General features: G+C 67.3%; 113 protein-coding genes and 2 pseudogenes (2 of these 115 cut by a window edge). 55 read left to right on the top strand and 60 right to left on the bottom strand.

The features are described from left to right. Positions 1-189 carry the 5' portion of a hypothetical protein gene (locus tag ON40_RS51995; protein ID WP_157186373.1) on the bottom strand. Its footprint begins 99 nt before the window's first position, so the window shows 189 of its 288 coding nt (coding positions 1-189); it begins with the start codon at positions 187-189; its stop codon lies off the left edge, out of view. 272 nt (positions 190-461) lie between these two features. Here ON40_RS51995 and ON40_RS22600 point away from each other — a divergent pair, with 272 nt between their 5' ends. Genes ON40_RS22600 through ON40_RS22590 form a run of 3 tightly spaced genes read left to right on the top strand, consistent with a single transcriptional unit; the run spans position 462 to position 1,795 of the window. Beyond that, the gene (locus ON40_RS22600; protein ID WP_040825743.1) at positions 462-1,352 is read left to right on the top strand and encodes a helix-turn-helix domain-containing protein; all 891 of its coding nucleotides are present in this window, start codon (positions 462-464) and stop codon (positions 1,350-1,352) included. Further along, positions 1,349-1,552: a DUF397 domain-containing protein gene (locus ON40_RS22595; protein WP_040825742.1), complete on the top strand. Its 204-nt coding sequence runs from the start codon at positions 1,349-1,351 to the stop codon at positions 1,550-1,552. Before ON40_RS22600 ends, ON40_RS22595 begins: the two co-directional genes overlap by 4 nt. A 39-nt stretch (positions 1,553-1,591) precedes the next feature. Continuing rightward, complete coding sequence (locus ON40_RS22590) at positions 1,592-1,795, top strand: DUF397 domain-containing protein (protein WP_040825741.1); 204 nt, start codon at positions 1,592-1,594, stop codon at positions 1,793-1,795. A 427-nt stretch (positions 1,796-2,222) separates the two neighbouring features. Here ON40_RS22590 and ON40_RS22585 read toward each other — a convergent pair whose 3' ends face one another. After that, positions 2,223-2,411 carry a hypothetical protein gene (locus ON40_RS22585; protein ID WP_157186372.1) on the bottom strand — a complete coding sequence of 63 codons (189 nt, stop codon included), beginning with the start codon at positions 2,409-2,411 and terminating at the stop codon, positions 2,223-2,225. Between the two features lie 202 nt (positions 2,412-2,613). On the opposite strand from ON40_RS22585, the gene ON40_RS48285 reads away from it, so the two are divergent. After that, positions 2,614-2,979, top strand: coding sequence for a hypothetical protein (locus ON40_RS48285; protein WP_157186371.1), 366 nt, complete (start codon positions 2,614-2,616; stop codon positions 2,977-2,979). 221 nt (positions 2,980-3,200) lie between these two features. Here the strand turns inward: ON40_RS48285 and ON40_RS22575 are convergent, their stop codons facing one another. Both ON40_RS22575 and ON40_RS22570 read right to left on the bottom strand, forming a co-directional pair. Further along, on the bottom strand, positions 3,201-3,449 hold the full coding sequence (locus ON40_RS22575; RefSeq protein WP_040825737.1) for a hypothetical protein: 249 nt from the start codon (positions 3,447-3,449) through the stop codon (positions 3,201-3,203). A 142-nt stretch (positions 3,450-3,591) separates the two neighbouring features. After that, positions 3,592-4,326, bottom strand: a complete 735-nt coding sequence (locus ON40_RS22570) for an SDR family NAD(P)-dependent oxidoreductase (protein WP_040825735.1) — start codon at positions 4,324-4,326, stop codon at positions 3,592-3,594. Between the two features lie 86 nt (positions 4,327-4,412). On the opposite strand from ON40_RS22570, the gene ON40_RS22565 reads away from it, so the two are divergent. Then, positions 4,413-4,964, top strand: coding sequence for a TetR/AcrR family transcriptional regulator (locus tag ON40_RS22565; RefSeq protein ID WP_040826041.1), 552 nt, complete (start codon positions 4,413-4,415; stop codon positions 4,962-4,964). On the opposite strand, the gene ON40_RS22560 is transcribed toward ON40_RS22565, so the two are convergent. After that, complete coding sequence (locus tag ON40_RS22560; RefSeq protein ID WP_222971904.1) at positions 4,965-5,291, bottom strand: ArsR/SmtB family transcription factor; 327 nt, start codon at positions 5,289-5,291, stop codon at positions 4,965-4,967. A 92-nt stretch (positions 5,292-5,383) separates the two neighbouring features. Here ON40_RS22560 and ON40_RS22555 point away from each other — a divergent pair, with 92 nt between their 5' ends. The 6 genes from ON40_RS22555 (at position 5,384) to ON40_RS22530 (ending at position 11,695) form a co-directional block, all read left to right on the top strand. Then, the gene (locus ON40_RS22555) at positions 5,384-6,631 is read left to right on the top strand and encodes an MFS transporter (protein WP_040825733.1); all 1,248 of its coding nucleotides are present in this window, start codon (positions 5,384-5,386) and stop codon (positions 6,629-6,631) included. Between the two features lie 94 nt (positions 6,632-6,725). Further along, on the top strand, positions 6,726-8,159 hold the full coding sequence (locus ON40_RS22550; protein WP_040825731.1) for a pentapeptide repeat-containing protein: 1,434 nt from the start codon (positions 6,726-6,728) through the stop codon (positions 8,157-8,159). A 47-nt stretch (positions 8,160-8,206) separates the two neighbouring features. After that, a complete protein-coding gene (locus tag ON40_RS22545) occupies positions 8,207-8,980 on the top strand; it encodes a sulfotransferase family protein (protein WP_083895832.1) in 774 nt (257 codons plus the stop codon). Between the two features lie 64 nt (positions 8,981-9,044). After that, positions 9,045-10,160 carry an alcohol dehydrogenase catalytic domain-containing protein gene (locus ON40_RS22540; RefSeq protein WP_040825728.1) on the top strand — a complete coding sequence of 372 codons (1,116 nt, stop codon included), beginning with the start codon at positions 9,045-9,047 and terminating at the stop codon, positions 10,158-10,160. Between the two features lie 254 nt (positions 10,161-10,414). Continuing rightward, positions 10,415-11,170, top strand: coding sequence for a 4-hydroxy-tetrahydrodipicolinate reductase (dapB, locus tag ON40_RS22535; protein WP_083895831.1), 756 nt, complete (start codon positions 10,415-10,417; stop codon positions 11,168-11,170). A gap of 18 nt (positions 11,171-11,188) precedes the next feature. Further along, complete coding sequence (locus ON40_RS22530) at positions 11,189-11,695, top strand: hypothetical protein (protein WP_051193408.1); 507 nt, start codon at positions 11,189-11,191, stop codon at positions 11,693-11,695. A 99-nt stretch (positions 11,696-11,794) separates the two neighbouring features. Here ON40_RS22530 and puuE read toward each other — a convergent pair whose 3' ends face one another. The 4 genes from puuE to ON40_RS22510 form a co-directional block, all read right to left on the bottom strand. After that, on the bottom strand, positions 11,795-12,730 hold the full coding sequence (gene puuE, locus ON40_RS22525; RefSeq protein WP_040825726.1) for an allantoinase PuuE: 936 nt from the start codon (positions 12,728-12,730) through the stop codon (positions 11,795-11,797). Between the two features lie 189 nt (positions 12,731-12,919). Then, positions 12,920-13,945, bottom strand: coding sequence for an allantoicase (gene alc, locus ON40_RS22520; protein WP_040825724.1), 1,026 nt, complete (start codon positions 13,943-13,945; stop codon positions 12,920-12,922). Further along, positions 13,942-15,147 (bottom strand): DUF6986 family protein, encoded by a 1,206-nt coding sequence (locus tag ON40_RS22515; protein ID WP_040825722.1) that lies wholly within the window; start codon positions 15,145-15,147, stop codon positions 13,942-13,944. The genes alc and ON40_RS22515 overlap by 4 nt, the downstream gene beginning before the upstream one ends. A 235-nt stretch (positions 15,148-15,382) precedes the next feature. Further along, a complete protein-coding gene (locus ON40_RS22510) occupies positions 15,383-15,865 on the bottom strand; it encodes a MarR family winged helix-turn-helix transcriptional regulator (RefSeq protein ID WP_051193407.1) in 483 nt (160 codons plus the stop codon). 132 nt (positions 15,866-15,997) lie between these two features. Here ON40_RS22510 and ON40_RS54730 point away from each other — a divergent pair. Together ON40_RS54730 and ON40_RS54725 are read left to right on the top strand one after the other, a co-directional pair. Then, a pseudogene (locus ON40_RS54730) lies at positions 15,998-17,401 on the top strand (MFS transporter); the annotation flags it as partial. Then, complete coding sequence (locus tag ON40_RS54725) at positions 17,378-18,355, top strand: MSCRAMM family protein (protein WP_245567949.1); 978 nt, start codon at positions 17,378-17,380, stop codon at positions 18,353-18,355. The pseudogene ON40_RS54730 and the gene ON40_RS54725, both read left to right, overlap by 24 nt. Before the next feature lie 54 nt (positions 18,356-18,409). On the opposite strand, the gene ON40_RS22500 is transcribed toward ON40_RS54725, so the two are convergent. From ON40_RS22500 to ON40_RS22490, 3 genes are all read right to left on the bottom strand, one after another. After that, a complete protein-coding gene (locus ON40_RS22500) occupies positions 18,410-20,044 on the bottom strand; it encodes an MFS transporter (protein ID WP_040825720.1) in 1,635 nt (544 codons plus the stop codon). 217 nt (positions 20,045-20,261) lie between these two features. Then, on the bottom strand, positions 20,262-20,657 hold the full coding sequence (gene pcaC / locus ON40_RS22495) for a 4-carboxymuconolactone decarboxylase (protein ID WP_040825718.1): 396 nt from the start codon (positions 20,655-20,657) through the stop codon (positions 20,262-20,264). A 14-nt stretch (positions 20,658-20,671) separates the two neighbouring features. Beyond that, the gene (locus ON40_RS22490) at positions 20,672-21,502 is read right to left on the bottom strand and encodes an SDR family oxidoreductase (protein ID WP_040825717.1); all 831 of its coding nucleotides are present in this window, start codon (positions 21,500-21,502) and stop codon (positions 20,672-20,674) included. Positions 21,503-21,591: 89 nt separating this feature from the next. On the opposite strand from ON40_RS22490, the gene ON40_RS22485 reads away from it, so the two are divergent. The 4 genes from ON40_RS22485 to ON40_RS22470 all read left to right on the top strand — a co-directional run bounded on the left by ON40_RS22485 (position 21,592) and on the right by ON40_RS22470 (position 25,737). Continuing rightward, positions 21,592-23,169, top strand: coding sequence for a methylmalonyl-CoA mutase family protein (locus tag ON40_RS22485; RefSeq protein ID WP_040825715.1), 1,578 nt, complete (start codon positions 21,592-21,594; stop codon positions 23,167-23,169). Then, complete coding sequence (locus tag ON40_RS22480) at positions 23,169-23,570, top strand: cobalamin B12-binding domain-containing protein (RefSeq protein ID WP_040825713.1); 402 nt, start codon at positions 23,169-23,171, stop codon at positions 23,568-23,570. Before ON40_RS22485 ends, ON40_RS22480 begins: the two co-directional genes overlap by 1 nt. Before the next feature lie 52 nt (positions 23,571-23,622). Then, a complete protein-coding gene (locus ON40_RS22475; RefSeq protein WP_040825711.1) occupies positions 23,623-24,579 on the top strand; it encodes an LLM class F420-dependent oxidoreductase in 957 nt (318 codons plus the stop codon). A 99-nt stretch (positions 24,580-24,678) separates the two neighbouring features. Further along, positions 24,679-25,737, top strand: a complete 1,059-nt coding sequence (locus ON40_RS22470; RefSeq protein ID WP_040826035.1) for a CaiB/BaiF CoA transferase family protein — start codon at positions 24,679-24,681, stop codon at positions 25,735-25,737. A gap of 331 nt (positions 25,738-26,068) precedes the next feature. Here the strand turns inward: ON40_RS22470 and ON40_RS22465 are convergent, their stop codons facing one another. Continuing rightward, entirely contained in the window at positions 26,069-27,112 is a 1,044-nt protein-coding gene (locus tag ON40_RS22465; RefSeq protein ID WP_040825709.1) for a ferredoxin--NADP reductase, read from the bottom strand. Positions 27,113-27,216: 104 nt separating this feature from the next. On the opposite strand from ON40_RS22465, the gene ON40_RS22460 reads away from it, so the two are divergent. From ON40_RS22460 to ON40_RS22445, 4 genes are read left to right on the top strand one after another with little or no spacing between them, the layout of a single operon-like run. Then, positions 27,217-28,650, top strand: a complete 1,434-nt coding sequence (locus ON40_RS22460) for a class I adenylate-forming enzyme family protein (protein WP_245567934.1) — start codon at positions 27,217-27,219, stop codon at positions 28,648-28,650. Then, positions 28,628-29,533 (top strand): acyl-CoA dehydrogenase family protein, encoded by a 906-nt coding sequence (locus ON40_RS22455; protein WP_040825707.1) that lies wholly within the window; start codon positions 28,628-28,630, stop codon positions 29,531-29,533. Before ON40_RS22460 ends, ON40_RS22455 begins: the two co-directional genes overlap by 23 nt. Then, positions 29,520-30,608 carry an acyl-CoA dehydrogenase family protein gene (locus ON40_RS22450; RefSeq protein WP_040825705.1) on the top strand — a complete coding sequence of 363 codons (1,089 nt, stop codon included), beginning with the start codon at positions 29,520-29,522 and terminating at the stop codon, positions 30,606-30,608. The genes ON40_RS22455 and ON40_RS22450 overlap by 14 nt, the downstream gene beginning before the upstream one ends. A 1-nt stretch (position 30,609) precedes the next feature. Beyond that, a complete protein-coding gene (locus tag ON40_RS22445; RefSeq protein WP_040825703.1) occupies positions 30,610-31,377 on the top strand; it encodes an enoyl-CoA hydratase/isomerase family protein in 768 nt (255 codons plus the stop codon). Between the two features lie 28 nt (positions 31,378-31,405). Here ON40_RS22445 and ON40_RS22440 read toward each other — a convergent pair whose 3' ends face one another. Both ON40_RS22440 and ON40_RS48280 read right to left on the bottom strand, forming a co-directional pair. Further along, positions 31,406-32,206, bottom strand: a complete 801-nt coding sequence (locus ON40_RS22440; protein ID WP_083895828.1) for a siderophore-interacting protein — start codon at positions 32,204-32,206, stop codon at positions 31,406-31,408. 28 nt (positions 32,207-32,234) lie between these two features. Continuing rightward, positions 32,235-32,810 carry a PadR family transcriptional regulator gene (locus tag ON40_RS48280; RefSeq protein ID WP_157186370.1) on the bottom strand — a complete coding sequence of 192 codons (576 nt, stop codon included), beginning with the start codon at positions 32,808-32,810 and terminating at the stop codon, positions 32,235-32,237. An 81-nt stretch (positions 32,811-32,891) separates the two neighbouring features. Here ON40_RS48280 and ON40_RS22430 point away from each other — a divergent pair, with 81 nt between their 5' ends. Beyond that, complete coding sequence (locus tag ON40_RS22430; RefSeq protein WP_040825701.1) at positions 32,892-33,137, top strand: SDR family oxidoreductase; 246 nt, start codon at positions 32,892-32,894, stop codon at positions 33,135-33,137. A 152-nt stretch (positions 33,138-33,289) separates the two neighbouring features. Here ON40_RS22430 and ON40_RS22425 read toward each other — a convergent pair whose 3' ends face one another. Genes ON40_RS22425 through ON40_RS22415 form a run of 3 tightly spaced genes read right to left on the bottom strand, consistent with a single transcriptional unit; the run spans position 33,290 to position 35,905 of the window. Beyond that, on the bottom strand, positions 33,290-34,351 hold the full coding sequence (locus ON40_RS22425) for an NAD(P)H-dependent amine dehydrogenase family protein (RefSeq protein WP_245567933.1): 1,062 nt from the start codon (positions 34,349-34,351) through the stop codon (positions 33,290-33,292). Between the two features lie 21 nt (positions 34,352-34,372). Further along, a complete protein-coding gene (locus ON40_RS22420; RefSeq protein ID WP_040825699.1) occupies positions 34,373-35,206 on the bottom strand; it encodes an acyl-CoA thioesterase in 834 nt (277 codons plus the stop codon). A 45-nt stretch (positions 35,207-35,251) separates the two neighbouring features. Then, complete coding sequence (locus ON40_RS22415) at positions 35,252-35,905, bottom strand: TetR/AcrR family transcriptional regulator (protein WP_040825697.1); 654 nt, start codon at positions 35,903-35,905, stop codon at positions 35,252-35,254. A 298-nt stretch (positions 35,906-36,203) separates the two neighbouring features. Between ON40_RS22415 and ON40_RS22410 the strand changes: the two genes are divergently transcribed. The 4 genes from ON40_RS22410 (at position 36,204) to ON40_RS22395 (ending at position 39,945) form a co-directional block, all read left to right on the top strand. After that, entirely contained in the window at positions 36,204-37,202 is a 999-nt protein-coding gene (locus tag ON40_RS22410) for an acyl-CoA dehydrogenase family protein (RefSeq protein ID WP_040825695.1), read from the top strand. Further along, the gene (locus tag ON40_RS22405; protein WP_040825693.1) at positions 37,186-38,361 is read left to right on the top strand and encodes an acyl-CoA dehydrogenase family protein; all 1,176 of its coding nucleotides are present in this window, start codon (positions 37,186-37,188) and stop codon (positions 38,359-38,361) included. The genes ON40_RS22410 and ON40_RS22405 overlap by 17 nt, the downstream gene beginning before the upstream one ends. Before the next feature lie 14 nt (positions 38,362-38,375). Next, positions 38,376-39,158: an enoyl-CoA hydratase gene (locus ON40_RS22400; protein WP_040825691.1), complete on the top strand. Its 783-nt coding sequence runs from the start codon at positions 38,376-38,378 to the stop codon at positions 39,156-39,158. 268 nt (positions 39,159-39,426) lie between these two features. Beyond that, complete coding sequence (locus ON40_RS22395; RefSeq protein WP_040825689.1) at positions 39,427-39,945, top strand: MTB12 C-terminal domain-containing protein; 519 nt, start codon at positions 39,427-39,429, stop codon at positions 39,943-39,945. Positions 39,946-40,007: 62 nt separating this feature from the next. On the opposite strand, the gene ON40_RS22390 is transcribed toward ON40_RS22395, so the two are convergent. The 7 genes from ON40_RS22390 to ON40_RS22360 all read right to left on the bottom strand — a co-directional run bounded on the left by ON40_RS22390 (position 40,008) and on the right by ON40_RS22360 (position 45,831). Continuing rightward, on the bottom strand, positions 40,008-40,799 hold the full coding sequence (locus ON40_RS22390) for an acyl-CoA dehydrogenase family protein (protein ID WP_040825687.1): 792 nt from the start codon (positions 40,797-40,799) through the stop codon (positions 40,008-40,010). A 14-nt stretch (positions 40,800-40,813) separates the two neighbouring features. Beyond that, positions 40,814-41,902 (bottom strand): acyl-CoA dehydrogenase family protein, encoded by a 1,089-nt coding sequence (locus ON40_RS22385; RefSeq protein ID WP_040825686.1) that lies wholly within the window; start codon positions 41,900-41,902, stop codon positions 40,814-40,816. 160 nt (positions 41,903-42,062) lie between these two features. Then, entirely contained in the window at positions 42,063-42,494 is a 432-nt protein-coding gene (locus ON40_RS22380; RefSeq protein WP_040825684.1) for a nuclear transport factor 2 family protein, read from the bottom strand. Beyond that, on the bottom strand, positions 42,481-43,692 hold the full coding sequence (locus ON40_RS22375) for a metal-dependent hydrolase family protein (RefSeq protein WP_040825682.1): 1,212 nt from the start codon (positions 43,690-43,692) through the stop codon (positions 42,481-42,483). The genes ON40_RS22380 and ON40_RS22375 overlap by 14 nt, the downstream gene beginning before the upstream one ends. A 3-nt stretch (positions 43,693-43,695) precedes the next feature. Next, positions 43,696-44,043, bottom strand: coding sequence for a hypothetical protein (locus ON40_RS22370; protein WP_040825680.1), 348 nt, complete (start codon positions 44,041-44,043; stop codon positions 43,696-43,698). Continuing rightward, positions 44,024-45,295 carry an aromatic ring-hydroxylating oxygenase subunit alpha gene (locus ON40_RS22365; RefSeq protein WP_040825678.1) on the bottom strand — a complete coding sequence of 424 codons (1,272 nt, stop codon included), beginning with the start codon at positions 45,293-45,295 and terminating at the stop codon, positions 44,024-44,026. The genes ON40_RS22370 and ON40_RS22365 overlap by 20 nt, the downstream gene beginning before the upstream one ends. Before the next feature lie 11 nt (positions 45,296-45,306). Then, a complete protein-coding gene (locus ON40_RS22360) occupies positions 45,307-45,831 on the bottom strand; it encodes a carboxymuconolactone decarboxylase family protein (RefSeq protein WP_040825676.1) in 525 nt (174 codons plus the stop codon). A gap of 291 nt (positions 45,832-46,122) precedes the next feature. On the opposite strand from ON40_RS22360, the gene ON40_RS22355 reads away from it, so the two are divergent. The 6 genes from ON40_RS22355 (at position 46,123) to ON40_RS22330 (ending at position 52,531) form a co-directional block, all read left to right on the top strand. After that, entirely contained in the window at positions 46,123-47,289 is a 1,167-nt protein-coding gene (locus tag ON40_RS22355; RefSeq protein WP_040825674.1) for an acyl-CoA dehydrogenase family protein, read from the top strand. A gap of 79 nt (positions 47,290-47,368) precedes the next feature. Then, positions 47,369-48,136, top strand: coding sequence for an SDR family NAD(P)-dependent oxidoreductase (locus ON40_RS22350; RefSeq protein ID WP_040825672.1), 768 nt, complete (start codon positions 47,369-47,371; stop codon positions 48,134-48,136). Further along, positions 48,136-49,368 (top strand): CaiB/BaiF CoA transferase family protein, encoded by a 1,233-nt coding sequence (locus ON40_RS22345; protein WP_040826030.1) that lies wholly within the window; start codon positions 48,136-48,138, stop codon positions 49,366-49,368. Before ON40_RS22350 ends, ON40_RS22345 begins: the two co-directional genes overlap by 1 nt. Continuing rightward, entirely contained in the window at positions 49,365-50,231 is an 867-nt protein-coding gene (locus ON40_RS22340; protein WP_245567932.1) for an enoyl-CoA hydratase/isomerase family protein, read from the top strand. Before ON40_RS22345 ends, ON40_RS22340 begins: the two co-directional genes overlap by 4 nt. Beyond that, positions 50,224-51,369, top strand: coding sequence for a thiolase family protein (locus ON40_RS22335; protein WP_040825670.1), 1,146 nt, complete (start codon positions 50,224-50,226; stop codon positions 51,367-51,369). The genes ON40_RS22340 and ON40_RS22335 overlap by 8 nt, the downstream gene beginning before the upstream one ends. Before the next feature lie 10 nt (positions 51,370-51,379). Then, positions 51,380-52,531, top strand: coding sequence for an acyl-CoA dehydrogenase family protein (locus ON40_RS22330; protein ID WP_040825668.1), 1,152 nt, complete (start codon positions 51,380-51,382; stop codon positions 52,529-52,531). Positions 52,532-53,423: 892 nt separating this feature from the next. On the opposite strand, the gene ON40_RS53965 is transcribed toward ON40_RS22330, so the two are convergent. After that, positions 53,424-53,984: a TetR/AcrR family transcriptional regulator gene (locus ON40_RS53965; protein WP_040825666.1), complete on the bottom strand. Its 561-nt coding sequence runs from the start codon at positions 53,982-53,984 to the stop codon at positions 53,424-53,426. A gap of 85 nt (positions 53,985-54,069) precedes the next feature. Between ON40_RS53965 and ON40_RS22320 the strand changes: the two genes are divergently transcribed. Then, entirely contained in the window at positions 54,070-54,480 is a 411-nt protein-coding gene (locus tag ON40_RS22320; protein WP_051193403.1) for a nuclear transport factor 2 family protein, read from the top strand. A gap of 237 nt (positions 54,481-54,717) precedes the next feature. Continuing rightward, positions 54,718-55,779: an alpha/beta hydrolase gene (locus tag ON40_RS22315; protein ID WP_040825662.1), complete on the top strand. Its 1,062-nt coding sequence runs from the start codon at positions 54,718-54,720 to the stop codon at positions 55,777-55,779. A gap of 118 nt (positions 55,780-55,897) precedes the next feature. On the opposite strand, the gene ON40_RS22310 is transcribed toward ON40_RS22315, so the two are convergent. Beyond that, positions 55,898-56,470 (bottom strand): hypothetical protein, encoded by a 573-nt coding sequence (locus ON40_RS22310; RefSeq protein WP_040825660.1) that lies wholly within the window; start codon positions 56,468-56,470, stop codon positions 55,898-55,900. A 124-nt stretch (positions 56,471-56,594) separates the two neighbouring features. Between ON40_RS22310 and ON40_RS51990 the strand changes: the two genes are divergently transcribed. Together ON40_RS51990 and ON40_RS22300 are read left to right on the top strand one after the other, a co-directional pair. After that, positions 56,595-56,930: a hypothetical protein gene (locus tag ON40_RS51990; RefSeq protein ID WP_063713063.1), complete on the top strand. Its 336-nt coding sequence runs from the start codon at positions 56,595-56,597 to the stop codon at positions 56,928-56,930. A gap of 343 nt (positions 56,931-57,273) precedes the next feature. Further along, positions 57,274-57,651 carry a VOC family protein gene (locus tag ON40_RS22300; protein ID WP_245567931.1) on the top strand — a complete coding sequence of 126 codons (378 nt, stop codon included), beginning with the start codon at positions 57,274-57,276 and terminating at the stop codon, positions 57,649-57,651. A 20-nt stretch (positions 57,652-57,671) separates the two neighbouring features. Here the strand turns inward: ON40_RS22300 and ON40_RS22295 are convergent, their stop codons facing one another. Further along, on the bottom strand, positions 57,672-58,298 hold the full coding sequence (locus ON40_RS22295; protein WP_157186369.1) for a lytic transglycosylase domain-containing protein: 627 nt from the start codon (positions 58,296-58,298) through the stop codon (positions 57,672-57,674). 340 nt (positions 58,299-58,638) lie between these two features. Here ON40_RS22295 and ON40_RS50045 point away from each other — a divergent pair, with 340 nt between their 5' ends. Continuing rightward, positions 58,639-59,472 carry a zinc ribbon domain-containing protein gene (locus ON40_RS50045; RefSeq protein ID WP_051193400.1) on the top strand — a complete coding sequence of 278 codons (834 nt, stop codon included), beginning with the start codon at positions 58,639-58,641 and terminating at the stop codon, positions 59,470-59,472. Between the two features lie 82 nt (positions 59,473-59,554). Next, on the top strand, positions 59,555-60,154 hold the full coding sequence (locus ON40_RS22285) for a hypothetical protein (protein WP_169541891.1): 600 nt from the start codon (positions 59,555-59,557) through the stop codon (positions 60,152-60,154). A 9-nt stretch (positions 60,155-60,163) separates the two neighbouring features. On the opposite strand, the gene ON40_RS22280 is transcribed toward ON40_RS22285, so the two are convergent. Both ON40_RS22280 and ON40_RS22275 read right to left on the bottom strand, forming a co-directional pair. Next, positions 60,164-61,138, bottom strand: coding sequence for an NADPH:quinone oxidoreductase family protein (locus ON40_RS22280; protein ID WP_040825654.1), 975 nt, complete (start codon positions 61,136-61,138; stop codon positions 60,164-60,166). Between the two features lies 1 nt (position 61,139). Further along, entirely contained in the window at positions 61,140-61,925 is a 786-nt protein-coding gene (locus ON40_RS22275) for an enoyl-CoA hydratase-related protein (RefSeq protein WP_040825652.1), read from the bottom strand. Between the two features lie 410 nt (positions 61,926-62,335). Here ON40_RS22275 and ON40_RS55790 point away from each other — a divergent pair. Further along, positions 62,336-62,500, top strand: a pseudogene (locus ON40_RS55790) (zinc ribbon domain-containing protein); the annotation flags it as partial. A gap of 187 nt (positions 62,501-62,687) precedes the next feature. Here the strand turns inward: ON40_RS55790 and ON40_RS22270 are convergent. Together ON40_RS22270 and ON40_RS22265 are read right to left on the bottom strand one after the other, a co-directional pair. Next, entirely contained in the window at positions 62,688-63,716 is a 1,029-nt protein-coding gene (locus tag ON40_RS22270) for a phosphotransferase family protein (protein WP_040825650.1), read from the bottom strand. Between the two features lie 76 nt (positions 63,717-63,792). After that, the gene (locus ON40_RS22265) at positions 63,793-65,094 is read right to left on the bottom strand and encodes an acyl-CoA dehydrogenase family protein (RefSeq protein ID WP_040825648.1); all 1,302 of its coding nucleotides are present in this window, start codon (positions 65,092-65,094) and stop codon (positions 63,793-63,795) included. A 35-nt stretch (positions 65,095-65,129) separates the two neighbouring features. Between ON40_RS22265 and ON40_RS22260 the strand changes: the two genes are divergently transcribed. After that, entirely contained in the window at positions 65,130-65,618 is a 489-nt protein-coding gene (locus ON40_RS22260) for a VOC family protein (RefSeq protein WP_245567930.1), read from the top strand. Then, positions 65,615-66,442, top strand: a complete 828-nt coding sequence (locus ON40_RS22255; RefSeq protein WP_040826024.1) for an SDR family oxidoreductase — start codon at positions 65,615-65,617, stop codon at positions 66,440-66,442. Before ON40_RS22260 ends, ON40_RS22255 begins: the two co-directional genes overlap by 4 nt. Positions 66,443-66,702: 260 nt before the next feature. Here ON40_RS22255 and ON40_RS22250 read toward each other — a convergent pair whose 3' ends face one another. Continuing rightward, positions 66,703-67,878 (bottom strand): amidohydrolase family protein, encoded by a 1,176-nt coding sequence (locus tag ON40_RS22250; protein ID WP_040825646.1) that lies wholly within the window; start codon positions 67,876-67,878, stop codon positions 66,703-66,705. A 959-nt stretch (positions 67,879-68,837) separates the two neighbouring features. Then, the gene (locus ON40_RS22245; protein ID WP_040825644.1) at positions 68,838-69,554 is read right to left on the bottom strand and encodes a 3'(2'),5'-bisphosphate nucleotidase CysQ; all 717 of its coding nucleotides are present in this window, start codon (positions 69,552-69,554) and stop codon (positions 68,838-68,840) included. Positions 69,555-69,694: 140 nt separating this feature from the next. Between ON40_RS22245 and ON40_RS22240 the strand changes: the two genes are divergently transcribed. Further along, the gene (locus ON40_RS22240) at positions 69,695-70,351 is read left to right on the top strand and encodes a phosphate signaling complex PhoU family protein (protein ID WP_040825643.1); all 657 of its coding nucleotides are present in this window, start codon (positions 69,695-69,697) and stop codon (positions 70,349-70,351) included. Positions 70,352-70,487: 136 nt separating this feature from the next. Here ON40_RS22240 and ON40_RS22235 read toward each other — a convergent pair whose 3' ends face one another. The 14 genes from ON40_RS22235 to ON40_RS22170 form a co-directional block, all read right to left on the bottom strand. Further along, positions 70,488-71,387 carry an acyl-CoA thioesterase gene (locus ON40_RS22235; RefSeq protein WP_083895824.1) on the bottom strand — a complete coding sequence of 300 codons (900 nt, stop codon included), beginning with the start codon at positions 71,385-71,387 and terminating at the stop codon, positions 70,488-70,490. A gap of 141 nt (positions 71,388-71,528) precedes the next feature. Next, a complete protein-coding gene (locus ON40_RS22230; protein ID WP_040825641.1) occupies positions 71,529-72,116 on the bottom strand; it encodes a carboxymuconolactone decarboxylase family protein in 588 nt (195 codons plus the stop codon). A 30-nt stretch (positions 72,117-72,146) separates the two neighbouring features. Continuing rightward, on the bottom strand, positions 72,147-72,902 hold the full coding sequence (locus ON40_RS22225; protein ID WP_040825639.1) for an SDR family NAD(P)-dependent oxidoreductase: 756 nt from the start codon (positions 72,900-72,902) through the stop codon (positions 72,147-72,149). Beyond that, the gene (locus tag ON40_RS22220; RefSeq protein ID WP_040825637.1) at positions 72,899-73,726 is read right to left on the bottom strand and encodes a TauD/TfdA dioxygenase family protein; all 828 of its coding nucleotides are present in this window, start codon (positions 73,724-73,726) and stop codon (positions 72,899-72,901) included. The genes ON40_RS22225 and ON40_RS22220 overlap by 4 nt, the downstream gene beginning before the upstream one ends. A gap of 41 nt (positions 73,727-73,767) precedes the next feature. Further along, the gene (locus tag ON40_RS22215) at positions 73,768-74,328 is read right to left on the bottom strand and encodes a nuclear transport factor 2 family protein (protein WP_040825635.1); all 561 of its coding nucleotides are present in this window, start codon (positions 74,326-74,328) and stop codon (positions 73,768-73,770) included. Positions 74,329-74,359: 31 nt separating this feature from the next. Then, a complete protein-coding gene (locus tag ON40_RS22210; protein WP_040825633.1) occupies positions 74,360-75,220 on the bottom strand; it encodes an SDR family NAD(P)-dependent oxidoreductase in 861 nt (286 codons plus the stop codon). A gap of 5 nt (positions 75,221-75,225) precedes the next feature. Beyond that, on the bottom strand, positions 75,226-76,653 hold the full coding sequence (locus ON40_RS22205) for an aldehyde dehydrogenase family protein (RefSeq protein ID WP_040825631.1): 1,428 nt from the start codon (positions 76,651-76,653) through the stop codon (positions 75,226-75,228). Positions 76,654-76,677: 24 nt separating this feature from the next. Further along, positions 76,678-78,384, bottom strand: a complete 1,707-nt coding sequence (locus ON40_RS22200) for a thiamine pyrophosphate-binding protein (protein ID WP_040825629.1) — start codon at positions 78,382-78,384, stop codon at positions 76,678-76,680. A 19-nt stretch (positions 78,385-78,403) separates the two neighbouring features. Further along, on the bottom strand, positions 78,404-79,360 hold the full coding sequence (locus ON40_RS22195) for an SDR family NAD(P)-dependent oxidoreductase (RefSeq protein WP_040825627.1): 957 nt from the start codon (positions 79,358-79,360) through the stop codon (positions 78,404-78,406). 4 nt (positions 79,361-79,364) lie between these two features. Further along, complete coding sequence (locus ON40_RS22190; RefSeq protein ID WP_040825625.1) at positions 79,365-81,194, bottom strand: flavin-containing monooxygenase; 1,830 nt, start codon at positions 81,192-81,194, stop codon at positions 79,365-79,367. A 16-nt stretch (positions 81,195-81,210) separates the two neighbouring features. Continuing rightward, positions 81,211-82,563, bottom strand: coding sequence for an aromatic ring-hydroxylating oxygenase subunit alpha (locus ON40_RS22185; protein ID WP_040825623.1), 1,353 nt, complete (start codon positions 82,561-82,563; stop codon positions 81,211-81,213). After that, a complete protein-coding gene (locus ON40_RS22180; protein WP_040826022.1) occupies positions 82,560-83,414 on the bottom strand; it encodes an SDR family NAD(P)-dependent oxidoreductase in 855 nt (284 codons plus the stop codon). Before ON40_RS22180 ends, ON40_RS22185 begins: the two co-directional genes overlap by 4 nt. 5 nt (positions 83,415-83,419) lie before the next feature. Beyond that, on the bottom strand, positions 83,420-85,006 hold the full coding sequence (locus tag ON40_RS22175) for an SMP-30/gluconolactonase/LRE family protein (protein WP_085997764.1): 1,587 nt from the start codon (positions 85,004-85,006) through the stop codon (positions 83,420-83,422). A 417-nt stretch (positions 85,007-85,423) separates the two neighbouring features. Then, positions 85,424-86,230 carry a FadR/GntR family transcriptional regulator gene (locus ON40_RS22170; protein WP_040825619.1) on the bottom strand — a complete coding sequence of 269 codons (807 nt, stop codon included), beginning with the start codon at positions 86,228-86,230 and terminating at the stop codon, positions 85,424-85,426. A 153-nt stretch (positions 86,231-86,383) separates the two neighbouring features. Here ON40_RS22170 and ON40_RS22165 point away from each other — a divergent pair, with 153 nt between their 5' ends. The 6 genes from ON40_RS22165 to ON40_RS22140 all read left to right on the top strand — a co-directional run bounded on the left by ON40_RS22165 (position 86,384) and on the right by ON40_RS22140 (position 92,516). Next, positions 86,384-87,553: an acyl-CoA dehydrogenase family protein gene (locus tag ON40_RS22165; protein ID WP_040825617.1), complete on the top strand. Its 1,170-nt coding sequence runs from the start codon at positions 86,384-86,386 to the stop codon at positions 87,551-87,553. Positions 87,554-87,608: 55 nt separating this feature from the next. Beyond that, positions 87,609-88,559 carry an acyl-CoA dehydrogenase family protein gene (locus tag ON40_RS22160; RefSeq protein ID WP_040825615.1) on the top strand — a complete coding sequence of 317 codons (951 nt, stop codon included), beginning with the start codon at positions 87,609-87,611 and terminating at the stop codon, positions 88,557-88,559. 17 nt (positions 88,560-88,576) lie between these two features. Then, entirely contained in the window at positions 88,577-89,359 is a 783-nt protein-coding gene (locus ON40_RS22155; protein WP_040826021.1) for an enoyl-CoA hydratase/isomerase family protein, read from the top strand. 70 nt (positions 89,360-89,429) lie between these two features. Further along, the gene (locus ON40_RS22150; RefSeq protein WP_040826020.1) at positions 89,430-90,605 is read left to right on the top strand and encodes an acyl-CoA dehydrogenase family protein; all 1,176 of its coding nucleotides are present in this window, start codon (positions 89,430-89,432) and stop codon (positions 90,603-90,605) included. Continuing rightward, positions 90,602-91,699 (top strand): acyl-CoA dehydrogenase family protein, encoded by a 1,098-nt coding sequence (locus ON40_RS22145; RefSeq protein WP_040825614.1) that lies wholly within the window; start codon positions 90,602-90,604, stop codon positions 91,697-91,699. The genes ON40_RS22150 and ON40_RS22145 overlap by 4 nt, the downstream gene beginning before the upstream one ends. Before the next feature lie 97 nt (positions 91,700-91,796). Beyond that, positions 91,797-92,516, top strand: coding sequence for an alpha/beta fold hydrolase (locus ON40_RS22140; RefSeq protein WP_040825612.1), 720 nt, complete (start codon positions 91,797-91,799; stop codon positions 92,514-92,516). 8 nt (positions 92,517-92,524) lie between these two features. Here ON40_RS22140 and ON40_RS22135 read toward each other — a convergent pair whose 3' ends face one another. The 6 genes from ON40_RS22135 to ON40_RS22110 all read right to left on the bottom strand — a co-directional run bounded on the left by ON40_RS22135 (position 92,525) and on the right by ON40_RS22110 (position 100,011). Continuing rightward, complete coding sequence (locus tag ON40_RS22135; RefSeq protein WP_174435057.1) at positions 92,525-94,243, bottom strand: class I adenylate-forming enzyme family protein; 1,719 nt, start codon at positions 94,241-94,243, stop codon at positions 92,525-92,527. A 19-nt stretch (positions 94,244-94,262) separates the two neighbouring features. Continuing rightward, positions 94,263-95,483 (bottom strand): FAS1-like dehydratase domain-containing protein, encoded by a 1,221-nt coding sequence (locus ON40_RS22130; RefSeq protein ID WP_218008833.1) that lies wholly within the window; start codon positions 95,481-95,483, stop codon positions 94,263-94,265. 72 nt (positions 95,484-95,555) lie between these two features. After that, positions 95,556-96,539, bottom strand: a complete 984-nt coding sequence (gene acuI, locus ON40_RS22125; protein ID WP_040825610.1) for an acrylyl-CoA reductase (NADPH) — start codon at positions 96,537-96,539, stop codon at positions 95,556-95,558. 34 nt (positions 96,540-96,573) lie between these two features. After that, positions 96,574-97,371, bottom strand: a complete 798-nt coding sequence (locus tag ON40_RS22120) for an SDR family NAD(P)-dependent oxidoreductase (protein ID WP_245567929.1) — start codon at positions 97,369-97,371, stop codon at positions 96,574-96,576. Between the two features lie 15 nt (positions 97,372-97,386). Beyond that, positions 97,387-98,922, bottom strand: coding sequence for a class I adenylate-forming enzyme family protein (locus ON40_RS22115; RefSeq protein WP_051193398.1), 1,536 nt, complete (start codon positions 98,920-98,922; stop codon positions 97,387-97,389). 228 nt (positions 98,923-99,150) lie between these two features. Beyond that, positions 99,151-100,011 (bottom strand): RNA-guided endonuclease InsQ/TnpB family protein, encoded by an 861-nt coding sequence (locus ON40_RS22110; protein ID WP_245567928.1) that lies wholly within the window; start codon positions 100,009-100,011, stop codon positions 99,151-99,153. A gap of 109 nt (positions 100,012-100,120) precedes the next feature. Between ON40_RS22110 and ON40_RS22105 the strand changes: the two genes are divergently transcribed. From ON40_RS22105 to ON40_RS22095, 3 genes are read left to right on the top strand one after another with little or no spacing between them, the layout of a single operon-like run. After that, the gene (locus ON40_RS22105) at positions 100,121-101,260 is read left to right on the top strand and encodes a CaiB/BaiF CoA transferase family protein (protein WP_040825608.1); all 1,140 of its coding nucleotides are present in this window, start codon (positions 100,121-100,123) and stop codon (positions 101,258-101,260) included. After that, positions 101,257-102,525 carry an acetyl-CoA hydrolase/transferase family protein gene (locus tag ON40_RS22100; RefSeq protein ID WP_040825605.1) on the top strand — a complete coding sequence of 423 codons (1,269 nt, stop codon included), beginning with the start codon at positions 101,257-101,259 and terminating at the stop codon, positions 102,523-102,525. Before ON40_RS22105 ends, ON40_RS22100 begins: the two co-directional genes overlap by 4 nt. Next, positions 102,526-103,293 carry an enoyl-CoA hydratase-related protein gene (locus ON40_RS22095; protein ID WP_040825603.1) on the top strand — a complete coding sequence of 256 codons (768 nt, stop codon included), beginning with the start codon at positions 102,526-102,528 and terminating at the stop codon, positions 103,291-103,293. Positions 103,294-103,404: 111 nt separating this feature from the next. Here ON40_RS22095 and ON40_RS48265 read toward each other — a convergent pair whose 3' ends face one another. Next, the gene (locus ON40_RS48265; RefSeq protein WP_051193396.1) at positions 103,405-104,445 is read right to left on the bottom strand and encodes a CE1 family esterase; all 1,041 of its coding nucleotides are present in this window, start codon (positions 104,443-104,445) and stop codon (positions 103,405-103,407) included. 114 nt (positions 104,446-104,559) lie between these two features. Between ON40_RS48265 and ON40_RS22080 the strand changes: the two genes are divergently transcribed. Then, complete coding sequence (locus tag ON40_RS22080) at positions 104,560-105,219, top strand: TetR/AcrR family transcriptional regulator (protein ID WP_245567927.1); 660 nt, start codon at positions 104,560-104,562, stop codon at positions 105,217-105,219. Here ON40_RS22080 and ON40_RS22075 read toward each other — a convergent pair. Genes ON40_RS22075 through ON40_RS22060 form a run of 4 tightly spaced genes read right to left on the bottom strand, consistent with a single transcriptional unit; the run spans position 105,188 to position 109,366 of the window. Then, positions 105,188-106,090 carry an SDR family NAD(P)-dependent oxidoreductase gene (locus tag ON40_RS22075; RefSeq protein ID WP_051193395.1) on the bottom strand — a complete coding sequence of 301 codons (903 nt, stop codon included), beginning with the start codon at positions 106,088-106,090 and terminating at the stop codon, positions 105,188-105,190. The genes ON40_RS22080 and ON40_RS22075 overlap by 32 nt on opposite strands. Before the next feature lie 3 nt (positions 106,091-106,093). Further along, positions 106,094-106,996: an LLM class F420-dependent oxidoreductase gene (locus tag ON40_RS22070; RefSeq protein ID WP_040825600.1), complete on the bottom strand. Its 903-nt coding sequence runs from the start codon at positions 106,994-106,996 to the stop codon at positions 106,094-106,096. Position 106,997: 1 nt separating this feature from the next. After that, a complete protein-coding gene (locus tag ON40_RS22065) occupies positions 106,998-108,239 on the bottom strand; it encodes an acyl-CoA dehydrogenase family protein (protein ID WP_040825597.1) in 1,242 nt (413 codons plus the stop codon). Further along, positions 108,236-109,366 carry an acyl-CoA dehydrogenase family protein gene (locus ON40_RS22060; RefSeq protein ID WP_040825596.1) on the bottom strand — a complete coding sequence of 377 codons (1,131 nt, stop codon included), beginning with the start codon at positions 109,364-109,366 and terminating at the stop codon, positions 108,236-108,238. Before ON40_RS22060 ends, ON40_RS22065 begins: the two co-directional genes overlap by 4 nt. A 104-nt stretch (positions 109,367-109,470) precedes the next feature. Here ON40_RS22060 and ON40_RS22055 point away from each other — a divergent pair, with 104 nt between their 5' ends. Genes ON40_RS22055 through ON40_RS22045 form a run of 3 tightly spaced genes read left to right on the top strand, consistent with a single transcriptional unit; the run spans position 109,471 to position 112,652 of the window. Then, on the top strand, positions 109,471-110,808 hold the full coding sequence (locus ON40_RS22055) for a cytochrome P450 (RefSeq protein WP_083895851.1): 1,338 nt from the start codon (positions 109,471-109,473) through the stop codon (positions 110,806-110,808). Then, positions 110,808-110,993 carry a ferredoxin gene (locus ON40_RS22050; RefSeq protein WP_040825594.1) on the top strand — a complete coding sequence of 62 codons (186 nt, stop codon included), beginning with the start codon at positions 110,808-110,810 and terminating at the stop codon, positions 110,991-110,993. The genes ON40_RS22055 and ON40_RS22050 overlap by 1 nt, the downstream gene beginning before the upstream one ends. A gap of 45 nt (positions 110,994-111,038) precedes the next feature. Then, a complete protein-coding gene (locus ON40_RS22045) occupies positions 111,039-112,652 on the top strand; it encodes an acyl-CoA synthetase (RefSeq protein WP_083895823.1) in 1,614 nt (537 codons plus the stop codon). Between the two features lie 12 nt (positions 112,653-112,664). On the opposite strand, the gene ON40_RS22040 is transcribed toward ON40_RS22045, so the two are convergent. Then, on the bottom strand, positions 112,665-113,115 hold the 3' portion of the coding sequence (locus ON40_RS22040) for an enoyl-CoA hydratase (protein WP_051193394.1). 389 nt of this gene lie beyond the right edge of the window; only the last 451 of its 840 coding nucleotides appear in the window; its start codon lies off the right edge, out of view — the gene reads right to left on this strand; its stop codon occupies positions 112,665-112,667.

Genomic DNA, 113,115 nt, shown 5'->3' with positions numbered 1-113,115 from the left:
TGGTTCGCTCGGCCGCGTCGCCTGATTGCCGTATGGTGTCGGAAGGGTTTCCATGGGCTCGTTCCGGTACTGGAAGAATGGTTCTGGAATGTCCAAAAGCTGTTGCACTGCTTGATGATCAACCATTTCTCCGAGTTCTCGTTTGTCGGCGAATGGTTGCTTGTCATCGGTTGCTGAATCCTCTAGCATCGTGGCGACAACTCCGAAAGTGGTTGTGAGAATAGTGGATTGGGTCGTCCGGCGGCCGGGGACGAGATGCCGCTCCGGGAGATCCGTGCCAGGTGAGCGGGAATGGTGGTCGACCCGGCCGCCGGGCGTATTCCCATGAGACTCCCGCATGAGTTCTGCCGCAATGCTTTACGACGGCGGTTCGCGAAAAATTCGGCGTCGTTTCAGTTGGCATCACATTCCCGTTCGAGTTGAACCACCTTTTCGCAAACAAGATCCGAGGAGGTCCACCCATGGCATCCCCCACCACCGACAGCAACGTCGCTCGCCGCATGCTCGGCCTCACCCTGGAGACGATGCGTGTGAAACAGGGCATCAGCCGCGAGAACGCGGCCGAGGCCATCGCCGTCGCGCGCTCCACCCTCTGGAAAATCGAGACAGGACAAGCGGTTCGGCTGAACCCGGTCCTGATCAAGCACCTGTGCGACCTCTACGAATCCGACGCCCAACAGGCGCAGGTGGTCCTGGAGCTGGTCCAGGAGACCAAGGCCAAGGGCTGGTGGCAGGCATTCGCCGAGGATGCGATCCCGAAGGAGTTCGGTCTGTTCGTGAGCCTGGAGGATGCGGCGGAGCGGATTACGTCGTACCAGACGACGCTGCTGCCCGGGTTATTGCATACGGCGGACTACCGGCGCGCGTTGATCCGGGCCGAGTTCCCCAACAAACCCACCGGTGATGTCGAACGGATGCTGGAGGTGGGGATGAGGCGACAACAGCGGCTGAAGAGACACGACAAGCCGTTGGGCATCAATGCGTTCATCGATGAGACGGTGTTGCGCAGAACAGTCGGTGGCCTCGGTGTGATGGAAGGCCAGCTGCTTCAACTCGCGGACATGGCTGCGCTCGACAACGTTTCGATCCGCGTAGTGCCCTCGTCAGCAGGTATGTATCAAGCTCTGATCGTGGGTTCGTTCGTGATCTTGGAGTTTGCGCCCCGTCCCACGGCGGACCTTTCGATGCCGCCGGTTGTGTACGTACAGGGCTTTCTCGGCGATCTGTATCTCGAACAGACAGAAGAAATTCGGCGGTATCGTGAAGTTCGTACCCACGTCGAACGGATAGCGCTGGACGAGAAGGCCAGCCGCTCACTCATGCTTCAGGTCGCAAAGGAGTACTCCACATGAACGTTGATCTGTCCCAGGCTCATTGGTTCAAGAGCAGCCGCAGTTCCGGGTCCAAGGATTGCGTCGAGGTTGCCTTCCTCGACGAGGGTGTCGTCGGCGTCCGTGACAGCAAGACTCCGACCGGTCCGGCGCTGGTCTTCGCTCCGGGGGAGTGGGACGCCTTCACTGCCGATCTCAACCGAGGTCACCTGGACTCATAAGGCCGCCAGCATGCTCCAGATCGCGAAGGAGTGCATCTCATGAATGTTGATCTGTCTGCAGCCCAGTGGTTCAAGAGCAGCCGTAGTTCAGGGATGAAGGGTTGCGTCGAGGTGGCGTTTCTCGACAAGGGGGCGGTCGGCGTCCGTGACAATAAGAATCCGACCGGCCCGGCGCTGATCTTCGCGCCGACCGAGTGGGATGCGTTCGCCGCCAACATCAATTCCGGCGGCCTCGGCTGCTGACTCACAGCACGCGCGCGATTGCGGCCCGGTCGTAGACCTGGACAACGCCCGCGTTGCTTCCAGGCCGACTACGGACTCGTCCAGATGGGCGATGACGCCATGGAGTCCGCCGTGGGTTACGACGCGGTGGCCGGGGCGTGATCGGCGGCGTAGTTCTCGTGCTCTGCGCTTCTTGTGCAGGCGGAATGTCAGGCCCAGAGGTAACGGGATGGCCAGTGGCAGTAGGACCGTCAACTGCTGCTACAATGTGCCGCCGGAAGTTGTTGGGGAGCCGGGCAACCCAGAAGCAGTCGGCGGGAGGACGTAGATGACGCCTGCGAATACGGTTGGCATCGAACAACTTTCACGCGGACGGGAAAACGCGGTCGAGGGCGTCGCGCAAGTCCTGCGGGTCCGGGAGCGGACCGGGGCGGCCGTCGCGTCGGCATTACGGTGTCCATTTGATGGTGCAGCCGATCGGTTCGGTGTCGGCGATCGCGGGGCCGCCGGTCAAGATGTGGTCGAGTGCGGTTCGCAGCCACTGCGCATTTAGGGAGTCGTCGTAGGCGTCGGCGTCGGCAGCGCCGTGGTAGGTGATCACCCCGCCGGTCGGGAATGTGAACGCGGTATCGGTCACGGTGCCGCAGGCAGCGGAGTTGCGCAAATGGACAATAGCGTCGAAAAGGGCGATAAAGGCTCGAATTGTGCGAGGTTTGCGAAGTTTCGGTCGAAAAGCTCGACATTCGCTACGGAATTGCTGTATACCCGTGCGTGATCGGTGTGAAACCAAATGAATCCAGCTGTCGCGGGTCGTTGGGCCCGGGAGGAGAGGATTGCACATGGCTAGTCTCCGACAAGGACATCTTCGTCGTATTGCCGCGAAGACCGTGGTGACGGGCGTGTTGGTCGCTGTTCCGCTCATCGGGATGGGCGCGAACGCGAATGCGGCTCCGGATCAGCAGTCCGGCCCGCCGTCGCAATCGCAGCCGCAACGGCAGTCGCAGCCCCAGCAGCAGCGGCAGCCCCAGCCGTGCGACTTCTACCGCTGCCAGCCGCGGACGGATGCGCCGCCGCAGAGCCAGTGGCACCACACGTATTACCCGCCGCAGGGATTCCGGGACGACCCGCGGGCACCCTCGTATCCGCTCGGCGGCTACCCGCCGGACCTCTGGTGGCAGGTCCTGCAGTCGCTGGGCTGGGCGTAGCTCGCGCTGCTCGATACCACAGCACTGTGGCCCGATCGGTCGACCGATCGGGCCACAGTGCTGTGTTCGGGAAATCGCGTCGTGCGCGAAAGTCTTTGCGACATGCGGATGGTCGTAGGACGCCGGGCAGGTCAGGATGATCATGCTGTAACCGCGGCCGACGTCGACACCGGTCGGCGCCGCGCTCGAGACCAGGCCCGCGACTCCCCGACTTGTTCGAATTACTGTGCGCCGGCCTGGATTCCGGCGTTCACCTCGTTGATCGCCTGCTGTATGAGGCGCGCGGCGTTGACCCGATGTCCGGCCTTGTCCGGGATCGCCTGCTGCAGCTCGCCCTGGGCGGATGTCAGGTCGCCGCGGGCGGTGAGCATATGCGGCTGGAACGCGTAGGCCGCGCCCGCGCCGATTCCGGTGAACGCCACTGCTCCGACGATGGCGGCAATCCCCAACCGCAGCTTGGAAATTCGCATCCGGTTACCTCCTGTGTGTTGGATGAGACGCTGGTGAGCGTAGTCAGTACCGAGTGCTGCCGCAGGCGCCGCGAAACGCCCGAAAAACGCTGTCCTACTTGGGAAAACGACGCAGAAAACAGGTATACGGGCCGCCGGATCTTCAGCTGATCTTCAGTCGGTCGCCGAGAGCGTCGAATACCGTCTCGGCCCGATCCCGCTTCCGGTACATCTCCCAGGCGGTTTCGGCGATATCGTCGGGATCGAGCGTATGTGCTTGCGCGCCACCGAATGTCGACGGATCAGCAGTGACCATGGCGTGGATGTCGCCGCGTTCGACCAGGCCGCCGATGGTGAGTGTGCCCGCGTAGACGCCCTGGTCGGCGAGTGCGGCGTTGAGGGTGAGCGCGTAATTGCGCAGCGCCGCGACCACGAGCGCGAGTTGGCCCAGCATCGGCAACGGGCGCACGCTGGACAGTCCGCCCGAGATCATCACTCCGCCCGTACCGCGTTCCACCATCCCCGGCAGCACTGCCCCGACCAACTGGATCGCGGGCCAGACCCAGTCGAACGCCGTCCTCGCGGTGGCCACGTCGACCTGGGTGATCGGGACCGGGAGTTGTGCGGGAGTCGGTCCGTAGTAAGCGAATTCGATATCACCGGCCGCGGCGATCTCGGCCAGCACCGCAGCCAACCGGTCCGGATCGGTGACGTCTGCGGTGTGCGCGGTGGCTTCGATGCCCAGGGCCGACAGATCGGCCAGGTAGTCGCCGTGCCGGGCGTCGCTGCGGGAGATCAGGGCGACCCGGTATCCCTCCCGGCCGAATTTGCGGGCCATGGACATGCCCAGGCCGGGGCCGACGCCGATGATCACGGCCGTGCGTGTGGTGTTCGTCATTGTCATCTCCAGAATGTTGAGGCCCCCCTCAGGTTCGGAGGTTAGCACTAGACTGAGGGGGTCCTCAAGTTTTGTATGATGGTCCTGTGCCCCGACCGATGCGCCGCGATGCGGCCCGCAACCGTGACAGGCTGCTGCAGGAGGCCGCGGCCGTGTTCACCGAGCAGGGGCTGTCCGGGTCGCTGGAGGAGGTCGCGCGGCGGGCGGGGGTCAGTATCGGCACGCTCTACAACCATTTCCCGAACCGGGACGCGTTGATCGACGCGCTCGTGCCGCAGCGGGTCGCGGAGCTGGACGAATTCGCCGAACGGGCTGCGGCCGAACCGGATTCGTGGATCGCGCTGAGCGAATTCGTGGAGAACATGCTGAGCCGGTTCACCGCGGACCGGGCGCTGTTCGAGGCGTTCACCGTAGAACATCCGGCCACGTCCGGGCTGGTTCAGGCGTGTTCGCGGGGGATGACGGGGTTGTCGGCGGTGCTGGATCGCGCGCGGCGGGACGGGGTGCTGCGCGCCGACGCCACCGATATCGACGTGGTCAATCTGATGTGGGCGCTGTCGCTGCTCGGGGAGAGCGTCGGGACGCCGGCCTGGCGACGGTCGCTGACCTTCGTGCTGGACGGGTTGCGCGCTCGGTGATCAGTCGGTGCGCGCACGGTTGGCGGCGGCGATGATCGAGTCGAGCAGGCCGGGGAGTTCGGCGTCCACCTCGGTGCGGCGCAGGCGCGCGTAGACCTGTCCCTCGTCGACGATGCGCTCGGTGAGACCTGCCTCGCGCAGGGTCTTCAGGTGGTGGGTGGCAGTGGATTTGTTGATGGTGTCGTAGAGGACGCCGCAGCGCTGCGCGATACCGGCGTTCGCCAGGCGACGCACCATCTCCAGGCGTACCGGGTCCTGGAGTGCGGCCAGCACGTCCTGGACCGAGCCCACGGGGAAGGACTCCACGGTCGCTGTCGTATTCACTATGACCCACCTCACTTTAGGTTTGATGGGAATCAAACCGCACCGACGGTCGTTGAGTTCGATCATAATCAAACTTACCTGATGGGGAGCGAGACATGGCAGCGACTGCGGCGGTAGCCCCGACCCCTGCGAAAGGGGCCGTGCAATCCTGGGCGTACGCATTGATACTGCTGGCCACCGGTGTGGCGCTCGGGGTATCCGGTGCGCCCGCGCCACTGTACGGGCTGTACCAGAAGCAATGGCATTTCTCGGCGTTCACCACCACGATCGTGTTCGCCGTGTACGCGGTCGCGGCGTTGGCGGCAGTGCTCGTATCCGGGCGCATCTCCGATGTGGTGGGCCGAAAACCGGTGCTGCTCTGGGCAATCGGGACGATGATCGCCGGACTGGTGGTGTTCGTCTTCGCGGACAATGTGGCGATGCTGGTGCTGGCGCGCGCATTGCACGGTCTCGCGGTCGGATCCATGGTGGTCGCCGGGGCCGCCGCGCTGCTGGATCTCGAGCCCGCACACGGTGCGCGAACCGGGCAGCTCAGCGGGGTGTCGTTCAATGTCGGTATGGCCGTGGCGATTCTGGGTTCGGCCGTGCTGGCGCAGTATTTTCCGCATCCGCTGCGGACCCCGTATCTGGTGATCACGATCCTGTGCTTGTTGATCGGGGTGGGCGTGCTGGCCATGCGCGAGCCGCACACCGCGCGCGTTCCCGGACGTGTCCGGATCGCAAAACCGGCTGTGCCACAGGAGATTCGAGCGGACTTCTGGTTCTCGGCCCTGGGTGTGATGGCGGCCTGGTCGGTGCTGGGCGTGCTGCTGTCGCTGTATCCGTCGCTGGCCTCGGCGAAAACCGGTGTGCACAATCTGATCTTCGGCGGTGCGGTGGTGGCCTCGACCGCGACGGCCGGTGCGCTGGCCCAGTTGTTCGCCACCGGGATCCCGGCCCGGCGCGCGGCCATCGGCGGTGATCTGGGCATGGCCGTGGCGCTGCTGCTGACCATTCCGGCACTGGCGACACGCAATTGGGTGCTGGTTCTGCTGGCCGGGGTGTTGCTGGGCGCGACCTTCGGACTCGGTTTCGGCGGATCGCTGCGGCATCTGTCCGATGTCGTTCCGCAGCATCGGCGCGGAGAGACGATGTCGGCGTACTACCTGCTGGCATATACGGCGATGGCCTTGCCGACCGTGCTGGCCGGGTGGGCGGCGACGCAGTGGGGGATGGACGCGATCTTCCCCTGGTTCGTGGTCGTGGTGGCGCTGGCCTGCGTGGGCGCTGCGGTGATCGGGATCCGTGGTCAGCGGGCCGAGCGAGTTCGGCTCGAGCGTCGGGAAGAGATCGCGCGGGCGTGATCGACGAGCCTCGCGCATCATGAGATGTATTGGGCGGTAACCACAGATCGCACTCGCACTGCCGCGAGCGGCGATTTGTGGTTACCATGCCGCTATGCGGTGGCGGGGGAGAACCCGAGAACGTTTCACCGGCAGGCTACAGCGGTCCGCGTTGTTGTTGTCGGTGGTGCTCGTAGTGTTGGGCGGACTGGGTATTGCGGCTCTGGCCTGGTGGGTGCTGTGGATTCTGCTGGGCGCCAAGGCACAGACGCCCGATCAGGTGGATTTGACCAAGATCGCGTTGTCGGTGGCCGCGGGAGTGGGTGGTGCGGTCGCGTTGGTGGTCGCCTATCGCAAACAGCGCGACGGTGAACGCGGACGATTCGTCGAATTGTTCGGCGCGGCAGCGCGACAGCTCGGTGACGCCGATGTGGCGGTGCGGATCGCCGGGGTCTACGCCATGGCGGGAGTGGCCGACGAATTCAGCGCACCGAGTAGACGACAACAGTGCATCGATGTGCTGTGCGGATATCTACGACTGCCCTACGACCCGGAATCGGGGGCCGATCATCTGGCGCAGCGCACCGAAACCGTCGAGGAGGCGGGTGTCAAGCGGGAGCTGCGATATCAACTGCGGCAGAACGACCGCGAGGTGCGGCGTGCGGTCGTCGACGTGATCGTCGCACATGTGCGCGCGTCGGCCGAGGTGTCCTGGTCGCAGTACAATTTCGACTTCTCCGGTGCGGTGCTGGAGGATTCGGATTTCCGGTACGCGGTCTTCGCGGGTGAGCGCACCTATTTCGCGCGGGCGGTGTTCACCGGCAATCGGGCCACCACTTTCGAACACGCGCGATTCCTCGGGCAGTACATTTCGTTCCGCCGCTGCGTTTTTCGCGGCAATACCACGTTGTTCCGGGATGCGGAGTTCGCTCCGGCCGAGCGAGCCTGGTCCGAACTGCCCGGCGCCGGAACCCGTTTCGAGGGCGCGGTGTTCGATTCGCCGGTGTCCTTCGATCGAACCGTATTCCGCGGGCCCGCTGCGATATTCGGGGACGTGGCGTTCGCCGGTGAGCGGACCTCTTTCGCCGAGACCGTATTCCGCACGGGGAGAACCGAATTCGGCGGTGCAACCTTCGACGGTAGCGCGGTGCGTTTCGAGGGGGCCGAATTCGACAGTGCCCGAATATCGTTCACTCGCGCCCATTTCTACGCCGCGCGGGTTGCCTTCGACGGCGCGCGATTCGGTGTCCGCTCGCGCTGGCGGCGCAGCCCTACGTTGGCCGTCGATTTCTCCGCCGCCGAATACCACGGCACGATCTCCTTCGACGACACCGTCTTCGACGGGCGCGAGGCCGATTTCTCCGATGGTGACTTCTTCGGTGAGATCACCTTCCGCAGAGCGCGTTTCGAGTCGCAGCGCACTCGTTTCGACACTCCGAAAGCCTGGGTGGGCGTCCGCGTCGACTGGGATGTCGACCCGACCTACAAACCCTCCCGAATCACTCCCGGAACCTGGCCTCCGGCCCCCGCGCCACCGGCCGTGAGCTGAGCTGCACAGACGCTGCACAGGTTCCACCTGGCAGTTAACATCGCGACGTGTCTTCTCCGCTATTGATATTCGGCGCTGGTCAGCGCTGCGGCAGCACGCTGGTGCAGCGTCTGATCTCGTCCCATCCCGAGGCGTTCATCTGGGGTGAACAACACGGACGGTTCGGAGAGCTCCTCGATGCGTTCGAGAGTCTTATCGGTCACAGCGCCGAGTACGGCGAGGCGGGGCGCATCGAATTCGCGGTGCACGGATATCAGGGATTCCTGGCGAACCTCATGCCGGAACCGGCGGAGATGCAGGGGGCATTCACACAGTTCTGCACGCGGCTGTTCCAGGCGCCCGATGCCCGGGTGTGGGGATTCAAGGAAGTCCGGTTCGATCGGGCATTCGCCGAGCGGTTGCAGCGGTACCTGCCGGGTGTCCGGGTGATCTTCATCGTCCGCGATCCGCGTGACGTGCTGTCCAGCCTGGACGAGTGGGAGGCGCGCGGATGGTGGACCCGCGCGGATACCGAGCTGTCGTTCGAGAACTGGAAGCGGATCGCGGCCTCGTTCCTGGAAGCCGGCTCGGTGCCGGTGCTGTCGGTGCGCTACGAGGATTTCATCGCCGATCGGGAGGCCGCGGCTCGCAACGTCGGCGAATTCGCCGGGCTGGACGTCGCGGGCTTCGATATGTCGGTCTTCGACCGCAAGGTGCACAACCTGGGGCTGTGGGACGAGCGTGAGCTGCGGCCCTGGCAGGATATGGCGATCGACCTGCGGTATCTGTTGTTCGACGAGGGCCTGCGAGCCACGGCCGAGGCGTACGACTACCACCTGTAGGCCCAGTGCGGGTCGTGCCGAGATCGCGGTTGATGCGTGGGCGTGAAGCGGTAGCGTGCGAATCATGAAGATTCGTGGTGCAGTTCTGGAACGCATCGGCGCGCCCGCGCCGTATGCCGAATCGGCCCCGCTCGTGGTCGGTGAGCTGGATCTGGGCGAGCCCGGTCCCGGTGAGTTGCTGGTGCGGATCGAGGCGGCCGGGTTGTGCCATTCGGATCTGTCCGTGGTGGACGGGAACCGGGTGCGACCGGTGCCGATGCTGCTCGGACACGAGGCGGCCGGGCGGGTCGAGGCGATCGGTCCGGGCCAGAGCGATCTGCAGGTGGGGCAGCGCGTGGTGATGACATTCCTGCCGCGCTGCGGGGAGTGCGAGGGGTGTGCGACCGACGGCCGCACCCCGTGCGTGCCCGGCAGCGTCGCGAACAATGCCGGTGAGTTGCTCGGCGGCGGGCGGCGGTTGCAGCGTGACGGTGAGACGGTCCAGCATCATCTGGGGGTGTCCGGATTCGCCACGCATGCGGTGGTCGACCGGCGTTCGGTGGTGCCGGTGGACGACGACGTTCCGCCGGAGATCGCGGCGGTGCTGGGGTGCGCGGTGCTGACCGGCGGTGGGGCACTGTTGAATTCGGCGAAGCCGGGGCCTGGCGAGCGGATCATGGTGGTCGGGCTCGGCGGGGTCGGGATGGCGGCGGTGCTGGTGGCGGCCTCGTTGCGTGCGGAATTGGGCAGCGAGGTGATCGCGGTCGACACGCTGCCCGAAAAGCTCGCTCTGGCAACGGAACTCGGTGCCGATCGGGTGTACACCCCGGCGCAGCTGGCGGAAGAGGGGATCGCCGCGGAGATCGTGGTCGAGGCCGCGGGCAATGTGCGGGCCTTCGAGACCGCGGTCGCCGCGACCGCGCCCGGCGGCACCACGGTGACCGTAGGGTTGCCCAATCCTGAAGCACGGGCGAGTATTTCGCCGCTTGCCCTGGTCGCTCAGGGGCGTTCGATCGTGGGCAGTTACCTCGGTTCGGCGGTGCCCGCCCGGGATATTCCGACCTATGTGCGGATGTGGCGCGAGGGGCGGTTGCCGGTGGAGCGGCTGGTCTCCTCGCGGCTGCGGCTCGAGCAGATCAATCACGGGATGGACGAGCTCGCGGCTGGGCACGGGCTGCGGCAGGTCATTGTCTTCGACTGAGCTGTAGCGGCACTGGACACCGCCCGGATGCGGCCGTGGGATGAGCCGAGATCGCGGACCGGCCTCGTGCCCGGCGAGTCCGGCCGCGCCGGGCCCGATCCCCGGCGGCGGGCCGGGCTCGGGTGGGCCGCCGGTGGCTTCGATGCGGTCGTGGGTGTGCCGGGGGCCACTCGCGGCACAGGGGTGTGGGTCCGGCGGTGGTCCAGCGCAGTAGGCTCGGCGGAGGTTGTCGACCGGCATGTGAGGAGTCAAGGGTGAGCGCGAACCGGATCCGGGTGGGTGTGCTCGGCGCGCAGGGCAAGGTCGGACAGGCGATCTGCGCGGCGGTCGAGGCGGCGCAGGATCTGGAACTGGTCGCCGGACTCGACAAGGGGGATGCGCTCGACGGATTCACCGACGCCGGTGCGCAGGTGGTCGTCGACTTCACTCATCCCGATGTGGTGATGCCCAATCTGCAGTGGCTGGTCGAACACGGGATTCACGCGGTCGTGGGCACCACCGGATTCGACGAGACCCGGCTCGCGCAGGTGCGTGCGTGGCTCGCGGACCGGCCCGAGGTCGGGGTGCTGATCGCGCCGAACTTCGCGATCGGGGCGGTGCTGTCGATGCGGTTCGCCGAACAGGCCGCGCGCTGGTTCGATTCGGTGGAGGTCATCGAACTGCATCACCCGAACAAGGCCGACGCGCCCTCGGGAACCGCGTACCGCACGGCGGGCATCATCGCCGAGGCCCGCAAGAAGGCCGGTGTCGGCCCGAGCCCCGATGCGACCAGCACCGAACTCCAGGGCGCGCGAGGTGCGAGCGTCGACGGGGTGCGGGTGCATTCGGTGCGGCTGGCCGGGCTCGTCGCGCATCAGGAGGTGCTGTTCGGCACGCAGGGCGAGACGCTCACCATTCGCCACGACTCGCTCGACCGGACCTCCTTCGCGCCGGGTGTGCTGCTGGGTGTGCGGCAGATCGGCACGCGGTCCGGGCTGACCGTCGGCCTCGACCCCCTGCTGGATCTGTGAGCGGGCGAGGGACTGTGCATGTCTGTGGAGCCGGCCGTGAGTGAGACGAACGACAACGGGCGTCTGGTGCGGACCGTCGGGACCATCGTGTTCCTGGTGGTCGCTCTGGTCGTCTACTTCCTGCTGCTGGGCCGGATCGCGGTGGCGCTCATCGCATCCGGGAATGCCGCCGGTATCGCGATGGGCGTCGGGGTTTTCATCCTCGGTCTGATCGGTGTCTGGGTGGTGGCGACGAGTATCCGTGCGGCGCTGGCGCATCAGCATCTGGCTCGGCGGATCCACGAGGAGGGGCGTGAGCTGGACGTCTCCGATCTGCCGCGTCGCCCGTCCGGCCGGATCGAGAAGGACGCCGCCGACGCGCTTTTCGAGCAGGTCAAGTCGGAATGGGAAGCCGCGCCGGATGATTGGCGCAACAACTACCGCGCCGCCCGCGCCTACGACTACGCCGGGGACCGCACCCGCGCCCGCGAGGTCATGCGTCGCGCGGTGGCACTCGAGCGCGCGGAACGGAATCGGCAGAAGTAGACCACCGCAACGGAATCCGCGCAGATCCGCGGATCGTGTGCGGTGCCGTGCGATGTCGCTGTGGCGGATCGGCCGGACGCGTCGTGCGTCGGACGTGGTTCAGGAGAGTGGGGCCGACCCGGGCGGGTGCGTTCTTGCCCAGTGTTCGGCGATGTCGATGCGGCGGGCGAGCCAGACCTTGTCGTGGGATCGGACGTAGTCCAGGAAACGTTCCAGGGCGCGGGTGCGGCCGGGGCGGCCGACCAGGCGGCAGTGCAGGCCGACCGAGAGCATCTTGGGGGCGCCGGCCGCGCCCTCGGCGTAGAGCACGTCGAACGCGTCGCGCAGGTAGGTGAAGAACTCCTCGCCGGTGGCGAAACCCGCGGCGGAGGAGAACTTCATGTCGTTCGTCTCCAGGGTGTACGGCACGACCAGGTGGTCGTGGTTGCGCACGCGGGTCCAATAGGGCAGATCGTCGGCGTAGGAATCGGAGTCGTAGGCGAATCCGCCGTGCGCCACGACCAGATCGCGGGTCTGCGGGGAATCGCGGCCGGTGTACCAGCCGCGCGGAGGCGCGCCGAACAGGTCGGTGATGATGCGCACCGCCTCGGCCATATCTCTACGTTCGGTTTCCGAATCGACGAGTTGATAGGACTTCCAGCGCAGGCCGTGACAGGCGATCTCGTGCCCGAGCCGCCGAAACGCCGCCACCGCTTCGGGATTGCGTTCCAGCGCCCGCGCCACCGCGAAGATCGTCAGCGGAATGTCGCGTTGTTCGAAGGTGCGCAGCACTCGCCACAACCCGGCTCGCGAGCCGTACTCGTAGAGCGACTCGATACTCAGGTGCCGATTCGGAAAAGCCTGCGCCGGAACCATTTCCGAGAGAAATGTCTCGGACTCCCCGTCCCCGTCCAGCACGCAGTTCTCCGCACCCTCCTCGTAGTTGAGCACGAACTGCACCGCGATCCGCGCCCCGCCCGGCCACTGCGGATCCGGCGGCGTCGGCCCGTACCCGACCATGTCCCGGGGATAATCGCGCACAGCATCCTCACTCATCGTTGCGCCCCACATTGCTCGAGCCGGGGTACTCCGCGGCGGCGGACCCTGTCGGCCTGGCCGCCCAGGACGACAGTCGTTCGGCGTGTTCTTTCACGGCTGCTTCACATCCTCTCTGACATGGATTCCACTGCGCTGCTGGTTAATTCGATGCTCAGGTGTCCGGCTTGCTGCCTCGGCCGCATTGGATCAGTCCGTACTGCCGCTCAATTCGTCGCGAGCAGCGTCGGTGAGGGCGCCGTAGAGGCGTAGCCGGGCCAGGCCGCCGTCGGGGTAGACGTCCAGGCGCACTTGCTCGATCGGTTCGGCAGGGGTGAGGGGGAAGCGGTGCCGGGTGTCGGGGAGCAGATCGGTGCGCGGGAGTAGTTCGATTTCGGTGCCGTCGGGGCGGATGCCGGTGAGTGCGGCCGCGCCGGGGCTGTTCGACAGGAAATAGGAGGTGTCGATCTCGGCCGAGGTGAGCACGCCGGTTCCGGCCAGGCGGACGCGCACCCAGTCGTTACCGGTGGCGCGGCGGCGGGCTGTTTCCCAGCCGTCGCCCATGAGGCGGGCCTGGCCGGGCATGAGGAGATTCTGCGGATGGGAGTAGAAGCGGTTCGAGCAGTCCGCGACCCGGCCGCCGTTCTCCAGCGCCGCCAGATCGAACGGGCCCGAATCCAGCCATCGCGGATCGGGTTTCGCCTCGCCGTGCACGCGCAGCCGGGCCACGCCGCCGTCCGGGTGGATGCGCAGGCGAACGTGAGTGAAACGCTGATCCGATTCGACCGCGAACGCATTGGCCGTATCGCCGCCGACTTCGGCGCGCGCCACCAGTGTGGTCCAGTCGTCGCGTGCGGCGATCTGTTCGGCGGGCGGATATCCCTGCACCGCAAGGGCTTCCACCGAAATCTCGGGCGGATAGTTGCCGGTGAACCACGCGGTGTCCACGATCACCCCGCGCACCACGCCGGGGACGCCGAGGCGCACGATGGCGATATCGCAGTCCTGCGGGCCGGGGGTGGCACCGTGCGGGCGACGACGACGTCGCGTCTCCCACCCGTCGTACACCTGACCCTTGTGGCCGAATGTTGCGGCCTGATGGGTCGCGGCCTCGGGTCGGATCAGGTTCTCCTTCTCGGCGAAGGATTCGTCGTTCGCCCAGATCACCGCACCGCCCAGGGTGCGTACCGCCAGGTCCGGCAGCAGGGTGAATTCCGTTGGTTCCGTGAGGTTCACAGTTCGGGCACCTTCCTCTCGCGCAACTGGTTGAGCACCTCGACCGATGCGTCGGGGGCCAGTGCGGTGACGTCGTCGGGGTCGAATGCGCCGCAGTCCAGGCCGCGCAGCACCACCGTGGCCAGGGCCTGGGCGGTGGCCGGTTCGTCGATCACGGCTCCGCCCCTGCGGCGCAGATAGTCGTCGATCCGCGGTGCTGCGGTACGCAGGGCGACGCGGAAGAAGGCGAAGGTGGCCGCCCAACGGGTGACCAGATGGCCCGGATGCATATCCCAGCCCTGGTAGTAGCCGCGTTCGAGCGCCCGGGTGACGAGCCGGAAATGCCGCGCGAGCGCCGCCGGAGCCGCATCCCCGACCGGAAGCACCTGCGTCGAGCCGTCGCACACCCACACCCCGGTCTGTGCGGCAGCGGCCTGCATGACCGCCTTGGCATGATCGGCGACCGGATGCTCGAGTGATTGGAATTGCGGGGCGATACCGCATGCCGCGCTGTAATCGTAAGTGCCGTAGTGCAATCCGGTGCAGCGCCCGGCCGAGTGTCGGATCGCTCGCGCTACCGTCGCGGAACCGTCGGCGGCGATCACCGCCTGCGGGCTCTCGATCTGCAATTCGAAACGCAGTGCGCCCGAGGTGATCCCGTGTGCCTTCTCCAGCGCCTCACACACCTGCACGGCGATGTCCACCTGTTCGACAACGCGCAGCTTCGGCACGGTGAAAACGAATCCCTCGGGCACGCCGCCCGCCCCGTCGAGGACGAGCTCGAGCGTGCGCAACGCCCGTTCGTACTCCACGACGGTCAGCCCTTTGATTCGCACACCCCGGGAGAACACCGCCGGGGGCAGATCGGCGAGTACCCGCCCCGCCGATCTGGCATCGGCGTCCTCCGCCGCATCGCCGCGGGTACCGTATCCGTCCTCGAAATCCAGTCGAAGATCCTGAATCGGTCGCTGCTGCAACATGTCCCGAGCCCGCGCCATCACTTCCGAACCCGCCAGCCCGACCAGTAGCTCGGCATGCCGGTCGGCCACTTCCAGTGCGGCAGTACCCCATTCGCCCGGCAGATCCGTCGCGGCATCCGCTCCGCACACGTAGACGGTGTGCACAGGCTGCCCCGGCCGATCGCCCGGATACCGTCGCCGCAACTCCGCCTCGACCGCCCGCAGCCGCTCACCGACGGCATTCAGGTCGATGCGCGGAGTCATCGCCGGGCCCACTCGGCGTCGAAAGCGGTTGTGCCGATTGACCGGGCAGCCCGGTGGTTGCGTCGGCCGCATCCGTGTGGGCGGTGTGCGCACGGTATCGCTTCGGTCATCTCACACATCCGATCGTTCGGCCCGCGCGGCGAGCGGCTGACGGTGGTGACGGTATCGAGTCGATATTGCGTGATTGTTGCCCGAAGCGTATACGTTTCGGGCCGCGCTGTTCGAGCCCCGGGAATCAGTGCGGATTCGCCGGGGTGGTCTCCCGGGAATCGGGGTGGGGCCAGGGCCGCCCGTCGAGGCGTTCGATATCCATGTTGAAGCGGCGCAGGTAGGTGGCGAAGGCGGTGATGTCCTCGTCGGACCAGTCGGCCATCACCCGGGTCATGCCCTCCACGTTGACCGCGCGAGCCGCGTGCAGGCGGCGACGGCCCGCCTCGGTGAGCTGGAACTTGCGCGCGATGCCGCCGTCGGGATCGGCGATTCGCTCGACGAGCCGGTCCCGCAGCATCGCCCGGGTCTGGCGGTTCAGGGTCGAGGCGTCCAGGCGCAGCGCGTCGCCGAACTGCCGGATGGACTGCGGCCCGGCCAGCTCGATGCGGCAGAGCAACAGGTAGGCGCTGCGCTCGAGCAGGCCGTTGCCGCTACGGAAGCGTGGGTTGAGGGTGTACTTCGTGAGCAGCATGCTCTCGAATTCGACCAGGTCCACCGGCCCTTTCATGCTGAACTCCCTTCCGCCGTGCTCGCTGTCGGGCTGTCAGCGAGACGGACGCCACATCCTTGTGCACTCAGCAAATGTTGTGCAGTACGCACATAATATGCATACTACATATCAACTCGTAAGGAGATTGACGTGGCCGAAACTAAAGCTGCCGCCCGCTCCGGCGGCATCCTGGCGGTGCTGGCGATCGCCGGCATCGTCGCGTCATTGACGCAAACCCTGGTGATCCCGATGCTCGGCCAGATGCCGCAGCTGCTGCACACCTCGACGGCCAACGCGACCTGGGTGGTGACCGCCAGCCTGCTCGTCGCCGCGGTCGTCACCCCGGTCGCCGGACGTCTCGGTGATATGTACGGAAAACGTCAGGTACTGCTGATCTCGACCGTCCCGCTGATCGTGGGTTCGGTGGTGTGCGCGCTGTCCTCCTCGCTGTGGCCGATGATCATCGGCCGTGGCCTGCAGGGGATGAGTGTGGGCATCATCCCGGTCGGTATCGCCGCGCTGCGCGATCTGCTGCCGCCCGAACGGCTCGGCTCGGGTATCGCGCTGATCAGCTCGTCGCTGGGAATCGGCGGTGCGCTCGGGCTGCCACTGTCGGCGGCGGTCGTGCAGTACAGCAACTGGCGGGTGCTGTTCTGGGGCGTCGCGGTGGCCGGTGTGATCGTCGCCGCGCTGATCTACCTCGTGCTGCCCTCGATCGCGCCCGCCGGCGCGGCCGGGCGATTCGACGTGCTCGGTGCAATCGGATTGGGCGTCGGTTTGGTGTGCCTGCTGCTCGCGGTGTCCAAGGGCGGTTCGTGGGGCTGGGGCAGCGGGGGCATCATCGGCCTGTTCATCGGTGCGGTCGTGGTGCTGCTCCTGTGGGGCTGGTGGGAGTTGCGCAACAGCGCGCCGCTGGTCGATCTGCGCACCACCGCGCGTCCGCAGGTGCTGATGACCAACATCGCCTCTATCGGCATCGGCGTCGCGATGTACTCGCAGTCGCTGATCGTCCCGCAGTTGCTGCAGCTGCCCAAGATCACCGGTTACGGCCTGGGACAGTCGATGATGGCGATGGGCCTGTTCATGGCGCCGGGCGGTTTGATGATGATGCTGCTCTCGGTACCCAGCGCCAAGCTGTCGGCGCTGCGGGGGCCGAAGGTGACCCTGACCGTCGGCGCGCTGATCATGGCCGTGGGTTACGGCCTGTCGATGGTGCTGATGGGGAACCCATGGACGCTGATGATCGTGACGATCATCATCAGCTCGGGCACCGGATTCGCCTACGGCGCGATGCCCGCGCTGATCATGGGCGGCGTGCCCGTGAAGGACTCGGCGGCGGCCAACAGCTTCAACACTCTGATGCGGTCGATCGGCACCTCGGTTTCCTCGGCCGTGATCGGTGTGGTGCTGGCACAGATGAGCGTCAGCTTCGCCGGGCACAGCATTCCCACCGAGAACGGAATCCGCACCGGCTTGCTGATCGGCTGCGGTGTCTCGATCGTGGCCGCGGTGATCGCGATCCTCATCCCGGTGCGCCGTGCTGCGGCCGCCGCGGCGGAGGCAGCGGTCGCACATACCGTGGGCGAGGTCGATCTTGTTGCCGCGGAAGTCGATTCGGTGCCGGTCGCGGGGATCGTCCCGGCCTCGGTGCAGGTTGCGGCGGACCGCTACGTGGGTGAGACGATCGCCGAAACCGTCACCGGCCCTTCGATTTACGGCCGGGTGCGCGATGCTGGCGGACCCGTGGTGCCCGGTGCGACACTGACGCTGATCTCGACGTCGGGCAGTCAGCTGGGTCGCGCGATCGCCCGCCAGGACGGATACTTCGAATTCGCGGTCCCGGCCGCGGGTTCGTACGTGCTGATCGCCTCCGCGGAGGGTCGCCGCCCCGACGCTTCGACGGTGACGGTGGGCCCGGTGCCGACCGCCTGCGAGGTGACCCTCGCCGGGATGGGCACGTTGGCCGGAACCGTCACTCGCATCCCCGGCGACGACCCGGTGCCCGAGGCCCGCGTCGCCGCACTGGATCCGCGCGGTGAGGTGGTGGCCTCGGCCGAGACCGACATCCTGGGCCGGTTCGGTCTGTCCGATCTGCCCGAGGGCGAATTCATCGTCGCGGTGAGCGCCGACGGGTTCCACCCCACGGCCGTTCCGGTGCTGGTCAGCGGTGCGGGAGTCACCGAAATCGCGGTGCTGCTGCGGCCCGGTGCGCGGCTGAGCGGTGTGGTCCGGGTCCGCTCGGACGATCGGCCGCTGCACGACGCGCAGGTGACCCTGATGGATCCGGCCGGGCACGTGGTGGACACCATGACCACCGGTCCGGACGGCGGCTACACCTTCGCCAACCTGTCCGACGGCGACTACACCGTCGTGGTGAGCGGTTACGCGCCGGTCGTGATGCAGGTCAGCGTGCACGGTGACGCCGTGCAGGGCGTGGACGCGCACCTGGGTCACGACGGCCCGGCCGTTCCGGTGATCTCCTCGATGGAGCAGAGCCCGGTTCGCTGATCGCCGACACACGAACCCCGGTGCCCGAGAACGATTCGGGCACCGGGGTTTTCGTTATGCCTCGTTCGCTACCTCCGCACCGCCGGTGGCGGGGCTGCGACCGTGCCGCATCAGCACGGCGACGATCAGCGCGACGATCGTGGTGGCCAGCACCACCCAGAAACTCAGCGTGTATCCGCGGTCGGCGAAGACCTGTGGAATCGTCTGGACGCTGGAATGTCCCATCACGTCGATGTGCGCCTTGACCGGATGGTTGTTCAGCAGGGCGGTGGTGATCGCCATGCAGACGGCCGAGCCCATACTCATGGTGACCCCGAGCATGCCCGCGCTGATGCCCTGCTGCTCCTGCGGTACCGCGTCGATGATGAGGTTGGGGCCCGCGGCGTAGAAGAAGCCGAATCCGATGCCCGCCAACAGATACAGCACCAGATACGTGATCCAGCTGTAGTGGAATACGACGAATCCGATACCCGAGATCGTCAGGATCGTGAAGGCGAGAATCGCGGGAATTCGCGCACCGAACCGCCGGGCCATCGCGCCGGCGAACGGACCGATGACCATGCCGAGCAGGCCGGCCCAGATGCCCACGTGCACTGCGTATCCGAGCATGCTGAAGCCGTTGCCGTAGGTGTAACCCGGGTCGAAGTTCACGTGCACCAGATTCGGCGGGAGGGTCAGCCCGGTCATCTGATGTGCTTGTGCCACAACGCCTTGTACTACGTTCTCGCGTAGTCCGTCCACATTCGGGGTCTGCGTCATGTAGCCCAGGGCCAGCGGCTGCACCGCGGTGATGCCGACGCCGAACGCGGTCATCAGCAGGGTGAGACTGACTTTCGGGTTGACCAGGAGTTTCATATCCATGATCGGTCGGGAGACGCGGAACTCGACGACCACGAACAGCACCAGCATGACCAGGCCGCCGATGAGCCAGGCCAGCGCCGACGGGCGGCCCCAGCCCCAGTTCTGGCCGTTGTCCAGGTAGAGCAGGGTGAACAGTGCGCCCGCGGACAGCAGGATCGCGCCGAACGGGTCGATGCGTTCGCGCACACGCAGTTTCGTCTCCGGCACGATCCACATCACCAGCGGCGTCAGCACGAGGGTGAACGCGGCCAGGAACCAGAACATCGCTCGCCAGTCGAAGTGGTCGACCAGGAAGCCGCCGATCAGCGGGGCGATGGCCCCGGAGAAGCCCAGTCCGGCCCCGATCATGCCGACGCCGAGCGGAATGTACTTGCGCGGGATGAGATCTCGGATCAGGCCGTAGGCGACGACCTGGCTGGCGATGGAGAACGCCGCCAGGCCGCGGCCGATCAGGAAGATGGTCCAGTTGCTGGTCAACGCGCAGATGACGCAGCCGACGAAGAAGCACAGGCCGGTGGCCAGGAACAGTTTCTTCTTGCCCCAGGCGTCGCTGGCCTTGCCGATCAGCGGCGTCGCGGCCGCGCCCACCAGCCCCAGGATGATGACCGCCCAGTTGATGTTGCCGCCGACGGTGGTGAACGTGTTGGTCATCTTCTGCAGGGCCGCCGAGACCATCGTGTACTGCAGCGGGACGACCTCGGTGTACAGGACGATCACGACCAGGATGGAGAAGATCCGCAGACGGGAGGCCCCGTCCAGGCGGCCGGTGTCGATCTCGGCAGGGTTGTCGAGGTTGTCCGGCGGGGGACTGGTTTCGGTGGTGGACATGGAAAGCTCCTGAAGCAGGGCGATATGAAGGCGAGCCGTCGAATGTGATCGGCGTCTCGCTAGGCATTATGGTAAGCAGATTCTCCAATTGCACAAGTGGCATTTTCAGATGATGTTCACACTGCTCTCGTGCGGGTTCGGGCGCACGACAGCCGCGGGGCATCCATGCAGATGCCCCGCGGTCCGGAAGATGCTGTCGGGTCGGGCGGTGTCCCGCTTACTGTTCGGCGTTCTCGGCCAGAATCGGCCCGGCTATCCGGAACGCCTCGACCCCGGCGGGAACTCCGGCGTAGACGGTCGCGTGCAGCAGCACTTCGCGGATCTCGTCGGGGGTGACGCCGTTGGTCAGCGCCGCGCGCACGTGGGTGGCGAATTCGGTGGAGCGGTTCAGTGCGGTGAGCATGGCCAGGGTGAGCATCGAGCGGGTGCGGCGATCCAGGCCATCCCTGGTCCACACCGCGCCCCAGCAGTATTCGGTGACCAGATCCTGTAGCGGCCGGGAGAAGTCGGTGGCCGCGGCGAGGGCGCGCTCGACGTACTCCTCGCCCACCACCTCCCGGCGGACCTGCAGTCCCGCGTCGTAGCGTTCGGCGGGAGTGTTGTCGATCGGCATGTGTGCCGGCTCCTTCAGTCGAGGAACATGTCCGGTGTGGGGTTCGGGCCGCCGCCGTAGCGCGACAAATCGCTGACCCCGGCGTAATGCGCCAGGGCGTCGGCGTCCAGGAAGCAGTTGCCGGTGGTCTTGCGCGCAGGGCGGGACAGGATCGCCACCGCGGCGTCGGCCATGATCTGCGGGCTGCGTGCGGCGGCGAGCTGTTTCTCGCCGTCCCGGAGATTCGCCACCGCCGAGGTGGCGATGTACGTCTGCGGCCACAGGCAGTTGAAAGCTATTCCGGCGTCGGCGAATTCGGCGGCCCAGCCCTGCGAGAGCAGGGTCATCCCGTACTTGGACAGCGTGTAGGACGGGTGCGCGCCGAGCCAGCGCGGATTCATGTTGACCGGCGGGGCGATGGTCAGCACGTGCGGCTCGGCGGACTTGCGCAGATGCGGCAGGCAGGCCTGGGTCAGCAGGAAGGTGCCGCGCAGGTTGATATCGGTCATCAGCGCGAACTTCTTGACCGCGAGCTGTTCGGTGGGTTCGGTCGCGATGGCGCCGGCGTTGTTGATGCAGATGTCGACGCCGCCGAAGTGTTCCACCGCGGTGTTCACCACCCGCTCGACGTCCTCCTCGCGACGCACGTCACCGACCACGGCCGCGGCCTTACCTCCGGCGGCCTCGATCTCGGCGGCCGCGGTGTGCACGGTGCCCGGCAGGCGGGGATGCGGTTCGGCGGTCTTGGCCAGCAGGGCCACATTGGCCCCCTGCCGGGCGGCGGCGATCGCGATAGCCAGGCCGATGCCGCGGCTCGCACCGGAGATCACCATCGTGCGATCGGTCAGCGGTAGGTGGTCGGACATCGTGCTCCTCGGTCGCAACAGGTTCGTGATCAGGCATTCACTCCTGATGGTATTGGCATTCTCTTTTTTGGCAAGTACCGTATTCACTGATGAACAACGAAGTGCAGACCTCGTCCGGTATCCCGCTCGAAGCGGTGTACGGACCGCAGGATCGGCGAGCCGATCCGCCCGCGCCGGGCGAGTACCCCTTCACGCGCGGGAATTTCGCCTCCGGTTACCGGGGGCGGCTGTGGACGTTTCGGCAGTACTCCGGATTCGGCACCGCCGAGGAATCCAACCGGCGCTATCGCTACCTGCTCGAACAGGGCGGCACCGGTCTGTCGGTGGCGCTGGATCTGCCGACCCAATGTGGTTACGACTCCGACGATCCCGAGGTGAGCGAGGAGGTCGGCCGGGTCGGCGTCGCGGTGGACACCCTCGCCGACGCCGAGATCCTGTTCGACGGCATCCCGCTGGACAAGATCTCCACCAGCTTCACCATCAACGGCACCGCCGCGATCCTGCTGGCGTTCTACGTCGCGGCCGCGGAGAAGAAGGGCGTCCCGCGCGAAAAGCTCACCGGCACGATCCAGAACGACATCCTCAAGGAGTACGCCTCGCGCGGCACCTGGATCTGGCCGCCCGAGCCGTCGTTGCGGTTGATCGCCGACACCATCGAATTCTGTGCCGCGCAGGCGCCGCGATTCAACGCGATCTCGGTGGCGGGCGCGCACTTTCGCGATGCGGGCGCGACGGCGGTGCAGGAGATGGCCTTCACCCTCGCCGACGGCGTCACCTACTGCGACACCGTCGTCGAACGCGGGCGGATGAGCATCGATCAGTTCGCGCCGCAGGTGTCCTTCTTCTTCTACACGCACGGCGACTTCTTCGAGGAGATCGCGAAATATCGTGCGGGACGGCGTCGTTGGGCGACCATCGTGCGCGAGCGGTATGGCGCGACCAAGGACAAGGCATCGATGTTCCGGTTCGGCTGCGTCTCCGGTGGTGCGTCGCTGTACGCACCGCAGGCGCAGAACAATCTGGTGCGCATCGCCTACGAGGCGCTGGCCTCGGTGCTGGGCGGGGTGCAGTCGATGTTCACCGCGGCCTGGGACGAACCGTTCGCGCTGCCCAGTGAGGAATCGGCCACCATGGCGCTGCGCACCCAGCAGATCCTGGCCTATGAGACCGGCGTGACCCGGGTCGCGGATCCACTCGGTGGTTCGTATTTCGTCGAGGCGCTGACCGACGAGACCGAGGCGCGCATCGTCGAGATCATGGCCGATCTGGACCAGCACGGCGGGATGGTGCGCTGCATCGAGGACGGCTATCTGCAGGGGTTGATCGCCGACGAGGCGTACAAGGCGCATCAGCAGATCGAATCGGGCGAACGTCCGGTGGTCGGGGTGAACCGGTTCGTCTCCGATGACCCCGCACCCGATATCGGCACCTACGAACTCGACGCGCGGGGACGCGAGGTGCAGCTGCAACGCCTGGCCAAGGTCAAGGCCGAAAGAGATTCCGCCGCAGTGGAATCCACGTTGGCCGCGCTGTCGCGCGCTGCCGAGGGAGACGAGAATCTGATGGACCGCCTGATCGACTGTGCCAACGCGTACTGCACGGTCGGGGAGATGACCGCCGCGCTGAAATCGGTGTGGGGCGAATTCCAGCAGCCGGTGGTGTTCTGATGACCACGCGGGTACTGGTCGCCAAGCCGGGACTGGACGGGCACGATCGCGGCGCGAAGATCGTCGCGCGCACCCTGCGCGATGCGGGATTCGAGGTGATCTACACCGGAATCCGCCAGCGCGTGGAGGACATCGTGTCGATCGCGCTGCAGGAGGATGTGGCCGTGGTGGGGCTGAGCATCCTGTCCGGCGCGCATCTGGCATTGACCAAGCGGGTGGTGGACGCGCTGCGCGCCGCGGACGCCGGGGATATCGCCGTGGTGGTGGGCGGCACGATTCCGCAGGCGGATGTGTCGCGGCTGGCGGAGGCCGGGGCCGCGGCGGTGTTCCCGACCGGTACGGCGCTGGAGGTCCTGGTCGCCGAGATCCGCAAACTGACCGGCACACCGGCGTCGTCCTGAACGCGCTGTCGGCGAATCGCACTGTGAAAGTGCCTGGAACTGGAGGAAATTCGTGCGTACCGGAGTGATGATCGGCCCGGAGAAGGGCGATGCCGCGCGCAAGCTCGATCGGATGCTGGCCGATATCGAATGGGGGGAGTCGGCCGGTCTGGACACCGCGTGGATTCCGCAGATACCCACCGATTTCGACGCGCTGATCACCATCGCGCTGATGGGCCTGAAGACCACGCGCATCGAATTGGGTACGGCCGTGGTGCCTTTGCCGGCGCAACATCCGATCGCACTTGCCCGGCAGGCACTTTCGGCCCAGGCCGCGGCGAGCGGTCGGCTCGCGCTCGGGGTCGGCCCGTCGCATCACTGGATCGTGCGGGACATGCTGGGCCTGCCCTACGACAAGCCCGCCGCCTACACCCGCGACTATCTCGACGTGCTGAATCCCGCACTGCGCGGGCCGGGTTCGGTGGATGTGCAGAACGAGACGTTCACCGTGCACAATCCGTTGGACCTCGGTCCGGTCGCCCCGATCCCGGTGTTGGTGGCCGCGCTGGGGCCGGTGATGTTGCGCATCGCGGGGGAGCGGGCCGACGGCACGGTGCTGTGGATGGCCGACGAGCGCGCGATCGCCGACCATATCGCGCCGAAGATCACCAAGGCCGCTGCCGAGGCGGGCCGTCCGGCTCCGCGCATCGTGGCGGGACTGCCGGTGTGCCTGTGCCGCCCGGACGAGGTGGATCAGGCCAAGGAACGGGCCAACCGCATCCTCGCCGAGGCGGAGGTCTCGCCGAATTATCAACGGCTGCTGGATCAGGGCGACGCCCGCAATGTCGGCGATATGTGCATCGCGGGTGACGAGGCGGCGATCGAGGCCGGGTTGCGCCGGTACGCCGAGGCCGGAGCGACGGATGTGTCGGTGCGGCTGCTGCCGATCGGGGACACGCTCGACGAGTTGCGCGCATCCAAGCGCCGCACCCGCGAGATGATCGCCGAGGTCGCGCAGAGGTTGCGTTAGTCCTTGCCCAGCAAGGGAATTCGGATCGGAACGTCGGCCGGATCGCGCGTCGGCGAGGTTCGTGGAGAACGGGTGATGCAGATGCGAGCGGATGGACGAGTGTCGCCGGAACCGGACACGACCGGTGGCGGCCCGCTGGCCGGGGTCCGGATCCTGGAGGTCGGCACCATGCTGGCCGGGCCCTACGCGACCATGATGCTGGCCGATCTGGGTGCGGAGGTGACCAAGCTGGAACCGGCCGCGGGGGAGATCTCCCGGCAGGTCAGCGACACCTATTTCGCCAGCCTCAATCGCGGTAAACGGAGCCTGTGCATCGATCTGACCTCGCCGGGCGGGCAACAGCGTCTGGGTGAGCTGGTCGCGGAATCGCATGCGCTGCTGGTGAATCTGAAGCCCTCGGCGATCCGGCGGCTCGGGCTGACCTACGACGCGCTGCGCCGGTGGAACGACCGGATCGTCTGTGTGGCCGTGACCGGATTCGGCCTGGACGGCGGTGACGATCCGGCCTTCGACTACGTCGTCCAGGCGTCGACCGGAATCGCGGCGATGACCGGTGATCCGGACGGCCCGCCCACGTTGCCCGGGTACTCCTCCGCGGACAACTCCACCGGTTTGACCGCCGCGCTGGGCCTGCTCGCGCAGATCGTCTCCGGCCGGGGCGGACAGGTCGACGTCTCGCTCTACGACGTGATGCTCTCCCAGCTCAACTATCACGCCGCCGCCTATCTGGGCACCGGTGCCGAACCTCGCCGCCGTCCGTTCGGTGCGCACTCGTATTACGTTCCGGCGCAACTCTTCCCGACCGCCGACGGCTTTCTGGCCCTGTTCATCACGCACGACGGATTCTGGAAGACCTTCGCCACCGAGGCCGGGGTCACCGGTTTCGAAACCATGGCCGAGCGTGCATCCCGCCGCGACGAGGTCCTTTCCGCGGTCACCACCGCCCTGGCCGCCGACACGGCCGCCGGTTGGCAGAACAGGCTGCACCCCTTGGGAATTCCCGCTGCGGCGGTGCGCACCCTCCCCGAAGCCCTGGCCGCGACCCCGGAAGCGATCGTCACCGCAGGAGACTTCCGGCTGATCCGCAGCCCGATCAAGATCGCCGGATATGAGCCCGAGTACGGCCCGCCCCCGGTGCTGGACGAAGCCGGTCATTGAGGGGCAGCATCGTGCTGCAGGGCTCGGCATATGCGCGGTGCGTGGCCATGCGCTCCGGAAATGCCCTGTGCGCAAGCGGAACCCGATCAGATTCGCCGAATACGAGACGTATCCGGCCATGGGCGAGGCCGTTCACGCTGGGGTGCATCGTGTTGCGGGATTCTGCGTGCGCGGAGGGCGTGATTCCGCCTCTCCGGGGGCGGGCCGGCTATTCGGGGGGATGAAGCTATCCGGCGGCGCGACGGGTGAGACTCCCGGTACGCGCGAGGCCCCGCGGGCGGATCGGCTGGGATCCGCCTCGCGGGGCCGGGCTGGAGGGTGTGCGCGGACCTCACTCGTAGTCGACGGTGATGGAATCGGTGTCGGGGACCGCCTGGCAGGTCAGGACGTAGCCCTCGTCGAGTTCGTCATCGGTGAGCGCGTTGTTCTGGCGCAGCGTCGCATGGCCCTTCGTGACCTTGGCCATGCAGGTGGCGCAGTTGCCCGCCTCGCAGGAGAACGGGGGAGTGAGTCCGGCTCGGCGGGCGCTCTCGAGCAGGGTCTCGCCGTCGTTGCGGGGAACGGTCTTCTTCTTGCGGTTCAGGATGATGGTGACGGTGCCCTCGCCCGTGGGGGCGGGCTCGGCGGGAGCGGCCGACGCCGGGGTCGTCACGGTGTCGGGGGTCTCGGCGCCGGGCAGGACCGGCGCCGGAGCACCGAAGCGCTCGCTGAAGATCAGCCCAGGTCCGGGCAGGGCCTTCTCGATCATCTCCATGAACGGTTCGGGCCCGCAGATGTAACTGTCGGATTCGCCGTCGGACCCGACGAACTCGGCGATCGCCTCGGGGGTGAGGAATCCGCTGTCGGAGTCCAGATGCCGGATGACGCTGAGTCGTCCGGGATACTGCGCGGCCAGGTCGGCCAGCGCGGTTTCGAAGATCACCGACTCGCGATCCCGGTCCGCACACAGCAGCCGTACCCGCCGGTCGGTGGTGGCCAGGGCGCTCTTGGTGAGCGACAGCACCGGGGTGATGCCGCTGCCGCCGGTGAATCCGAGCAGCGGGGCCGTTGTCTCACGCAGGCAGAATCGGCCCGCGGCCTGCGACATCTCCAGTTCGTCGCCCTCGACTACGTTGTCGTGCAGCCAGTTCGAGACCGCGCCGCCGGGCACCCGCTTGACCGTGGTCATCAGCTCGCCGTCGGTTTCGGGAGCGCTGGACATCGAATACGAGCGGAACAGGGCCCGACCGTCCACATTCACCCGGAACGTGCAGAACTGTCCCGCGCGGTACGTGATCGGCCCTTCGTGCGGGGCCAGCACGAAGGTGCGTGCGTCCGCGCTCTCCTTGCTGATCCTGGTGACGGTCGCGCGCTGGAACATCGGTGGTCTCGCCATGAACTACCCTCCTCTGGTATTAAGATTCTAGTATAGAGAGAATTTGATTCTCATCAATGAGATTGGAAGGTCGCGATGGTGTCGTGCACCACTCGGGAGGCGTCGTGAGCGCGCCTGGCGATATCGCGACGGTTCGCGCCGACCCGGTCGCGCTGGTCTTCGAGGGACGCGAGTACACCCGGCAGGAACTGGACCGTCTCGCCGCGGGCCTGGTGTCCGAACTGGCCGAACGTGGCGTGCGGCCCGGTGACCGCGTCGCGCTGATGTCCTCCAACCGGCCGGAATTCGTGATGGCGGTCCTGGGACTGTGGCAGCTGGGCGCGACGGTGGTGCTGATCAGCCCGGCCTGGAAGCGGACCGAGATCGACCATGCACTGGCACTGACCGAACCCGTTCTCGGCGTGGGTGATTCGCCGTTGCTCGCGCAGGCGCTGCCGATGCGGCATCTGGACGAGCCGATCACCCCGCGCCCGCATCCGGCCACCCGGCCCGATCCCGAGTCCGATGCGGTACTCGTCTTCAGTTCCGGTACAACGGGTCTGCCCAAGGCCGTGCGGCATACGCACGCCTCGATGGCCGCGGCCGTACAGCACTGGATCAGCGTGCTCGAGCTGAATTCCTATGACCGCCTGCAGATCCTCACCCCGCCCTCGCACATCCTGGGCCTGCTGAACATCGTCACCGTCCTGCAGACCGGCGCCTGGATGCGGCTGCACCGGCGCTTCGACCTCGAACGCATGCTGAGCTGCATCGCCGAGGACCGGATCACCGTCGAAATGGCCGTGGCCCCCATCGCTCTGGCGTTGGCCGCCCATCCCGGACTCGAGTCCTACGATCTGTCCTCGCTGCGCTACATCATGTGGGGTGCGACCCCGCTCGCCCCCGGCGTTGCCGAAACCGTCACCGCCCGAACGGGTGTGCCGTGGCTGCCGGCGTACGGGGCCAGCGAGCTGCCGGTGATCGCGTGCAGCCCGATCGGCGGCGCGCGCCTGGACAGCGTCGGCAAGGCCGCGCCGGGAGTGCAGCTGCGCGCGATCTCCCTGGAGACCCGAGAACCGTTGGGGCCGGGGGAGACCGGCGAGCTACAGGCGCGCTCGCCCTCGCTGATGGCCGGATATCTGCCCGACGAGGCGACCGCGAGCGCATTCGACGACGGCTGGTACCGCACCGGCGACGTCGGCAGTATCGACGCCGAAGGCTGGATCCGGCTCACCGACCGGTCCAAGGAAATGATCAAGGTGCGCGGCTTCCAGGTCGCACCGGCCGAGATCGAGGCCGTACTGCACGCACATCCGGCAGTGGCCGACTGCGCGGTGTTCGGCGTGGCCGACCCGGGCGACGGCGAGGCGATCGTCGCCGCGGTCACCCGCGCCGCCGAGGTCACTGCCGACGAACTGGCCGCGCTGGTCGCGGACCGCCTGGCCGGGTACAAACGGCTGCGCCGCGTGGTCTTCGTATCCGAGATCCCCCGCCTGCCGTCGGGCAAGGTGTTGCGCCGAATTCTCAAGGAGCAGTATGGACGTCAGATACACGAGTGAACAGCGGCAGCTGCGTGACGCCGCCGCGAAACTGGCCGACGACCTGGGACCGGGCTCGGTGCTGGGGCTGGACGACCAGGACCGCGTACACAGGCTGGAGTCGACGGTCGCGCAGACCGGTTGGCGGGCGTTGCGCTCGGACGGGGCCACCGGGGTCGAGGTCGCGATCGTCGCCGAGGAGTTCGCACGCGGGCTCGTGGACGTGCCGTTCCTCGGCCCGGTCCTGGCCGATGACCTGCGTGGACAGTCCGGCGAGGCCGATACGCGCTGGACCGTGGCCGTCGACGATCGCGCCATCGATGCCCGCGATGCCAACCGGGTGCTGATCGTGGAAGGGCTTCGGCTGCTGGCCGCGGACATCGGCGAGGATTCCCCCGGTGCGGATCTGACCAGACATGACGCACTGATCAGCGGCGCCCCCGAACCGCTGGGCGAACTCAGCGCCGACCAACTCGGTCACTGGCAGGCGCTGGCGCTCACCGCGACCAGCGCGGATCTGGTCGGATGTGCCCGTGGCGCACAGGCCCTCGCGGTCGACTACGCGAAAGTGCGTGAGCAGTACGGCAATACGATCGGCTCCTATCAGGCCGTCGCACATCTGCTCGCGGAGAGTCAGGCGCTGATCGAGGGGTCGATCAGCGTGCTGCGGCATGCGGCGTGGGCGGTGGACGAACTCACCCCCGACGAGGCCATCCGGGCCGGGCAGATCGCCAAGTTGTACTGCGCGCGGTCCGCGCTGACGGTGTGCGAGACGGCCATTCAGGTGCACGGCGGCATCGGCAACACCTGGGAATGCCTGGCGCACGTCTATCTGCGGCGCGCGATGAACTCGACAGAACTGTTCCCTGTGCGTCTGGAGGAGATCGACTGTGGACTTTCGTGATTCACCCGAAGAGGCCGAATTCCGGTCGCGTCTGCGCGACTGGCTGGCCGAGACCGCCGGTCGCTTCCCGACCTCGGGCGATGAGTACTGGGTGCGGCAGGGCGAATGGCATCAGGCCCTGTACGCGGCGGGATTCTTCGGCGTGACCTGGCCGCGGGAGTTCGGCGGGCAGGAGCTGCCGCCGGTCTTCGACGTCATCCTGGACGAGGAACTGGCGATCGCCGGAGCGCCGCCGCGCCCGAGCCTGGGCTATCTCGTGCAGGGGCTGGGGCGGCACGGCAGCAAGGAATTGCAGCAGCGCTTCCTGCCCGGGATGATCAACGGCACCGAACGCTGGTGCCAGGGCTTCAGCGAACCGGGTGCGGGCTCGGATCTGGCCTCGCTGACGACCACCGCCACCCGCGAGGGCGACCACTACGTCATCCACGGGCACAAGATCTGGACCAGTTACTCCGATGTCGCGGACTGGTGCCTGCTGCTGGCCCGCACCGATGCGGATGTGCCTCGGCACAAGGGGATTTCGGCGTTCATCCTGTCGATGCACCAGCCGGGCGTGGAACAGCGGCCGCTGAAGATGATCAGCGGCGTCACCCGCGAATTCGGGCAGGTGCGTTTCGACGGCGCGACGGTGCCGGTCGATCAGCTCGTCGGTGAACCCGGTGACGGCTGGAAGCTCGCCATGACGGTGGTCGGGCACGAACGCGAACCCTCCACCCTCGGATTCGCCGCGCGATACGGAAAACTGGTGCGCCAGTTGGCCTCCCGCGTGGACGGCGCACCTCCGGCCGAGCTCGCCTGGGCCGCGGTGCAGACCGAGATGCTGCGGCTGCACGTGCGCCGCAGGCTCTCCGAACAGCTCGACGGGGTGACCCACGGTCCGGACGGATCGCTGGACAAACTGCTCATGACCTGGGTCGATCAGTCGGTCGGACATGCCGCGCTGAGTGTGGGCGGCAGCCGCGATCCCGAACTGCTCGGCTCGTACATGTACAGCCGGGCGCAGAGCGTCATGGGTGGCACCTCGCAGATTCAGAAGAACATCATCGCCGCACGCATCCTGGGATTGGGAGTTTGACATGTACGACATGCCCGCCGAAATCGACGTCCGGGCCGAGGGGCCGGTCCGGATCATCACCCTCAACCGTCCCGATGCGCTCAACGCGGTCAACGATTCGCTGCATTCGGGCCTCGCCCGGCTCTGGCCGCGGCTGAGCGCGGATCCCACCGCGCGAGTGGCCGTGCTGACCGGCGCCGGGCGCGCGTTCTCCGCGGGCGGGGATTTCAGCTATCTCGACGAGTTGAGCAACGACCGCGAGTTGCGCGCGAAGTCCATCGCCGACGGCCGCGACATCGTGCTGGGGTTGGCACGCTGCCGGATTCCGGTGATCGCCGCGGTGAACGGGCCCGCCGTCGGATTGGGTTGCAGCCTGGTCGCGCTGAGCGATCTGGTCTACATCGCCGAGACCGCGTACCTGGCCGATCCGCACGTGCAGGTCGGTCTGGTCGCCGCCGACGGTGGCCCGCTGACCTGGCCGCTGCACACCAGCATGCTGCTGGCCAAGGAGTACGCCATCACCGGCGCGCGCATCCCCGCCGAGCGGGCCCGCGAGATGGGTCTGGCCAACCACGTCGTCGCCGATCCGGTCGCCGAGGCCCTGGCCTGCGCGCAGCGCATTCTCGAACTGCCGCAGCAGGCGGTGGAGAGTACCAAACGCCTGTTCAACTTGCAGCTCGAGCACACGGTGTTGCAAACTCTCGATTTCGCCCTCACCGCAGAGGATCTGACGTTCCAGAGCGAGGATTTCCGGGCCAATATCGCCAGGCTCACCGCTGCCAAACGCTGAGTCGAGGCGCTCGGTCGGCGTGGTCCGGTCAGTCCATACCGCGCTTGCCGGGCGTCCAGAACGGCTTGGTGACCACCGCCCGACGAGGCCAATGCCGTTCGCGGACAAGATATCCGGCGATCATCTGGATGGTGCGGGCCTCCCCGGCGAGATAGGCGATACCGGGTTCGGCCGGGAGGTCGATGGCGCGGACCGCGTCGAGCAGCGTCTGCGACCGGGCGGCCGAGGCGGTGCCGCGCAGCGGGCGGGTCAGGGCCACGGCGCGGTGCAGGGGGAGCCGGTCGGTCTCGGTGGCGCTTTCGATCGCGCCGTAGACCGGGACATGGCCGGGGACCGCGCGCAACATCGGCCCGAAGGCGGCCGAGGCGGTCTCCTCCCCGGCGAACAGGTGGTACGGAGCGTCCGGGCGCAGGGTGAACGAGCCCTCGGGGCCGCGGAAGCGAACGGCGAGACCGGGTTCGGCCTCGCGGCCCCAGGTGGCTCCGGGGCCCTCGCCGTGATCCATGACGCAGATGTGGATCTCGGCGGCGTCCGGATCGTAGTGCCAGACCGAATAGGTGCGCAGATCACCGATGCGGCCCATGATGCCCTCGGCGTCCGGATCGCCGGTCGCGATCCGGATCTGCTGTCCCGGGGACCAATTCAGCCCGCGCAGGGCCGGTCCGCCGATGCGGATGCGGCGCATGCGCGCGGCGATCTGCTCGGTCTCGAGGACCTGGCCCTCCAGGAAGAAGCGGTCCATCAGGCGGTTCCGCAGGCCGCGGGGCGAGCCGGTCGGCGGGGTCGCCTCGGCGATGGTCGTGTGCGCGGGAGTGTCGTTGTGCGCCATGGGAATACCTTCGTATCGGGAGATGCGATCACTCGGTGCGTCGGCCGCGACGCCGCTGCTGATGATGAGCCCGGTGTGCGTGTTTGATCTCGGTTTTCAGCTGCCGGAGCTCGCCGGTGGCCTCGGTCAGGACCGCCCGGACCCGGTCGACGACCTCCGGGTCGCCGTGTGAGTGCACGATCACCGAGACCGCGGTCTTGAACAGACGCAGTGCGGGGCCGACGATCTCGGCGGCCTCGGGATCGCGGAACATACCCCACTCACCGCGTTCGGTGGCGCGGTCCCAGATCTGTTCCACGGTCTCGCCGTGTGCGTCCACCTCGGTTCGGCCCGCAGCGGTGATGTGGAAAACCTTTCTGCCGCTGTCGATCTCGAGCGTGGCCAGACCCTCGTCCTCCAGCTGCTGGAGGGTGGGGTAGACCGCGCCCGCGCTCGGGCGATACGCGCCGCGGCAGCGATCCTCCAGCCGGGACATCAGTTCGTAGCCGTGGCCGGGCTGCTCGGAGATGAGCGCGAGCAATGCCAGCCGCAGCTCACCGGGCCCGAAGAACCGCCCCGGACCCGGGCCGATGCCGCCTGGAATAGGAGGTCGTCGTGGACTCACGCTCTCAAGCTATATCGTAAGATATAGCGAAAGCAAGACCTTCGATTCGGCGGCGGCGCTGTTCACCGGCGCGAGAATGATGTGTACAACAACGCCGGAGTCGTCTGCCCTGCGGCCCCGATGTGGGAGCAGGACGCGCGCACCTGGCAGCGCATGATCGGCATCAAGATGCTCGGAGTCATCCACGGCGTCAAGGCTTTCGCGCCGCTGCTGATCGCCCGGGGCGCCGGACACATCCTCAACACCGCCTCCTCCGGCGGCCTGACCTCGCTCCCGGACCGCACCCCCTACGCCGACAGATCCGAATTGCTCTGTGCCCAAACGTAACCGTGATCGCCCGCGTCCAGGTCGGCGAGCCAGTCGGCGGGTCGCCACTCGTGATGACAGCGAGTTATGCACGGGCAGTGAGCATTACGGCCATCTGATGTGTAGGACACTGCGCCGCAGTCGAATCGGCGCTCAGTCCAGTTTCGTGAGGCTCAGGCCAGTGTCGTGATGATGTGCGGTAGGTCCAATGTGGTGCGGATGCCGGGCTCGGCCGCACACACAGCAGGGACGGCGTTCACCGCGCGATTGGCGGTGTAGGCGGGGGAGATCTCGGCCATGCGGTCCAGGGGGACCGGGAAGTGGAGCGTGACCTCGAGCGGGGCGTCGCCGTCGACCGAGATGTGCCAGCCGGTGTCGTGCAGGTCCCAGGCGGGTTCGATGTCCTTGCCGCAATACCAGGTGGCCCGGAAACTCAGCAGCGGTCGGCCGCCGACCAGCCCGGTGATCGTGGTGCGTTGTGCCGCAACGGTTCCCTGCTCGATCGTGCCCGCGGCGATGCTGAACCTCTCGCGCGCGGTGGCGACCTCGCCGTGTGCGGTGAGCGAGTCCACCGGCAGGTTCAGCGCATCGCCGACCAGGCGCAGCGACGGGCCGAAGCTCGCGGCGAGGTATTCGGCTCGGGCGGGATCGAATTCCGTCGGCGGTCGGCCGAAGCCCATGATGTCGAACAGCATGGCCGCCGAATCCCGTTGGGACAGATCGGCGTACTCGTCGATCGCCAGCCGGTCCAGGCGACGCTGAATCGAGGACAGCACGAGCGGTACTGCCTCGCTGATGAATCCGGGACTGCTCCCGGTGCTGTGCACCGAGGACCGTCCCAAACCGCAGGCGTGTTGCACCTGGTGGCGCAGTGCGGGATCCATACTCGCGGGATGGTGGAAGGCGCCGCAGGTGGTCACCACATTCGAGCCCGCGGTGAGCAGCCGGACCACGGTGTCACCGTCGAAGATCAGCGGCATGTAGAGCACGCAGTCCGCGTCCAGATCGATGATTCGCTCGATGTCGTCGGTCGCGAGAACGCCGGTCGGCGGCAGTCCGCACAGTTCGCCCGCATCCCGCCCGGCCTTGTCGGGCGAGTGCACCAGCAGCCCGACGAGTTCCAGATCCGGATGTTCGATCACGCCGCGCAGCGCACGGGTGCCGATCGTGCCGGTCGCCCACTGCACCACCCGGTAGCGGGGCTTGGCCGGATCGCGCTGAGAAGTATTGTCCAACAACGTATTCGGATCCATAATTCACTTCACCGCCGACTCGGCGTCCGGTTGCGGGAAGCGCACCATGGCCTCCTGCGCGTAGGAGGCGACCAGCTGCCCATCCTCGGTGAGCACATCGCCGCGGCCGAAACACCGGCCACCGGACATGATCGGACTGTCCTGGCGCAGCAGCAGCCATTCGTCGGTGCGGAACGCCCGGTGGAACCACAGGCTGTGCGAGGTGACCGCGGAACGGAAGGCGGTTCCGTTGCCGCTCTGGCGAATTCCCTCCAGTGGACGCAGGGCCGTGCCGATCAGATTCAGGTCGGTGGCGTAGGCCAGGATCGCCGGGGCGAGGTCCGGGGACACCTGCGGCGTGCGCATCCAGAACTCGAATGCCGGTGGCCCGGAGGCGGAGTCGTCCAGATCGGCGGCCGAGCGGGTCTCCCACGGCAGCAGACCCCACTCCACCTTGTGCTCGTCACCCAGCAGTGCGGCGGGCGCGGGCACGCTCTGCCGCTCCGGGCCCTCCTCGGGCGCGTGCAGCGAGAGTGAGGCGGTGGCCGCGACTCCGGAGTCCTGCTCGGCGACGATGCTCACCGTGGCGAACGAGCGGCCCTCATGATGCCGGCGCACCCGGTACCGGATCGGCTCGTCGGTGCGGCCCTCCCGTGCGAACAGGGCGTGCACCGATTTGACCGACTTGTGTGGACAGCTCAGCGCGGCCGCGCGGACGAACTGGCCCAGTAGCTGCCCACCGAACACGCGGTAGTACTCCAGCTGCTGGTTGGTGCCCTCGAAGACGTTCTCGTCGTCGAGGGACGACCGGGTCGACAGTTCGAGGCAGGCGAGAAGATCACTCCACAGGTCGGGCATGCACCCGAGTGTAAGTGAAACTCTCGAAGATTGAGAATAAGATTCTCATTTACGGGCGAAGCCGTGGGCGCAGAAGCTCCAGACCTCGCTCGCGCTGATCGGGTGCGTGGTCTCCTCGTCGGTGCCGCCGTTGGACTGCGCGGTGAACATCACCGTCTGCATCACCATGGCCGCCACGCGGCGCGGATTGGCGTCGCTGCGCAGTTGCTTGGCCTCCTGCGCCTGCTCCATCAGTTCGGTGAACAGTGCCAACACCGGCGCGTGCGCGACCTTGACCTGAGCGGGATGCGAGACCAGCAACTGTGGCGCGAAGTCGGTGAACAGCGGGCGCTGGGCATTCGGATCGGGACGGCACAGCTCGTACAGCAACTCGACGGTGACCTGCAACTGCTCCAGCGGATCGCTCTTGGCATCCGCGGCGGCGCGCAGCTGATCGGCTGTGCGGTTCAACGCATCCTCGAACAGTGCCAGCAGCAGCTCGTGTTTACCGTCGAACTGCAGATAGAAACTGCGCAGCGACTGCCGGGACCGGTCCACGACCTCCTGGACCGTGAAGTCGGTGGTGCCCTTCTCGGTGATGATCGCCTGGGCGGCATCCAGGAACCGCTGTACGCGCTGCTCGGCGCGCAACTTGGCGGTGCGCAGCGAGCGCTCGACCGCGCGCTGCTTCCAGGCGGGCTCTTCGCTGGGGCTGCTCACAGTGTCACCTCGTCGGCGTCGGACGCCCACGGCTGTGTCGTCGGTGTGCTCGCGCGCTTGCTCACGGGCTCACTGCTCCTCGGTTATGTGAAGAGAACATGACTGCACTGTACCGGAGAACGTGTTTCCATCGGGTTGCTGGGTGGCGTGTTTGTCGACATAGCGGAGACTATTACTTCCACTGAGCGAGAATGATATTCTCGCTAGACAAAGATGGCGAGCGGGGCCGTCGATCGAGCGTGGGCTCGCATCGGCGCCCTGCCCGCGAAGAATCTCCTCGGTAAGGAGGCTGTCCGCGATGCTTTTGGAGTTCGACTCCGACCAGCGGCTGTGGCACGACACGGTGCGTGAGGTGCTGGCCAAACAGTGCCCCCCGGCGCTGATTCGGGAGATCGCCGACAAGGGGGCCGATAGTGATGCGTTGTGGCGCAACTACATCGGCCACGGGTGGACCGAGTTGACCGATCCGGCGGCGATGGTCGAGCTGGGTATCGTGCTCGAGGAGCTGGGATACGCCACCGATCCGACCCCGTATCTGTCCACCATGACCCAATTCGTGCCGCTGGCACCGTATTTCGCACAGCCGGAAGTCTCCGGCACGGCGATCTACGACGGGATCACCGCCTTCCGCGACGCCGGGGGATGGGTGCTCACCGGGACCGCGCGGCACGTGCTGGACGGTGATCGGGCCGAGCGGTTCGCGGTGGTGACCGAGGCCGGGGTGTTCGTGGTGCCCGCCGCCGAGGCCAGTACCCGTCGCAGCATGGTGTTCGATCCCGTACTGCACGTCGGTGAGGTGAGTCTGGTCGGTGTGCGGGTGCGGGAGGAGAACTATCTGCGTTCCGACACCGAGCGCGCCCGTCACGTGGCGTTGACCGGGATGGCCCTGACCATGGTCGGTGCGTGCCGGCGCGTCCTGGATCTGGTGCTCGACCATGTGCGCACCCGCGAGCAGTTCGGGGTGCCGATCGGTTCGTTCCAGGCTGTCAAGCACAAGGCCGCCGATATGCACATCGCCATCGAAAGAGCCCGTGCCCTGGCCTATTTCGCGGCGCTGACCATCCGTGAGGACGATCCGCGCAGGCGGCTGGCCGCGGCCATGGCCAAGGCCGCCGCGGGGGAGTGTCAGGCGCTGGTGTTCCGCCACGGCATGCAGCTGTTCGGAGCGATGAGTTTCACCTGGGAGAACGACCTGCAGTTCGCGCTCAAACGGGCCAAGTCCGGCGAGCTGCTGCTCGGCGGCGCCGCCGAGCACCGCGCACTGATCGCCGAGGAGTACCGTGCAACTGAGTTTTGACCCCGAGGTCGAGGAATTCCGGGCCGAATTCGCCGCCTTCCTCGCCGAGAATCTGCCCGACGAGGTCGCCGCGGCGGCGGATCGGCCGATCTCCAGCGCCGAGGTTCCGCCCTGGGCGCGCGAGTGGCAGCGGCTGCTGTTCGACAACGGCTGGCTGCTGCCCGGCAACCCGCCCGAATTCGGCGGCCGCAACGCCGGAATCCTGCAACAGTACGTCCATCTGCAGGAACTCTCGTACCGCCGCATCTATCCCAGCTTCAACCCGCAGGGCCTGGGCATCATCGCCGCCTCGCTGCTGTCCTTCGGCACCGAGGAGCAGAAGACCCGTTGGGCGCGAAGGATTCTGCGCGCGGAGATCACCGCGGCGCTGGGAATGAGCGAACCGGGCGCCGGCTCGGATCTGGCCGGACTGCGCACCCGGGCGGTGCGCGACGGCGAGGAGTTCGTGGTCAACGGGCAGAAGGTGTGGACCTCGGGTGCGCACGACGCCGATGTGCTGCTGACCTTCGTGCGCACCGATCCGGATGCGCCGAAGCACAAGGGCATCAGCGTCCTGCTGATCCCCACCGATTCGCCCGGTCTGACCCGGCGGCCGTTCGCCTCCATCTGCGGTCCGCACGATCTGGACTTCAACGAGGTTTTCTTCGAGAACGTCCGGGTGCCCGCGGAGAATCTGGTCGGCCCGCTGAACGGCGGGTGGGGTGTGGCCAACGGCTCGCTCGGGCACGAACGCACCCTGTTGTGGCTGAGTTTCGCCGATCGGCTGCAGGAACTGCTCGAGGACTTCCGGCCGAAGACGGCGCTGGACCGGGACCGTTACGCGACGCTCGCGATGGACAATCAGGCGCTGCGGCTGCTGGGTTCGGCGGCGCTGGCCCGGGAGGCGCGCGGTGAACAGGACGTGGCCTCGCTGTCGGTGCTCAAACTGCTGGGTTCGGAGGCGGTGCAGAGCGCGGCCGATTCGGCGTTGTACGCCAAGGGGATCGACGGACTCGACCATCCGGCGATGACCGCGCCGTTCAATCCGCTGAACAACGATAATATGGTCAGCAGCTGGTTCGAGCGGTATGTGCGCAGTTTTGCCGGGACCATCGCCGGTGGCACCTCGGAAATTCAGCGCAATATTGTGGCCGAGCGTGTACTCGGCCTCCCCCGATAGGTGAGGAGCCCGAATTGTTGATCCGCTACGAGGTCGCCGACAAGGTCGCGACCATAACGCTGAATCGCCCCGAGGTCGCCAATGCGCAGAACCCGGAGCTGCTCGACGAACTCGATCAGGCCTGGACGCGCGCGGCGGCCGACGAGGACGTGACGGTGATCGTATTGCGGGGTGAGGGTAAACATTTCTCCTCCGGACACGATCTGCGCGGCGGCGGGCCCTGGCCGGACAAGATCACCCTCGACATGATCTACACGACCGAGGCGCGACGGTATCTGGAATATTCGCTGCGCTGGCGCAACGTCCCCAAGCCGTCGATCGCGGCGGTGCAGGGGCGGTGCATCTCCGGCGGGCTGCTGCTGTGCTGGCCGTGCGATCTGATCGTGGCCGCCGAGGATGCGCTGTTCTCCGACCCGGTGGTGCTGATGGGTATCGGCGGAGTCGAATATCACGGCCACACTTGGGAATTGGGGCCGCGCAAGGCCAAGGAGATCCTGTTCACCGGACGTCCGGTCACCGCGCGGGAGGCCGAGCAGGTGGGCATGGTGAACAAGGTGGTGCCGCGCGAGGAGCTGGACTCCGAAACCGCCGTGCTGGCCCGGCACATCGCCACGATGCCGCCGTTCGGGCTGCGACAGGCCAAGCGCGCGGTCAATCAGACCCTCGACATCCAGGGTTTCTATGCGGCGATCCAATCGGTATTCGATGTCCACCAGACCGGTCACGGCAATGCGCTGAGCCATACCGGTATGCCGATTCTGGCGCATCTGGCCGAGATGAAGGAGAAGTTGAAATAACCGGAATTATTTTCGGCGGAATCGGGAGATTCGTACACGCCGGACCGGTATTTGGCTAATATTACTGCTGTCGGTATTCCACTCGAATTCACCGGCGGCGCTTCGCCGTACGTGACACGGCAGCGAAGCAGTCGAATACACGAATCTCGGGTCGGCGATGCGCCGGATCGGTGCTCGCGGCTCGTATCGACCGACAGATCGATTCCGCCGAAGCACCCGCGGTGGAATATCACCCACCCCGAAATAACTTCCGGAAAGAAATACACCCATGCGCGATACCCTTTTCCGCCGGACCGCGATCTGCGCCGCTCTGGTGACCGTCGGCGCGTCCGTTCTCGCGGGCTGCGGCTCGTCGAACAGCACGACGAGCAGCTCGACCACGGCCGCCGCGCCCAGTTCCGCGGCGGCGACCACGTCGAGCGCCGGAACCAAGGCCGACGCCGCGACCACCCAGGCGATCACCGAGGTGTTCACAAAATTCTTCGACGCCAAGACCTCCGCCGCCGACAAGGCCACTCTGGTGGAGAAGGGCGATGCGTTCGCGCCGGTGTTGCAGGCCCAGGCGAGCAACCCGCAGGCACAGGGCACCTCGGCCACCGTCTCCGCGGTGACCCTGGACGACCCCACCCACGCCACGGTGACGTACTCGATCGTCATGGGCGGAAATCCGGTGCTGCCCAACCAGACCGGCAAAGCGGTGCAGGACGCCGGAAAGTGGAAGGTCGCCGCGGCCACCTTCTGCCAGCTGATGACGTTGCAGGGCGGCAAGTCGGCAGCTTGTAGCTGAGTTGTGGTTCGGCACAGACAGTGAAAGGGCCGGTGTGATTCGCACCGGCCCTTTCACCTGTTCTACAGCTGTGCCAACCGTGGCGCGGATCCCTGCGCGCGGATGTGTGCTCCGGCCTCGCGAGTCAATTCCCTTGTGCTGCCGAGCAAGCCGTCCAACACGAGCACCCGCCGGATATGTCCCTGCAACTCGTGTTCGGCGGTGAACCCGATCCCGCCGAGCGTCTGCTGACAATGTTTCGCGGCCAGCAGTGCCGCCCGCCCCGCGGCGGCCTTGGCCAGCAGGGCGCCGAACTCGTCGTCGGCGGTGCTCAGCGTCGCCTCGGCGCCGTCGAGTGCGACCAGCGTTTCCGCCAGGCGGTGCCGGATCGCCTGGAACGAGGCCACCGGCCGCCCGAACTGTTTGCGGTCCAAGGCATGTCGTCGCGCCAAGGTCAGCATGGTCCGGCCGCTGCCGATCAACCACCAGGCCAGGGCACGGCGGCCCGCACCGAGCGGGAGATCCGCACCCTGCGCCGCCGGATGCAGCGGCAGATCCTCGTCAACGGTGCCGCCGGGGCGATCCGTGCGCTCCCAGACCACCCACGATCCACCCGTGAACGGCAGGGATACCGTGCCGCCCAACGGGTTTCCGGCAGCCTGCGCCAGCACGTCGTTGAGCACCGGCGCATGCGCACCGGTCTCGCCGAGCAGCCGGAACACCAGAGGTATCGCGACATCGGGCATCTGGGCCAGCATCTCCGCCCACCCCAACTCACCCAGCGCGCGATCGAGCGCGGCTCCCGAGCCCGAGCTCATCGCCTTGCGCAAACTGTCCGCGAGCAGCTCGATCTCAGCGGAATCGGTATCGGTCATCGGAGGTTCCTTCCTCACTCTTTCCCGAGATCCAGCAGACGCCGGGCGACGATGTTGCGCTGGATCTCGGCGGTGCCGCCGTAGATGGTGGCGGCGCGGGAGTACAGGAATTCGGTGCGCCACGGGGAATCCTGGAGTTCGACCGCGCCGGGGAGCAGATCGCGGGCGGTGTCGAGGAGTTGCTGTTCGGCGGTGGCCAGCAGGATCTTGTCCACGGAGGTCTCCGGGCCCAGCGATGCGCCGGATGCCAAGCGCCGCTGGGTCTCCCGGGATCGGCAGCGCACGGTGTGCAGGGCCAGGTAGGCCGAGCCGAGTTCGGCGTCGTCGGGAATCGTGGTCTGGTCGATCACCCGGTCCAAGCGGGTGAACAGGTACGCGATGCGGTGCCAGAAGCAGGTCGAGCGTTCGTGCGGGAGCAGGTCCATCGCCACTCGCCAGCCGTCGCCCGGACGTCCCAGCATGCGGTCGGCGGGAATACGGACGTCGTCGAAGTACACCTCGGCGAATTCGTCCACGCCATGCATGGTGCGCAGCGGGCGCACGGTGATGCCGGGGGTGTCCATGTCCAGGAAGAAGGCGGTGATCCCGTCGTGGCCGGGCGCGGTGCGGGTGAGCAGGACGCAGCGCGCCGCGTACTGCGCGAGGCTGGTCCACACCTTCTGCCCGTTGACCACCCAATCATCCCCGTCCGGAACGGCTTTCGTGCTCAGCGAGGCCAGATCGCTGCCCGAGCCCGGCTCGGAGAACCCCTGGCACCACTGCTCGCGCCCGGACAGCAGCCGCGGCACCATCTCCGCGGCCAGTTCGGGTCGGGCGTAGGAGATCATCGTCGGCGCGAGCACCTCGATCATCGAATAGTTCCCGGGTTCGGCCAGATCGCGCGTGGCGACCTCCTCACCGAGAATCGCCCGGAGCACGGCCGGTCCACCGAGACCGCCGACTTCGGCAGGCCAGCCGTACCGCATCCACCCCGCGTCGTACAGCGCACGACGCACCCGGCACAGCTGCTCGAGCTCGGCATCGAGCGAGTGATCGGGGCCGGGTGTCAGGTCGTTCTCGTCGAGCCAGGCACGCACTCCGGCGCGAAACTCGTTGATATCCATAATGTTCAGACTCTCTCGAGAGCTACCGGGAGCTCGGATGGCACGGTTCCCCACCGGCGGACTGCTGCCGTGTGCCCTCGAAGGCGTGCTGGCCGCCGAAGCGCGTTCGAGCGCATAGCGGGCGGCCGAGGCGTCGTTGACCCGGCCGCCCGCACCGGCGTTATAGCCGGGTGCGCTCGAAGGCGTGCGGGATGCCCGAATCGTGATTCCCGTTGCGCCGGATGAACGTCATTCGCCGGGTGCGCAGCCGCCAGCCGTCCTCGGTCCGCACGAGTGTGTCGCTGTAGTAGCCGATCCGCATGTCGTGCGTGCTGTGATCGATGAAGCACAGCGGCTGGGTGCCGGTGGCGGTGTCCCCGTCGATGTCGAGAACCGGTGTGCCCGTGAGGAACAGGCCCTTGGGCGCGGCGGCCACCAGATCCGGGAACAGGTCCAGGGTGTAGGTGTCGCCGAAGGCGCTGTAGGTGCCGTCGGGGGTGAACACCGAGACCACGCCGTCGATGTCGCCCTGGGTGATGGTCACCGCGTACCGGGCCAGCAACTGCTGGATGTCGAGGAGATCCTCGTATCGTGAACTGCTACCGCTGGACAAAGACCTTGCCGCCTTTCATCACGAACCGCACGTCCTGGGTGACGGTGATGTCCTGGATCGGATCGCCGGGAACGGCGATGATGTCGGCCAGCAGTCCCTCGGCCAGCCGTCCGCGGTCCTCGGCATCGATGAGGTCCGCGCCGTTGACGGTCGCCGCGCGCAACACGTCGAGGGGGTCGAGCCCACGCGAGACCAGCGCGACGAGTTCGTCCGCGTTCTTGCCGTGCGGAATGGCCGGCGCGTCGGTGCCGACCGCGATCCGCACGCCCGCCTTGTAGGCGGCCAGGACCGAACTGTGCGCCTTCGGAAACATCTCGGCCGCTTTGGCTTTGAGCGCGGGGTCGGCGTGCGAGATGTCCATGGCATCGGTGAGCCGGGTGGTGGGCACCAGCCAGGTGTTGTGCTCGACCATCATGTCGATGGTCTCGTCATCGATGAGGAATCCGTGTTCGATGCAGTCGATTCCGCAGTCGACCGCGTGCCGGACCGCTTCGGCGCCGTGCGTGTGCGCGGCGACCTTGAGTCCGCGCCGATGCGCCTCGTCCACGATGGCGCGCAGCTCGTCGTCCGAATAATGCTGTGCGCCAGGGGATCCGGTGAGCGACATGACGCCGCCGGAGACGCAGATCTTGATCAGCTGCGCGCCGTACTTGATCTGGTACCGCACCGCCTTGCGCACCTCGTCCACGCCGTTGGCGATGCCCTCCTCGAGGGTCAGCTTCAGCACGTCGGGGGCGAAGGCGGAGAACATGGTCGGATCCAGATGCCCGCCCAGCGGGGTGATCGCATGTCCGGCGGGCACGATGCGGGGCCCGTCGATCCAGCCGCGGTCGATCGCCTTGCCCAGCGCGACGTCGAGCAGATATCCGCCGGTCTTGACGAACAGGCCCAGGTTCCGCACGGTGGTGAAACCCGCACGCAGCGTGCGGCGGGCATTGCCCACCGCACGCAGCATCCGCAGTGCGGGATCGTCGGTCACACTCGAGGACAGGCCGGTCTCCCCGCGACCACCCATGAGCAGATTGACCTCCATGTCCATCAGCCCGGGCAGCAGCACGACATCACCGAGGTCCAGGACCTCGCCGCGCGCCGGACCCCCCAGCCCGACGATGCGATCGCCTTCGACGTGCACGATGCCGGGCCGGATGATCTCGCCGGTGTCGATGTCCAGCAGACCGGCCGCTTGGAGTGTGAGCATGAGCTACACCACCGGCTCGGAGATCACATCGAGGTAGGCCGCACCGGAGTCCGGCACCCGGGGCTGCTTCCAGACCTCCACCGGGAAGGACACCATCACCAGCGACTGCAGCAGGTGGAACAGGTGGCGCTGCTCGTCGGGCAGGTCGTTCCAGTCGAATTTCTCGATGTGATCCAGCGCCTCCTGCAAGCGCGGGAAGACGGTCTCGTAGACGTCCTGCATCTGCTCCATCGAGGAGGCCAGGCGCTTGGCGTAGCGCTCGGGCTCGGTCGCCAGAATCCAGTCCGAGAACCGTTGCAGGTCGGCGAATTCGGCGGGCAGGGTCTTGGTCTCAGCTGGCTGCTCGGCCATTGCGGTACTCCTTCACGATGTTCTGGACGGTGATGTGCAGGTGGCGCAGCAGCACCTCCTGGTCATTCAGCGGGAATTCGGTGATCGCGCCGGTCTCGAGCATGGTCTGGGTCGCCTCGAGGGTGTTGGCGTCCTGCAGCGCGTACTCCTTGAAGGTGACCCCGGCCAGTTCCTGGCGCAGCCGCTCGCGGGCGTTCTTGGGCGGCACGAAGTACAGGTTCGCCTCGAAGATGTGCTTGTTCACCGCGGTCGGCCAGTAGTGGTAGGTCAGGTACCAGCCCGGCGCCCAGATCAGGATGCCGAAGTTCGGGAAGACCTCGAATTCGTCCACGCCCCAAGCCTTGTGGCCCGCGGGGTTGACGCCGGTCGGCAGCGGGTCCAGGCCCTCGATGTCGGGGCGGTCCCAGGGGCCGAACAGGCCGCTGCGCAGTTCGCGCTCGATCGGCTTGACCATGCCCGGGTCCTTCGGCGGGGCCATGCCGCCCCACGAGGAGACCATCGAATGCGGGGTCCAGCACTCGTAGTGCAGCGCCTCGAATCCGACCTCGAGCAGTTTGTCGGCCTCGTCCTTGACCGCCTGCTTCATGTGCAGCACGGGTGCGTGGTAGAACTCGGCGAACGCGTCGATGAACAGCTTCCAGTTCGCGCCGATCTCGGCGCGGTAGCTGTAGACCTCGGTCATCTCGTGGAAGGGGTAGCCCTCCAACCCTTTCGCCCACGCGCCGAGGTAATCCTCGAGGGGCTGGGCGGCGTCGTCGAGGTTGATGAAGATGAACCCCTCCCACACCTCACAGCGCACCGACTTGAGCCCGAACTTGCTCTTGTCGATGTCGAAGAATTCCTTCTCCTGCTGGACGAAGGTGGCCTCACCCTCGAGGCTGTACCGCCAGGCGTGGTACTTGCAGGTGAACTGGCGGCAGACCCCGGCGGTCTCCTCGCCCGGGTAGTCCTCCCAGACGAGCTTGTTACCGCGGTGGCGGCAGATGTTGTAGTACGCGCGGATCTGCTTGTCGTGGTCCTTCGCGATGACGAAAGAGGCGTTCACACAGGCGAGTTCGCGGGTGAAGTAGCTGCCCACCTTCGGCAGGCGTTCGACGCGGCCGACGTTGAGCCAGCTCTTCTTGAAGATCGCCTCCTGCTCGTCGGCGTAGAAGGCGGGATCGGTGGAGTCGGTGAAGTCGACCACCTCGGTACCCAGCTCGGGGTAATTCTCCGTCCAGCTGCCGGCAGCCGGTTTTGTGAAGTGTGGCAAGGGATTACCTCTCAGTGATCGGTCTTGACGCCGAAGGTGTTGAGTGCCATGGACATCGCGATGTAGCCGCCGATGGTGAAGACCAGGTCCATGCGCTGTTTCTCGTCCAGGCGCTCGGCCAGCGCGGCCCAGGTCTGGTCGGACAGTTCGGATTTCGCGTCGAGTTCGTCGACGCAGGACAGGATGAGGCGATCGAACTCGTCGGTCCCCTCCCCGCGGGTTACGGCGTCGATCTCCGCGGCGGTCAGTCCGGCCTCCTGGGCGAACTTGATGTGGTGCACCCACTCGTACTCGCAGCGGCGATTGTGGGCCACCCGCAGGATCACCAGCTCGCGGGCGCGGGGCGGCAGGGTGGACCGGAAGAGCAGATGGACGCTGAAGCCGAGGAACGCCTCGGTCAGGTCCGGGTGCCAGGCCAGCGGTGCCATGGCGGGACCTGCGGATTCGGGATTGCGCATCGCGCGGGGCAGCAGGGCGCGGAACGCGTCGCGGGTGCGGTCGTCCCACTGGTCCGCCGGTAGCGGCGGCAGGCGCATGCCGACCTCCTCTCGTGAGAATCTGATTCTCTAAAACTGAAGACTAGATTTCCATGAACCCGTGCGATAGTCAACGCCAGGGCTGCGGCCTGGGGAAATTGCGGCCGCCGAGAGTGGGTCGCGACCAGCTGCGTTGCTGGCCCGGCCCTGCCTCCCGTCGGATCGGATGGTGATTCTCCAAATAAGAGAATATAGTTTCCCTAGCGTTGCGCCCGGCCCGTCGGCGGGCCCGAAGTCCGAAGCGTCCGGCCCTGGTGGGCGGAAAGGAGTCCCACGATGACGAGCTGCGGCATGAATTTCGAGCTCACCGAGGACCAGGAGCTGATTCGCACGACCGTCGCGGAGCTGTGCCGCAAGTTCGACGACCAGTACTGGATGACCAAGGATCAGGCACACGAGTTCCCGACCGAGTTCTACGAGGCCATCGCCAAGGGCGGCTGGCTGGGCATTACGATTCCCGAGGAGTACGGCGGGCACGGCCTGGGCATCACCGAGGCCACCCTGCTGGCCGAGGAGGTCTCGCGCTCGGGCGGCGGGATGAACGCCGCCACCTCCATCCACATGTCGATCTTCGGCATGCATCCGGTGGTGGTGCACGGCTCGGACGAACTCAAGCAGCGCACCCTGCCGCGGATCGCCAACGGCGATCTGCACGTGTGCTTCGGCGTCACCGAACCCGGTGCCGGACTGGATACTTCGCGGATCACCACCTTCGCCCGGCGCGACGGCGACCACTACGTGGTGAACGGGCGCAAGGTGTGGATCTCCAAGGCGATGGAGTCGGAGAAGATCCTGCTGCTGACCCGCACCCAGCGCTACGACGAGGTCAGCAAGAAGACCGACGGCATGACGCTGTTCCTGACCGATCTGGATCGCGCGCACGTCGACATCCGGCCGATCGCGAAGATGGGCCGCAATGCGGTCACCTCCAACGAACTGTTCATCGACGGGCTCCGGATTCCGGTCGAGGATCGGGTGGGCGAGGAGGGGATGGGCTTCAAATACCTGCTCGACGGCCTGAATCCCGAACGCATGCTGATCGCTGCCGAGGCGCTCGGGCTCGGGCGCGTGGCCCTGGATCGGGCCGTGCGATATGCCAAGGAGCGCGTCGTGTTCGACCGGCCGATCGGCATGAACCAGGGGTTGCAGTTCCCGCTGGCCGATTCGCTGGCGCGACTGGATGCCGCGGAGCTGGTGTTGCGCAAGGCGACCTGGAGTTACGACCAGGGCAAGCCCTGTGGCCGGGAGGCGAACACCGCCAAATACCTCTGCGCCGACGCGGGATTCACCGCCGCGGACCGGGCGCTGCAGACCCACGGCGGGATGGGATACGCCGAGGAGTACCACGTGGCGCGGTACTTCCGGGAGGCGCGCGTGATGCGGATCGCGCCGATCAGTCAGGAGATGATCCTGAACTATCTGGGCTCGCACACGCTGGGACTGCCCCGGAGTTACTGAGCTGCAAGACATTCCGCGTGAGCAGAGATCGCCCGGAACACGGAATCACCGACAATCACGAGACACCAGGAGCTCACCGATGCCAGATACCAATACCCTGTTCGATCTGACCGGCCGCTCGGCGCTGGTCACCGGCGCGGCCGGGGGCATCGGCTCCGCGGTCGCCCAGGCCCTGGCGGCCCAGGGGGCGGCGGTGCTGGTCACCGATGTGAACGGCGATGCGGCCGCGGCGGTTGCGGAGAAGATCGTCGGAAATGGCGGCACCGCAGCAGGTTTCGCCCTGGACGTGTCCGATCGCGAGGCCGCTGATGCCGCTGCCGCCCGCGCGGCCGAATTGGCCGGGGGCACACTGCACATCGTGGTGAACAACGCCGGTGTCACCGATCCGCACATGTTCGCCGATATCACCGCGGACTCGGTGCGTCGGCTGCTGGAGATCCACACCATGGGCACCTTCAACTGCGCGCAGGCAGCGCTGCCCTATCTGCCGACCGACGGCACCGGGCGGATCATCAACGTCACCTCCTCCGCCGGTATCGTCGGCACCCTGGGACAGGTGAACTACTCCGCCGCCAAGGCCGCCATCATCGGCATGACCAAATCCCTGGCCCGCGAACTGGCCCGCAAGAACGTCCTGGTGAATGCGCTCGCGCCGCTGGCGGCCACGCCGATGACCGAGACCATCCGCACCGACGAGAAGTTCGCCAAGCAGATGTTGAACCGGATTCCGTTGCGGCGCTGGGCCGATCCGCAGGAGATCGCGGGCGCGTTCGTCTTCCTGGCCACCGATGCCGCCTCCTTCATCACCGGCCAGGTGCTGCCGGTGGACGGCGGCATGGTGATGTGATGCAGGATCCGACAGCCGGTCCGCTGGCCGGAATCACCGTCGTCGCACTGGAACAGGCGGTGTCCGCGCCGATGTGCACGCGCGCCCTGGCCGATTTCGGGGCCCGGGTGATCAAGGTCGAGAATCCGGCGGGCGGTGACTTCGCCCGCTACTACGACGATGTGGTGCACGGGCAGGCCGCGCATTTCGTCTGGTGCAACCGGGGTAAGGAATCGGTGACCCTCGACCTGAAATCCGATGCGGGCGTAGAACTTCTGCACCGGCTGCTGGATCGGGCCGATGTGCTGGTGTCGAATCTGGCGCCCGGGGCGACCGCGCGGCTGGGCCTGGCCCCGGCGGACGTTTCGGCGCGGCATCCGGATCTGATCGCGGTGGAGATCGACGGATTCGGTGCCGGCGGGCCGCTGTCCCACAAGCGTGCCTACGACCTGCTGGTGCAGGCCGAGTCCGGGGTGTGCGCGGTGACCGGCACGGCCGAGGGGCCCGCCAAACCCGGTCCGCCGATGGCGGATGTGACGACGGGACTGTATGCGGCACTGTCGATTCTGGCGACCCTGTGCGGCCGGTTGCGCAACGGGCCCGGTCCGGGGACGAATATCGCGGTGAGTCTGTTCGACATGATGGCCGAGATGATGGGGTACCACCTCAACTACGCGCGGTATTCCGGCGTGGATCTCGTGCCGCTGGGGATGAGTTCTCCGGCCGTGGCTCCCTACGGGGCCTATCGCACCGCCGATGATCAGACCGTCGTCCTGGGTACCACGAACGACCGGGAGTGGCAGCGCCTGTCCCGGGACCTGCTGGGGCGGCCCGATCTGGCCGACGACGCCCGTTTCGCGAGCAATACCGGTCGCTGCGAGAATCGCGGCGAACTGGATGTTGCAATCGGAACCTGGTGCGCCGCACACGATCTGGCGCACGTTCAGAAGGTCGCCGACGCCGCCGGTATCGGCAACTCGCGCTACAACCGACCGACCGAGGTGATCAACCATCCGCAGTTGGTGGACCGTCACCGTCTGCGCACCATCGACACTCCGGGCGGCCGCATCGTCGCGGTACTTCCTCCGGCGGTGATCGACGGCTTCGAACCCCCGATGGGGCCGGTGCCGGGGCTGGGCGAACATACCGACAGCCTGCTCGCCGAACTTGGTTGCAGTGCAGCGGAAATCGCCGGTTTGCGCGGGAGCGGCGCAGTCGGTGCACGGTACGAGCCGCCTCTGGAGACGACATGACGGCGGTGCGGGCGGGAGGTGTGATGCCCGGCGAACCTGTCCTGCTGACCGATGACACAGCAGGCGTGCGGACCTTGACGCTGAACCGCCCCCGCCGCAAGAACGCCATCGATCACGAGCTGTGGCTGACCCTCGCGGATGCGTTGCGGCACAGCGCGACCGATCGTTCGGTGCGAGCGGTGGTGATCACCGGTGCGGGCGGAGCGTTCTGTTCCGGTGCGGACATTTCCGCCCCCGACAACAGCCATCCGGTGTATCGCATGCGTGAGCTCACCGACGTCGCGCTGCTGCTGCACGAACTGCCCGTGCCGACGGTCGCCAAGGTGCGCGGGGTCGCGGTCGGCGCGGGCTGGAATCTGGCCCTGGGCTGCGATCTGGTGGTCGCATCGCCGCAGGCCAGGTTCTCGCAGATCTTCGCCCAACGCGGGCTGTCGCTGGATCTGGGTGGTTCCTGGCTGCTGCCGAAACTGGTCGGCCTGCAACAGGCCAAGCGCCTGGCACTGCTGGCCGAGACCATCGATGCGGCCCACGCCCGGGAACTGGGCCTGGTGACGTGGGTGGTGCCAGACGACGAGATCGACACGTACGTCAGCGATCTCGCCGCGCGCCTGGCCTCGGGCCCGCCGATCGCGTTGGCACAGACCAAGGCGCTGCTCAATGCGGGCGCCGGTCGGACACTGCGTGAGGCGCTGGCCGGTGAGGCCGCCGCGCAGGGACTCAATTTCGCCACCGCGGACGCCCCCGAGGCGTTCGCCGCCTTCGCCGAGAAACGCGAAGCGCAATTCACCGGTCGCTGGACCGTGCACCGACCCACGATGCGCGGCCGCGACGACTCCGAGAACACCAGGGGAGCAGATGTGTGAGGTAGTCATCGCCGGGGCCGTGCGGACCCCGGTCGGCAAACGGAACGGCGGCCTGTCGGAGATGCACGCCGCGGACCTGTCGGCGGTCGTGCTGAACGAGCTGGTACAGCGCACCGGCATCGATCCGGCCGTCGTGGACGACGTGATCTGGGGTTGCGTATCCCAGGTGGGTGATCAGTCGAGCAATATCGGCCGGTACGCGGTGCTGGCCGCGGGCTGGCCGGAGACGATTCCGGGGACGACGATCAACCGGGCCTGCGGATCGAGTCAGCAGGCGCTGGATTTCGCCGCGCAGGCCGTCGCTTCCGGACAGCAGGATGTCGTCGTCGCCGGTGGTGTCGAGGTGATGAGCCGGGTCCCGCTGGGGTCGGCACGCGCCACCGGTATGCCGTACGGGCCGAAAGTGCTTGCGCGGTACGAGGATTTCTCGTTCAACCAGGGCATCTCGGCCGAATTGATCGCGCAGAAGTGGGGTTTCACCCGCACCCGCCTGGACGAGTACTCGGCACATTCGCACGAGCGGGCGGCCGCTGCTCAGGACCGGGGTGCCTTCGAGGAACAGATCGTCCCGGTCACAACGGATTCCGGGAAGGTCACCGCCGATGAGGGCATTCGCCGCGGCACGACCGTCGAGAAGCTCGCGGGTTTGAAGCCCGCGTTCCAGGACGACGGCGTGATCCACGCGGGCAGCTCCTCGCAGATCTCCGACGGCGCTGCGGCGCTGTTGGTGACGACCGCCGAACGGGCCCGCGAACTCGGACTGACCCCGCTGGTGCGGTATCGGGCGGGTGCGGTGACCGGAGCCGATCCGGTGCTCATGCTGACCGGCCCCATCCCCGCGACGGCGAAAGTGTTGCGCAAGGCAGGAATCGGCGTCGCGGATATCGGTGTGTTCGAGGTGAACGAGGCGTTCGCCCCGGTCCCGCTGGCCTGGCTCGCCGAGACCGGCGCCGATCCGGCCGCGATGAATCCGCTCGGCGGCGCCATCGCGCTGGGACATCCGCTCGGCGGGTCGGGTGCCGTGCTGATGACGCGCATGATTCATCACATGCGCGACAACGGAATTCGCTACGGCCTGCAGACCATGTGCGAGGGCGGCGGAACCGCCAACGCCACCATCGTCGAACTAGTTTCCTGAAGGAGCCGTCGTGCGCCGTACCCTCTACACCGCCGATCACGAGGCATTCCGGGAGCTGGCAAGGAATTTCATCGATAAGGAAGTGGTCCCGCACTATCCGGACTGGGAGCGCGCGGGTCGCATGCCGCGCGAAATCTTCGAGCGGATGGGCGAACTCGGGCTGCTGGGCACCGCGATCCCGGAGGAGTACGGCGGCGGGGGAGTGCGGGACTACCGGTTCAACGCGGTCCTGCAGGAGGAGGCGTATCGGGCGCTGGTCACCCTCAGCACCGTGCGCACCCAGATCGATGTGATCCTGCCGTACTTCCTGGAGTACGCGAACGAGGAGCAGCGCCGCCGGTGGTTCCCCGGACTGGCGAACGGCACGTTGCTCACCGCGGTCGCGATGACCGAGCCCGGCACCGGCTCGGACCTGGCGGGTATCCGCACCACCGCGGTGCGTGACGGCGAGGACTACGTCATCAACGGCGCGAAGACCTTCATCACCGGCGGCCTGCTCGCCGATCTGGTGATCGTGGTCGCCCGCACCGACACCGATCCGGACAACCGCCGCGCGGGCCTGAGCCTGATCGTGGTGGAGAGCGGCCGTCCCGGATTCACCAAGGGCCGCATCCTGGACAAGCTGGGCTGCAAGGTGCAGGACACCGTGGAACTCTCGTTCGAGGATGTCCTTGTGCCGCAGTCGAATCGGCTCGGCGAGGAGGGCGAGGCGTTCGGCTACCTCGGTCACAATCTGGCGCAGGAGCGGATCACCGTTGCGGTCGGCTCGGTCGCCCAGGCGCGTTCGGCGATCGCCGCGACGAGCGAATATGTGAAGGAGCGCAAGGCATTCGGCCAGCCGGTCGCCTCGTACCAGAACACCAAGTTCGAACTCGCCGCCATGTCGGCGGAGGTCGAGGCGGCACAGACGATGATCGATCGAGCCGTGCTGGATCTGGTCGAGGGCGAGTTGTCCGGCGCCGACGCCGCCCGAACCAAACTGTTCTGCACCGAAGTTCAAGCCCGCGTGGTGGACCGCTGCCTGCAACTGTTCGGCGGCTACGGCTACATGCTCGAATACCCGATCGCGCGGCTGTACGCCGACGCCCGCGTGGCGCGCATCTACGCCGGGACCAGCGAAGTCATGAAGACCATCGTCGCGAAGGATCTGGGCCTGCGCTGACTGTGCGCCGCAAGTCATGTGCGCCGGCCCATGTGGACGGCGTCGTGTACCTGACCCCGACTCGCTGATCTCGCGGCTGTTCTCTGCCTCGACCCTGCCCCTGGAACACGGTGTGCAGTGGTTGCCGGTAAGACCAACTGCGATCCCGCGGGTGTCCATCCCGATGGAGTGGATGGTGCCCTGTTCCGGTTGAACAGCTTCGTGGGGCTCTACAGCAAGGTGTCGTACGGTCGGATGGCACAGGCTTGGCGGTCGTTTGCTCGACGCCAAAGAGGTTGCGCCCGAGGGCAATCCGCCGACAGACACGGCGGCGCCCTCGTCACCACGAGTTATATCTGGTCGACGGCACGATGCCCGAGCGGGACGTGTATTGCGCGGCGTCCGGGACTCCGAGCTGAGCAAGAGCCGCGGGGGTTGCACGAGGTCGAGCTCGTGGCTCCTGCCGCGGTCCGTGAGTTGACTGTGCCGCAACGGCATGGTGTTGCCTCGGAGTCGTGCGGCGAGAACGCGTCGCCCGTGCGCTCCACCGAGCGCACCGTCCCGCCTCTGATAGGAGCTCGGATGACCGAGGTGTCCGAGCGAGAGTCCCTGCCCGAGTCGATCGACGTCGAGCAGTTCGTCGCGGATCCGGAGTTCTCCGGGGCGTCGATCTCACCGGACGGGACGCGGATCGCCTATCTGGCACCGGAATACGGCCGGACGAACGTGTGGGTGCGCGGGGTCGACGAACTCCGACGACCTGCGGCTCGTCCGCATCGACCGGGAGACCGGCGCCCAGACGGTGCTCGCCGCCGTGGACGGGCACAGCCTGTGCACGATGGGGCTGGTGTCGCCCGTCCTACCTCCCATCGTGTTCACCAGCCGCCGGACCATTTCCGTCTCCTTCGGCCGCTCACTCGGTGCCGCGTGTGACCCCGGCGCGGACGATGGCCAGCAACCGGTCGATCTGGGGGGCGTCGGCCGCGGCGCGTCCGATTCCGTTGGCCGCGGCGAGCAGGTCGGCCACGTCGAGGTCGGCGTCCATCTCGCCCGCGAGCTGTGCCCGATGCAGCAGATCGGCTGCGGCGGTGTGCATCGTCTCGTGCCAATCTCGGTACAGCGCCGATCGCTGTCCGGCGTCGTCGTCCGGAATGGCCAGGGGGAGTTGACTTTTCGTGGATACGTGCGCGATGAACGCCCGGAGCCAGGTGAACAGCGCGTCGGCGGGCGAGGGATCGTCGAGCAGGGTCCGGCCCAACTCGCCCAGCGCGGTGACCTCCTCGGCGTAGACGGCGATGACCATGTCCCGGCGGGTGGGGAAGTGGCGGTACATCGTCGCATTCCCGACCCCGGCGCGCCGGGCGATCTCGTCCAGCGGGGCGCTCACCCCGACTTCGTCGAATACCTCCCGCGCGGCTGCCAGCACCAGTTCGTAGTTGCGGCGCGCATCGGCGCGACGTGGGCGGTCGGCCATATTTCTCCTTGCGAAGTGGGGAACTCCCCGGTTAGTCTAACGAGGCATAAACGGGGAGTTCCCCACTTAGGTGAGAGGCGTTCGAATGTTGGACATCACCGCGGCGGATCGCATCGCGATTCACGAGACGATCGCGTTGCACGGGCACGTGGCCGACGACCGCGACTGGGATCGATGGAGTGAGCTGTTCTCCGACGACGTGGTGCTGGACCTGGAGGACTTCGGGCTCGGCACGACCAACGGTATTGCGGCGCTACGGAAATTGTCCCGCGACAACCAGGACGATCCGGCCCAGCCGCTGGGGCATCACGTCACCAATATCGTTCTGGTCGCACAGGACGGTGACCGGGTGCGGGCGCGCTCCAAGGGGCTGGCGGTCAATGCGGACGGTACGAGCGGGACGGTCGTCTACGAGGACACGCTCCGCCGGGAACCGCAAGGCTGGCGCATCTGTCACCGCAAGATCCTCGCGCGCCGTGCACCCGTACGGGCGTAGTCGAGAACTGCGCGGATGTCTTGAGCGGGACTCGCAGTCGGACGAGTTGCCCCGGCCCAGGATCGGGTCGGCGAGGTCGTAGGATCGCCTGGAGTGCAAGTGCCTGTAGGTACGGCGTAGCACCGTCGGCCGGGATCACCGAGCGGCTCGGCAGAGCAAGAGCGAATGGATCACGCTGCTTTCTCGATCGTCCAGACAACGTTCGAAAGTGCCACTGTTGCAGAAAGGTTCGGAACCATGCGCTTGTCCCGCTTCGTCCTGGCCGCCGTGATCTCGGTGCTGTCTCTCGCCGTTCCGGCCGTTCCGATGGCTGCCGCGGCGCCCGGAGAGAGCATCGTCGACCGGGCGATCACGTTCTCGGTCCGCAACGTGAACACCTCGGGGGTGCCGTGCGGAACCGACGGCCGAACCTACACGGTGCACGGGCATCTCACCGGTCCGGCGCGGGCGCTGGCGGGGCGCACCGCTACCAGTACGGCGCTGTATCTGCACGGACTCGAGCTGGGGGAGTGGTTCTGGCGGTTCGGTGCCGTGCCCGGCTACGACCACGTGCGGGAGATGGCCGAACGCGGGCATGTGTCGGTCACGATCGATCGGCTCGGCTACGGTGCGAGCGGTCAGCCGCCGGGGACGCTCAGCTGTGTGGGCGGCCAGGCGACCGTCGCCCATCAGATCGTTCAGGACCTGCGATCGGGCAACTATTCCGCGGACGGCGGGGCGGTGGCCTTCCAGCGCGTTGCGCTGCTGGGACATTCGCTCGGCGGCGCGGTCGCCCAGGTCGAGGCGTACTCGTTCAACGACGTGGACGCCGTCGGCGTGCTGTCCTACTCCGATCTCGCCCTGACCCCGGAGCAACTGGTCGGCACCCTGTCCTGGGGATCCACCTGCCTCGCCGGTGCGCAGAAGTCCCCGGCCGGCGCTCCCGGATACAGCTACCTGACCCCGAATGTCCAAGCCTTCCAACAGGATTTCCTGGCCCAGTCGCCCCCGAACGTCCTGGCTGCCGCAACTCCCCTGCGTGCGGTGAACCCCTGCGGTGACATGATCTCCCTGACCGAGGCGACCCTGATCGACCCCACCCGCCTCGGCGCAATCCACGTCCCGGTGCTGTTCCTCGCCGGCACCAACGACCGAGTATTCGACGTCAACCGAGCCCGCTTCCAAGGCAGGTTGTTCACCGGCAGCAGGGACGTCACCACCGACATCGTCGACGGCGCCACCCACGGCCTGACCCTGGAACCCACAGCGGCGCAGGTGCGCGACGATCTCGACGGGTGGTTGCGGACCCACGGCTTCTGAACGACGCGCCATCTGCTGCCGGAGCTCCGGTCCCGACGTGCGCGGCCTGCGGTGTCCGCTCGATGCTCTGTGCCGCATTTCGCCGGAAACCGCACTACCCCAAGGTATTCAGCGCCGGTCACCGACCGGGCCGAGCCAGCGAAACGTCGGTCGAGTCGACCAGCGTGCTCGGACCGGACGCGGCGTTGGCCAGCGCGTCGTGCAGGAGTTTCGCGGTTTTTCCGGCGCGCTTGCCGCGCAGGTTCACCTCGGTGAAGCCGTCGATCAGCGCCGCGGCGGGATCCAGCAGGTCGTAGTTGGTCCTGCGGCTGTTCAGGGAATCGGTGACTACGGTCTCCCACGCTTGGTGGTGGGCTCGGAAGTCTCCGGCGCGGTCGAGGACGCGGGCGTATTCGCGAACCACGGCCGTGAATACCGCCCGCTCGAATCCGCGTCCGAACCATCGCCGCCGCGCCGCTCCCGGTGACTGCGGCAGGGCGGCTTGGTCCAGGACGATCCACAGGGCGATGTCGTGCTGTGGCACTGGTTCATTCGCAGAGCCATCTCCCGATTCGCCGATTACTATGCCGCGCAACGGTATCGGGTACTTCGTGAGCAGACGATCGATGGCGGAGGCGATCTCGCGGACGGTGCGCACATCGATGCCTTCGCGGTCGAACCCCCTGGTTTCCAGGCTGTGGCCGGCCGCCATGGTTCGAACGATCCGCAGCGACTCGCCGGCGTCCTCGGTCCGCGCGTGTCCGCTGCGCTCGTCCGCAAGCGGCGGGGGCGGTGTCGCCGTCCTCCGCGGGAGCAGAAAATCGAGGTCGGTCGGAATGGCCGTCACGCTGGGCATGGGCATGGGCATGGGCATGGGCATGGGCATGGGCATGGGCATGGGTGTGGGTGTGGGCAGGGGCGTGGCCATCGGCATCGGCATCGGCATCGGTGGCACGGTGTCGAGCTGTGTCGTGATCGGACTGTGCACGCGCGGTGCCGGTGTCGTCGTTCGCCTACGGGACCACGGAGTGGACAGCGGAGCGGAACCGTCGGCACGGCGCTCCGGTATCGTCGTCGACGTCGCGGCGAACGCCTGCACAGCACCGTCGCTCTCGTACATTTCGGCGGATGCGATGGCCGCCTTCAACTCGTCGACCGCTCGGGACGCTTGACCGATGAGCTGTTCCAATGTCGCAACCAACGCGCGCAATGCGTCCGTGTCGAACTGCGACGGCTGACTCACCGATCTCTCCTGCTCGTCCCGCCGATCCCCGACCGGTTGAACTCGGCCCCCGCTCATCGAAGGCAGAACACCCAGTATCCCACGCCTCCCTACCACCTCTTGCCACCCGCGAGGATGCCCGCGAATGCATCCGCCACAACCCCGTTCCGGCCTCAGCGGCAGTCCGGACCGCCGTGGATGACCAGCAGCGGCGCACGGGTACGCCCTCCCGCGATCGTGGGTTATTCGCCGAAGATATTCGGACTCACTCGGGCGCGTGCGAGACTTTCGGTATGACTTCGGCTGCTGAGGTTCCGCCGGGTTTTCATTCGGTGACGCCACGCATGGTGGTCGACGACCAGCTTGCCGCGGTCGCGTTCCTGCGGACGGTGTTCGGGGCTGCCGGCGAGGTCGAGCCGAATCGACCGGCCGAGGTGCGGATCGGTGACTCGCGGGTCATGGTGTCGGAATCCGGCGAGCGCGAGGTGTTTCCGGCATTTCTGTACATCTACGTCGATGATGTCGCAGAGACGTACCAGCGGGCGCTGACCGCGGGAGCCGTCACCATCGAGGCGCCGCTCGACACACCGTACGGTGACCGGCGGGCGATGGTCCGCGATCCGTTCGGCAATGTCTATCAAATTGCGCGTCGGAGCGGGACCACCGCGTGAGGTGTCACGATCCGGGCGAACTATGCGTAACGATGTGCCCAGCCCATGACCTGGGTGACGTAGGCCATCGAGTGGTTGTAACGCATGATCGCGGCCGTGCGCTGTTCCTGGTTCTGCATGTTCAGCCCGCCTGAGCAGAGATAATTTCCGGCGGTGTAGCTCGCGTCGAACAGATTTTGCGGGTTGCTGCCGGGCCGTGCGTACCGTGCCCACGTCGCGGGCATGAACTGCATCGGGCCTTCCGCGCGCAGGAATTTGCCTGCGTGATTGCGGATCACCTCGTTGCCGGGCAGCGTGCCGTCCAGGGCCGGGCCGTAGATTGCGCGACGGGTCGTCCCGAACATGTCGACGTTGCCGTTGTTCGCGTGATGCGACTCGACCCGGCCGATACCGGCGAGCAGCTGCCACGGCATGTGGCACTGAGGTTGCTCCACAGCGAGTTCGGCTGCGGCGACCTTGTAGGCGGTTGCCGCGACCCCGGGAATTTCCGGGGCGCTCGAGCCGGAAGCCGATCCGGAGTCCGCGGATCCCGTACCCGCCGACCCCGATTCCGCCGACCCGGTGCCGGCCGATCCGGTGGGCAGCGCAACCATCCGGACCTCGGGCGTGGTCTCGGCTGCCGAGGCTTGGGTGGCGAGGGCGGTCAACGAGACCACCCCGGGAACCAAACCGGACAACGCGATCACTGACCTGCGCCGGATCACTGGATCCGGCTCCCTCCGGTGACGTCCCACCTCGGTACTACCTCCGTGACATACATGCGAGCGGACGTCATTGTATCGATATCGGCCGCCGAGCGCTCGGTAACGCCCATCTAGCTCGAAATACGTTCTCCAACAGCATGATCGGTGATATCGCGGGAAGGGAGCGAAACCGGCGACCGTGCCTGCCCGGACGCACGGCACCGAAATGCTCTGCAGGTCAGGACATCCTGTCGCACCGAAATCCCGATCGGTCCGCGACATCCGGCTCGATAGGCTTCAGGTCATGGAACGCCCGGACCCGAATTCTCCGCTCGGCTACGACGAAGCACTGCGGATCGCGCGCGATTGGGCACAGGATCCGGGCACTCTCATCGCCTACCCCCATCAAGGGCTCGAGAATGCCCGCTACGGGAGAGGTTTCGCCTTTCTGGAGACGCTCCGCAGCGGTACGGACGGCTATGTCCTGGTGTCCACGACCCGTACCGGTGGCGGAGTATTGTCGGCCGACCGAGACATCGACGCGGTGATCGCCGAACACCTGGCCCAAGCCGAACATGCCAACCGGCATATCCCCGACAGCGAACTCTCGGCCGTGCACCGAGTGGCGCTCGACGCCTACGATGCCGGGCTCACACGCATCGACGAAATACCCGCCCGCGCAGCGCTCGACGCCGAGACAGCCGACTACGCCGAGTTCATCCTGCTCATTCTGCGGAATAACCAGGGCCAAGGGGACTCCGGCCGGAAAATCCTCGCCCACAACGATTTCCTGCTGGAAAGCCCGACCCCTGGACGTCGCTACACCCAGCCTTGCCCGCACTGTGGGCGGCCGGCGGTTTACCAGGCGCGCTATCCGCGCGCGGTCTGCGATCACTGCTTCCACCGCACCACCGACCGCGCGGGACGTCGGGTCACCGGTTTCAACATCGATATGAGCGGCGGAATGATCGCCTACTACACCGACACGGTCGAGCAGTCGGACGGCTCCAGCTCCCGATACGAGGAATGCGTCGAGGTCAGCCGAACGGGTGTGTGTTTCATCGACGAACACCCGGCGATCATGCAGGAGGCACGTTTCGGCGGGATCGTCGTTCAAATAGCCGTCGGCGACTTGTAGGCCGGAACCGGCAGCGGCCGCCGCAATTCGGCGTCGACGGCACACGATCGGCTTATGGGGTTCACGCTGTACTGTGGCGCGGGTGGATGTGGCGGGGGAGTTCGTTGTCGGGGTGAATCGCGCGGTGGTGGAGCGGGCTCGGGCGAAAACACTCGGGTGGAGCATGTTCAGTGCTGTCACTGACCTGGTGGCTGCGGCGATAATGGCTTTGCTGGGTGGGGTGATCGTGTGGTTGGCCGGGCTGGTCGGCCTCCTGGAGTTCCTGGTTGTGCTGCTGTTCGCCTACAGCGGTGTGCGCAAACTGCGTGGCATGGCGCGATTGCGCCGGACGTGGCAGTCGGCGGAGGTGGTTGCCGAGGCGATGCGGTTGTCGCAGGCGGGCGTGCGAATCAACGCGGACAATGGATCGGCTCCGGTGTTTCTCCCGTGGGATGCGGTACTCGGCTTCCGAATACATCGGTGGTTGGGCAAGCAGCTGCTGGTCGTGGATCTTGCACCACAGGTCGACGCCGACACCCCCGGGGTGGAGGGGCTCGGACAGCCGGCTGTGCGGAATATGCTGCATCGACGAATTCACGGCACTACGGGGCTGCGTGCATCGGTCGATATTTTCGATCAGCCGTTGCAGGCCATCGATCATGCGGCGGCGTCGTTCACGGCCGGACGCGTACGCGTGCGGTGACTCTCGCGGTCAGGGTGCACCCGTGAGATCGATCAGGATCTTGCCGATCGCCCTGCCATCGGCCACCCGGCGTAGCGCGGTCGCCGCATCGGCGAGCGGATAGATCGCACTGATGTGCGGGTGCACCCGCCCGGTGGTCAGCAACTCGCGCAATTCGCGTTCGTTGCGCCCGAACTCGTCCCGATCCAGATCCTGGAACTGGAAGCCGAGGAGCTGAATTCCCTTGACCAGCACCAGATTCAGCGGGATCTGCGGAATCACGCCCGAGGCGAATCCGACGGCCACGAATCGGCCCCCGCGCCCGAGGGAACGCAGTGCGGGCTCGGACAGCCGACCGCCCACCGGGTCCAGGACCGCGTGCGCACCCTCCGGCAATGCCTCGCGCAACGCACCGCGCAGATCTCCGGCGGTGTGATCGATCAGGTGCTTTGCGCCGTATCCGGCCGCCGCGCTGAGCTTTTCGGCCGAGGAAGCCACGGCGGTGACCTCCGCGCCCAACTGCACGCCGAGTTGCACCGCGGCGAGGCCGACTCCGCCGCCCGCGCCGAGTACCACCAGCCGATCTCCGGCGCCTACCCGCGCCACGGACCGCAGACAGTGATAGGCGGTCCGATACGCGACTCCGAACGCCGCGGCGCGATGATCGTCCACCCCGTCGGGGATGCGCGTGAGTCCTTCTGCGGGTACCGTGATCTCCTCGGCGAATGCCCCGACGATGCCGGTGCCGGTCACCCGGTCGCCCACCGCGAGCTCGGTGACCTCATCGCCGACTTCGACCACGGCTCCGGCGAATTCGCTGCCCGGCACGAACGGCGGCGGCACCTTGATCTGGTATTCGCCCGCAATCACCAGCACATCGGGGAAGTTGACCGCGGCCGCGCCGACCCGCACCCGGACCTGTCCCGGTCCGGGTGCGGGCGACGGCCGTTCCTCGATGCGGATGATCTCCGGCGGCCCGTAGGCCGGGCAGATCACCGCGCGCACGTCAGTTACCCTGCCACTGCGGGGTGCGCTTCTCGGCGAACGCGCGAGCGCCCTCCTTGGCGTCGGCGCTGGTGAAAACCTTTGCCTGCCAGGTCTTCAGACGCGCCTCGGCCTCGTCGGCGTCGGCGACCGCAAGGCGGGCAAGCTCTTTGGAAGCTGCCAGACCCAGCGGTGCGTTGGCGGCGATCCGCTCGGCCAGGGCCACCGCGGTGGACAGCACCTGGTCGGGTTCGGCGACGGCATTGATCAGCCCGACCTCGTATGCCCGTGCGGCACTGACGAAGTCACCGGTCAGCAGCAGTTCCAGTGCGATGGCCAGCGGAATCCGAGTGCCGACCGTGGTGCCGCCGCCCGCGGCGAACAATCCCCGCTTCACCTCGGGGAAGCCGAATTTCGCGGCCGAGGAGGCCACGATGAGATCGCAGCCCAGCAGCAATTCCAGACCGCCGCCGACCGCGGTGGCATTGGCCGCACCGATCACCGGCACGCTCGCCTGCCCCTTGCTCAGTCGCCCGTACGCCTCGGTGGCGGGGTCCGCGCCGAAGGTCTCACCTTCGGCGAAGGCGCGCAGATCCATGCCCGCGCAGAAGGCGCGGTCACCGGTGCCGATGAGCACGATCGCGCGGATCCCCGGATCCGACTCGGCGTCCAGCACGGCCTGACCGATTCCACGAATCAGGTTGCCGTTCAGCGCATTGCGCGCCTCGGGCCGGTTGAGGCGAGCGATCAGCACCGCGCCGGACCGTTCGACGACGAGTTCGCTGTTCGTGTCGGTGTTCTCGGTCATCGGGGATCCGCCTTGGTCACTGAGTCGTTTACGGCGGAAAGGAATAGGTGGACGCGTCGCCTGTGGTTCATGGCATTTCCTTTCGATAGTATGTTCGAGTGGATGAGGTGGTGTGGTACACGTACCGGATTCGGCCCAGCCGCACCGCCGAGAAAGCGCTGTTGGCCGAGTGGGGCCGCTGCCGCTGGTTGTGGAACGAAGCAGTCCACCAGCACAAATCCGGGCAGCAACCGACGTTCGCCAAGCTCGGAAAGCTGCTGACCCGAGCGAAGCGGCGTGTTGCTCGGCTGGCGAAGAAAGCCGCCCGAAAAACCGTGCATGATTCGCGGGTGTGGGCCAAGTGTGTTGTCGAGCGCCATGATCCGATCGCCGTCGAGGATTTCGAACCGAGGTTCCTGGCGAAGTCCAGGATGGCGCGTAAGGCCGCTGATGCCGCGATCGGTGCGGTCAAGCGTGAACTGACCGAGCGTGCCAGGCGGGCCGGGCGGAGGGTGGTGATGGTCCGGCCCGCGTACACGACTATGACGTGCAGTCGGTGTTTCGCGAGAATCAAGCGACTCGAACTGCACGAGAGAGGCTTTCGGTGCGAGGGTTGCGGTTTCGCGGCCAGTCGGGACCGTAACGCTGCCAGAGTGGTTCTGGCCGTGGCAGAACGGGGCCACGTCGGTGTCGAGGATGTCAGACAAGCGGATCACCTCCTGCGGGTGGGTGGTTGGGGTGCGGTCCGAGCTGGAAATCTCCCGCCTTCAGGAGGGAGAACGGTTAACGTGCGTACTTCGTGCTCTCTGCCAGCTCGGCGGCCGAACGCATGGTGTCGACCACGACCGGGCCGAACGATTCCAGTTTCACATCGCCTTTGGCGCGCTGGAATCCGCGCTCGAGTACGATGGCCAGTTTCCACTTGGCCAGGATCAGGTAGTAGTCGATATCGTCGACCTGACGTCCCGAGACCTCGGCGTAGTGCGCCAGAATCTGCTCGCGCGAGGGCATGTACTGCATATTCGCGTAGCCCTTGTCCGCGACCGCGGGATCGCTGGTGTCCTCGGGCCAGCCCTGCAGCATCCAGCCCAGATCAAGCTTCGGATCGCCGACGGTGCCCATCTCCCAGTCCACCAGGGCGGCCAGTCGCGCCGGGCCACCGTGCTGGAACATCACGTTGGCGAACTGGTAATCACCGTGCATGAGTCCGGGAATGTAGTCCAGCGGCCGGTGGGTGCGCAGCCATTCGGTCGCCACATCCATGCCGTCGAGGGTGCGTGCGCCGTCGATCCGATCGTAGAAGCTCAGCCACCGCGCGACCTGACGTTCGTGATAGCCGTCCGGGTGACCCAGATCGTGCAGCCCCTTGGCCTTCCAGTCCACCCGGGACAGCAGCGCGATTCCTTCGGCGAGTTGATATCCCAGCCCCGCGCGCAGGGTGTGATCGGAGTCGAACGGTTCGGGCCACACGCCGCGATGATCCATCGGCGACCAGCCGTCCACGAAACCCATCAGATAGAACGTGCGGCCCAGGACCGAAGCATCGGTGCAGGCCGCGACCGCGGCGGTGTGCGGGACGTCGGTGCCCTCGAGCGCCTCGATGATCCGCCATTCGCGCAGAATGCCCGAATCCCGCTCGGCCGGCGCCTCGGGCGGCGGAATGCGGATGGCGCAGACGTGCTCACCCCGGCTGATGCGGTAGATCTCGTTCTGCGTGCCGCCGGACAGGAATCGTGCCTCGATCGGATCGCCCTTACCCGGCAGGCCCTGCGCGTCCATCCAGTCGGCCAGGCGTGCGGTATCGATACTCATGGTCGTTCTGCTTTCTTGCCTGTACCGGGCAGATTCCGCGCACTCGTCCGATCGGCCGGGCGCGTGGTGCCGATGCTCATAGGTTTCCCGCCTCGTGCTCCAGGAATTCCGCGAATTTCGCCCGCGCCGCTTGCTGTTTCGCCGGAATCCACTGGGTGGGCCACATGCCGTCGGTCGGTTGATAGTCGCGCAGCACCTGTTTGGCGACGGTGCCCTTGTGCACCTCGGTCGGGCCGTCGGCCAGACCCATCACGCCCGCGCCGTGAATCATCCGGAAGAAGGGCATCTCGTTGGTGGTGCCGAGTGCGCCGTGCACCTGCATTGCGCGCCAAGCGATGTCGTGCAGCACCGTCGGCATGATGATCTTCGCGGTGGCGATGTCCTTGCGGACCTTCTTGTAGTCGTTGTACTTGTCGATCTTCCACGCGGTGTTCAGTACGAACAGCCGGAACTGGGCCAGCTGCGCGTAGGAGTCGGCGATGTAGCCCTGTACGAATTGCTTGTCCGCCAAACGACTTCCGGCGGTCTCGCGGCTCAGGGCCCGCTCGCACATCATGTCCACCGCCTGCTGCGCCAGGCCGATCGTGCGCATGGCGTGGTGGATCCGGCCGCCGCCCAGACGAGTCTGCGCGATGACGAATGCCTGACCTTCGCCGCCGAGCAGTGCCTCGGCGGGCACCCGGACGTTGTCGTAGTGGATGAGCGCGTGTGACCCGCCGTCCAGCGGTTCGCCGTACAGGCCGACGTTGCGCACGATATCGATGCCGGGGGTGTCGGTGGGTACCAGGAACATCGACATGCCCTGGTACGGACTGACATCCGGATTCGTCACCACCATGACGATCAGGAAGGCAGCGGTTTTCGCGTTGGAGGAGAAGAACTTCCAGCCGTTGATGATCCAGTCGTCGCCGTCGCGGGTGGCGCGCGTGGTGAAGCGGGTCGGGTCCGCCCCGGCCTGCGGTTCGGTCATCGAATAGCTGGAGAACAGTTCGCCCTCCAGCAGTGGTCGCAGATAGCGTCGTTTCTGCTCCGCGGTGCCGTAGTGGGCGATGATCTCGGCATTGCCGGTGTCGGGGGCCTGACAGCCGAAGACGATCGGCGCCCAGGACGAGCGACCCAGAATCTCGTTGAGCAGCGCCAGTTTCAGCTGTCCGTAACCCTGCCCGCCCAGGTCCGGGCCCAGATGGGTGGCCCACAATCCCTGTTCGCGCACCTGCTTCTTGAGCGGCTCGATCGCCGCGCGGCGCGCCCCTTCCAGCGGCACGAACTGCTCGTGCTCCCAGACCAGGTCGAGCGGCTCGACCTCCTCGCGGACGAACTCATCGGCCCAGTCGAGCTTGCGCTGGTACTCGGGGTCCGTCTCGAAATCCCATGCCATTGCGCCTCCTCTCTCAAGGTGAGAATATCCTTCTCGTGATAAAGAACGCAATTCTTGATCCTGGTGATCAGTTCCACATCGGCATCGTGGCGGCGGATTTCGAGGCCACCGTGGCGCGGTTGACCGAGGTCCTGGGCTACGAGTGGGGGCCGGAGGTCGGCGGGGCCGTGGCCGTGGATCTGCCCGGCGGCAACGTCGCGGAGCTGGACCTGCGGTGCGCGTACTCGATCACGGTGCCGCGCCTGGAGGTCGTGCGCAGCGTGGCGGGCACACTGTGGGATCCGGCGGGGGAGGCCGGGGTGCACCACATCGGCTACTGGTCCGCCGACGTCGCCGCCGACGCCGCGGCACTGGCCGAGCGCGGCTATCTGGTCGAGGCCAGCCGGCCCGGTCCGCAAGGCGGGCTGTTCTTCGCGTTCCTGCGCAGTGCCGAGGGCTTCCGGGTGGAGCTGGTCGATCGCGCGGCCGAATCGAGCCTGGCGCAGTGCTGGGCCGCACCGCCGACGCCGGGAGGCGCCGCATGAGCACCGTGGGAATCGTGACCGGAGCCGGTCGCGGCATGGGATACGCGTGTGCGCAGCGGGTGGCGGGCATGGTGGACACCCTGCTGCTGGTCGATCGTGACGCGGCTACGGCGAACACCGCCCGGGACGTGCTGACGGCCGAAAATCCCGGTGTCACAGTGGAATCGGTGGAGCTGGACATCACCGACACCGAGGGGCTGGCACGCCTGGCCGAACGGGCCGGTCAACTCGGCGAATTGCGCGCGGTCGCGCACGCGGCGGGCATCTCCCCGACCATGGCCGACTGGCGGCGCATCTTCACCGTCGATCTGATCGGCACCGCCCTGCTCGCGCAGGTCTTACGTCCGCTGGCCCTATCCGGCACGGCCACAGTCTGTTTCGCCTCCATGGCTCCGCTGCTGGATCCCGCACCGCCCGATCCGGCCGCCCTCGCGATCCTGGACGATCCGCTCGCCCCGGATTTCCTCGACCGGCTGCGCGAGGTGCTGGGACCCGCCGTGGAGAATCCCGGCATCGCTTACTCCTGGGCCAAGCGCGGCGTGCACCGGTTCGTGAAGCAGGAGGCGGTCCGCCTGGGCCCCACCCGCGCGCGCATCTGCTCGGTCTCCCCGGGCATGATCGACACCCCGCAGGGCCGTCAGGAGGCCGCCGAACATGCCAGCATTGCCGCGCTGATCGGGCGAACCCCCTTGGGCCGCACCGGAACCGCCGACGAGGTCGCGGATGTCGTCGCATTCGCCCTGTCGAATCGAGCGAGCTTTCTGAACGGTATAGATCTGCTGGTCGACGGCGGAGCGGTCGCAGCAGTCGGGCCGGGCGCCTGATCCGCCGAGCGAATACCCCTCGGTTGCACTGACATTCATCGGCCCGGCATTCTCCGTGCCGCGCGGCTCGGACGAGCCTTCCGTCGGCGCGGATCTGCCGGCCGGCCGCTGCGTGTGAGCTGCCGCGCGGGTGGCGTGGTGATTCGCAGGCTGAATTCGACTGGGTGGCAATGGCGTTATCGATTGACGGTGACGGGTGGTGCACAGCTTCGCCCCCGGCGATCTGCCGGGGGCGATGGGCTGTCGGGGGATCGCGCCCGCTAGACGTTCAGCAGCCGAGCGAGGTTGCCGCCCATGATCTTCGACTGATCGTCCAGGGACAGGTCCTTGATCTCCTCGACGTAGCGCGCAGGCTCCGCCAAGCCCTCCGGATGCGGGTAATCCGAGCCGAACAGCACGTGGTCCGCGCCGATCAGGCCGGACAGCTCGACCAGATCCTCTTCCCAGAACGGGCTGACGTAGATGTTCTTGATCATCTCGACCGGATCGCTGGGGAAGCCCTCGGGGGCCTTCTTGTAGATCGAGGCGAGGTCTTCCAGCAGGCCGGGCAGCCAGGCCGCGCCGTTCTCGATGACGGCGATCTTCAGCTCCGGGAAGCGGTACAGCGCACCGTGGCACACCCAGGAAGCCATCGCGTCGCGGATCGGCTGCCAGGCGTTGACCATCTTGAAGGTGTTGGTGACGAACGGCAGCATCTCCCGCTGCGTGCCGTCCCATTCCGAGGCGTAGCGAGCGTAGCCGCTGTCGGAGGAGTGCATGGTGACCAGCACGTCGAGTTCGACCACGCGCTTCCAGAACGGGTCGAACTCCGGCACCGCGAACGAGCGCGGGCCGCGGAATCCGGGGACCGGCGCGGGACGCACCAGGATCGCCTTCGCGCCGCGTTCGACGACCCATTCCAGTTCCGCGATGGCCTTCTCCACGATCGGCAGGCTGATCACCGGCACGGTGAAGATGCGGTCCTTGTGGTTGAACGACCAGGTCTCGTAGAGCCACTGGTTGAGCGAGTGGACGACCGCGTGGATGAGCTCCGGATCGGCCTTCATGCGCTCCTCGACGAGGCTGGCCAGCGTCGGGAACATCAGCGCCCGATCGATCTGCAACTCGTCCATGACCTCGATGCGCGCGACCGGATCGCGGAAGGCGTCGGTGGAACGGATCGGCTTGCCGAAGATCTCCCGCATGCTCTTGCCTTCGGGATTGCCGTTCTTGAAGTAGTCCTCCATGGCCCCGGGCGCGGCGACCACGTCGAAGGTCGGGTTCGGGATGTATTCGCTGATCTGGCCGAGGATCGCGATCTTGGTGCGGCCGTCCACCTCCACGTACTTGACCGCGTCCTGGTACTGCTTCGGGAGGAACTTGGTCAGTGCCTCCTTGGTCTCGTAGAGGTGGTTGTCGGCGTCGAACAGCCGATAGGGCAGATCCCGCTTGGGCATGTAAGTCTCCTTCACGTTTTAGGAGAATTGTATTCTCACATGCGGGAGGGTGCAATGCCTACAAGGATTGCAAGGAAAGCGGGGTCGCGGTGGTTGCGCGCCAGGGCGCACGGTCCGGCTCACAGCGAATGTGCAACTACATCCCATGAAATTCGCGGGACCGGTTGGTTGGCTCTGGGGATCGGGACGGGCCCAGAGTCCGCCCGCCACAAGAGGAGCTCATCATGCAGACCGTTGCCGCGACCCGCGTCCGCCACGTCCTCTTCGCCGCCGCGCTCAGCGGTGCACTCCTGAGCGCGACGGGCGCCTTTGCCACGGCTGATCCGGCAACGGGCACAACCGATCTCAGTGACCCGCTCACAGTGGACCCGACCCCACCGGCCGACCCCATCCCACCCACGCCCGGTGTCCCGGGCCCCAATGGTCCGGGTGCTGCCACTCCGAGCCCGCCGCCGACGATAAATCCCGGCGGACCGCTTCAACCGACGCCGCCGAACGTCAACCCGGGTGGCCCGAACCTTCCCAGCGCGCCTTCGGGTGTGAATCCAGGTGGTCCGATCCGCCCGGGTCCGCCTTCTGGCGTGGATCCGGGCGGTCCGAACCATCCGGGGCCGCCTTCTGGTGTGAATCCAGGTGGCCCGAACCGGCCGGGTCCGCCGTCAGGCGTGAATCCGGGTGGCCCTAACCACCCTCGCCCGCCGGTGATCAATCCGGGCGGCCCGATGATCCCGTCGCCGCCGGACCTCGGACTACCGTGCAACCCAACCGATATCACCTGCTACCTGAACCCGGACTACCCGCCGGGACGCAGCGGCCCTGCGCCGAGAAATCCGCTGCCCTGGCCGACCGGCAGCGCCTGACGCTTCCTGTGCGCTGGGCGAGCTACACGGAAAGCTGTGTGGTGCACGAGAATTCGACGATGTGCATCGGCCGCGGCCGGTGATGCCGCGGCGGGACGTTCAGGATGCCGCGCGAAGTACGCCCAGTGCGGTGTCGGCCAGCTCCGGGCGGCAGATGAGCAGGTCGGGGAGGTAGGGGTCGCGGCGGTTGTAGCGCAGGGGGGAGCCGTCGAGGCGGGATACGTGCAGGCCCGCGGAGGCTGCCACGGCTACCGGTGCGCAGGAGTCCCATTCGTACTGGCCGCCGGAGTGAGCATAGATATCGGCCTCGCCGCGGACCACGGCCATGGCTTTCGCCCCGGCCGAACCCATCGGCACGGTGGTGGCGTCGAGATGGTTCACCAGCAGATTGACGCAGGCCGGCGGGCGAGTTCGGGAGACCACCAGGCGAATCGGGCCATCGGTGGCCGGGGGGAGGACGGGCGGTTCTCCGGTGTGCAGGACGAGGTCGGCGGCGGGCAGTGCCACCGCGCCGATGACGGCGACCCCGTCGACGGCCAGGGCGACGTGCACGGCCCAGTCCGGGCGGGGCGGCTGGCCGTATTCGCGGGTGCCATCCAACGGGTCGATGATCCACACGCGTTCACGCTCGAGCCGAATCGGGTTGTCGGTGCTCTCCTCGGAGAGCACGGCGTCGTCCGGCCGCAGTTCGGCCAGCCGCCGCAACAGCAACTCGTTCGACTTCCGGTCCCCGGCCGCCCCGCCCTCGTGCCGGATATCGAGCAGTAACTCACCGGCCTCGGCCGCCAGTTGCGCGGCAACGCTGTGATCATCCATGCCAGTCATCATTACCTTGGCTTGTCCGAGTGCGCCAGAGCCGGGTGGGGTCGGGGGTCTTATACCGGAAAGCGAACGGACCGTGCGGATGGTTTTACGGAAGTTGTGCATATGGCGGTGAAAACAGCGAAGATTACGGCGTGCGAACTAAATTCGCCGCAGAGCTCGCGGCGCTCAGCGAGGAGCTCGGGAGGCTCGCGGAGTTGGCATCCCTGGCATCAGAACGAGCCGCGGTGGGGTTGGCTCAGGCCGATCTGACCGCCGCGTACGAGGCCCTTGCGGCCGATGAAGAACTTCAGACCGGATATACGGCCTGCGAGAATCGGGCCGTCATTCTGCTCGCACTGGAGGCGCCGGTCGCTCGTGACCTACGCCAAGTGGTCAGCGCCATCCGGATCACCGATGATCTGTCCAGGATCGGCTCACTGATCAGCGGAATCGCCGAGATGGCGGTGCGGTACTTCCCGGATCCGCTGGCGCCGCCGGAGGTGGCCGAACAGCTCGCGGCGATCGGCCGGGCGACCGCCGAGCTGATCGCGGCGACCAATGCGGCCATCGCCGCACCTCCGGGCAAGGGGGACGCCCTGGTTCCGCCGGATCCGGAGCTGGCCGAGCTGCGCGCCGAGGTGCTGGCCCGGGTGTCGGCTCCGGAATGGCCGCACGGTCACACGGTGGCGATGGATCTGGCGCTGTTGATCCACCACTACGAGCGCTGTGCCGAGCATTGCGGGCGGATCGGCGGGCTGATCAACTTCTTCCACACCGGCACGCCGCTGTCGTTGGAGGCCGCGGAGTAGAGCCGAGTAGCGGCGTAGACCTACGAGCCCACACCCCCACTGTTCCCTTTTCGCCCGGCCCCGATGACGATTCCGGTCATCGGGGCCGATGAGTTTCGCGATGTGTCACGGCGGGATGGCGTTGCGGTACAGCGCCTTACAGCAACTCGCCGCTCCCGCTGCCGCGCGGTCGGAAGGCGCGGAGCATGGCGTGCACGCGATAGGAGGCGACCAGGCGGCCGTCCTCGGTGAAGACCTGCCCCTCGCTCTGGGCGTGGCCGCGCCCGGCATAGGTGATGCGGGTGGCGTAGAGCAGCCACTGGGAGACATCGGCGTCGTCGTGAAAGGTGATGGTGGCCATGGTGATTCCGGTGGAGATGCTCCGGTGTGCCATGGCCTCGCCGAATCCGGCGTGCGGGCGCAGGGCGGCGGCGACCGTCCAGTGCGCGGTGGACTGGGTCAGCAGGGCGGCGTGCAGATGGTCGCTGTCGGGTGCGTCGCGAAATTGCGTCCACACGAACAACTCCGGCGGGCCGATCCGATCGGGATCCGGATCGTAGGCATCGTCGACCACGCGGATGTCGCGACCGAGCAGCTCCGTGCCCGGTATGGCCATGGGCCGCAGTCCGTCCGGCGGGGTCACCTGCGGCATCGGCGCTGCCGAACGCACCAGATCGGGTGCGGTCGCGTCGAGCAGGGCGATGCCCGCGCAGCACAGCGAATCATCCTGGCGGATATGGATCTGTCCGGTGCCGAGCGTCCGCCCGGATCGGAGCATGTCGACCTCGATCGACAGCGGCTCGGTGTGTTTCGCCACCCGCGAGAAGATCATCGAGACCGAGGTGACCCGTTGTCGCGGAACTTCTTTCGCCGCGGCCACCACCGCGCTGCCGAGCATCTGTCCGGCCTCGACGACGTTGCGGATCGTCGGGCCGTGCGCGGGTGCGAGATAACGGCCTGCGCCCTGCGGTTCGACGTCCATCAGGCGCACGAGTTCGGCCTGGGTCCACGCGGGAGCCTCGGGATCTGCTGCGGCAGGGTGAGTCTCAGCAGTCATAGCAGCCGCCGCGCAACTCGCCCGGTGTGCGGGCCGAGTTATCGGCGCGTCGAAGTGGGTGCCGCTCCTGTCGCGGACTGATAGCACAGGCCGTATGCATGCCTCTCCTCTCGGTGAGAATGGTATTCTCCTATATTGATACTAACCTTTCTGCTGGTCCGGGAGATACGGCCGCAGCGCTTCCTCGGGTTCGATGCCGAACGAGCGCAGGGTCATGGCGACCATGGCGTACGTGCCGACCGTGAAGACCAGGTCCATCAACTGGTCCTCGGTGAGTTCTCCCGACAACGCCGTCCACGTCGCGTCGGCGATGATGCCGTCGCCGAGCAGTTCGTCGACCGCGGCGAGCATCGCTCGGTCCAGCGGTTTCCATTGCGCGGCAGTGGGTTCGGCGGAAATTCGGGCGATCTCCTCGGACGTCAGGCCCGCGCGCTCGCCCAGGATGACGTGCTGTGCCCATTCGTACCCGCACTGCCGCAGATGCGCCACGCGCAGGACGAGCAGTTCGCGCTGACGTGCGGTGAGCGAGGTGCCCGAGAGCAGGTGGCGGTTGAATGTCAGAAAGGGTTGGGCCAGAGCCGGATAGCGTGCCAGGGTGCCGAGCAGATGGGACCCGCTCTGGTTCTCCTCGGTCGGCTTCCTGCCGATGACCGAGGTGCGGAAGCCGTCGACGAACGCGGTCATCTCCGGTGACCACTCCGGCTTCGGCAGCGGGGATATGCGGGGCATGATGGCGACTCCTCGTGTGGCGGAACGGGATCAGGTGTTGCGGCCGCCGTTGACGCCGATGACCTGCCCGGTGAGATAACCGGCCTGCTCGCTGACCAGGAATGCACAGGTGGCGGCGATGTCCTCGGGTTGGCCGATGCGGCCCACCGGAGTCTTGGCCAGTTGCAGATCCATATCGAACACGCCCTTGCTCAAGGTGTCCCGCATCATGGGAGTTTCGATGAATCCGGGCGGAATCGTGTTGACGGTGATGCCTTTTCGCCCGAATTCGAGTGCCAGCACCTTGGTGAGTCCGACCACGCCCGCCTTCGAGGACACGTACGCGGCCATCCCGGGCACGCCCGAATGCATGCTGGAGGAGGAGATGTTCACGATGCGCCCCCACCCGGCTTCGATCATGTCCGGCAGCACGGCCTGACAGCACTCGAAGGTACCGGTCAGATTGACCGCGAGTACCCGGTTCCAGGTCTCGGCGGTGACCTCCAGGGAAGGTCCGGCAACAGTGATGCCCGCGCTGTTGACCAGGATCCCGGGTGCGCCCAGTTGCTCGCGCACCTGTGCGACTCCGGCGTCGATCGCGGCCCGATCGGTGACGTCGACCTCGAATCCGAGCGCTCGATTACCGCTCTCCGCAATGGATTTCGCGGCGGCCTGGGCGGCCTCGCCGTCGCGATCGAAGATCGCCACCCGTGCCCCGTCGGCGGCCAGCCGACGGGCGATGGCCCCGCCGATTCCAGAGGCGCCGCCGGTGACGACGGCCGTGCGCGGGGTGTGTGCGGTACTCACTGGATCGGCTCCTGTCCGACGAGGGTGGATCGGTGCATGCGCCGCGGCAGCGACCGGTCGAATTCACAGGCCCGGTGGACGAGTCCGGTGTTGTCCCAGATGACCAGATCGCCGACCGTCCAGGTGTGCGTGTAGACCCGGTCGGGGGTGGTGGCGCGCTCCTGCAACTCGTCCAGCAGCGCCTGGCCCCGATCGAATTCCATATCGACCACGTGCGAGGCCGATGCGCCGAAAACCAGTGACCTGCGGCCGGATTCGTGCGTCCACACGAGCGGATGTTCCCGATCCGGAAACCGCGCCCAGTCGGCCTGCTGCTCCGGTGTCGGGTCCGGGAATGTCCGGCTCTGGATCCTGGCCATGCGGTGGATGACCCGCATCTCGGCGAACTGCTCCCGCTCCCGCTCCGATAACGCGTCGTAGGCGGCGTAGGTGCTGGCGAACGCCGTCTCGCCGCCCTCCGCGGTGATCTCGTGCGCGCTCATGATCGAGGCGCGGGCGGGCACCTCGTCCATGGACCCGTCGATATGCCAGTAATCGTTACTGGGGTAGTACTTCGCATTCGGGTTGTCCGGATCGAAGCTGATGATCATGACGTGCTCGTTCGGGAAGTTGGGGAAACTCGCCAACGGTCCCAGCTTCCGCGAGAACGCCACCTGGGCCGCGTCCCCGGCGTGCAGTTCGGGGAACAGCAGCACGCTGTGTCGTTCCAGGAGTTCGAGACACTGCCCCGGCAGATCCTCGTCGGCGACCAGCCGTTCGGCGTCCACGCCGAGGATCTTCACCCCGACCGTCTCACTCAATTTCTCGGTGGTGAGTGCGGACATACGCCGCTCCTTCCTGCACACTCGTGTGCTGAATTCACCGCTTACGCTGGGATGTTCGGCTCCCGCAGGTTGATCAGGGGGCGCCGATACGAGGGATCCTCGGCACTGCGCGAGGGCTTGCCGTTGCCGTGGATGCCGGGCACGTCCGCGAACGGGATCGGCATCGTGGGCACCATGCCGGACCACTCGATCACGGTGGTGCGCAGCATGATTCGCCACAGGCCATCTCGTCGGGTCAACCGGTCCAGGTAACGGCCGCCCGCGATCCAGTTGCTCTCGTCGCGATTTCGTGCGGCGAACAGGTAGTACAGCTCGGTGTGCGCGGTGTCGCCATCGACGTCCACCGTGAGGTTGAGCAGATTATGTTGTGTCGCGATCTGTCCCGCCTCGTGCATCGCCCGGGACCAATCGAACAGCTCGACCGGTCCGCCGACGAAATCGCCTGCGGCGATGGTGGCGTCGGAATGGAAGGCGGACAGGAACAACTCCCGATCGAAGCGGTCCATCCCCCGGCTGAACCGGGTCAGCGCGTCCAGGATGTCCTGCCGATCCAGCAGTGCCTCGAGTCTGGCGAGGGTTTCCGCGCCGGGGGATGCTGTCATCGTGCTCTCCGTAATGCTTTGTGCGGCAAGGTCAGATGGGTGACCAGATGGGGTCGCCGCGGGTCGCTCGCAGCGAGGGGATCACCGAACCGTCGATATCGGTGATGCCGTAGTCACCGGCGAGTTCGGCAGTGATGTAGGTACCGCCGGTGCGGGCCAGGACGTCCGGATCGATGGCCAGGGCCGCGACCACCCGGCCCGGATACTCGGGGGAGCATCCGTTGTGCGGCAGGGTGGCGGCCTGACCGTCCAGGCCCGGGATGTTCGCCAGATTGCGTTGCGCCCGTTCGGTCCAGGTCAGTCCCTGCCACAGCGAGATCGATGTCACGCCATGCGGTTTCAACTCCACGGCCATATCCCGCGCCATTCGGTCCGCTGCGGATTTCGCCGTCCCGAAGACGACTCCGTACGTATAACTCACCCCGGTATAACCGGAGATCGCCACGACCAGCCCCGAACCCTGCGGCACCATGATCGACGCGGCGTGCCAGGCCGCCACGAAATTCGACCGCACCCCGACGTCGATCATCTCCCAGTTCGTGAGGGGTTTTTCCCAGAACGGGGCCGGATCGGTGAGGTCCTCCGGCAGCGAGAACGCGTTGTTGACCAGGATGTCCAAGCGTCCGGACCGCCGCCGGACCCGGTCGAACAGGTCCGCCACCTGATCGTCGCAGGCGTGATCCACCCGCACGGCGATGCCTTCCCCGCCCCGCGCGGTACATTCGGCGGCGGTCTCGCCGACCGTGCCCGGTAGCGGACGGGAGCCAGGCGTCACCGTGCGTCCGGTCACGTACACCGTGCACCCCTGTTCGGCCAGGGCGAGCGCGATACCTTTCCCGATACCCCGGCTCGCCCCGGTGACGACGGCGACCTTGCCCGACAGTGCGGCCATCAGCGCTATGCCTCGGGCTCGTAGCCGAGGATGCCCTTGACCTCCAGGTATTCCTCGAATCCGGCTGCGCCCCACTCGCGTCCGTTGCCGCTGCGGCGATATCCGCCGAACGGTGCGCCGAAGTCGACGGCGTCGTTGATCGACACCCAGCCCGAGCGGATCCGGGCCGCGATCGTGCGGGCGGCATCGAGATCGGTTCCGGCCACATTGCTGGCCAGGCCGTATTCGGTGTCGTTGGCGATGGCTACCGCGTCATCGATGTCGGCATAGCCCAGGATCGACTGCACCGGGCCGAAGATCTCCTCGCGGGCGATGGTCATTTCGTTGGTGACGTTCGCGAAAACCGTTGGCTTGACGAAGAACCCGCGCTCCAGCCCGTCGGGCCGCCCGGTGCCGCCGCTGACCAGCGTGGCGCCCTCCTCGATGCCCGTCCGGATCAGCGCCTGGATCTTGTCGAACTGCGCCTTCGAGACCACCGGTCCGATGGTGACGTCATCGTTCGGATCGCCGACCGTGACCTGCTCGGCCGCCGCCCGCGCGGCGTCGATCGCCTCCGCCATCCGATGCGCCGGGACCAGCATTCGCGTTGTGGCACTGCAGGTCTGCCCGGAGTTCAACATCATGCCCGCCACGCCCTTGGCGACATTGGCGGCGAATTCCGCGTCATCGAGGATGAGGTTCGGGCCCTTGCCGCCGAGTTCCTGGGTGACCCGCTTGACCGTGGCCGCGGCATTGCGCGCGATCTCCACACCCGCGCGAGTGGATCCGGTGAAGGAGATCATGTCCACGTCCGGATGCGCCGACAGCTGCGTGCCGACGCCCGGCCCGTCGCCCTGCACGAGGTTGAACACTCCGGCGGGAACGCCCGCGGCCTCGAGGATCTCGGTGAGGATCTGGGCGCTGAACGGCGACTGCTCGGACGGTTTGAGCACCATCGTGCAGCCGGTCGCCAGCGCCGGAAAGAGTTTCACCGCAATCTGATTCAACGGCCAGTTCCACGGCGTGATCAGCCCGCAGACCCCGATCGGCTCCTTGATCAGCAGGGTCTGCCCGCGCTGCTCGGAGAACACGAACTTCTCCAGCACCGAGATCGCCTCGGCGAGATGTCCGGCCGCCAGATCGAGCTGGAAGCCGTTGGCCAGTGCGGCAGGCGCTCCCATCTCCTCGGTCAGCGCCGCGCCCAGATCCGCACGACGCCCGGTGTATTCGCGCTCGATGGCGCGCAGGATGTCGAGCCGGTCGGCCACGGTGGTGGCCGACCAGGTGGGAAAGGCCCGGCGTGCGGCGGCGACCGCCAGGTCGACATCGGCCGCCGAGCCGAGCGAGACCCGTCCCGCCACCTGCTCGGTGGCGGGATTGATCACATCGAAAGTCGCCGGTTCCGCGGGATCGACCCACTTGCCGTCGATATAGAACTTGAAGTACTCACGCATGATTCGTCCGTCCTCGTCCCGGGCCTACTGCTGTCCCTCGGCGTACCAGGTGCGGAACTCGTCGTAGCTCGGCATCTCCTCGGAATTTGCCTTGGGGTCGACGGCGACGTGGATCACGCCGGGCTTGCCGCTGGCGTAGGCCCGCTTGATGGCCGGGGCGATATCTTCGTCGCGTTCGACGTATTCGCCGTAGCAGCCGAATCCCTCGGCGACCTTGTCCAACCGGGTCTCGGTGCTCCAGTGCACGCCGGTCTCGAGCGAACCCTGTCCGAAGGTGCGCTTGTAGACCCCGACCTCGAGGCCCCAGGCGTAGTCCACGCCCACCACGCAGACCAGCGGAAGATTCAGGCGCGCAGCGGTTTCCAGCTCGGCGATCTGGAACTGGAACGACGAATCGCCGGTTACCAGCATGACCGGGCGCTTACCGCCGTCGGCGACCGAGGCGCCGACCGCGTACGGCAGACCGGTACCCAGGTGTCCGAAGTTCTGATTCCAGATGACGTCGTGCGGTTTGGCCTGCGAATAGGTCCAGCCGAAGATCGTTGTCGCACCCCCGTCGCGGACCATGATGCCGTCCGGCGGGAAGGCCTTGGTGGCCTCCACGCTCAAGCGCGCCGGATGGACCGGCGACATCCCGGAGGGCGCGGATTCGGCCAGTTCGGCCAGTCGGGCGGCATCGCGTTCGATCCACCCGGCCAGTTCCGGGGACGGGCTGCGCGGGGTGTCGCGCAACGCCTCGATCAATTGCGGAACGATCGCGCGCAGATCGCCGACCAGCGGCACATCGATCGGCCGGTTCACTCCGATCGAGGACGGATCTTGTTCCACCAGAATCCATTTCCGGTTCGCCTCGTTCGCCACCCAGTGGTAGCCGCGGCCGAAGTGCACCGGCTCGCCGAGTTCGGTGCCGATGGCGAGGCACAGATCCGACTGAACGACCGCCTCGACGGCCGAGGGCGAAAAGCCGTACGGGAAGGTGCGATCCTCGAGCCCGGCGATGTAGGAGGTGCCGCCGGAGGTCTGGATGACCGGTGCGGCAACGAGATCCGCGAGTTCCTTGACCTGTGCCCCCGCCCGCGCGGTGTGCACGCCGTGGCCGACCAGCAGCACCGGCTGCTTCGCGGCCCGGATGGCTTCGACGGCCTCGGTGATGCGATCGGCTCCCGCGGTCTGGCCGACGAGCCGGTATGCCTTGGGCGGCAACGCCGGTGGGACGTCGAGATCCTCCAGGATCACATTCGACGGATATTCGATGTAGACCGGACCGGGCGTGCCCGACAGGGCCTTGCGCAGGCCCTCGCGGATGATCTCGTCGGTCTGATCCGCGTATTCGATACTGGCGCTGTACTTCACCGCGTTCTCGATGAGCGGGGTCTGCTGCACGAACTGGATGCGTCCGCGGCGAACCCGCTGCTCGGTGATCCGGGCGCGCTGGCCGCCCAGGAAGATCACCGGGGAGTTCTCCACCTTGGCGCACATGATCGCACCGGCCAGGTTCGCGATACCCGGCCCGAGCGTGCCGATGCACACCGCGGGCTTACCGGTCATGCGCGAGACCGCCTCGGCCATCATCCCGGCCGATTCCTCGTGATGCGGGGCGACGACCGTCCAGCCGCGCTCCTGCGCGCGGTGGAACATATGCACGAAATTCGGATCCGGGATGCCGAAGACGGTGTTGATCCCCTCGGCCTCGAAGAGTTCCAGAATGCGTTCGTAGACCTTCACTGTCATGCTGTGCCTGCTTCCCTGATCAGGTAGGAGGGGGAGTGGTTCGGGTCGATGCCGTGCCGACCTTCGGTGTGGACTCGGCAGCCATCGCGAAGCTCCTGCCGATGTGGTCCGCGTGCGCCGACAATGGCGGCAGGATCCAGGAATCGTGGGTGTCGCGGATCTCGTCGATCTGGTCGGCGACCTCGTCGACGGTCCAGGACGGCCGGTACACCCCGGGCGTCTCGGCGATGTACGCACGGGCCACCCGGCCCGCGATCGCCACGAGCAATTCCCCGGTGAGCGAACAGGATTCGTGCGCCAGATAGCCCACCGCGGGCGCGACCAGCTCCGGACTCATATCCGGATAGGCGGAGGTGTCCAGTCCGTCGGCCATCCGGGTCAGCGCCGAGGGGATGATGACGTTGCTCGTGATGCCCGCGTCGGCGCCCTCCAGTGCGACGACGTTGGACAGCCCGATCACCCCCGCTTTGGACACCGCGTAGTTGGCGACCGACTTGTTGCCGTAGATGCCGCCGATCGAGGAGGTGAGCACCACCCGCCCGTATCCGGCCGCGCGCATCACCGGAAAGGCCGCGCGCACAACGTGGAAAGCGCCGCGCAGGTGCACGTCCACGACCGCCTCGAAATCCTCGTAACTCAACTCGGTGAGCGATCCGTAGCGGACGTTTCCGGCGTTGTGCACGAGGATGTCCAGGCGGCCGAAATGCTCGACCGCCGATTCGACGATCGCCCGGCCGCCCTCGGGCGTGGCCACCGAGGCGGTGCAGGCGACGGCGGTTCCGCCCGCCGCGGTGATCTCCCGGACCACCTCTGCGGCCACTCCGTCGTCGGGGGAGTCGCCGCGCACACTGGCGCCGGGATCGTTCACCACGACCGAGGCGCCCCGCTCGGCGAGCAATATCGCATAGGCGCGGCCGAGACCTCTTCCGGCGCCGGTGATCACGGCGACGCGGTCATCGAATCGCAAGGAGGACAACGGCTCACCTCTCCTTCGTGGACAGGCCCGCCAGATCGCCCGCGTCGCGCCAGGATTGCAGCAGTTCCTCGAGCACGTAGAACCCGCCCCAGAACGGATCACCCAGGAACGAACGGCCGTTCGGCTCGCCCTCGCTGTTGTAGTAGCCCGGCGTGCACTCCGTGACGAAGGTGCTGTTGTCCACGGTATTGGCCCGCACGGTGCTGACCCATTCCTGCTCGGCCGCCTCGGTCGGCTCCACGGCCGTGAGTCCGCGCGCCTTCGCCTCCGCGATGATGTAGGCGATATGGTCGGCCTGCTGCTCGAACATCAGTGTCGTGGCCGCGGTGACCCCGCCCTGGATGAATCCGGTGAAGTAGATGTTCGGGAAGCCGTGTGTGCTCATCCCGTGCAGGGTGCGAAAACCCTTGCCCCAGTGCTCGTACAGCGACCGGCCGTCCCGGCCGGTGAACGGCTCGATATCGTACTGCCGGTCCAGCGAGGTGGTGATCTCGAAGCCGCTGGCCAGGATGATGCAGTCCACTTCGTATTCCACGCCCCCGGCCACGACGCCCTTCTCGGTGATCCGCTCGACGCCCTTGCTCGCCGAGACGTCCACCAGAGTTACGTTGGGGCGGTTGAAGGTCGGCAGGTAGTCGTCGTTGAACACCGGCCGCTTGCACATGTTGCGGTAGTACGGCTTGAGGATCTCCGCCGTCTCCGGATCGGTCACCGTCTGCGCGATCCGCTGCCGCAGCCGCTCCATCGACCGATAGTCCTCGATCTCCTTGAACTCCAGGAACTTCGCCGGATCGGCCAGGGCCGCCCAGCCGTTCGTCTCGTTGAGTTTGGCGGCCAGATTGCGGGCGACCTCGGTCCAGCCGTCGCAGATGAGGTCGGGCTCGCCGGGGGAGTAGAAGGCGAAGGCCGCATTGTGGAAGTTGCGTTGCCGGTCCGCGCGCCACCCGGGTTCGAGGGATTTCACCCATTCCGGATCGGTCGGGTGGTTGTCCCGCTCGAAGATGTAGGACGGGGTCCGCTGGAACACCGTCAGATGTTTCGCCCCTGCGGCCAGATGCGGAATCACCTGCACGCCACTGGAACCCGTGCCGATCACGGCGATTCGCTTGTCGCCCAGCTTGTCCAGACCGCCGTGCAGATCTCCGCCGGTGTACTCGTAGTCCCAGCGCGCGGTGTGGAAGATGTGCCCGTCGAAATCCGCGATTCCGGGAATGCCGGGCAGTTTGGGCCGGTTGTACGGGCCCTGGCACATGACCGCGAAGCGGGCGTCGATCGTGTCGCCGCGATTGGTCGTGATCCGCCAGCGCTCGAGTTGCGCGTCCCATTCCAGCGAACGGATCAGCGTGTGGAACAACGCATGCTCGTAGAGACCGAAATGCCGTCCGATGCGCTGGGCGTGTTCATAACATTCGTCGCCGTGGGAGAACTTCTCCTTCGGCATGAAACCGGTTTCCTCGAGCAAGGGGAGATAGCAGTAGGAATCCGAGTCGACCTGGATGCCCGGATACCGGTTCCAGTACCAGACGCCGCCGAAATCGCCGCCCAATTCGATGATCCGGAAATCGGTGACCCCGGCCTGCTGCAGCCGGTGCGCGGTGATCAGACCGGCGAAACCGCCGCCCAGCACCGCCACCTCGAGCTCGCCGGAGATCGGCTCGCGCGCTTGCACGGGCAGATGCGGATCGCCCTCGTAGAAGTCCGCGAATTCGTCCTCGGCCTCCAGATATTGCTGTTGGCCCTCCGGGCGCAGCCGCTTGTCCCGCTCGGCCAGGTATTTCAGCCGCAGCGCCTCCCGGTCGACCTCGGGTGTCTGCGTGGGTGAGCAGTTTTCCATCCAAATTCCTTATTACTCAGACCAGGTCGCGTGGCTCGCCGGTGCCCATGTAGGACGCGAGGTTGTGGTGCAGGTTCACGATGGTGCGTTCGCGGTACGGATTCGGCTTGGGTCCGGAGAATCCGCGGGATTTCATGCCCTGCTGGACCGCGGCCATATTGTCGAAATCCTGCGGGAGTACGGTGCGCCAGCCCTCGTCGCCGACCGGGGTGTAGATCCACTCGGTCTTCGGTTCCTCGCCGTGCGGGAACAGTTCGAACACCGAAGCTTCGAAGATGCACTTGTCCGGATCGAAGCCGTAGGGCCGGAATCGGTAGCACAGCATATTGTTCGGCGCGTGGCCGATCTGGAAGTTGGGGAAGATCTGCCACGAGGTGCCGCTCTTGGCCACGATCTCGGGATCGACGGTCGGCCAGATCACCCCGCGTTCGGCGTCCTCGCGACGGCAGGTCTCCAGCCAGTACCGCAGCACCTCACCGGGCGCGGTGCCCTCGGGCAGCTCCTCGGCCAGCCGATTGGCCACGGCCACCATGGATTCGGTGGTGTTGGTGTTGGCGTTCTCCCAGGTGAAGTTCTGCAGTTGCGCGGTGGACAGCCGCGCGTCCGCGCCACTGCCGATGCGCAGCTTGCCCTGGTTCTCCTCCATACCCTTCGGCGCGTCGTAGCCGATATTGCTGTGCTTGCCCTGCGCGCGTCCCCAGCCCAGGAAGTCGCCGAAATTCATGAATTCCGGATGGGTGTAGGGCACGTGGTAGGTCTCCATGAACGCCTCGAAGGCGACCTTCCAGTTGCAGTCGAAGGTCAGCCAGCGCCGCCACCGGTACCGCATGTTCTCCAGATGGAACGGATCCAGCAGGGAGGCAGCGGGTTCCAGGTAGTCGCGCAGTGGTTCCGCATCCGGATCCAGGGTGATCCAGACCCAGCCGCCCCAGGTGTCCAGGCGGACCTGGTTCAGGCCGTCGTTGCGGTCGGACAGGCCGCACGGCCAGTCCCCGCGCTCGGGCACGAAGGTGTTGTTGCCCTGCAGGTCGTATCGCCAGCCGTGGAATCCGCAGACGAACTGTTTGCGGCTGCCGCGAGCGTCGTGCGCGCCGGGCGGGGTGTCGACCAGGCGGCGGCCGCGATGCGCGCAGACGTTGTGGTACGCGCGAATGGTGTCCTCGGCGGTGCGCACGACGATCACCGAATCGTCGAGGATCTCGTAGGTGAGGAAATCGCCCACCCGGGGCAACTCCTCCACCCGGCACACCTGCTGCCACACCTTGGCCCACAGCCGATCCCCTTCGGCGCGAGCGTATTCCGGGGAGATGTACGCCTCCACGCCGATCGTCATCGGGGTGGAGAGCGCTTCGGCTGTCGTCTCGGTCATGGTTCACTCCTCGTGATGGCCGCGCGGAACGATTCGTCCTTCAGGAACAGGGAGGTGTTGTCGGCGCCCAGATGGGTCCACTTGAGATTCAGGCCGCCGTCCACGAGCAGGGTCTGTCCGGTCACGTAGCCGGACAATTCGGAGAGCAGGAACAGGATCGCGCCGGCCTGCTCCCGGGGCGTGCCGCGCCGGCCCATGGCGATGGCGCGGCGGTCGCGTTCGGGATCGGTGTCGACGTAGGTGCCCGAGGCGGGTGTTTCGGTAACGCCGGGCGCGACCGCGTTGATCCGGATGTCGTCCAGCGCGAGTTCGACCGCCATCGTCCGGGTGGCCGCGACCAGCGCGGCTTTCGCTGTGCCGTAAGCGATGTGGAACGGCGCGGTGTTCATCCCGCTGATCGAGGAGACCGAGACGATCGAGCCGGGCAGCGAGTGCGATTTCAGTTCCGCCGCGACGGCCTGGCTGAAGAAGAACATCGTCTCGAGGTTCTGGGTGAACAGTGCCTGCCAGTCCGAGCGGGTGACCCGGGTCGCGGGCATCCAGGTGCTCGGTGCGGCTCCGCCGGCGACGTTGACCAGGCCGTAGAGCTGGCCGTCGGTCGCGCGGGCGCGCTGCATGACCGTCGCGATGCCCTCCTCGGTGGACGCGTCGGCTGCCACAGAGATGACCGGAAGCCCCTCGGAGGCAAGGGGTTCGACGTGTTTCGCGAGGTTCTCCGGCGAGCGGCCGACGGCCAGGACGGTGGCTCCGGCCTGGGCGACCAGGCGGGTCACGGCGGTGCCGATGCCGCCGCCGCCCGCGCCGGAGACGATGACGATGCGGCCGTCGAGGCCGAAGAATTCGTTGGTCATCGGGCTCACTCCGTGTACCGCAGCGCCAGCACGCTGCCCTCGGCGTCCGCGGACAGATAGATCGTGCCGTCGGGTCCGGCGGCGATCCCCGCGAACGGGCCCATCGGACCGGAGAACGGGGGCGTGCCCAGCAGTGGTTTGGGCACCACTCCCGGCGGAGCGCCGAGCGGAAGATCCGCCGCGATCGTCTCGCGTTCGCCGGTGACCAGATCGACGCCGATCAGGGCGTTGAGCCCGACGTCGACGATGAGCAATCGGTTGCCGCGCACCAGGATTCCCTGCGGGGTGTTCAGACCGTCCACCACGGTGCCCACCCGGCTGCCGATCGAGACGACCCGTCCGGCGCCGGATTCGGAGACCAGGGTCGTCCCGTCCGGCCCGAATGCGACGCCCATCGGATCCCGCAGGCCGGAGGCGAGCACATCGGCCCCGCCCGCCCGGACCGACAACACCCGGCCGGTGCCGAGTTCCGCGGCGACGATGGCGCGGTCGGGGGTGGCGGCGATGCCGTACAGCTGGTCGAATCCCTCCGCCACCACCTCGGTCTCCGGCTCGGGATGCAGCCGGTAGTAGGCGATCTGCCCGCCGGAGGTGGCGCACAGGAACTCTCCCGGGCCCACGGCGCTGACGCCGCGGACGTATCCGGGCGTGCCGGCGCTGAAAAGCGATGCGACCACGCGCAATTCGCCATCGCGCAGGACGTAGAAGAAGGTGCCGTCGGCCACGTAGAGATTGCCCTCGGCATCGACGGTCAGATCCAGCGGCCACATCAGGCCGCCGTCGAGCACGGTCTTGGTTGCTCCGTCGGACAGGATCTCGGTGATCTCGCCGCAGAAGTTCGAGACGAACAGCCGGTCGCCGACGAACGTGCAGTTGTCCAGGCCGGGCGCGAGCTGCGCCAGGACGCGGCGTTCGCCGGTGCGCGGGTCGATGCGCAGCACTTCGCCGGTCGCTACCTGGGTGGAGACGATACGTCCCGCGGAATCGAATTTGACCGAGTCGGGCGTGCCGAGATCGCCTGCGACACGCTCGGGTTCACCGCCGTCCGGATCGATGCGCCAGATGTCGTTGGAGCCCATGACCGGGTAATAGAGCAGGCCGTCGGGGCCGACCTCCATGGCGTTGGGCATCACCAGGTTGTCCTGCAGGATGCGCGGTGCGCTGCCGTCGAGCGGGAGTTCCATCAGGCGCCCGCCGATCCGGCACTCGTTGACGAACAGGCGGCCGTTGTGCACGGTGATCCCGTTGGCGCCGGGCAGATCCGCGCGGATCACCCGGGTGCTGCCGTCGGTGTTGCGCACGCTGACCCGCGCGTCCATGTACTCGGTGGCGATGAGGTTGCCGCCGGGATCGAAGGCCAGGTCGTCGGGGGCGATGATGTCGCTGCCCTTGGCACTGACGGTTTCGAGATCGCCCGTGGTCACGTCCAGGGCGCTGATCTGGCTGCCCGCGACCTGGGCGACGTAGACGCGGCCATCGGGTCCGGTGCGTAATCCGTTGGCGCCGAACAGTCGGCTCGGCGCAGTGAGCCGTCGCAGGCTCCATCCGTCGGCGAGGGTAACCGGAGTGGTGCTGCTGTAGCGCGCCCCCATGGTCACGGCGGGGCCTCCCATGCTGAAGAGAACGTCGGTGTCTGTCCGAAGGTGGCTGCGGACCCGGCCGAATCGGCGGTCGTGACGCACGCCACTTTGCGTGGGGCTACGCTACTTCAATCCTCTTAAGGATAGCAATACTTGAAGGGGTGTTTTTCCGGGACTACACTGCCCGGCGCTGTGACGAGGATGGCGGGCGGCGTGGCCCGGACCGCTTCGGGCCCGGATGGGTTGCGGCCGTGCGAAAGCCTGCTCGGTGGGGAGGCATCGACGATGTGCGACGTGCGTGGGTCGGCCCGGGCGCGGTGGCGGTTCCGCGGGTACGCCGAAACCGCGTGCCGGACAGCTCATGGTGTCCGTGTGTGAAAGCGTCTGCGGAGCAGCGTGATTCGTGCCGGTCGGGCGGCTCGCGTCAGCTCAGACGCGCGGGCCCCGGCTCGACTGGATCGCCTGCCGGGCCAGGTCGGAGGTGGCGTTGACGATGCCGTTGTCGAAACGCTCCAGGACCAGCGCCTGGGTGGCGGTGAGGTGGGCGCGGTAGAGGCGCTCGGCGGCCTCGGCGCGGCCCGCGGCGATCTCCTCGAGCAAGCGGCGGTGCGTGCGGACCGACTCCTGGGACTCGGAGGGGGAGGGATATTCACCGCGTTTGGTGAGTACCTCGGCCCATGCCTCCTCCTGGGAGGACCACAGGGCGACCAGGCTGCTGACCACGTACCGGATTGTCGCGTTCGGGGTGAACGAGACGATGAGATCGTGGAAGTCCCGGGCGGTGTGGGTGAACGGCAGGCCCTCGCCGATCAGCTCCGCGGATGACTCGATACTGGCCTCGAGTGCCGGGACGATCACCTCGGCGCGGTCCTCGCGACGGGCGCATTCGGCCGCGCACAACGGTTCGAGCGTGCGCAGTCCGGCGGCCAGATCGCCCAGGGTGACCCGGGCGCCCTGCAGGGCCAGACCCAGGTGGTACGCGGCGGAGGACTCGTCGGGACGATGCACCTCCGCGCCCCCGACATTGCCGCGCCGGACCGTGACCAGGCCCTCGGTCTCGAGTATGCGCAGCGCCTCGCGGATCGAGGGGTAGCTGACGCCGAAATCCTGCACCAGCTGGTCCTGGGTGGGCAGGCGGTAGTCGTCGTCGCCGGACAGGATGCGGGTGCGCAGTTCCGCGGCGACGGTCTCGGCGATGCGTCGTTGTGGGATCCGGCCGCGCCGTGCGTTGGTCATGCTGCTCCACCCGTGCACGGGCATGTGTCGGACATGCCTGTTCCGTGCGCTTGACCTGCCCGTATCGGTGCGTTCACGCGTGCGAGTTTACCCAGGGGTCTGTGACCGTTCAAATATTGCTATCCTTATGAGGATTGAAGTACTGTCCGATTCATGGACTTCACGATGGGTGAGGCCGCCGCCGAACTCCGCGGCGAACTGCGTCGGCTGATCGCAGCGGAGGTTCCGCCGGACTTTCTCGGCGCGTTCACCGACGATCCCGCGGATCTCGCAGTCGCCCAGCGCTTTTCCCGCACACTCGCCGAGCGCGGACTGCTGTGTGCGGCATGGCCGGGCGAATTCGGTGGGCGCGGCGCCTCGATATGGGAACAGACCGTGGTGCGCGAGGAGATGTGGGCCCATCACGAGCCCCGCGGCGCGCAATACATGGGCGTGAACTGGGTCGGCCCGACGATCATGCGGCACGGCACGCCCGAACAGCAGCGCAAACATCTGCCGCCGATCGCGCGTGGCGAGGTGATCTGGTGTCAGGGGTTCAGCGAGCCCGACTCCGGTTCGGACCTGGCCTCGCTGCGGACCACCGCGCGCCGGGACGGTGACGGCTGGCGCATCTCCGGGCAGAAGATCTGGACTTCGTACGCGGGTATGGCGAAGTGGTGCTTCCTGCTGGCGCGGACCTCGCGGGAGGATCGAAAACAGCAGGGGCTCACTGTATTCCTGCTGCCGATGTCCGATCCGGGGATCGAGGTCCGGCCGATCCGGTCGATGCTGGGGCCGCATCATCTCAACGAGGTCTTCTTCGACGGCGTGCGCGCCACCGAGGCCGATGTGCTCGGCACCGTGGGCGGCGGATGGCCGGTGGTGCAGGAGGTGTTGGCCTTCGAACGCGTCGGGATCGCCCGCTACGCCCGCTGTGAACGGCTGCTACAGGCCGCTCCCGAAGTGCTTGGCGAGAGCTGGGATGCGCTGCCCGCCGCACTGCGCGGACGATGGGCGCGCATGCTGACGCACTGCCGCCGCGCCCGCCTGCTCGCGTATCACGTGGTGTCACTCCAGGATTCCGGACGGGTCACCCCGGGCGACGCGGCCGCCTACCGCATCGCGGTCACCCGCCTGGATCAGGACAGCGGCGGCGTGCTCACCGATATCGCCGCCTTCGTCACCGGCGAGGCCGCGGCGCAGCGACGATTCCGCCGAGCGGTGGCCGATCACGCTCGCTACTCCCACGCCGCCACCGTCGCCTCCGGCAGCATCGAGATCCAGCGGATCCTGCTGGCGCGGTCGTTGCTCGCGGCCAACCACAGGAAGCGGGATGCGGCGTGAACGCAGAACATGATGCCGGTTGCCCGAGTGTGCTGCGTGCGGTGGAGCGTGTGCGATGAACATCGAATTATGTTCCGAAGCCCAGGAATTCGGCGTGCAGGCGGGGCGGGCGCTGACCGCGGCCGGTGGGGACGAGCTGGTTCAGCGGGCCGAGCAGGACCCGGAGGTTCGGCGCAGCGTCGTGGCCGAGGTACTCGGCGGGCTCGGGGCGTGGGATCTCGCGCCCCGCCGGGATGTGGTCGAGCTGGAAGCTGCTGCGGCGCTGTGCCGTAGTGCCGGATATCTGGCTGTTCCGTATCCGGTGGCCGAACGGCTGGCGCGGCCCGAGGAATCGGGGGTCGACGGGCTGTTGGTGGTCTCGGAGGTGCGGCCTGCCGCGCCCGTGGCGGATCTGGATCTGCGCTGGGCGGCGGTGACGGTCGACGGCGTGCGGCGGAATGTCGCTGTGCGGCCGAGTGATTCGTCGCCGCGGACCTCGATGTTCGTGGCCGAATTGGAGGTCGGCGCACCGATCGAGGGTGTCGGCGAAACGGCCGATCCCGCCTTGGCGCTGGTGCTGCCGTGCTGGACGTTGCTGGGCATGTTGGACCGGGCGGTGGATCTGGCACGGGCGCACGTGCTGGTGCGAGAGCAGTTCGGGCAGCCGCTGGCGCAGTTCCAGGGGGTGCAGTTCCAGCTCACCGATGCCGAGGTGGAGCGGCGCGGGGTGGAGATGCTCGCGCGATATGCCTTGTGGAGCATAGGGTCCGGCGATCCGGCGGCGCTCGCGGATGCGTTGTCCTTGCGCCTGGCCGCGCTCGAGGCCGCCGATACGGTCTTCCGGGTTGCGCATCAGCTGCACGGGGCGCTGGGGTTCTGCGATGAATCGCCGCTGTCCTGGGTCTCGCGGTACAGCCAGCCGATTCGGCGGCTGCCGTTCGGGCGCACGACCACCGAGGAACTGCTCGGTGATGGGCTGGGGCGGCGCGGATTGAGCGGGCTGTTCTCGGATCCGATGGGGGTCTGAACCGGATGCGTGAGGAATTGCATTACGACCTGCCCGGTGAGCTGGAAGTCCGGTGCGACGGTCCGGTACGCACGGTGGTGCTGAACCGGCCGGACGAATTCAATGCCGTCGACGTGACTCTGCATCGTGCGCTCGCCACCGTCTGGCGGCAGCTGGCCGCCGATACCGAGGCGCGGGTGGTGATCCTGACCGGGGCGGGCCGGGCGTTCAGTGCGGGCGGCGATCTGGACTGGATCACCTCGTTCCTCACCGATCCGGTCGCGCGGGACGAGAGTATTCGCGAGGGCGCGCAGATCATCGAGGAGATGCTGCGGTTCCCGCTGCCGGTGATCGCCGCGGTCAACGGGCCCGCCGTGGGTTTGGGCGCGAGTATCGCCGTGCTGTGTGATGTCGTGCTGATGTCCGAGCGGGGTCATCTGGCCGATCCGCACGTCGCGGTGGGACTGGTCGCCGGTGACGGCGGCGCGGCGTTCTGGCCGTTGCTGACTCCGATTCTGCGGTCGCGCGAATACCTGTACACCGGCGACCGCATCGATGCCGCCACCGCCGTCCAGCTCGGCCTGGCCACCCGGGTCGTCCCGCCGGAGGATCTGCTCGACGAAGCGCACCGCCTCGCCCTGCGCCTGGCCGCGCAACCGCCCGAGGCGCTGTGCAGCACGAAACGCGTTGTGAACATGTATCTTTCGCAGGCCCTCGCCGGGCCGATGCAGGCCGGTTTCGCCGCCGAGGTCGTCACCATGCAGTCTCCGGAGCACCGCGAACGTCTGCAAGCATTGCGGGACAGGACGAGAAGCCGATGACGTCGTGGGATGCGGGTGTTCCGACGGGAATCGGTGTTGCGTGCGGCGATTCGGAGAGAAGGTGTACTCGATGACCGGGGAGCAGCACCTGCGGGAGTTTCGTGCCGAGGTGCGGGACTGGTGCCGGGCCGAGATCCCCCCGGGGTGGCGGGCCGCGCAGACGGGGGCCTCGGATGCGGAGTTCGTTGCGTTTCAACAGGAGTGGTTTCAGCGGTTGCGGGGCGCCGGGTTCGCGGTGCCGCACTGGCCCGCCGAGTGGGGCGGCGGGATGCCGGTGGGGGAGCAGATCGTGCTGTATCAGGAGTTGGCGGCGCATGACGCGCCGCGATTGGTGCTGGCGTTCGTGGCGATCCACCATGCGGCGGCGACGCTGCTGGCCGCCGGGACGCCGCAGCAGCGGCAGCGGCATCTGCCCGCCATTCTGGACGGCGAGATCTGGGTGCAGGGGTTCTCCGAACCCGCGGCGGGATCGGATCTGGCCGCATTGGCCACCACGGCCCGGCGCGAGGGGGAGGACTACATCGTGACCGGGCAGAAGGTGTGGGCCAGCGGCGCGCAGTTCGCGGACTGGTGCCTGCTGCTCGCGCGCACCGATCCGGATGCGCCCAAGCGGCACGGTATTTCGTACTTCCTGCTGGATATGCGGACGCCGGGCATCGATGTGCGGCCGATCCGGCAGGCCACCGGCGAGTCGCATTTCTGTGAGATTTTCCTCGACCGGGTGCGCATCCCGGCCGGCGGCTTGATCGGAGCGCCGAACGCCGGATGGCAGGTGGCGCAGCAGACGCTCGGGGCCGAGCGCGGACTGACCATGCTGGAGCTGGCCGAGCGACTGGGTAACGCCGGATTCCGTTGGCTGGTGCAGGCGTGCCCGTCCGGGGATCCGGTCCTGCTCGATCGGCTAGCCGGATTCGAGACCGGGATCGCCGGACTGCGGCTGCTGTGCCGAGATCTGGTGGAACGACACGAATCCGGGACCGCGGGCCCGGCCGATGCCTCCATCGTCAAGCTGTACTACAGCGAACTGCTGCAACGGATGACCGATTTCGGAACCGAACTCGGGGGAGTGCAGGCCCACACGGTGCTGCACAAGCCACGATCGGGCGGCTGGGAGTCCGGTGCGTGGGCGCTGGATTTCCTCGGCTCGTGGGAATGGACGATTCCCGGCGGTACCAGCGAGATTCAGCGCACCATCATCGGGGAGCGCGGCCTGGGCCTGCCCCGGGAACCGAGCGGGGCACGATGACCGGAACAGTCGGGGACACCGTGGACTTCACCGAGATACACGATGAATTGCGTTCGGTGGCAAGGGATGTACTCGCCTCGCGCGATGCGGCGGAACTCACCTCCGGCAGGCTCGCGGATCTGGGGTGGCTGGGTCTGGAGATATCGGACGAATTGGGCGGTGCGGGAGCGAGTTTCGCCGAGACCGCGATCGTGCTCGAGGAGTTCGGACGCGCGGTGGCCGGGGGATACCTCGGGGCCGCGCTCGGCGCGGGAGCCTGTGGTCTGCTCGCCGAGACGGCGGATCACGAAAATCTGCTGCGCACACTGGCCTCGGGCGAGACGATGACGGCCGTGGCGCTGGACACGGTGCCCGACGACAGCGCCGGCGCGCCGTCGCCATTTCACCTGCGCACCGCGTCCGGCGGTCTGTTGCTCTCCGGCCGTGCGGAATTCGTGCCGGATGCCATGACGGCGGATCGGATACTGCTGGTGGCCGATGATCCACACGGCGTGCCGGTCATCGTCGCGGTCGATCCGCACGAACTGGTGTGTGCCGACCAGCCGGTGCTGGACGAGACCAGATCATTCGGCATCGTGACCGCCGATGACGTTGCGGCGCCGCCGGATTCTGTCTGGCGATTCGCCGGTGAGCCGGAAGTCGCTGTGCGGAGCCTGCGCGATCGCGCCGCGCTGTCGATCGCCTGTGACAGCCTGGGCCTTTCCGTCGCGATGCTGGATGCCACGACCGCCTACGTGAGCGTTCGCGAACAGTTCGGCCGCCCGGTCGGATCCTTCCAGGCGGTCAAACACGCTTGCGCCGATATGCTCGTGCGGATCACCATCGCCCGGCATCTGGTCGCCGATGCGGTGCGGCAGGTAGCCGACGCGGATCCCGACGCCTGGGTCGCCGTCTCGATGGCGAAGTCGCACAGTTGCGCCGCCGCGGTCGACATCGCCGGTGTGGCAATGCAATTGCACGGCGGCATCGGTTACACCTGGGAGAGCGGCATCCATCGCTATCACAAACGCGCCATGCTCAACCGGGCGCTGTTCGGCTCTCCGGCGGCGCACCGCCGCAGGTTGGCCGGGCGGTACGGCAATACGGACGGATAGGGAGACTCGGGGCGCAGCCGAGTCTTCGGTTTTCCGGCGACCGACCAGTGCGGTATTTAAACTCTCTCCAAAAGAGAATACAATTTTCAGGAGTGAGATGGCTACCTTTGTCCTGGTGCACGGCGGCGGACACGGCGGCTGGTGCTATCGGTACGTGCGGGAACTGCTTCAGCAGGCCGGTCACGAGGTGTATGCGCCGACGTTGTCCGGGCTGGCCGAGCGCGCCCATCTGCGCACGGCGGGAATAGGTCTGGAGACCCACATTCAGGATGTGGCCGCGCTGCTGCACTACGAGGATCTGCGTGAGGTGATCCTGGTGGGGCACAGTTACGGCGGCATGGTGATCACCGGCGCGGCCGACCGCGCCGTGGAGCGCATCGGCCGGATCGTCTATCTGGACGCGGCGAATCCGGTGAACGGTCAGTCACTGGTCGACGTCGCCGGGCCGATCATCGAGTCCACCCGTCCCATGGGCGAGACCGTCGACGGAGTGGAACTGGTCCTGCTGCCCGCGCCGGAGGCCCCGCTGTTCTACGGGGTCACCGATCCGCAGGATTCGGCCTGGATGGCCGAGCGGCTGACCGCGCATCCGTGGCAGTGCTTCGAGGACCCGCTCGACCTGCGCAATCAGGATGCGCTGTGGGCGCTGCCGCAGTATCACATCGTGTGCACCTCGACCCTGGCCACCCGCGATCCGGAGTTGGTCGCGAAGGCGCGGGCGCACGGGCGGCTGTGGGATATCGATACCGGCCACGACCTGATGATCACCGAACCGCAGGCCGTCACCGACGCGCTGCTGGAGATCGCGGCGTACTGAGGCCGGTATCACTGCGCGGCAGACGGATTCGCCTCCTGCGACAGTCGCCGGGCGGCCAGTGCGCGCAGATCGCTGGATTTGATCTTGGCGCTACCGGTCAGGGCGATATCCGTCTCGTCGAAGAACAGCACGTGCCGAGGCACCTTGTAGCTGGCCAGCCGTTCGCGCAGATGGGCGCGGATGGCTTCGGCCTCCGGTGTCGCGCCCTCGTGCGGGACCAGGCAGGCCACCACCACCTCGCCCAGGGTGTCGTGCGGAACACCCACCGTGCGAGCGACTTTCACGCCGGGATAGCCGATCAGCGCCTCGTCCACCTCGAGTGGTGAGACGTTCGCGCCACCGGTCTTGATGATGTCGGTCAGGCGACCCTCCCAGAACAGCCTGCCGGTCGCGTCGAGATGCCCGCCGTCACCGGTGTGGAAGTAGCCGTCCGCGTCGAGGGCCTCCGACAGCGGTGTGCCGAGGTAGCCGAGCATGAGAGTCGGTCCCTTGACGCAGATTTCGCCGGATTCGCCGCGCGCGGTGACCGCATCGGTGATCGGATCGACGATCTTCACCGTCACGCCGGGCAGCGCGACGCCGCTGCTGCCCGCGTGCACCTGCTCCGGAGTGTCGGCCGGGTAACAGGTTGTGATGGTGAAGGTTTCGGTGTTGCCGTAGGCGCGTCCGGGTTCGTACCAGATCGTGGACACGGTCGGGTGGTGGGCGATCGGGGTGTGGTAGTCCACGAAGCGCATGGCGCTCAGATCCACGGTGTCCCAGTTGGGTGCGGCTTCGAGCTGGGCCCACTGATGCGGCCACGCGCCCGGGAAGTTCACCCGCTCGGCCTGCATCAGCTCCAGAGCCGCGGGGGCGTCGAAGATCGGTTGCAGCACCAGGGATCCGCCCGCGGCCAGGGTCGAGCCGAGGGCCTGCGCGAAGTTCCCGGACCAGAAGAATCCGTTGGCCACCCAGGCGCGCACGTCGTCCTCGGGACCGAAGCCGAACAGCCGCCGGAACCGCCACATCTGGATGGTCACCCCGCGATGCGCGCTGAGCACGCCCTTGGGGGCGCTGGTGGATCCGGAGGAGAAGAACAGCACGCCGGTGTCACTCGGCCGGGTGGAGGCGGCGGTCGCCTCGATCAGCTCGCGGGGTTCGCTGCGGCCGCGGGCCAGGAAGGTGTCCCAGGTGTCGATCGCGGCGGTGGGCAGCGCCGGTCCGAGCATGGCGACCCGGCGCAGGAACGGATAGCGCGCCGACCGCAGCGGGCCCAGTCCGGCCTGGCCGAGTGCGGGTTCGAGCTCGGCGAGGATCTGCGCGAAATCCCTACTGAGCACCTGTCTTTCGAACAACAGCACCGATACGCCGGACAGCCGCAGCAGCTGATCCAGCTCCGCCGCGGTCGAGAAGGTGCTCAGCGGCACCGCCACGCCACCGGCCAGGCTCGCGCCGAAGACCGCCGCGAGCCATTCGGGACGATTGGTCATCAGCACGCCGACCCGGCTGTCCCGGCCGACACCGCACGCCCGCAGCGCGCGGGCCACCGCCATCGCGCGCTCCCACAGCTCGGTGTACGACCAGCGCACCACGCCGTCGCCACTGTGCCCGGCCACGGCCTCGCGGTCGCCGTACAGCTCGGTGACCTCACGCAGAAAGCCCGGCAGGGTCAGCGCGCCCAGTCCGGGCTCGCTGTCCAGCGGAGGCCCCGAGACGATCGAGATATCCTGTGCGGCAGCGGTATCCACCACTGATCCTTTCCCGCCGCTACAGCGGCAGTTCGACCTCGGCGGTGCTCTTGACCAGCACGCCGCCGTCCTGATTGGTCAGTTGCAGCTTCACCTGGACCAGCGGCACGCCCCACGACGACTGCGGCTCCTTGCCGACGACCTCGGCATCGAAATAGGTGACATCGCCCTCGAAGGCGGGCAGCCGGAAATCGGACTTGATGTGCCGCACCAGACCGTCGATACCCGCCCAGTAGGCCAGGTAGTCGGTGCACCAGCCGCCCATCGTCGCGCCGTAGCCGTACGCGCGGGCCATGCCGACCTTCCCGGCCTTGTCCTGGTCGATATGTCCGCGCGAGGGCCCGACGTACAGTCCGTCCCGTAGCCGCGGATCGATCCGGGCGCCCTCCTCGTCGAAGGCGAAGCCCTCGGTCCAGCCGGGATCCTGGTACACCCACGGATCATCGACGCCCTCGGGGGTGACCCAGTGGAAAGTGCCCCAGATGTTGAACAGGAACGCGCGGTACTCGGTGGTGAAACTCGCGATGCTGTGCGGGCCGATCACCCGGCGCGGCAGGGTGTCCCCGACCTTCACCTCGTCGAAATGCGGTGAGACGCCGAGTCGATTGGAGATCAGCCATTCGGTGCGCAGGCGGCCGACCTCGTCGAGTTCGGCCTCGGTCCAGCGCTTGAGTTCGCCGAGCTGGTTCTCGTACATGCCGCGCTTGTTGGCCTCGGCGGCGAGATAGCGGATGGAGGTGGATCTTTCGAGCGCGACCAGCGCGCCGTGCTGATTGCGGTGGGTGGTGTCGCCGCGCTGGAACATCGTGGGTCCGGCGAAATTCGTCGGCGCCACCTTGTAGTCGTGGAATCGGCGCTCCTGGAACAGTTTGTCGCCCGGCCGCACCGGGCAGCCGTAGAACCACCACTCCTCGCCGCCGAAGATCAGGTGGCTGCCCGGGATCCGGCCCACGCACGCCGGTGCCGCGCCGTGACCGTAATCCAGTGCGACAGCGATGGATTGGGGTGCGACGATGCCGCCGTAGCGGGATTCGCGGGCGAACTCCTGGTCCCAGTGCAGCGGGTTGGGGTAGTCCATCGCCATCACCCAGCGGCGAATGTCCGAGGCGCTGCAGGGTTCCCAGAGTTGTCCGCCGCCGACCGGTTGTCCCACTCGGGGTTCCACGTCGGACAGGTCGAGTTCCACGGCCTCCGGCTCGGCGGATTTGCTCTTACCGGCCTTGCTCGATGAAGTGCTCACTGCTGCTCTACCTTTCTGCCCGGTTCCCCGGGGGCGGCGCGTCCGCGCGGCCCGGGGAACCGGATGTTGCTCTCAGCGATTGACGTCCACGACGATGCGTCCGCGCACCGTGCCGTCGATGAATCTGCTCGCCGCACCGATGGCGTCCGCCAGGGCGATCTCCTCGGTCAGCGATTCCAGCGCGGCGGGGTCCAGATCGCGGGACAGCCGCTCCCACACGGTGATTCGCCGCGGGCGCGGCGCCATCACACTGTCGATGCCCAGCAGGCTGACCCCGCGCAGAATGTGCGGGGCGACCGTCGACGGGAAGTCCATCCCATGCGCCAGGCCGCAGGCCGCGACCGCACCGCCGTAGCGGGTCTGCGCGCAGGCGTTGGCCAGGATCTGGCTGCCCGCGGTGTCCACCACACCGGCCCAGCGTTCCTTCTGTAGCGGTTTGCCGCGCTCGGAGAGTTCGGCGCGGTCCACGACGGTGGTCGCGCCGAGCCGGCGCAGATAGTCGGCCTCGGCGGTTTTGCCGGTCGCCGCGGCCACGGTGAAGCCCGCCGCGGTGAGCAGCGCGATGGCGATACTGCCGACGCCCCCGGTCGCGCCGGTGACCAGCACCTCGCCCTGCTCGGGTCGCACGCCGAAGGAGTGCAGCGCCTCCACGCACAGGCTCGCGGTGTAGCCCGCGGTGCCGATCGCCATCGCCTGACGGCTGCTGAATCCGGACGGCAGCGGCACCAGCCAGTCACCGTTGAGGCGAGCGCGCTGAGCCAGTCCGCCCCAATGCTTCTCGCCCACACCCCAGCCGTTGAGCACCACCCGGTCACCGGCGGAGAATTCGGCGTGGCTGCTCTCGGTGACCACACCGGCCAGGTCGATGCCGGGCACCAGCGGGAAGGTGCGCGCGATCGGGGAGGATCCGGTGATCGCCAGGGCGTCCTTGTAATTCAGCGTCGAGTACTCCACCTCGACGGTGACGTCACCGTCCGGGAGCCGGCTCTCGTCCAGGCTGGTCGCGGAAACCGTCTGCCCGGCATCGGTTTTGTCGATCACGAGTGCGGAAAACATAGGGGGAGAGGTCCTTTCTGGTTGTCGACAGATCTCAGCGTGCGGTCCAGCCGCCGTCCACGACGATCGTCTGGCCGGTGACATAGGCCGCCGCGTCACCGGCGAGCCATACGATGGCCCCGGCGATGTCACCGGCGACCGCCTGCCGGGGCAGGGGGGTGTTGCGGCGCAGATATTCCGCGCCGCGTTCGCTGTCGTAGAGGGAGTCGGTGATCTCACTGCGGAAGAAGCCCGGGGCCACGGTGTTCACCCGGATCGAATGCCGCGCCCACTGCACCGCCAGTTCGGCGGTGAGCCCGGACAGGCCCGCCTTGCTCGCCGCGTAGGACGCCTGCGGAATGCCCGGCACTCCGACGCGCCCGCTGATCGAGGACACGTTCACGATCGAGCCGCGCCCGGCCTCGCACATATGCGGAAATACCTGCTGTGCCAACATTAATGGCGCGATCAGATTGAGATCCATGGTGCGGCGCACATCGGTGAGCGGTTCGGATTCGGCGCGTTCGGCGCCGAATCTGTTGCCCGCGGCGTTGATCAGGATCTCCGGTGGGCCGAGCGCGTCGGCCACCGCGGGCACGAGCTGCCCGATCCCCTCCAGGTCGGACAGATCGCAGGTGATCGCCGCGCCGCCGATATCCTCGGCCAGTTCCGCGAGCCGGTCATGTCGCCGGGCCACCACCGCGACCCGCGCGCCGAGTCCGGCCAGGGCTCGGGCGACCTCCGCGCCCAGGCCCGAGGACGCGCCCGTCACGATCGCCACGCGATCGTGCAGGTCGAACATGCGGGCGGCGGTGTCACCGGGAGGTTCCGGTCCGGCGGCGTTGTCGGCCACGTGCTTACCCAATCGTCAGTAGGGGCGGGGGTGCGGCGACCGGTGGCGGTCGAGCAGTTCGGGCAGCCGGGTGCGCTCGACCTTGCCCATCGCGTTGCGTGGCAGATCCGGTACGGCACACCAGATTTCGGGGACCTTGTAACCGGCCAGCTCGCGCCGGCACAGCGCATCCAGGGCATCGAAATCGAGTGTGGCGCCGGCACTCTGGATCAGGGCCGCGACGCGCTGGCCGAGTCGTTCGTCCGGCACCGGGCACAGGGCGACGGCGGCGACGCTCGGATCGGCGGCGAGGATCCGCTCCACCTCGAGCGGATAGATATTCGCCCCGCCGCGGATGATGACCAGTTTCTTGCGGTCCAGCACCGTCAGCCAGCCGTCGGCGTCGACGGTGCCGATATCGCCGGTCGCGATCGGGCCGGGTTCCGGCGGGCGGATGCTGCCGCTGTCCCAATGGCCCAGGAGCGGCCGCCACTGTCCGGCGTACGGTCCGGTCGTGGTCGCGGTGAGGCACAGTTCGCCGAGTTCCCCGGGCGGAAGTCGCTTGCCTGCATCGTCGTAGGCCGCGACGTCGTACTGCGGGAGCAGTTGCCCGCTCGCCCGGGAACGTCGCTCGTGGCCGACGGGGTCGATCGAGACGACCGCCGGGGCTTCGGTGAGTCCGTATGTGGCTCTGGGGGTTATGCCGTGCGCGGCGGCGAAATCGGCGAACAGGTTCTCGCCTGCGTCACCGCCGCCGCTCCAGACCTCTCGCAGGGAACCGAGATCCAGGTGCGGTCGTCGCGCCAGATCGAAGACCTGCGCGGGTGCGCCGTTCCAGACCGTCACGCGCCGGGTGCTGATCCAGTCCGCGACGCCGTCGACGTCGCGGCGGTCCATGATGACCGCGCAGCCGCCCGCCTGCGCGGTGAGCAGGGTGGACAGCACCATGAGGTTCAGGATGGTCAGGGGGAAGCTGTCGCCCTTGCGTAGCTCCGGTCCCCAGCCGCGGGTCTCGACCAGTGTCGCGCCCGGCAGCAGGAGGTTGTGGTGGCTGTGCACCACGGCTTTCGGGCGTCCCGAGGTGCCGCTGGTGAAGGCGATGGCCGCGGGATCGTGCGGGTCCGGGGTAATCGTCGGGGCCGGGTCGGCGCGGTCGAGCAGGTCGGCCCATCGGGGAGCATCGATGCGGCCGGGAACGTCTGTGCGGCAGCGTTCTCCGGCCAGCAGGACCGTGGGTGCGCAGGTCTCGTGCAGTCCGGTCTGCTCGCTCTCGGACAGCGCCTCGCCGATGCCCGCCCAGATCGCGCCGATGCGCGCGACGCCGTGGAAGGCGGCAACGATGTCCAGGTCATTGGGCAGACAGGCCGCCACGCGGTCGCCCGGACGCACGCCGAGCGACCATAGTGCGCCGGCGGCGCGATCGGCCCGCTCGTTCAGTTCGGCATATGACCAGATGCCCGAGGCCGCCTCGATCGCGGGGGAGTCCGGACGGGTTCGCAATGCGGTGTCCAGCACCCGCGCGATCGTGCCCGGACTGTTGCGCTGGGACGCCGCGCCGGTGCTACTTTCCACGCTCCCTTTGATATCAGTATCTTTACTATCCTTGCAAGGATTAATCCGATACTCTGACAGACGCGCCACCGGGACCGGCCCGCGATAGTCCGTCCCGCCGCGCTGCGCGCTGAGTACCGCTCGGCCGCACCGTCATCCTGCGCCCGCGACACCCTCGATTCCGGCGTCCGTCCGAACGTGGAGGACGCATTTAACGGTTCTCCCGTCTGAAGGCGGGAGATTTCCAGCTCAGACCGCAACCGGACCGTCCACCCGGAGGAGGTGATCCGATTGTCCGACATCCTCGACACCGACGTGGCCCCGTTCTGCCACGGCCGGAATCACTCTGGCAGCGTTCCGGTCCCGACTGTCGGCGTAGCCGCAGTCTGCGCACCGGAAGTCTCTCTCGTGCAGTTCGAGTCGCTTGGTTCTCGCGAAACATCGACTGCACGTCGTTGTCGTGTACGCGGGCCGGATCATCACCACCTTCCGCCCGGCCCGCACGGCACGCTCGACAAGTTCGCGCTTGGCCGCACCGATCGCAGCGTCAGCCGCCTTACGCGCCATGGTCGACTTGGCCAGAAACTTCGGCTTGAAGTCCTCGATGGCGATCAGATCATGTTGGTCGACAACATGTTCGGCCCATACTCGGGAGTCGTGGACGGTTCGCCGGGCGGCTTTCTTCGCCAGTCGGGCGGCTTGTCGCTTGGCGTCGATGTAGCCCCGCGACTGAGGGCGTGCCTTGCGGTGACGCCGGGCCATCGTGCGTTGTGCTTTCGCCAACTTGGCGGCGCATCGCCTGCGGTGACCGAGATGAGGCAAATCGAAGGTTGGGTCGGTGGTCGTCGCCGCGGTGGTCACACCCCAGTCGATCCCGATGCCACCCCGGCCGCGTCGAGGGGCTGTGGTCTGGCGGCGGACGACGAAGGAGGCATACCAATGCCCGAGACTGTTCCTGCTGACGCGGACCGCTCTCGGCTCGGATGGCAATTCTCGCGACCAGACGACCGGGATCGTGATGCCCTTGGGCAGTATCAGACGACTCTCACGAAGCGAGAACGCTCGTTTCGTGTACTCCAACGACGGCAGGGAAGTCCTGCGGGACTTCACCTTCGGGCGACCACCCTTTGACTGTGAAAGAATTTGTCATGCACCACAAACGACGCGTTCATCCTGTCTTCTCCGCCGTGAATGACGGAGTATCCAAGGCGGATTCCCGATGACGCACAGCGGTCCGCTGTCGGGAGTGCGAGTCATCGATCTGACGGCGATGGTCATGGGGCCGTACTGCACGCAGATCATGGCGGATATGGGCGCGGATGTGATCAAGATAGAACCGCCCGCCGGGGACAACACACGGTACATCTCCGCCGGGCCCGAACCCGGCATGGGCGGGGTGTTCGTGAACGTCAACCGCGGAAAACGCAGTGTGGTACTGGATCTGCGGTCGCCGGAGGGCAAGCGGGCGCTGCGGGAGCTGATCCGCGAGGGCGATGTGTTCATCCATTCCATGCGCGGCAAGGCGATCGCCCAACTCGGCTTCGACTACGAGGCGGTCAGCGCGATCAATCCCGCCATCGTGTACACCAACTGCTACGGATACGGCCGCCGCGGCACCGATGCGGATCTGACCGCCTACGACGACACCATCCAGGCCGAGTGCGGACTGCCCTCGGTGCAGGAACAGCTCACCGGCACAGCGGGTTACGTCGCCACCATCATGGCCGACAAGGTCGCCGGACTGACCGCGCTGTACGCGACGACGATGGCGCTGTTCCATCGCGAACGCACCGGCGAAGGCCAGGAGGTGGAGGTCGCCATGTTCGAGACCATGGCGGCGTTCCTGCTCGTCGAACATGCCAACGGCGCGATGTTCTCGCCGCAGCTGGGACCGGCGGTGTATCACCGTGCGGTGGACCGCAATCGGCGGCCGTACCGGACCAAGGACGGGTACATCTCCGCGCTGGTCTACAACGACAAACAGTGGGCGGCGTTCGTCGACGCGGTGCAACCTCCCTGGGCCGGACCGGAATTCGCCACGCTCGCCCAGCGCGCGAAACGCATCGATACCGTGTACGCGCTGCTGGGGGAGACCTTCGCCGAGCGAACCACGCACGACTGGCTCGAACTGCTGCGTTCGCGGGACATCCCGTGCGCGCCGGTGCGCACGCTGGACGAGCTGTTCGACAATCCGCATCTGAACTCGGCGGAATTCTTCGAAACCGTCGAGGCTCCGTACGGGCCGGTGCGTTATCCCGGTGTGCCGACGTGGTTCTCGCGCACACCGGGGCGGGTGGCCGGACCGGCGCCCCGGCTCGGTGAGCACACCGCCGAGATCGTGGACGGGGGGCGCGCATGAAGGTGATCGACGCCGCGCATCTGGATGTCGCGGAATTCCTGCGGCCGGGTGACCGGATCGTCATCGGGCAGGCGTGCGGGGAGCCGACCACGTTGCTCGAGGGACTGATCGCGGGGGCGGGTGCGATCGAGGGGGTGTCCGCGTTCATCGCGACGAGCTTTTCCGGACTGCTGACTCCCGAAGCGACACAGGGAGTTTCGATGTCGAGCATGGGGGCGATCGGCGCGCTGCGGTCGCTGACCGCCGCCGGGCGGCTCGAGGTGATCCCGTGCCATGTCGGCCGGGTGGGGCCGTTGATCGAAGCGGGGATCATCGGGTGCGACGTGGCCTTCGTGCAGGTCTCACCGCCGGATGCGCAGGGCGACTACAGTTTCGGGCTGATCAGCGATTACGTGCGGGCCGCCGTGGAGCGGGCGCGGGTGGTCGTCGCGGAGGTCAACGACCGGGTGCCGTGGACATACGGTTGGACGCTGCGGGCGAGCGAGATCGACTACGCGGTAACGGTTTCCCGCGACCCGGTGCAGGTGCGGCCCGCCCGGATCACCGAGATCGACTCCGCCATCGCGAAATACGCCGCCGCCTATATCGAGGACGGCTCGGTGCTGCAGACCGGTGTCGGCGCGGTGCCTGATGCGATGCTGCGGCTGCTGCACGACCGCCGGGATCTGGGCGTGCATTCGGGCATGATCGGCGACGGCCTGGTCGATCTGGCCGAGGCCGGTGTGCTGACCAACGCGCGCAAGCGGATCGATCCGGGCGTCTCGATCACCGGCGCGCTGATCGGCACCGACCGGCTCTACGCATTCGCGCACCGCAACAAAGGGATTCGCATGTGCGCGACCTCGTACACACACGACGCATCCGTACTCGCGCAACTCGACCGGCTGGTGACGCTCAACTCGGCGCTCGAGGTGGACCTCACCGGCCAGGTCAATGCCGAGCAGACCGGCGCGGCCTATCTCGGCGGGACCGGCGGTCAGGTCGATTTCGTGCGAGCCGGTGGGTGCTCGCCGGGCGGCCATTCGGTGATCGTGCTGCCCTCGACCGCGAAGAAGGGCACGGTCAGCCGGATCACCGCCGCGCTGAGCGGGCCGGTGACCACAGCGCGCAGCGATGTGGACGTGATCGTCACCGAGTACGGCGCGGCCGAGCTGCGCGGGCGGACCCTGGCCGAGCGCACCCGTCGCCTGGTCGCCATCGCGCACCCCGACTTCCGGGAAGACCTGGAACGGGTGGCGCACACCATCCAGCAGAGAGGTTTCTGAATGCACGGCGCGGTCCTGTTCGACGCACGCGAGGACGGTATCGCCGTCATCACCCTGAACCGCCCCGAGATCCGCAACTGCCTGACCGCCGAGGTGCGTGCGGGCCTGGCCGAGGCGTGGGAGCGATTCGAGCGGGATCCGTTGCTGCGCGTCGCGATTCTGACCGGTGCGGGGGATCGGGCGTTCTGTGCGGGCGGCGATCTGAAGGAGATGGTGGAGACCGGGACGCGGGTGCCGCCCCGGGAGATGTTCGCCCTGCCGTACGACACAGTGGAGCTGTCCAAGCCGACCATCGCGGCGGTCAACGGCGTCGCCTATGCGGGCGGGTGGATGATCGCGCAGGCCTGTGACCTGTGCGTCGCGTCCACCACCGCGCGTTTCGCGATCACCGAGGTGAAGGTCGGCCGCAGCGCTCCCTGGGCCGCACCGCTGATCCACATGATCCCGCAGCGGATCATGATGGAGATCATGCTGACCGGCAAGCCGATCACCGCTCGCCGGGCGTACGAGGTCGGCCTGGTCAATCGCGTCGCCGAACCCGGCGAACTACTCGCTGCCGCAGTGGAATTGGCCACCGAGGTGCTCGTCGGAGCGCCACTCTCGGTCCGCGCGGCCCGCGAAACCGTCATGCTGGCAACGGAAATGGGCCGTTCGGCGGCGCTGCAGGCCGCGCGCAGCGCCTCGGAGCTCTGCTACAACAGCGAGGACGCTCAGGAAGGCCCCCGCGCCTTCGCCGAAAAGCGTTCGCCGCGTTGGCAGGGGCGGTGACCGCCGGAGTCGCAGTGTCTTCGAGCATCGGCAGCGCTCGGCCCGCCACGCAACTGCTGGAGCAGCGTGACGGGCCGTGGCGGCAGGCACTGTGCGCTACGGCAGGCGTGCTCAGCCGTGCGCCGCGCCGGTGAGTGGGTGCGCCTGGAAGAAATCCCACATGGTGGCGGTGGCGTCGATGGATGTCGTGGTGGAGCCGACCAGGGGAGTCGGCGAGACGATCGACGCGTGGCCGGGCCAGGTGTGGCCGCCGCCCAGGACGCTGTAGAGCTCGACCGTGCCGTCGGCCGGGCACTGGTAGGTGGTGAGGGTGACGTCGGCGGCGACCTTGCGCTGCACGGGTTGTCCGGTGCAGCCGTTGCGTCGGGCCCAGGCGGCGGCGTTGGCGGGGATGTCGGTGGGGCCGGGGCCGTTCTGCGCGCCGCTGGACGACCCGCCGTCCGGCGCGGGCAGGTATCGCGCGTTGACGCCCTGGCCGCCGCCGTAGGCGACGAGCGGATCGGCCGTGCCGTGGAAGGCGACCACCGGCACCGGGCGCTGGGTCCGGCACCAGGTGAAGTTCTGCAGCCCGGCGACCGAGGCCACCGCCGCGATCCGGTCGGACAGCTGGCAGGCCAGCGAGGAGGTGGTGAACGCACCCATCGACAGCCCGGCCACGTACACCCGGCGCAGATCTATGCAGGAGGTCGCCTCCACGTGCGACATCAACTGGGACAGGTAGGACACGTCGGCGCTGTTCGGGCTGAAATCCCACCGGGGCCAACCCGGTTCGTCGATCTGCGGGGTGATCGTCGCGAAGCCGTGGCTGTCGCCGTACGGGCCCAGACCGCTGCCCTCGTGTTCGAGCACGGCGAGTTCGAGATAGCCGTGCAGGTCGAATACCAGGGGCAGCGGGTGGTTCGCGGCGGGGGGAAGGTCTCGGATGTAGGTCCCGGAGCGCCCGGCCGCGCTGAAGTGCTGAGTGGACTGCCCCGAGGGGGCGGCGGGGGCGTGGCAGCCGGAGGATTCCACGGGGGCAACCGAATTCGCGGGCGCGGCCTCGGCGGTCCCGCCGACGGCGGTGAGGGTGGTGGCCGCGAGCGCGGCGGCGGCGATCATCGCGCGGGCGGTGCCCCGCAGCACCGACCACGAAGATGCGGCATTCTCGATCATGAGAGGCATGCTCGCACGCCTGTGGGTGTTCGTGCGGCGGTTCGCCGCCGGATCCTCGACGGAACTCTGGCGTCGATATTTGCGAGGTTCCACGCTGGAAAGAATAATATTCTTGTGATCGAGAATTATGATTCCCGTCCTGCGGGTGATATTGCGAGCCGGATCGCGGCACGCACACTGGCCGACCGGGAGGCGGTCTACGCGGGCGAGGTGCGGCGGCTGCTGGATGCGGCGCTCGAGCTCATCCGCACCGCGGGTACCGGCGCGCGCCCCCGGGTGGCCGATATCGTCGCGGCCGCGGGCCTGTCCAATGACGCGTTCTACCGGCACTTTCCGTCGAAGGACGCGCTCATCGCCGTGCTCATCGAGGACGGTGCGGACCGTCTGGTCAGCTATGTCGCGCACCGGATGGACAAGCAGGACACCCCGCGCGACGCGGTGCGGGCCTGGGTGGAGGGTGTGCTGTCCCAGGCCGCCGACGAGACCGCGACGACCACCCGTGCGGTGCTCTGGAACGCGGGCGCGCTGACCCCGGCCATCGACGCGGGCTCACCGCTGCCCGGCGGTCGGCTCGCGCTGCTGCTGCACCGCCCGTTCACCGAATTGGGCAGCGTCGCTCCGGAATTCGATGCCGGACTGATCGCCCACGCGACCGTGGGACGCCTCTCGGACTATCTGTGGCGACGCGAGGAACCCACCGCCGCGGATGTCGACCGAGTGACCGCGTTCTGCCTGCGGGCGCTCACGATTCGGCAGGATTCCGCAGGGCGCTGAGCGGCGCGTAATTGGCCCAGCCCTGCTCGGGCCAGTTGAACCAGCCCGCCGAGGCCGAGGTGCCGCCGTCCGGATGCAGGGTGGTGCCGGTCAGATACGCCGACAGATCCGAGGCCAGGAACACCACGCAGCCGGAGATGTCGGTGACCTCCCCGGAACGTCCCAGCGGTATCGCGACGCGCACACCGACGGGATCGTCCATCGCGCGCTCACCCTGCCCGTGCCCGATGCGCGCCAGGTTGGGCGTCGGAACATAGTCCGGTGCAACGCAATTGACCCGGATCCGGTCCGGGGCGAGTTCGATCGCCAAGGTCCGGGAGAACTGCTCGACCGCGGCCTTGGCCGCGGAATAGACCGCGAAACCCGGTGCGGCGCGGTGCGCTTCGATGGTGGTGATGGTGACGATGCTGCCCCCGCGCCCGCCCGCGCGGATCCGCGGCGCGGCCAGCGAACAGGCGTGCATGACGTGCAGCAGATTCGCCCGCAGCAGCGCGTCCCAGCCCTTGGGGCGGGTCTCGGTGAACGGCGCACGGAAGGTACCGCCGACCACGTTCACCAGCGTATCCAGCCGTCCCCACCGCTGATCGACCTCGTCGAACAGCGCGGTGAGCGCCTCGGGATCGCGGGCGTCCCCGATCTGCACCACCGCATCGTGGCCACCCTCGGCGAGTGCGGTGCGCAGATCCGCGGCCGCCTCGGGGTCGAGGTCGAGCACGGCCGTGCGCACGCCGTTGGCGGCCAGATCCGTCACGATGGCCCGGCCCAGGCCGCCCGCGCCGCCGGTGACCACGGCCACCCGATCGGCCAGTCCGCTGCGCTGCTCGAACCAGCTCGAGCCGGATGTGCCTGTGTCGTTTCGTATTTCGCTCATCGTCTACCGCAGGTAGGTCGCGCCGAAGGATTCGATGAAATCCAGTGTCGCGGTGCGTTCCCCGGCTCGCGCCGATACCACGACCCAGGTGATCCCGGCCTTGTCGAGTTCGGCGAACGCCTCCCGATTCCGGTCCGGATCGTCGGTGGGCGTGCCCAGTCCCTCGTCGTGGTAGGAGTACACCACGTCGATCGGGTCGGTGCGGCCCTGTTCCTGCGCGGAGGCCCGCAGTTCGGCGATGTCCCCGGCCAGCTGCCCGATCGGGCCGAGTTCGGGAGTCCTTGCGGTGGAACTCAATTGGGGACCGCCGGACATCGGCATCCAGCCCTGTGCGTGCGTGGCGACCCGGCGCCGGGTGAGTTCGGAATTGCCGCCGATCCAGATCGGAATCGGATCCTGCACCGGCCGCGGGCGGGCGATCACGTCGCGGGCGTTGAAATGCCGGCCGGCATAGCTGAACGGTTCACCGCTCCAGTGCAGCGGCAGGGTGTCCAGGGCCTCGTCGAACAGCGCGTTACGTTCCTCGAAATCGATGCCCAGAGCGTGGAATTCGCTCTTCTGATAACCGGTGCCCAGGCCCAGGATCGCCCGGCCGCCGGACAGTTTGTCCAGCGTGGCCGCGGCCTTGGCGAGCAGGAAGGGATTGCGGTACGGCGCGACGGCCAGATACGTCAGCAGCCGCAGCCGTTCGGTCGCGCCTGCGATATATCCCAGTGCCACCAGCGGATCGAGCGTTTGATGTCCGCCCGAGGCCAGCCAGCGTGCGCCGGGGATCGGATGTTCGCTCAGCGACAGCGCGTCGAATCCGGCGCGCTCGACCGCGATCGCGACCTCGCGCAACGGGCCCGCGTCCAGAATGTCGCCGTCGTACCCGGTGGTTTCCGGGTAGTGGAAGATGAATCGCATCTCAACGTCCTCGTTTGACCTGATTGAACGGCACGCCGCGGTCCGCGGCGTATTCGCGGGGCATGCCCAGCACCCGTTCGCTGATGATGTTGCGAGCCATCTCGGTACTGCCACCGGCCAGGCTCCAGGCGTTGCGGAACAGGTAGTCCAGGCCGATCCGCGCGATTCCGGGTCCGTCCGCGTCTCCGGTCACCGCCGCCGAGCCAGCGATCGTCATCGCGGAATCGGTTTGCTGCCAAGTGGTTTCGGCGCCGAACAGCCGGACGACGGATCCGGCGGCCGGAGGCATCGCGCCACTGGAGATGGCCTGGGTGACATGGTCGATCAGCTGATTGCGGACCACGTTCATCATCCGCGCCGCGCCGATGTCCTCGCGCACCCTCGGATCGTCCAGACGGCCGGTGTCGCGGGCCAGATCGACCAGGACGTTCGTATCCGCGCCGAGGTGGGGGCGTCGGCCGCTGGTGTACGGCGAGGTGCCGCCCATCGCCGCGCGTTCGTGCACCAGCAGCCGCGAGGTCGCCGCCCAACCGCCGCCGACCTCCCCGATCACGGCGTCGGCGGGCAACCGGACGTCGTCGAAGAATTCCTGGCAGAACTCGGTGGATCCGGTGACCTGTTTGATCCGCTGAATGCTCACCCCGGGCGCGTGCACCGGGACCAGGAACATCGTCAAGCCGTTGTGCTTGGGCACATCCCAGTCGGTGCGGGCCAGGCACAACCCGTAGTCCGCGCCGTACGCACCCGAACTCCAGATCTTGGAGCCGTTGAGAATCCAATCGTCACCGTCGCGATCCGCGCGGGTGGTCAGGCCCGCCAGATCCGATCCGCCCTTGGGTTCGGACAGGAATTGCGCGAGGATCTCCTCGCCCTGCAGCACGGCGGTCAGATGTGTGCGCTTCTGCTCCTCGGTGCCGAGTTCGGCGAGGGTGGCCGCGCAGATGGCCAGGGTGGGCACGTTCAGCTCGAGTGGCATCTCGTAGCCGAGCGACTCATCGGTGAAGGCACGCTGATGAGCGAGTGTGAGTCCCTGTCCGCCATAGGCTTTCGGGAAGCAGATGCCCGCGAAGCCGCCCTCGGACAGGATGCGCTGCAACCGGCGGGCGCGATCCCAGCTCTCGTCGTCGGGGACGCCGAGCCGCGACTGCGAGGCGGGCGGGAGGTTCTCCTTCAACCAGCGCCGGGCCCGGTCGCGGAAGGCGTCGACGGGTTCGAGTTCGGTGTTTTCGGGTGCGGTGCTCATGCGGCGCTCCGGACGAGTAGGTCGGTGATGCGGCGGTGGTGCTCCTCGGGCGTGCCGTACAGAGCCCGGCCGAGAGTGACTCGCCGCAGGAACAGGTGCAGATCGTGTTCCCAGGTGACGCCGATGCCGCCGTGGATCTGTACGCAGTCCTGCACGATGACCGGTGCTTTCCCGCTCACGTACGCCTTCGCGACGCTGACGAGTTCCGCCGCGGTGGACGGGCTGTCGTCGATGGCCGCCGCCGCGGCGCGGGAAGTGGCCTCGCACGCCTCGAGCCAGGTCTTGTTGTCGGCCATGCGATGTTTGAGGGCCTGATAGGAGGCCAGCGGGCGACCGAAGGTGTAGCGGTCGAACATCCAGTCCACGGTGGCGTCGAAGGCGCGGCGGGTGGCCGCGGTCGATTCCGCGGCGGTCAGCGCGGCGGCGATGTGGAGCTGGGATTGCACTGCGGCCGTGGCGCTTTCGCCGCTCTGCACCACCGCCTCCGCGCCGACGGCGACATCGTCGAACTCCACCCGGGCGGTGCGGCGGACCAGATCCAGCGTCCACGTCGGGGTGACGGTGACCCCGGGACTGTCGGTGCGGACGAGCAGTTGGATCGGCCCGTCCGGGCCGGCCGCGGTGACCAGCAGGACATCGGCGGTATCCCCGGCCTCGACGCGGTCCTTGCAACCGGTGAGGCGGTATCCGTCGCCGTCGGGTTCGGCGCGGGTCCGGCCCGGGGCCAATTCGAGCCCGTGCTGCGGTTCGTACAGCGCCCATGCGGCGATCAGATCGCCCGCGACGATCTCGCCGATGATCTCGGCGAATCGGTCGCCCACGGCCACCAGGCCGGACAGTACGGCGCTGGTGGGCAGCAGCGGTCCCGGCGCGCAGGCATGGCCGAATTCCGTGGCCACCAGGGCCAGTTCGGTCATCGGCCGCCCGGAGACCGAACCGCCGCCCAGGCTCTCGGGCACCAGCATGGCCGTCCAGCCCAGCTCCGCGCCCCGCCGCCACCAGTCGCGGTCGAATCCCGTTGCGGTGTCGGCGAGTTCGCGAATCACCGGAATGGATGCGGTGCGGTCGAGGAACTCGCGGGTGGTGGTCTGGAACAGCAGCTGATCGCCGGTCGGTTCCGCAGTCATGGTTTACGGTCCTCCACTTTCTCAGCGATCCTCATTTGACGGCCTTGCCCAGCAATGTGAGAATCGGATCATCAGTTAATGAGAGTATCATTCTCATGGATCGGATGGACGGTGCAACCGCCGCCGCCCGAAGGGAGTCAGCAGTGGTGAACGACGTCACGTCGACGGACTTTTTCCTGGGGCGCGAGCTCCTCGAGGACCCGTACCCATACTTCGACGCCCTGCGGGCGCAATGTCCCGTCACCAAGGAGAACCACCACGGCGTCTACATGGTGACCGGGTACGACGAGGCGCTCGAGGTGCTCAACGATCCGGAGAAGTACTCCTCGGTCACCTCGGTGACCGGGCCGTTTCCGGGATTTCCGGTCCCGCTCGAGGGCGATGACATCAGCGAGCTGATCGAGAAGCACCGCGACGAGCTGCCCTTCAGCGATCAGCTGCCGACCCTGGATCCGCCGGTGCACACCCAGCACCGCGGTCTGCTGATGCGGCTGATCACGCCCAAGCGGCTCAAGGAGAACGAGCAGGCGATGTGGTCGATCGCCGATCGGATCCTGGACGAATATCTCGCCGCCGACTCGGCCTGCTTCATCCGGGATTTCGCCGGCCCGTTCACGCTGTACACGATCGCCGATCTGCTCGGCGTCCCGCCGGACGATCAGGAGCAGTTCCTGTACACCCTGCAGCGCGATCCGCATCGCAGCGAGGGCAACGCCATCGGCAGCACCAAAGGTGATGCCATGCAGGAGAATCCGATCGAATTCCTGTACGAGAAATTCTCCGCCTACATCGAGGACCGGCGTCGTGAACCGCGCGGGGACGTGCTGTCCAGCATGGCCGAGGCGACGTTCGCCGACGGGACCGAGCCGCCGGTGCGCGATGTGGTCGCGGTCGCGGCGAATCTGTTCTCCGCCGGTCAGGAGACCACGGTCCGGCTGCTCAGCTCGGCGCTGCGGGTGATTGCCGAACAGCCCGAGATCCAGCGGCTACTGCGCGAGGATCACTCCCGGATCGGCAATTTCCTCGAGGAGGTGCTGCGCACCGAGAGTCCGGTGAAGGGCGATTTCCGGCTCTCGAAGGTGCCGGTCACCGTGGGCGGGGTGGATCTGCCCGCCGGGACCACGCTGATGGTCGTCAACGGCGGGGCCAACCGGGATCCGCGCAAGTTCACCGATCCCTCGACCTTCGATCCGCAGCGTTCGAATGCGCGCCAGCACATTTCGTTCGGGCGCGGCATTCACACCTGCCCGGGTGCGCCGCTGGCTCGCGCGGAATCGCGGGTGGCGATCGAACTGCTCCTGAAGCGCACCAGCGATATCCGGATCGATGAGAAGGTGCACGGCCCCGCCGATGCGCGCATCTACAAGTATGTGCCGACGTTCGTGCTGCGCGGTCTGACCGAGCTGCATCTGGAATTCGACATCGCCGAAAGCGAGGCGTAATGAAGGTTTCGATCGATTCGGACCGCTGTCGCGGCCACGGGATCTGTCTGGGTATCTGCCCGGAGGTATTCGAGCTCAGTGACGACGGGTACGCCGAGGCGGGGCCGGACGTCGCTCCGGAATTCGAGGACGCTGTGCGTGAGGCCGCTCAGGCATGCCCGGAACAGGCCATCGTCGTGAGCTGATCGCGCGGGCGTGGCACAGCCGAGTTCGATCGGAGGGAGCGCGAGATGCGTGAGACCGGTACATCGTCCGATTCCGGTGCGGCGCAGGGGGATCGGCCGCCCGGTGCGGCGGCACTGACACTCGGATGGCATGCCGAGCGGACGCCGGATCGTCCCGCTGTCGTGCTCGCCGCCGGCGGTGAGGTGGTGACCTATGCGCAGCTGGAGGATCGTTCGATCCGTTTCGCACGGGCGCTGCGGGCGCGGGGACTGAAGGTCGGCGACCATATCGCGATCCTGCTGGAGAACAATCGGCAGTTCCTCGAGATCGCCTGGGCGGCACAGCGTTCCGGGCTGTACTACACCGCGGTGAACCGGCACCTGACCGCCGGTGAGGTGCAGTACATCCTGGACGACTGCGGCGCCACCGCGCTGATGACGAGTGAACCGCTCGCCGAGGTGGTGTCGGGTCTGGACCTGTCCCGGGTCCCGATCCGGATCTGCGCGGCCGGGCGGATCGAGGGGTTCGAGGACTACCCGGAGGTGTTGGCCGGGTCCTCGGGTGAACCGCTGGGGACAGAGGAGTGCGAGGGCCGCGAGATGCTCTACTCCTCGGGAACGACCGGGCGGCCCAAGGGGATTCGCAAACCCCTCCCGGCCACGCCGCTGGGTGATCCCGAGGCCCCGCCGGTGCAGATCGCCCGCGGTCTGCTGGTGAGCGGCGCCCGGGAAGACGCGGTGTACCTCTCGCCCGCGCCGCTGTATCACGGTGCGCCACTGGTGTTCTCGATGTCCTGGCAGCGGATGGGCGCGATCGTGATCGTGATGGAGCGCTTCGATCCGCGGCTGTATCTCGAACTGGTCCAACGGTATCGGGTGACGCACACTCAGCTGGTGCCGACGATGTTCGTGCGGATGCTGCGGCTCGCGCGCGAGGAACGCGAGAGCTACGACCTGTCCAGTCTGGTGGACGTGGTGCACTCGGCCGCGCCGTGCCCGGTCCCGGTCAAGCGGCAGATGCTGGACTGGTGGGGCCCGATCATCAGCGAATACTATTCGGGCACCGAGGATGTGGGGAACACCTACATCTCCGCGGGGGAATGGCTCGCGCATCCCGGCTCGGTGGGCAGGCCCGCGCAGGAATGTCACATCGTCGGCGAGGACGGTGCGGAGGTGCCCGTCGGACAGGTCGGCGTGGTGTACTTCGCCGGTGGCCGCGGGTTCGAATATCACCACGATGCGGCCAAGACGGCGTCGGTCACGCACGAGAAGGGCTGGCGCACTCTCGGGGACATGGGCTATCTCGACGGGGACGGTTATCTGTACCTGACCGACCGGCAGGCCCACATGATCATCTCCGGCGGCGTCAACATCTATCCGCAGGAGGCGGAGAACATCCTGGCCTCGCATCCGGTCATCGCGGATGTCGCGGTGATCGGCGTTCCCGACGAGGAGATGGGCGAGTCGGTGAAAGCCGTTGTACAACTGGTCGATACCGCTGCCGGGGACGTCGTGCTGGCCGATGAGCTGATCGCCCACTGCCGTGCGGAACTGGCCGCCTACAAATGCCCTCGCACGGTCGACTTCGTGACCGAGCTGCCGCGCGACCCCAGCGGGAAGCTGTACAAACGTCAACTGCGGCAGCGCTATTGGGAAGGCCACGACAACCTGGTGCGCTGAGCATGTGGCCGGTCAGGGCGTGGGCGTTGCGTCCGCTTCGGCCGGGCCGGGGTCCGAATGCACCTGGCTGCGGCCGCGCGCGACGACCGCTGCTCTGCGAGCGGCGATATCGCTCGTGCCCGGACGCCAGGTTTCGGCGAGGATGCCCTCGAGCAGATGCGCCTCGGTCAGCGTGGCCGTGTCGGCGACCCGGCTGTAGTGCCCCAGGAGTTGCCGCACCGCACGGGGATCGTTGCCCGCGATGTCGCCCGCGAGGCGTTGCGCGAAGGGGAGTAGGTCCCGGTGTGGCACAACGTGATTCACCAGGCCCAGGCGCAGCGCTTCCGCGGCGGTGAGGAAGTTGCCGGTGAGCGAGAGTTCGACGGCCTTGCGGGCGCCGACCGTCGCGGCCAGCAGGACCGTCGCGCCGCCGCCGGGCATGACGCCCAGGCGGGCGTGGGTATCGGCGAAACGGGCGCGGTCC

The sequence above is a fragment of the Nocardia jiangxiensis NBRC 101359 genome, assembly GCF_000308615.1.
GTDB classification, from domain to species: domain Bacteria; phylum Actinomycetota; class Actinomycetes; order Mycobacteriales; family Mycobacteriaceae; genus Nocardia; species Nocardia jiangxiensis.
Note: the sequence above shows the minus strand (reverse complement) of the source record. Positions and strands in the feature narration are given on the sequence as shown.

Bases quoted from the DNA above. Each gene is read 5' to 3' on its own strand.
- ON40_RS22600 (WP_040825743.1), top strand. From the start codon at position 462: ATGGCATCCCCCACCACCGACAGCAACGTCGCTCGCCGCATGCTCGGC.
- ON40_RS22595 (WP_040825742.1), top strand. From the start codon at position 1,349: ATGAACGTTGATCTGTCCCAGGCTCATTGGTTCAAGAGCAGCCGCAGT.
- ON40_RS22590 (WP_040825741.1), top strand. From the start codon at position 1,592: ATGAATGTTGATCTGTCTGCAGCCCAGTGGTTCAAGAGCAGCCGTAGT.
- ON40_RS48285 (WP_157186371.1), top strand. From the start codon at position 2,614: ATGGCTAGTCTCCGACAAGGACATCTTCGTCGTATTGCCGCGAAGACC.
- ON40_RS22575 (WP_040825737.1), bottom strand. From the start codon at position 3,449: ATGCGAATTTCCAAGCTGCGGTTGGGGATTGCCGCCATCGTCGGAGCA.
- ON40_RS22570 (WP_040825735.1), bottom strand. From the start codon at position 4,326: ATGACGAACACCACACGCACGGCCGTGATCATCGGCGTCGGCCCCGGC.
- ON40_RS22555 (WP_040825733.1), top strand. From the start codon at position 5,384: ATGGCAGCGACTGCGGCGGTAGCCCCGACCCCTGCGAAAGGGGCCGTG.
- ON40_RS22550 (WP_040825731.1), top strand. From the start codon at position 6,726: ATGCGGTGGCGGGGGAGAACCCGAGAACGTTTCACCGGCAGGCTACAG.
- ON40_RS22540 (WP_040825728.1), top strand. From the start codon at position 9,045: ATGAAGATTCGTGGTGCAGTTCTGGAACGCATCGGCGCGCCCGCGCCG.
- ON40_RS22530 (WP_051193408.1), top strand. From the start codon at position 11,189: ATGTCTGTGGAGCCGGCCGTGAGTGAGACGAACGACAACGGGCGTCTG.
- puuE (WP_040825726.1), bottom strand. From the start codon at position 12,730: ATGAGTGAGGATGCTGTGCGCGATTATCCCCGGGACATGGTCGGGTAC.
- ON40_RS22515 (WP_040825722.1), bottom strand. From the start codon at position 15,147: ATGACTCCGCGCATCGACCTGAATGCCGTCGGTGAGCGGCTGCGGGCG.
- ON40_RS22510 (WP_051193407.1), bottom strand. From the start codon at position 15,865: ATGAAAGGGCCGGTGGACCTGGTCGAATTCGAGAGCATGCTGCTCACG.
- ON40_RS22500 (WP_040825720.1), bottom strand. From the start codon at position 20,044: ATGTCCACCACCGAAACCAGTCCCCCGCCGGACAACCTCGACAACCCT.
- pcaC (WP_040825718.1), bottom strand. From the start codon at position 20,657: ATGCCGATCGACAACACTCCCGCCGAACGCTACGACGCGGGACTGCAG.
- ON40_RS22490 (WP_040825717.1), bottom strand. From the start codon at position 21,502: ATGTCCGACCACCTACCGCTGACCGATCGCACGATGGTGATCTCCGGT.
- ON40_RS22485 (WP_040825715.1), top strand. From the start codon at position 21,592: ATGAACAACGAAGTGCAGACCTCGTCCGGTATCCCGCTCGAAGCGGTG.
- ON40_RS22480 (WP_040825713.1), top strand. From the start codon at position 23,169: ATGACCACGCGGGTACTGGTCGCCAAGCCGGGACTGGACGGGCACGAT.
- ON40_RS22465 (WP_040825709.1), bottom strand. From the start codon at position 27,112: ATGGCGAGACCACCGATGTTCCAGCGCGCGACCGTCACCAGGATCAGC.
- ON40_RS22455 (WP_040825707.1), top strand. From the start codon at position 28,628: ATGGACGTCAGATACACGAGTGAACAGCGGCAGCTGCGTGACGCCGCC.
- ON40_RS22445 (WP_040825703.1), top strand. From the start codon at position 30,610: ATGTACGACATGCCCGCCGAAATCGACGTCCGGGCCGAGGGGCCGGTC.
- ON40_RS22440 (WP_083895828.1), bottom strand. From the start codon at position 32,206: ATGGCGCACAACGACACTCCCGCGCACACGACCATCGCCGAGGCGACC.
- ON40_RS22420 (WP_040825699.1), bottom strand. From the start codon at position 35,206: ATGCCCGACCTGTGGAGTGATCTTCTCGCCTGCCTCGAACTGTCGACC.
- ON40_RS22410 (WP_040825695.1), top strand. From the start codon at position 36,204: ATGCTTTTGGAGTTCGACTCCGACCAGCGGCTGTGGCACGACACGGTG.
- ON40_RS22395 (WP_040825689.1), top strand. From the start codon at position 39,427: ATGCGCGATACCCTTTTCCGCCGGACCGCGATCTGCGCCGCTCTGGTG.
- ON40_RS22390 (WP_040825687.1), bottom strand. From the start codon at position 40,799: ATGACCGATACCGATTCCGCTGAGATCGAGCTGCTCGCGGACAGTTTG.
- ON40_RS22385 (WP_040825686.1), bottom strand. From the start codon at position 41,902: ATGGATATCAACGAGTTTCGCGCCGGAGTGCGTGCCTGGCTCGACGAG.
- ON40_RS22375 (WP_040825682.1), bottom strand. From the start codon at position 43,692: ATGCTCACACTCCAAGCGGCCGGTCTGCTGGACATCGACACCGGCGAG.
- ON40_RS22370 (WP_040825680.1), bottom strand. From the start codon at position 44,043: ATGGCCGAGCAGCCAGCTGAGACCAAGACCCTGCCCGCCGAATTCGCC.
- ON40_RS22360 (WP_040825676.1), bottom strand. From the start codon at position 45,831: ATGCGCCTGCCGCCGCTACCGGCGGACCAGTGGGACGACCGCACCCGC.
- ON40_RS22355 (WP_040825674.1), top strand. From the start codon at position 46,123: ATGAATTTCGAGCTCACCGAGGACCAGGAGCTGATTCGCACGACCGTC.
- ON40_RS22350 (WP_040825672.1), top strand. From the start codon at position 47,369: ATGCCAGATACCAATACCCTGTTCGATCTGACCGGCCGCTCGGCGCTG.
- ON40_RS22345 (WP_040826030.1), top strand. From the start codon at position 48,136: ATGCAGGATCCGACAGCCGGTCCGCTGGCCGGAATCACCGTCGTCGCA.
- ON40_RS22340 (WP_245567932.1), top strand. From the start codon at position 49,365: ATGACGGCGGTGCGGGCGGGAGGTGTGATGCCCGGCGAACCTGTCCTG.
- ON40_RS22335 (WP_040825670.1), top strand. From the start codon at position 50,224: ATGTGTGAGGTAGTCATCGCCGGGGCCGTGCGGACCCCGGTCGGCAAA.
- ON40_RS53965 (WP_040825666.1), bottom strand. From the start codon at position 53,984: ATGGCCGACCGCCCACGTCGCGCCGATGCGCGCCGCAACTACGAACTG.
- ON40_RS22320 (WP_051193403.1), top strand. From the start codon at position 54,070: ATGTTGGACATCACCGCGGCGGATCGCATCGCGATTCACGAGACGATC.
- ON40_RS22315 (WP_040825662.1), top strand. From the start codon at position 54,718: ATGCGCTTGTCCCGCTTCGTCCTGGCCGCCGTGATCTCGGTGCTGTCT.
- ON40_RS22310 (WP_040825660.1), bottom strand. From the start codon at position 56,470: ATGGCGGCCGGCCACAGCCTGGAAACCAGGGGGTTCGACCGCGAAGGC.
- ON40_RS51990 (WP_063713063.1), top strand. From the start codon at position 56,595: ATGGCCGTCACGCTGGGCATGGGCATGGGCATGGGCATGGGCATGGGC.
- ON40_RS22300 (WP_245567931.1), top strand. From the start codon at position 57,274: ATGACTTCGGCTGCTGAGGTTCCGCCGGGTTTTCATTCGGTGACGCCA.
- ON40_RS50045 (WP_051193400.1), top strand. From the start codon at position 58,639: ATGGAACGCCCGGACCCGAATTCTCCGCTCGGCTACGACGAAGCACTG.
- ON40_RS22275 (WP_040825652.1), bottom strand. From the start codon at position 61,925: ATGACCGAGAACACCGACACGAACAGCGAACTCGTCGTCGAACGGTCC.
- ON40_RS22270 (WP_040825650.1), bottom strand. From the start codon at position 63,716: ATGAGTATCGATACCGCACGCCTGGCCGACTGGATGGACGCGCAGGGC.
- ON40_RS22265 (WP_040825648.1), bottom strand. From the start codon at position 65,094: ATGGCATGGGATTTCGAGACGGACCCCGAGTACCAGCGCAAGCTCGAC.
- ON40_RS22255 (WP_040826024.1), top strand. From the start codon at position 65,615: ATGAGCACCGTGGGAATCGTGACCGGAGCCGGTCGCGGCATGGGATAC.
- ON40_RS22250 (WP_040825646.1), bottom strand. From the start codon at position 67,878: ATGCCCAAGCGGGATCTGCCCTATCGGCTGTTCGACGCCGACAACCAC.
- ON40_RS22245 (WP_040825644.1), bottom strand. From the start codon at position 69,554: ATGGATGATCACAGCGTTGCCGCGCAACTGGCGGCCGAGGCCGGTGAG.
- ON40_RS22235 (WP_083895824.1), bottom strand. From the start codon at position 71,387: ATGACTGCTGAGACTCACCCTGCCGCAGCAGATCCCGAGGCTCCCGCG.
- ON40_RS22230 (WP_040825641.1), bottom strand. From the start codon at position 72,116: ATGCCCCGCATATCCCCGCTGCCGAAGCCGGAGTGGTCACCGGAGATG.
- ON40_RS22220 (WP_040825637.1), bottom strand. From the start codon at position 73,726: ATGTCCGCACTCACCACCGAGAAATTGAGTGAGACGGTCGGGGTGAAG.
- ON40_RS22215 (WP_040825635.1), bottom strand. From the start codon at position 74,328: ATGACAGCATCCCCCGGCGCGGAAACCCTCGCCAGACTCGAGGCACTG.
- ON40_RS22210 (WP_040825633.1), bottom strand. From the start codon at position 75,220: ATGGCCGCACTGTCGGGCAAGGTCGCCGTCGTCACCGGGGCGAGCCGG.
- ON40_RS22205 (WP_040825631.1), bottom strand. From the start codon at position 76,653: ATGCGTGAGTACTTCAAGTTCTATATCGACGGCAAGTGGGTCGATCCC.
- ON40_RS22200 (WP_040825629.1), bottom strand. From the start codon at position 78,384: ATGACAGTGAAGGTCTACGAACGCATTCTGGAACTCTTCGAGGCCGAG.
- ON40_RS22190 (WP_040825625.1), bottom strand. From the start codon at position 81,194: ATGGAAAACTGCTCACCCACGCAGACACCCGAGGTCGACCGGGAGGCG.
- ON40_RS22185 (WP_040825623.1), bottom strand. From the start codon at position 82,563: ATGACCGAGACGACAGCCGAAGCGCTCTCCACCCCGATGACGATCGGC.
- ON40_RS22180 (WP_040826022.1), bottom strand. From the start codon at position 83,414: ATGACCAACGAATTCTTCGGCCTCGACGGCCGCATCGTCATCGTCTCC.
- ON40_RS22175 (WP_085997764.1), bottom strand. From the start codon at position 85,006: ATGGGGGCGCGCTACAGCAGCACCACTCCGGTTACCCTCGCCGACGGA.
- ON40_RS22170 (WP_040825619.1), bottom strand. From the start codon at position 86,230: ATGACCAACGCACGGCGCGGCCGGATCCCACAACGACGCATCGCCGAG.
- ON40_RS22165 (WP_040825617.1), top strand. From the start codon at position 86,384: ATGGACTTCACGATGGGTGAGGCCGCCGCCGAACTCCGCGGCGAACTG.
- ON40_RS22160 (WP_040825615.1), top strand. From the start codon at position 87,609: ATGAACATCGAATTATGTTCCGAAGCCCAGGAATTCGGCGTGCAGGCG.
- ON40_RS22150 (WP_040826020.1), top strand. From the start codon at position 89,430: ATGACCGGGGAGCAGCACCTGCGGGAGTTTCGTGCCGAGGTGCGGGAC.
- ON40_RS22145 (WP_040825614.1), top strand. From the start codon at position 90,602: ATGACCGGAACAGTCGGGGACACCGTGGACTTCACCGAGATACACGAT.
- ON40_RS22140 (WP_040825612.1), top strand. From the start codon at position 91,797: ATGGCTACCTTTGTCCTGGTGCACGGCGGCGGACACGGCGGCTGGTGC.
- acuI (WP_040825610.1), bottom strand. From the start codon at position 96,539: ATGTTTTCCGCACTCGTGATCGACAAAACCGATGCCGGGCAGACGGTT.
- ON40_RS22105 (WP_040825608.1), top strand. From the start codon at position 100,121: ATGACGCACAGCGGTCCGCTGTCGGGAGTGCGAGTCATCGATCTGACG.
- ON40_RS22100 (WP_040825605.1), top strand. From the start codon at position 101,257: ATGAAGGTGATCGACGCCGCGCATCTGGATGTCGCGGAATTCCTGCGG.
- ON40_RS22095 (WP_040825603.1), top strand. From the start codon at position 102,526: ATGCACGGCGCGGTCCTGTTCGACGCACGCGAGGACGGTATCGCCGTC.
- ON40_RS48265 (WP_051193396.1), bottom strand. From the start codon at position 104,445: ATGATCGAGAATGCCGCATCTTCGTGGTCGGTGCTGCGGGGCACCGCC.
- ON40_RS22075 (WP_051193395.1), bottom strand. From the start codon at position 106,090: ATGAGCGAAATACGAAACGACACAGGCACATCCGGCTCGAGCTGGTTC.
- ON40_RS22070 (WP_040825600.1), bottom strand. From the start codon at position 106,996: ATGCGATTCATCTTCCACTACCCGGAAACCACCGGGTACGACGGCGAC.
- ON40_RS22065 (WP_040825597.1), bottom strand. From the start codon at position 108,239: ATGAGCACCGCACCCGAAAACACCGAACTCGAACCCGTCGACGCCTTC.
- ON40_RS22060 (WP_040825596.1), bottom strand. From the start codon at position 109,366: ATGACTGCGGAACCGACCGGCGATCAGCTGCTGTTCCAGACCACCACC.
- ON40_RS22055 (WP_083895851.1), top strand. From the start codon at position 109,471: ATGGACGGTGCAACCGCCGCCGCCCGAAGGGAGTCAGCAGTGGTGAAC.
- ON40_RS22050 (WP_040825594.1), top strand. From the start codon at position 110,808: ATGAAGGTTTCGATCGATTCGGACCGCTGTCGCGGCCACGGGATCTGT.
- ON40_RS22045 (WP_083895823.1), top strand. From the start codon at position 111,039: ATGCGTGAGACCGGTACATCGTCCGATTCCGGTGCGGCGCAGGGGGAT.